Origin of the sequence: Virgibacillus sp. 6R (assembly GCF_001895305.1) — a bacterium.
Classification (GTDB): Bacteria; Bacillota; Bacilli; order Bacillales; family Amphibacillaceae; genus Virgibacillus; species Virgibacillus pantothenticus.
Genome location: NZ_CP017762.1, coordinates 4439974 through 4555316, shown reverse-complemented (window position 1 = coordinate 4555316; position 115343 = coordinate 4439974). Strand labels below are relative to the sequence as shown.

At 38.5% G+C, this 115343-nt stretch carries 112 protein-coding genes (1 of these 112 running past the window's edge); 4 read left to right on the top strand and 108 right to left on the bottom strand.

Features of this window, described 5'->3' with window-relative positions:
* The 61 genes from dapA to flgB form a co-directional block, all read right to left on the bottom strand.
* Nucleotides 1-530, bottom strand: partial view of a 4-hydroxy-tetrahydrodipicolinate synthase gene (gene dapA / locus BKP57_RS20590; RefSeq protein ID WP_050352792.1) — the 5' portion only. It extends 364 nt beyond the left edge of the window; 530 of the gene's 894 nt are visible here — the first part of the coding sequence; it begins with the start codon at nt 528-530; its stop codon lies beyond the left edge, outside the window.
* Nucleotides 531-549: 19 nt separating this feature from the next.
* Complete coding sequence (gene dapG, locus BKP57_RS20585; RefSeq protein ID WP_072742258.1) at nt 550-1776, bottom strand: aspartate kinase; 1227 nt, start codon at nt 1774-1776, stop codon at nt 550-552.
* 10 nt (nt 1777-1786) lie between these two features.
* Nucleotides 1787-2839 carry an aspartate-semialdehyde dehydrogenase gene (asd, locus tag BKP57_RS20580; RefSeq protein ID WP_050352790.1) on the bottom strand — a complete coding sequence of 351 codons (1053 nt, stop codon included), beginning with the start codon at nt 2837-2839 and terminating at the stop codon, nt 1787-1789.
* Between the two features lie 62 nt (nt 2840-2901).
* The gene (gene dpaB, locus BKP57_RS20575; protein ID WP_072742257.1) at nt 2902-3492 is read right to left on the bottom strand and encodes a dipicolinate synthase subunit B; all 591 of its coding nucleotides are present in this window, start codon (nt 3490-3492) and stop codon (nt 2902-2904) included.
* A 209-nt stretch (nt 3493-3701) separates the two neighbouring features.
* Nucleotides 3702-4586, bottom strand: a complete 885-nt coding sequence (gene dpaA, locus BKP57_RS20570; RefSeq protein ID WP_050352788.1) for a dipicolinic acid synthetase subunit A — start codon at nt 4584-4586, stop codon at nt 3702-3704.
* Nucleotides 4587-4893: 307 nt separating this feature from the next.
* Entirely contained in the window at nt 4894-5136 is a 243-nt protein-coding gene (locus BKP57_RS20565) for a YlmC/YmxH family sporulation protein (protein ID WP_050352787.1), read from the bottom strand.
* A 720-nt stretch (nt 5137-5856) separates the two neighbouring features.
* Complete coding sequence (locus BKP57_RS20560; RefSeq protein ID WP_050352786.1) at nt 5857-7077, bottom strand: M16 family metallopeptidase; 1221 nt, start codon at nt 7075-7077, stop codon at nt 5857-5859.
* Between the two features lie 32 nt (nt 7078-7109).
* A complete protein-coding gene (locus BKP57_RS20555) occupies nt 7110-8057 on the bottom strand; it encodes a polysaccharide deacetylase family protein (RefSeq protein ID WP_050352785.1) in 948 nt (315 codons plus the stop codon).
* Between the two features lie 531 nt (nt 8058-8588).
* On the bottom strand, nt 8589-10706 hold the full coding sequence (locus BKP57_RS20550; RefSeq protein WP_050353535.1) for a polyribonucleotide nucleotidyltransferase: 2118 nt from the start codon (nt 10704-10706) through the stop codon (nt 8589-8591).
* 287 nt (nt 10707-10993) lie between these two features.
* Nucleotides 10994-11263 carry a 30S ribosomal protein S15 gene (rpsO, locus tag BKP57_RS20545; RefSeq protein WP_050352784.1) on the bottom strand — a complete coding sequence of 90 codons (270 nt, stop codon included), beginning with the start codon at nt 11261-11263 and terminating at the stop codon, nt 10994-10996.
* A 298-nt stretch (nt 11264-11561) separates the two neighbouring features.
* Nucleotides 11562-12506 (bottom strand): bifunctional riboflavin kinase/FAD synthetase, encoded by a 945-nt coding sequence (locus tag BKP57_RS20540; RefSeq protein WP_050352783.1) that lies wholly within the window; start codon nt 12504-12506, stop codon nt 11562-11564.
* 20 nt (nt 12507-12526) lie between these two features.
* Nucleotides 12527-13420: a tRNA pseudouridine(55) synthase TruB gene (gene truB, locus BKP57_RS20535; RefSeq protein WP_072742256.1), complete on the bottom strand. Its 894-nt coding sequence runs from the start codon at nt 13418-13420 to the stop codon at nt 12527-12529.
* 203 nt (nt 13421-13623) lie between these two features.
* Nucleotides 13624-13965, bottom strand: coding sequence for a 30S ribosome-binding factor RbfA (gene rbfA, locus BKP57_RS20530; protein WP_050352781.1), 342 nt, complete (start codon nt 13963-13965; stop codon nt 13624-13626).
* Nucleotides 13966-14011: 46 nt separating this feature from the next.
* The gene (locus BKP57_RS20525; RefSeq protein WP_050352780.1) at nt 14012-14290 is read right to left on the bottom strand and encodes a DUF503 domain-containing protein; all 279 of its coding nucleotides are present in this window, start codon (nt 14288-14290) and stop codon (nt 14012-14014) included.
* Nucleotides 14287-16455: a translation initiation factor IF-2 gene (gene infB, locus BKP57_RS20520; RefSeq protein WP_050352779.1), complete on the bottom strand. Its 2169-nt coding sequence runs from the start codon at nt 16453-16455 to the stop codon at nt 14287-14289. The genes BKP57_RS20525 and infB overlap by 4 nt, the downstream gene beginning before the upstream one ends.
* A gap of 16 nt (nt 16456-16471) precedes the next feature.
* The gene (locus BKP57_RS20515) at nt 16472-16774 is read right to left on the bottom strand and encodes a L7Ae/L30e/S12e/Gadd45 family ribosomal protein (RefSeq protein WP_050352778.1); all 303 of its coding nucleotides are present in this window, start codon (nt 16772-16774) and stop codon (nt 16472-16474) included.
* Nucleotides 16764-17045, bottom strand: coding sequence for an RNase P modulator RnpM (rnpM, locus tag BKP57_RS20510; protein WP_050352777.1), 282 nt, complete (start codon nt 17043-17045; stop codon nt 16764-16766). Before rnpM ends, BKP57_RS20515 begins: the two co-directional genes overlap by 11 nt.
* 14 nt (nt 17046-17059) lie before the next feature.
* Complete coding sequence (gene nusA / locus BKP57_RS20505) at nt 17060-18157, bottom strand: transcription termination factor NusA (RefSeq protein ID WP_050352776.1); 1098 nt, start codon at nt 18155-18157, stop codon at nt 17060-17062.
* Between the two features lie 15 nt (nt 18158-18172).
* Nucleotides 18173-18643 carry a ribosome maturation factor RimP gene (gene rimP, locus BKP57_RS20500; protein WP_050352775.1) on the bottom strand — a complete coding sequence of 157 codons (471 nt, stop codon included), beginning with the start codon at nt 18641-18643 and terminating at the stop codon, nt 18173-18175.
* Between the two features lie 958 nt (nt 18644-19601).
* Entirely contained in the window at nt 19602-23888 is a 4287-nt protein-coding gene (locus BKP57_RS20495) for a PolC-type DNA polymerase III (RefSeq protein WP_050352774.1), read from the bottom strand.
* An 88-nt stretch (nt 23889-23976) separates the two neighbouring features.
* Nucleotides 23977-25242, bottom strand: a complete 1266-nt coding sequence (gene rseP / locus BKP57_RS20490) for an RIP metalloprotease RseP (protein ID WP_050352773.1) — start codon at nt 25240-25242, stop codon at nt 23977-23979.
* Between the two features lie 401 nt (nt 25243-25643).
* On the bottom strand, nt 25644-26441 hold the full coding sequence (locus tag BKP57_RS20485; RefSeq protein WP_050352772.1) for a phosphatidate cytidylyltransferase: 798 nt from the start codon (nt 26439-26441) through the stop codon (nt 25644-25646).
* Between the two features lie 13 nt (nt 26442-26454).
* The gene (locus BKP57_RS20480) at nt 26455-27216 is read right to left on the bottom strand and encodes an undecaprenyl pyrophosphate synthase (RefSeq protein ID WP_050352771.1); all 762 of its coding nucleotides are present in this window, start codon (nt 27214-27216) and stop codon (nt 26455-26457) included.
* A gap of 197 nt (nt 27217-27413) precedes the next feature.
* The gene (gene frr / locus BKP57_RS20475; protein ID WP_050352770.1) at nt 27414-27962 is read right to left on the bottom strand and encodes a ribosome recycling factor; all 549 of its coding nucleotides are present in this window, start codon (nt 27960-27962) and stop codon (nt 27414-27416) included.
* A 2-nt stretch (nt 27963-27964) separates the two neighbouring features.
* Nucleotides 27965-28687, bottom strand: a complete 723-nt coding sequence (gene pyrH, locus BKP57_RS20470) for a UMP kinase (RefSeq protein ID WP_072742255.1) — start codon at nt 28685-28687, stop codon at nt 27965-27967.
* 95 nt (nt 28688-28782) lie between these two features.
* The gene (gene tsf, locus BKP57_RS20465) at nt 28783-29667 is read right to left on the bottom strand and encodes a translation elongation factor Ts (RefSeq protein WP_072742254.1); all 885 of its coding nucleotides are present in this window, start codon (nt 29665-29667) and stop codon (nt 28783-28785) included.
* A 95-nt stretch (nt 29668-29762) separates the two neighbouring features.
* The gene (gene rpsB, locus BKP57_RS20460) at nt 29763-30515 is read right to left on the bottom strand and encodes a 30S ribosomal protein S2 (protein ID WP_050352767.1); all 753 of its coding nucleotides are present in this window, start codon (nt 30513-30515) and stop codon (nt 29763-29765) included.
* Nucleotides 30516-31450: 935 nt separating this feature from the next.
* Nucleotides 31451-31885 (bottom strand): DUF6115 domain-containing protein, encoded by a 435-nt coding sequence (locus tag BKP57_RS20455; protein ID WP_072742253.1) that lies wholly within the window; start codon nt 31883-31885, stop codon nt 31451-31453.
* Between the two features lie 15 nt (nt 31886-31900).
* Entirely contained in the window at nt 31901-32191 is a 291-nt protein-coding gene (locus tag BKP57_RS20450; protein WP_050352765.1) for a hypothetical protein, read from the bottom strand.
* A 148-nt stretch (nt 32192-32339) separates the two neighbouring features.
* Complete coding sequence (locus BKP57_RS20445; protein WP_072742252.1) at nt 32340-33716, bottom strand: flagellar assembly protein A; 1377 nt, start codon at nt 33714-33716, stop codon at nt 32340-32342.
* Nucleotides 33717-33766: 50 nt separating this feature from the next.
* Entirely contained in the window at nt 33767-34546 is a 780-nt protein-coding gene (locus tag BKP57_RS20440; protein ID WP_072742251.1) for a FliA/WhiG family RNA polymerase sigma factor, read from the bottom strand.
* Between the two features lie 90 nt (nt 34547-34636).
* Entirely contained in the window at nt 34637-35146 is a 510-nt protein-coding gene (locus BKP57_RS20435) for a chemotaxis protein CheD (RefSeq protein ID WP_373314108.1), read from the bottom strand.
* Nucleotides 35136-35762, bottom strand: a complete 627-nt coding sequence (locus BKP57_RS20430) for a chemotaxis protein CheC (RefSeq protein WP_050352761.1) — start codon at nt 35760-35762, stop codon at nt 35136-35138. Before BKP57_RS20430 ends, BKP57_RS20435 begins: the two co-directional genes overlap by 11 nt.
* Nucleotides 35763-35768: 6 nt before the next feature.
* Nucleotides 35769-36239: a chemotaxis protein CheW gene (locus BKP57_RS20425; protein ID WP_050352760.1), complete on the bottom strand. Its 471-nt coding sequence runs from the start codon at nt 36237-36239 to the stop codon at nt 35769-35771.
* Nucleotides 36240-36257: 18 nt separating this feature from the next.
* Nucleotides 36258-38270: a chemotaxis protein CheA gene (locus BKP57_RS20420; RefSeq protein ID WP_050352759.1), complete on the bottom strand. Its 2013-nt coding sequence runs from the start codon at nt 38268-38270 to the stop codon at nt 36258-36260.
* 14 nt (nt 38271-38284) lie between these two features.
* Nucleotides 38285-39331, bottom strand: a complete 1047-nt coding sequence (locus BKP57_RS20415; RefSeq protein WP_050352758.1) for a protein-glutamate methylesterase/protein-glutamine glutaminase — start codon at nt 39329-39331, stop codon at nt 38285-38287.
* A 7-nt stretch (nt 39332-39338) separates the two neighbouring features.
* Nucleotides 39339-40211, bottom strand: a complete 873-nt coding sequence (locus BKP57_RS20410; RefSeq protein ID WP_050352757.1) for a MinD/ParA family protein — start codon at nt 40209-40211, stop codon at nt 39339-39341.
* Nucleotides 40201-41322, bottom strand: coding sequence for a flagellar biosynthesis GTPase FlhF (flhF, locus tag BKP57_RS20405; protein WP_050352756.1), 1122 nt, complete (start codon nt 41320-41322; stop codon nt 40201-40203). Before flhF ends, BKP57_RS20410 begins: the two co-directional genes overlap by 11 nt.
* A complete protein-coding gene (gene flhA / locus BKP57_RS20400; RefSeq protein ID WP_050352755.1) occupies nt 41319-43352 on the bottom strand; it encodes a flagellar biosynthesis protein FlhA in 2034 nt (677 codons plus the stop codon). Before flhA ends, flhF begins: the two co-directional genes overlap by 4 nt.
* Before the next feature lie 19 nt (nt 43353-43371).
* Nucleotides 43372-44451: a flagellar biosynthesis protein FlhB gene (gene flhB / locus BKP57_RS20395; RefSeq protein ID WP_050352754.1), complete on the bottom strand. Its 1080-nt coding sequence runs from the start codon at nt 44449-44451 to the stop codon at nt 43372-43374.
* Between the two features lies 1 nt (nt 44452).
* The gene (gene fliR, locus BKP57_RS20390; protein ID WP_072742250.1) at nt 44453-45232 is read right to left on the bottom strand and encodes a flagellar biosynthetic protein FliR; all 780 of its coding nucleotides are present in this window, start codon (nt 45230-45232) and stop codon (nt 44453-44455) included.
* A gap of 3 nt (nt 45233-45235) precedes the next feature.
* Nucleotides 45236-45505: a flagellar biosynthesis protein FliQ gene (gene fliQ / locus BKP57_RS20385; RefSeq protein ID WP_050352752.1), complete on the bottom strand. Its 270-nt coding sequence runs from the start codon at nt 45503-45505 to the stop codon at nt 45236-45238.
* Nucleotides 45506-45563: 58 nt separating this feature from the next.
* A complete protein-coding gene (gene fliP, locus BKP57_RS20380) occupies nt 45564-46229 on the bottom strand; it encodes a flagellar type III secretion system pore protein FliP (protein WP_050352751.1) in 666 nt (221 codons plus the stop codon).
* Entirely contained in the window at nt 46222-46875 is a 654-nt protein-coding gene (locus BKP57_RS20375; RefSeq protein WP_050352750.1) for a flagellar biosynthetic protein FliO, read from the bottom strand. The genes fliP and BKP57_RS20375 overlap by 8 nt, the downstream gene beginning before the upstream one ends.
* Before the next feature lie 16 nt (nt 46876-46891).
* Nucleotides 46892-47254 (bottom strand): response regulator, encoded by a 363-nt coding sequence (locus tag BKP57_RS20370; protein WP_050352749.1) that lies wholly within the window; start codon nt 47252-47254, stop codon nt 46892-46894.
* 31 nt (nt 47255-47285) lie between these two features.
* Nucleotides 47286-48407 (bottom strand): flagellar motor switch phosphatase FliY, encoded by a 1122-nt coding sequence (gene fliY, locus BKP57_RS20365; protein WP_050352748.1) that lies wholly within the window; start codon nt 48405-48407, stop codon nt 47286-47288.
* Nucleotides 48397-49395, bottom strand: coding sequence for a flagellar motor switch protein FliM (gene fliM / locus BKP57_RS20360; RefSeq protein WP_050352747.1), 999 nt, complete (start codon nt 49393-49395; stop codon nt 48397-48399). The genes fliY and fliM overlap by 11 nt, the downstream gene beginning before the upstream one ends.
* Before the next feature lie 30 nt (nt 49396-49425).
* On the bottom strand, nt 49426-49845 hold the full coding sequence (fliL, locus tag BKP57_RS20355) for a flagellar basal body-associated protein FliL (RefSeq protein ID WP_050352746.1): 420 nt from the start codon (nt 49843-49845) through the stop codon (nt 49426-49428).
* Complete coding sequence (locus tag BKP57_RS20350; RefSeq protein WP_050352745.1) at nt 49838-50062, bottom strand: flagellar FlbD family protein; 225 nt, start codon at nt 50060-50062, stop codon at nt 49838-49840. The genes fliL and BKP57_RS20350 overlap by 8 nt, the downstream gene beginning before the upstream one ends.
* A gap of 41 nt (nt 50063-50103) precedes the next feature.
* Nucleotides 50104-50895: a flagellar basal body rod protein FlgG gene (gene flgG / locus BKP57_RS20345; protein WP_050352744.1), complete on the bottom strand. Its 792-nt coding sequence runs from the start codon at nt 50893-50895 to the stop codon at nt 50104-50106.
* Nucleotides 50896-51018: 123 nt separating this feature from the next.
* A complete protein-coding gene (gene flgD / locus BKP57_RS20340; protein WP_050352743.1) occupies nt 51019-51507 on the bottom strand; it encodes a flagellar hook assembly protein FlgD in 489 nt (162 codons plus the stop codon).
* Between the two features lie 14 nt (nt 51508-51521).
* Nucleotides 51522-52820: a flagellar hook-length control protein FliK gene (locus tag BKP57_RS20335; protein WP_072742249.1), complete on the bottom strand. Its 1299-nt coding sequence runs from the start codon at nt 52818-52820 to the stop codon at nt 51522-51524.
* A gap of 28 nt (nt 52821-52848) precedes the next feature.
* Nucleotides 52849-53460, bottom strand: a complete 612-nt coding sequence (locus BKP57_RS20330; protein ID WP_072742248.1) for a MotE family protein — start codon at nt 53458-53460, stop codon at nt 52849-52851.
* Nucleotides 53461-53465: 5 nt separating this feature from the next.
* Nucleotides 53466-53912 carry a flagellar export protein FliJ gene (fliJ, locus tag BKP57_RS20325; RefSeq protein WP_072742247.1) on the bottom strand — a complete coding sequence of 149 codons (447 nt, stop codon included), beginning with the start codon at nt 53910-53912 and terminating at the stop codon, nt 53466-53468.
* Complete coding sequence (gene fliI, locus BKP57_RS20320) at nt 53909-55231, bottom strand: flagellar protein export ATPase FliI (RefSeq protein ID WP_050352739.1); 1323 nt, start codon at nt 55229-55231, stop codon at nt 53909-53911. Before fliI ends, fliJ begins: the two co-directional genes overlap by 4 nt.
* Nucleotides 55228-55989, bottom strand: a complete 762-nt coding sequence (fliH, locus tag BKP57_RS20315; RefSeq protein WP_050352738.1) for a flagellar assembly protein FliH — start codon at nt 55987-55989, stop codon at nt 55228-55230. Before fliH ends, fliI begins: the two co-directional genes overlap by 4 nt.
* A complete protein-coding gene (fliG, locus tag BKP57_RS20310; protein ID WP_050352737.1) occupies nt 55973-56983 on the bottom strand; it encodes a flagellar motor switch protein FliG in 1011 nt (336 codons plus the stop codon). The genes fliH and fliG overlap by 17 nt, the downstream gene beginning before the upstream one ends.
* 12 nt (nt 56984-56995) lie before the next feature.
* Nucleotides 56996-58600, bottom strand: a complete 1605-nt coding sequence (gene fliF / locus BKP57_RS20305; RefSeq protein ID WP_072742246.1) for a flagellar basal-body MS-ring/collar protein FliF — start codon at nt 58598-58600, stop codon at nt 56996-56998.
* Nucleotides 58601-58880: 280 nt separating this feature from the next.
* Nucleotides 58881-59189 (bottom strand): flagellar hook-basal body complex protein FliE, encoded by a 309-nt coding sequence (fliE, locus tag BKP57_RS20300; protein ID WP_128743484.1) that lies wholly within the window; start codon nt 59187-59189, stop codon nt 58881-58883.
* Nucleotides 59190-59230: 41 nt separating this feature from the next.
* Entirely contained in the window at nt 59231-59680 is a 450-nt protein-coding gene (gene flgC / locus BKP57_RS20295) for a flagellar basal body rod protein FlgC (protein ID WP_050352734.1), read from the bottom strand.
* A 2-nt stretch (nt 59681-59682) separates the two neighbouring features.
* Nucleotides 59683-60081 (bottom strand): flagellar basal body rod protein FlgB, encoded by a 399-nt coding sequence (gene flgB / locus BKP57_RS20290; protein WP_050352733.1) that lies wholly within the window; start codon nt 60079-60081, stop codon nt 59683-59685.
* Nucleotides 60082-60738: 657 nt separating this feature from the next.
* On the opposite strand from flgB, the gene BKP57_RS23195 reads away from it, so the two are divergent.
* The gene (locus tag BKP57_RS23195) at nt 60739-60870 is read left to right on the top strand and encodes a hypothetical protein (RefSeq protein ID WP_257786694.1); all 132 of its coding nucleotides are present in this window, start codon (nt 60739-60741) and stop codon (nt 60868-60870) included.
* 408 nt (nt 60871-61278) lie between these two features.
* Here BKP57_RS23195 and codY read toward each other — a convergent pair whose 3' ends face one another.
* The 23 genes from codY to smc all read right to left on the bottom strand — a co-directional run bounded on the left by codY (nt 61279) and on the right by smc (nt 87057).
* A complete protein-coding gene (codY, locus tag BKP57_RS20285; RefSeq protein ID WP_050352732.1) occupies nt 61279-62058 on the bottom strand; it encodes a GTP-sensing pleiotropic transcriptional regulator CodY in 780 nt (259 codons plus the stop codon).
* Nucleotides 62059-62083: 25 nt separating this feature from the next.
* Nucleotides 62084-63478, bottom strand: coding sequence for an ATP-dependent protease ATPase subunit HslU (gene hslU / locus BKP57_RS20280; RefSeq protein ID WP_050352731.1), 1395 nt, complete (start codon nt 63476-63478; stop codon nt 62084-62086).
* A 17-nt stretch (nt 63479-63495) separates the two neighbouring features.
* A complete protein-coding gene (gene hslV / locus BKP57_RS20275; protein ID WP_050352730.1) occupies nt 63496-64041 on the bottom strand; it encodes an ATP-dependent protease subunit HslV in 546 nt (181 codons plus the stop codon).
* A gap of 24 nt (nt 64042-64065) precedes the next feature.
* Entirely contained in the window at nt 64066-64974 is a 909-nt protein-coding gene (xerC, locus tag BKP57_RS20270) for a tyrosine recombinase XerC (RefSeq protein WP_050352729.1), read from the bottom strand.
* A 1188-nt stretch (nt 64975-66162) separates the two neighbouring features.
* Complete coding sequence (gene topA, locus BKP57_RS20265) at nt 66163-68241, bottom strand: type I DNA topoisomerase (protein ID WP_050352728.1); 2079 nt, start codon at nt 68239-68241, stop codon at nt 66163-66165.
* A gap of 265 nt (nt 68242-68506) precedes the next feature.
* Nucleotides 68507-69421 carry a DNA-processing protein DprA gene (gene dprA / locus BKP57_RS20260; protein WP_050352727.1) on the bottom strand — a complete coding sequence of 305 codons (915 nt, stop codon included), beginning with the start codon at nt 69419-69421 and terminating at the stop codon, nt 68507-68509.
* Nucleotides 69422-69749: 328 nt separating this feature from the next.
* Complete coding sequence (gene sucD / locus BKP57_RS20255; RefSeq protein WP_072742245.1) at nt 69750-70652, bottom strand: succinate--CoA ligase subunit alpha; 903 nt, start codon at nt 70650-70652, stop codon at nt 69750-69752.
* Nucleotides 70653-70706: 54 nt separating this feature from the next.
* A complete protein-coding gene (sucC, locus tag BKP57_RS20250) occupies nt 70707-71867 on the bottom strand; it encodes an ADP-forming succinate--CoA ligase subunit beta (protein WP_050352725.1) in 1161 nt (386 codons plus the stop codon).
* 693 nt (nt 71868-72560) lie between these two features.
* Nucleotides 72561-72824 (bottom strand): EscU/YscU/HrcU family type III secretion system export apparatus switch protein, encoded by a 264-nt coding sequence (locus BKP57_RS20245; RefSeq protein WP_050352724.1) that lies wholly within the window; start codon nt 72822-72824, stop codon nt 72561-72563.
* Nucleotides 72821-74467 (bottom strand): hypothetical protein, encoded by a 1647-nt coding sequence (locus BKP57_RS20240; RefSeq protein WP_050352723.1) that lies wholly within the window; start codon nt 74465-74467, stop codon nt 72821-72823. Before BKP57_RS20240 ends, BKP57_RS20245 begins: the two co-directional genes overlap by 4 nt.
* Nucleotides 74468-74482: 15 nt before the next feature.
* On the bottom strand, nt 74483-75253 hold the full coding sequence (locus BKP57_RS20235; protein WP_050352722.1) for a ribonuclease HII: 771 nt from the start codon (nt 75251-75253) through the stop codon (nt 74483-74485).
* A 145-nt stretch (nt 75254-75398) separates the two neighbouring features.
* Entirely contained in the window at nt 75399-76256 is an 858-nt protein-coding gene (gene ylqF, locus BKP57_RS20230) for a ribosome biogenesis GTPase YlqF (RefSeq protein ID WP_072742244.1), read from the bottom strand.
* A 10-nt stretch (nt 76257-76266) separates the two neighbouring features.
* The gene (gene lepB, locus BKP57_RS20225) at nt 76267-76845 is read right to left on the bottom strand and encodes a signal peptidase I (protein WP_072742243.1); all 579 of its coding nucleotides are present in this window, start codon (nt 76843-76845) and stop codon (nt 76267-76269) included.
* Between the two features lie 614 nt (nt 76846-77459).
* Nucleotides 77460-77804 (bottom strand): 50S ribosomal protein L19, encoded by a 345-nt coding sequence (gene rplS / locus BKP57_RS20220; RefSeq protein WP_050352719.1) that lies wholly within the window; start codon nt 77802-77804, stop codon nt 77460-77462.
* A 126-nt stretch (nt 77805-77930) separates the two neighbouring features.
* Nucleotides 77931-78668: a tRNA (guanosine(37)-N1)-methyltransferase TrmD gene (trmD, locus tag BKP57_RS20215; protein WP_050352718.1), complete on the bottom strand. Its 738-nt coding sequence runs from the start codon at nt 78666-78668 to the stop codon at nt 77931-77933.
* On the bottom strand, nt 78669-79184 hold the full coding sequence (gene rimM / locus BKP57_RS20210; RefSeq protein ID WP_072742242.1) for a ribosome maturation factor RimM: 516 nt from the start codon (nt 79182-79184) through the stop codon (nt 78669-78671). It lies immediately after the preceding gene.
* An 11-nt stretch (nt 79185-79195) separates the two neighbouring features.
* Nucleotides 79196-79585: a YlqD family protein gene (locus BKP57_RS20205; RefSeq protein ID WP_050352716.1), complete on the bottom strand. Its 390-nt coding sequence runs from the start codon at nt 79583-79585 to the stop codon at nt 79196-79198.
* Nucleotides 79586-79888: 303 nt separating this feature from the next.
* Entirely contained in the window at nt 79889-80116 is a 228-nt protein-coding gene (locus BKP57_RS20200; RefSeq protein ID WP_050352715.1) for a KH domain-containing protein, read from the bottom strand.
* Between the two features lie 9 nt (nt 80117-80125).
* Nucleotides 80126-80404 (bottom strand): 30S ribosomal protein S16, encoded by a 279-nt coding sequence (gene rpsP / locus BKP57_RS20195; protein ID WP_050352714.1) that lies wholly within the window; start codon nt 80402-80404, stop codon nt 80126-80128.
* A gap of 235 nt (nt 80405-80639) precedes the next feature.
* Nucleotides 80640-81992, bottom strand: coding sequence for a signal recognition particle protein (ffh, locus tag BKP57_RS20190; RefSeq protein ID WP_050352713.1), 1353 nt, complete (start codon nt 81990-81992; stop codon nt 80640-80642).
* A gap of 13 nt (nt 81993-82005) precedes the next feature.
* Nucleotides 82006-82326 carry a putative DNA-binding protein gene (locus tag BKP57_RS20185; RefSeq protein ID WP_050352712.1) on the bottom strand — a complete coding sequence of 107 codons (321 nt, stop codon included), beginning with the start codon at nt 82324-82326 and terminating at the stop codon, nt 82006-82008.
* Between the two features lie 155 nt (nt 82327-82481).
* Entirely contained in the window at nt 82482-83477 is a 996-nt protein-coding gene (gene ftsY / locus BKP57_RS20180) for a signal recognition particle-docking protein FtsY (RefSeq protein WP_072742241.1), read from the bottom strand.
* Nucleotides 83478-83490: 13 nt separating this feature from the next.
* Complete coding sequence (gene smc / locus BKP57_RS20175; protein WP_072742240.1) at nt 83491-87057, bottom strand: chromosome segregation protein SMC; 3567 nt, start codon at nt 87055-87057, stop codon at nt 83491-83493.
* A 378-nt stretch (nt 87058-87435) separates the two neighbouring features.
* Here smc and BKP57_RS20170 point away from each other — a divergent pair, with 378 nt between their 5' ends.
* Complete coding sequence (locus tag BKP57_RS20170; protein ID WP_050352709.1) at nt 87436-87657, top strand: DUF1128 domain-containing protein; 222 nt, start codon at nt 87436-87438, stop codon at nt 87655-87657.
* Nucleotides 87658-87819: 162 nt separating this feature from the next.
* On the opposite strand, the gene rnc is transcribed toward BKP57_RS20170, so the two are convergent.
* The 9 genes from rnc to sdaAB all read right to left on the bottom strand — a co-directional run bounded on the left by rnc (nt 87820) and on the right by sdaAB (nt 96169).
* Entirely contained in the window at nt 87820-88503 is a 684-nt protein-coding gene (rnc, locus tag BKP57_RS20165; RefSeq protein WP_050352708.1) for a ribonuclease III, read from the bottom strand.
* Between the two features lie 73 nt (nt 88504-88576).
* Nucleotides 88577-88813, bottom strand: coding sequence for an acyl carrier protein (acpP, locus tag BKP57_RS20160; RefSeq protein WP_050352707.1), 237 nt, complete (start codon nt 88811-88813; stop codon nt 88577-88579).
* Between the two features lie 44 nt (nt 88814-88857).
* On the bottom strand, nt 88858-89598 hold the full coding sequence (gene fabG, locus BKP57_RS20155; protein ID WP_050352706.1) for a 3-oxoacyl-[acyl-carrier-protein] reductase: 741 nt from the start codon (nt 89596-89598) through the stop codon (nt 88858-88860).
* Nucleotides 89598-90536 (bottom strand): ACP S-malonyltransferase, encoded by a 939-nt coding sequence (gene fabD / locus BKP57_RS20150; RefSeq protein WP_072742239.1) that lies wholly within the window; start codon nt 90534-90536, stop codon nt 89598-89600. Before fabD ends, fabG begins: the two co-directional genes overlap by 1 nt.
* Nucleotides 90533-91540 carry a phosphate acyltransferase PlsX gene (plsX, locus tag BKP57_RS20145; protein WP_050352704.1) on the bottom strand — a complete coding sequence of 336 codons (1008 nt, stop codon included), beginning with the start codon at nt 91538-91540 and terminating at the stop codon, nt 90533-90535. Before plsX ends, fabD begins: the two co-directional genes overlap by 4 nt.
* Nucleotides 91541-92113: a transcription factor FapR gene (fapR, locus tag BKP57_RS20140; protein ID WP_050352703.1), complete on the bottom strand. Its 573-nt coding sequence runs from the start codon at nt 92111-92113 to the stop codon at nt 91541-91543. It abuts the gene before it with no gap.
* A 441-nt stretch (nt 92114-92554) separates the two neighbouring features.
* The gene (gene recG, locus BKP57_RS20135; RefSeq protein ID WP_072742238.1) at nt 92555-94585 is read right to left on the bottom strand and encodes an ATP-dependent DNA helicase RecG; all 2031 of its coding nucleotides are present in this window, start codon (nt 94583-94585) and stop codon (nt 92555-92557) included.
* Between the two features lie 16 nt (nt 94586-94601).
* The gene (gene sdaAA / locus BKP57_RS20130) at nt 94602-95477 is read right to left on the bottom strand and encodes an L-serine ammonia-lyase, iron-sulfur-dependent, subunit alpha (RefSeq protein WP_050352701.1); all 876 of its coding nucleotides are present in this window, start codon (nt 95475-95477) and stop codon (nt 94602-94604) included.
* 29 nt (nt 95478-95506) lie between these two features.
* Nucleotides 95507-96169 carry an L-serine ammonia-lyase, iron-sulfur-dependent subunit beta gene (gene sdaAB, locus BKP57_RS20125; protein WP_050352700.1) on the bottom strand — a complete coding sequence of 221 codons (663 nt, stop codon included), beginning with the start codon at nt 96167-96169 and terminating at the stop codon, nt 95507-95509.
* 565 nt (nt 96170-96734) lie between these two features.
* Here sdaAB and BKP57_RS20120 point away from each other — a divergent pair.
* On the top strand, nt 96735-98018 hold the full coding sequence (locus BKP57_RS20120; protein ID WP_050352699.1) for an NCS2 family permease: 1284 nt from the start codon (nt 96735-96737) through the stop codon (nt 98016-98018).
* A gap of 308 nt (nt 98019-98326) precedes the next feature.
* Here BKP57_RS20120 and BKP57_RS20115 read toward each other — a convergent pair whose 3' ends face one another.
* Both BKP57_RS20115 and BKP57_RS20110 read right to left on the bottom strand, forming a co-directional pair.
* A complete protein-coding gene (locus tag BKP57_RS20115; protein ID WP_249664617.1) occupies nt 98327-99949 on the bottom strand; it encodes a DAK2 domain-containing protein in 1623 nt (540 codons plus the stop codon).
* A 139-nt stretch (nt 99950-100088) separates the two neighbouring features.
* Nucleotides 100089-100451, bottom strand: a complete 363-nt coding sequence (locus BKP57_RS20110; RefSeq protein ID WP_050352697.1) for an Asp23/Gls24 family envelope stress response protein — start codon at nt 100449-100451, stop codon at nt 100089-100091.
* Nucleotides 100452-101930: 1479 nt separating this feature from the next.
* On the opposite strand from BKP57_RS20110, the gene rpmB reads away from it, so the two are divergent.
* Nucleotides 101931-102119, top strand: a complete 189-nt coding sequence (gene rpmB, locus BKP57_RS20095; RefSeq protein WP_050352695.1) for a 50S ribosomal protein L28 — start codon at nt 101931-101933, stop codon at nt 102117-102119.
* A gap of 338 nt (nt 102120-102457) precedes the next feature.
* On the opposite strand, the gene spoVM is transcribed toward rpmB, so the two are convergent.
* From spoVM to remA, 13 genes are all read right to left on the bottom strand, one after another.
* On the bottom strand, nt 102458-102541 hold the full coding sequence (gene spoVM / locus BKP57_RS20090; protein ID WP_050352694.1) for a stage V sporulation protein SpoVM: 84 nt from the start codon (nt 102539-102541) through the stop codon (nt 102458-102460).
* Between the two features lie 41 nt (nt 102542-102582).
* Entirely contained in the window at nt 102583-103224 is a 642-nt protein-coding gene (locus BKP57_RS20085) for a thiamine diphosphokinase (RefSeq protein WP_050352693.1), read from the bottom strand.
* Entirely contained in the window at nt 103225-103887 is a 663-nt protein-coding gene (gene rpe / locus BKP57_RS20080; protein ID WP_050352692.1) for a ribulose-phosphate 3-epimerase, read from the bottom strand.
* A gap of 1 nt (nt 103888) precedes the next feature.
* Nucleotides 103889-104767 (bottom strand): ribosome small subunit-dependent GTPase A, encoded by an 879-nt coding sequence (gene rsgA / locus BKP57_RS20075; protein ID WP_050352691.1) that lies wholly within the window; start codon nt 104765-104767, stop codon nt 103889-103891.
* Nucleotides 104768-106786: a Stk1 family PASTA domain-containing Ser/Thr kinase gene (pknB, locus tag BKP57_RS20070; RefSeq protein ID WP_249664609.1), complete on the bottom strand. Its 2019-nt coding sequence runs from the start codon at nt 106784-106786 to the stop codon at nt 104768-104770.
* Nucleotides 106786-107547 (bottom strand): Stp1/IreP family PP2C-type Ser/Thr phosphatase, encoded by a 762-nt coding sequence (locus BKP57_RS20065; RefSeq protein ID WP_050352689.1) that lies wholly within the window; start codon nt 107545-107547, stop codon nt 106786-106788. Before BKP57_RS20065 ends, pknB begins: the two co-directional genes overlap by 1 nt.
* 124 nt (nt 107548-107671) lie before the next feature.
* Complete coding sequence (gene rsmB / locus BKP57_RS20060; RefSeq protein WP_072742235.1) at nt 107672-109024, bottom strand: 16S rRNA (cytosine(967)-C(5))-methyltransferase RsmB; 1353 nt, start codon at nt 109022-109024, stop codon at nt 107672-107674.
* A gap of 5 nt (nt 109025-109029) precedes the next feature.
* On the bottom strand, nt 109030-109971 hold the full coding sequence (gene fmt, locus BKP57_RS20055) for a methionyl-tRNA formyltransferase (RefSeq protein ID WP_072742234.1): 942 nt from the start codon (nt 109969-109971) through the stop codon (nt 109030-109032).
* A 21-nt stretch (nt 109972-109992) separates the two neighbouring features.
* Complete coding sequence (gene priA, locus BKP57_RS20050) at nt 109993-112401, bottom strand: primosomal protein N' (RefSeq protein ID WP_050352686.1); 2409 nt, start codon at nt 112399-112401, stop codon at nt 109993-109995.
* Entirely contained in the window at nt 112398-113612 is a 1215-nt protein-coding gene (gene coaBC / locus BKP57_RS20045) for a bifunctional phosphopantothenoylcysteine decarboxylase/phosphopantothenate--cysteine ligase CoaBC (RefSeq protein ID WP_050352685.1), read from the bottom strand. The genes priA and coaBC overlap by 4 nt, the downstream gene beginning before the upstream one ends.
* Nucleotides 113613-113908: 296 nt before the next feature.
* Nucleotides 113909-114124 carry a DNA-directed RNA polymerase subunit omega gene (gene rpoZ, locus BKP57_RS20040; RefSeq protein WP_128743481.1) on the bottom strand — a complete coding sequence of 72 codons (216 nt, stop codon included), beginning with the start codon at nt 114122-114124 and terminating at the stop codon, nt 113909-113911.
* Nucleotides 114121-114738, bottom strand: a complete 618-nt coding sequence (gene gmk, locus BKP57_RS20035) for a guanylate kinase (protein ID WP_050352683.1) — start codon at nt 114736-114738, stop codon at nt 114121-114123. Before gmk ends, rpoZ begins: the two co-directional genes overlap by 4 nt.
* A gap of 11 nt (nt 114739-114749) precedes the next feature.
* On the bottom strand, nt 114750-115013 hold the full coding sequence (gene remA, locus BKP57_RS20030) for an extracellular matrix/biofilm regulator RemA (protein ID WP_050352682.1): 264 nt from the start codon (nt 115011-115013) through the stop codon (nt 114750-114752).
* Between the last annotated feature and the right edge of the window lie 330 nt (nt 115014-115343).

Sequence of the window (115343 nt, the reverse complement as noted above, 5' to 3'; positions counted from 1 at the left end):
TGTTCAATAATTTGTGATACTTGATCAAGATCTCCGCTCGCTTCTTTTATAGATACAATATTGTCGATTTTACTTAATGCTACGGTTGTTTCTGTCGTAATGTTAACAATCGACCTTCCTGGTATATTATAAAGCATGACAGGAAGTGATGTGTTTGCTGCTATGGTTTTAAAATGCTCATATAAACTACGTTGGTCTGGTTTATTATAATATGGCGTCACAAGCATAACGGCATCTACACCACAACGTTCCGCTTCTTTGGTTAATGAAATAGAGGCCTTCGTATTATTTCCACCAGTTCCTGCAATGACAGGCACACGTTTATTTACATTCTTCACTACGTGTTGAAAAAAACTTATTTTTTCTTCAGCTGTTAATGTAGGAGATTCACCTGTTGTTCCTGCAATGACCAATCCTTCCGTCCCATTTTGCAATAAATAATTAATTAGTATATCCGTTTGCGCATAATCAATCTTCCCATTTACATCAAATGGTGTGACCATTGCAGTTAATACATTACCAAAGCTCATTCTTATCACCTTTTTCTAATCATTGTGCAGAGTTGATTATATGACTCAATTCAAAAGCTTCATGCAACGCATTTACGGCAGCTTTTAAATCTTTTTCATGTACGAGCACCCAAATCGTCGTATGACTGTCTGCTGATTGAAGGATTTGAACATTTGCATCGGTCAATGCTTGCACAATCTTTGCAGCAACTCCAGGGACACCCATCATCCCAGCGCCTACTGCTGACACCTTTGCACAGTTTTCGGTAATTTCCGGATCAAATCCAAGTGTGTTTAATATCCGTACTGCTTTTTCCGTAAATGCAGTTGGCACCGTATATATTACGCCAGTAGGTGAAATGGTAATAAAATCAACGGAAATTCCTGCTTCAGCCATTGCTTTAAATACGTCAGATTGCATTCCAAATGCCGTCTCTTTTGTTTGTACTCGAATTTGGGTAATAGCATCCATATGGGCAATTCCAGTAATTAAACGATCGATAATATCCATCCCCTCTGCGCGTGAAGACGTAACGAGTGTACCTTCATCTTTAGAGTAGGTAGACCTTACACGCATTGGGATTTTTCCTTGCATAGCAATCTCTACTGCTCGGGGATGAATTACTTTTGCCCCTTGATACGCCAAATTACAAATTTCGGAATATGTGACAACATCAAGCGGTCTAGCTGTTTCAACAACCCGCGGATCAGCAGTCATAATTCCATTCACATCGGTAAAAATTTCAATTCTTTCTGCAGATAAAGCAACACCTAATGCGGCAGCAGTTGTGTCACTTCCGCCACGACCAATCGTCGTTATATCTCCAGATTCGGTAATACCTTGAAAGCCTGCTACGACAACAACATCATGCGTTTCAAACTCTTTTAAAATTCGCTCAGGCTTTACTTCTTTAATTTTTGCTTGTGTGAAATCATCTGTTGTAATAAACCCAGCGTGTGCTCCAGTTAAAGCAGTCGCTGTAATATGATGCTTTTGTAATTCGTTCGATAGTACAACGGATGAGATAATTTCACCACAAGACATAAGCATATCCAATTCACGTGAAGCATTTTTATTGGCAGGAAAGTCTACAAGACCTAGCAATGTATCAGTTGCATACGGGTCTGGTTTTCTGCCTAAAGCTGAAACGACAACTACCAATTTGTATTCTTTCACTAACGCATCTTTTATATGTTTAATCACATGGTCTCGATTTTCTTTTGACTGTACCGAAGTACCGCCAAATTTTTGAACGAGTATTTCCATTCGTACACCTCTATCGTTGCAACCAATTATTTTGAATTAATTCTTGGGCGATTTGTACGGTATTCCACGCTGCTCCTTTTAATAAATTATCGGAGACAATCCATAAATGGAACCCTTGTTTATTATCTAAATCTTTACGAACTCTACCGACAAACACATCTTGCTTCCCTTCTGCAGTTAATGGCGTTGGATAGAGCTGCTCTTTCGGATCATCCTGTAATACGATCCCTTCTGCTTGCTGTAATTCTTTCCAAATATCTTCCACCGTCACATCTTCATTTTCCACCTCAATATATACACTCTCTGCATGGGAAGTAAAGAACGGCAGACGGACACATGTGGCAGCTACTAAAAGATCAGGCGCATGCATGATTTTTTTTGTTTCTTCAATCATTTTCATTTCTTCAAATGTATAACCATTTTCCTGAAAGACATCAATTTGTGGTAACGCATTAAATGCAATCGGAAAATGCTTTTCGTCGCCTTTAACAGGAAGAAGCTGTGCCTCCATCTCTTCTCCAGACAAATAAGCTTTCGATTGATTTGCCAATTCATTACATGCTTCATTCCCTGCACCTGACACTGCCTGATAAGTAGATACAATAATTCGCTTTAATCCAAACGCAGTTTTTAATGGCTGTAATGCGGCTACCATTTGAATTGTGGAGCAATTTGGATTCGCGATAATCCCTTGATGGTTTTGCAAGTCCGTTTTATTTACTTCTGGAACAACGAGCGGCACCGATTCATCCATCCGAAACGCACTTGTATTATCAATCACAACTGCACCACGTTTTACAGCTTCTTGAGCTAATTTCTTGGAAACCGAACCACCAGCTGAAAACAGAGCGATATCAATCCCTTCAAAGCTTTCTGGTACTGCTTCCTCGACAATGATTTCTTCCTGTTTAAATAACTGCTTTGAGCCAGCTGATCGTTTGGATGACAAAAGCTTCAAATTATTTATTGGAAAATCTTTCTCTTGTAATAATTCAAGTATCTTTTGGCCAACTGCACCTGTTGCCCCAACAACAGCTACATTATACGCAGATTTTTGCGACATGGATTTATTGCTCCCTTCCTAAACTAGATTATTAGACTTCTAGTTTATCATTTTACCATAGATCAGCTTTGATGAGGAACAATAACTGGCTGAAGTTGTTTGAATTCAAGCGCAGCTTCTACTGTCTCAGGTAATAACTCCATTTTAGCAACTAGTGAGTTTGGTTTTAAATACGGGTCGTCTTGACCGTATGGAATAAAGTAAATGAATTTACTAGCCATCAACCGCATTAAGTTCACCCCATTTAAGCCAAGTGCATCGTTCGTCGACACACCTACTACAACAGGTTTTTGATTACGCATTGTCGCTTTAGCAGCCATTAGAACGGGGCTATCAGTTAACGCGTTGGCAAGTTTGCTTAAGGAATTTCCTGTTAACGGCGCAATTACCATGCAATCCAATGGCATTTTCGGTCCTAAAGGCTCCGCTTCTGGCATCGTTGTAATAATATCTTTTCCAGTAATGGATGCGATTTTATCCATATGGTCCTCCGCATCACCAAATTTCGTGTCCGTTGTTCGTACTGTATACGTTACAATTGGGACGACTTCAGCACCAAGCTCCATTAATTTCTCTAGTTGCGGGAATACTTGATCGTACGTGCAATGTGATCCAGTTAAACCAAAGCCAATTCTTTTACCTGTTAAATTCATCAGTAAGACCCTCCTATATATAAAGTGAATCTTTAATCAGCAAGAATTTCTTTTTTTCTACTCATTGTTATACTACAAGAGTATGACCTAAGACCTCTGCATAGCATCCATCATTTAACTTGCAATTGAAATCTCTAACTATCCTACTTGGATTTACTTCGTAGAATGGAAAGGCAGGTCTTACCTGCCAGTTATTTGTAGGGTAAATGTTACTTCGTTTCACCCTGTTTCAAGAATTCTTGTTTAATGACATCAGCCAATATTTTCCCAGCTGTTTTAGGTGCCACAATGCTCGGTAAACTACGAGATAAAATGGCTTTAATTCCCCGTTGCTTTGCATAGGCAAAATCGGTACCACCTGGTTTTGAGGCTAAATCAATAATGACTGCATGTGATGGAAGGTGCTTCATTTCTTCTTTCCCAATCACTGGAGCAGGTATGGTATTAATTAATAAATCACAATTTTCCATATAAGACGCCAACTGATCCAAAGGAATAGCTGTTAGTCCCATTTCTGTCACTCTTGCTAAATCCTTCATTCGTGTGGCACTAACAGAAACTTTTGCACCTAATGCTGAGAATTTGTTCGCTACGGTGTTTCCGACTCTACCAAAGCCAACAACGACAACTCGCGAGGAATGGATGGTGAAATCTGTATGTTCTATAGCCATCATAATCGTACCTTCTGCAGTCGGAATGGAATTGTAAATGGCAACATCATCTCGATCCAATAACGGAATCAGCTTTGCATTCGCGCTATTTACTGCATCGGTTAAATAGTCATTAGCTATTCCAGAAAACACAATTGCGGATTTACGTAACTGTTTGAACCAGTCGAGGGAAAGGTAGATCGGTTTTTCTGAAAAAACGGGTTCCACTTTTCCATCAGAATTAGTACCGGTTATAGGCAAGATAATGGCATCTAAACTACTCGGAGTAACATCATCTATATCCATTTGCTTTAAGCCCGTGAAGCCTTGCTCCAATTTATCAAATCCAATCAATAAAAGCGTTGTATCAGTTAATGCTTGGAGTTGGCGAATTAATTCTAAATAACGGGCATCTCCGCCAATAATTGCAATTGTTCGATTCATCCTTGTAAACACCCTCCAAACGTGCCATTTTCATTCGCATTTCTTTATAGCTTATGTGTGAAAATCGAGTTAGTGATTCCATTTTTAAAAAAGGGTTATTAGTTCAAACCGGGGTTAAGATAATAGGGTTAATTCTAGTATCAAGCTAAACCGAATCATTTTCTAAAAAGAACAATTATGGACATAAAAAAGCTGCTACCACTTTGGATAACAGCCAAGACATTCTCCTATTCTGCTAAGGTGCTTACAATTGCATTGCCAATGAATGAAAAATGCGTTGTATAGGTAAATTTATTGCTAACTACATTTAAAAATTCTTTTCCGTGTCGATAATGATCATGTCTTCTCCCACCTTTTTAATAGCACTCCAACGAATTTTTGTTTCTTCTGCTTCTTTTTTTAGACCAAACCACTTGTAGTTTGGAATAATGAAGGCTTCAATTTGTCCAGTCGTCTCATTTATTTCTAAGTCTGTTTGTCCTAAAATACCTAAACGAGATCCTTCTTGGACGTTAACAATTTCTTTTCCACTAATTTCCTTGTAACGCAATTTATCCCCCCCTATTCATCATTTCTATAATATATATGCAAAAAAAAGGCTGGAACATAACTAAAGCGGCTGATTTAAAAAAACAACCATAAATCGCCAATTGTGTATACGCAAGTTTTAGCGTAGTCAAAATAGGTAGACTCCTGCGGGAACAGCGCGAGCTGAAGATCCCACAGGAAAGCGGTTTTTGCTTTCCGAGGAAGCTGAAGAGACCTGCGGAAAGCGAAGTGTTTTGACATAGCGGTGATAAAAATTTTTAATGCAAATAAGCCGAACAATTATAAATGGACGGCTTTTGCTATATAATATTTGCTTATGTCCCAGCCTCTTTTAGGAACAAAGGAGCAAGCACCCGCTTAGCAACGTAGTGATTGGAACGAATCAACTAAAGATAAAGGAATCATGCCCCTAAAACAGAGGTATGCCAATGTCTGGGCGGCAAGCCCGTTTTTAGTCGGCCTTCCTCTTAGTGAAGAACCGATGAGGCCCTATCGTAGGGCGCATTTCTAAAGTCGCATCGTTGCTGGGCTCATGCGCCGGACGTGACTAGTCGGTTATTTCGTTATCCACAAGCACCTCATTTTAGGTTCCTATACAGCAAAGAAAGGATGGTACAGAAAGCTACACTATCTAACAAATTGCAAACCGTAGCCATCTTGTGACACACTTCACTTATCGCCATTTTAATAAAAAAGTCTTGTAATAAGATGAATTTCTAACTTATTCATTTTTGGGAGATATCAAAGCAATGGATGGGGATTGTTGAAATACAGTATCCATAACATGTTGCACAGAGTTATGGTTGACTGCATCAATCATTTCCACCAGTTCATCTAATGTATAATGTTTTTTCAGAATTAACTCATTTTTTCCATTTCTGTTCATTCGACTAGTCGTACTTTCCAAGCTTAAGAGCAAGCTTCCTTTTAATTGCTCTTTACTATTTTGCAGTTCTTTATCCGTTATCCCTTTGGTTACAAACTCGTCAATGGTTCCTTTTATCACATCAAGCAACTGCTGTAATCGATCTTTTGCCGTCCCTGCATAGATCGTTAATAATCCGCTATCGATAAAAGAAGCGTGATAGGAGAACACAGAATAAGCTAATCCTTTTTTTTCTCGAATATCTTGGAACAATCTGGAGCTCATGCTGCCTCCTAAAACATTATTCAATATGATTAAGCTATAAATGGCTGGTTCATGGACAGCCAAACCTTTAAACCCTAAACATACATGAGCTTGTTCCGTATCTTTATACCGTTCTATTTTTTCGCCAAGAAATTGTGGTTTAGTAAAACTAGAAGTAGATTTAGGAAGATGGTAGTTTCCAAAATAGCCTTCTACTGATTGGAGAAAGGAAGTATCTACATTACCAGCGATAGATACAACAACATTCTCTGGTGTATACCTTGATTGCATATATTCTTTTAACATCATTGGCGTAAACGTAGCTAATTGTTCTTCTGTCCCTAGAATTGGCAATCCAAGCGGGTGGTCTCCAAAAGCAGCCCTCGCCAGTAAGTCATGTACTAAATCATCTGGTGTATCTTCATACATTTTAATTTCTTCATAAACGACATTTTTTTCTTTGTCCATTTCTGCTTCCTGAAACTCGGATTGAAAAAACATATCTGCTAAAATATCTAATGCTTTATGTTTATATGTATCAACTACTTTCGCATAAAGACATGTGTATTCTTTTGATGTGAATGCATTTACCTGACCGCCAATTGCATCAAATTCCTCGGCAATATCCTGAGCAGAGCGTGTTTTAGTTCCTTTAAAAAACATATGCTCTAAAAAATGCGAGATGCCGTTTATTTGTCCATGTTCATGGCGTGAACCAGTGAGTATCCAAATTCCTATCGTAACAGAACGAACTGTAGGAATTCGCTCCAGTACGACGCGTAAACCATTTTGGCAAGTGTGTTTTTCTATCAAAGCGTATCCTCCTAATATATGAAGCGACGGTACTATCGCTTTGGTTCCATCAATTTTTCAATCGTATTTAATTTATATTTTTTTTCTTTTATTGAGGAAATCAATTGTTCTAATCCTCTTTCTGTAGCAGCTGTTGGATGCATTAAAATGGTAGCACCAGGATGAAGCTGATTGTTTACTCGGTTAAGCATAACAGAAACAGATGGATTCTTCCAATCAATTGTATCAACTGTCCAAAGAACAGTCTCCATATTTAAGTGATGACTGACCTCGACAACGTGATTATTATAGCTGCCGCTAGGAGGAGCGAACCATCTAGGTGTCGATCCAGTAATTGCTTTTAAAATATCGTTTGTTTGTACTATTTGATCAACCATGCTCTGGTTAGATAGCCTAGCCATATCGGGATGATTATAAGCGTGATTCCCAATCAGATGACCTTGTTCAGCAATCATTTTAACCAGTTCTGCATTGTTTTTAGCCCATTTACCTTCAATAAAAAAAGATGCTTTTACCCGATTATCCCTTAAAATGGAAAGCATTTCAGGGATGTATTCCTCTCCCCATGATACATTAATTAATAATGCAACCATCTTCTTTTCTGGATGTCCTCGATAAATTGGAGCAGCAGGTAAATCTTTTAAATCTATTTCGGGAGCGGTTTGATCGAATACGAGCTTCGACTCTGTAAAGATACCATCTTCCTGCTTCATTTTTGCATATGATTTTTCTACGTTTACTTTTAACCCATTTCTACCAGGTGTTTTTTTCCAAACTTTATCAATATACGCATTTTGTGCAGGTTCTTCATATTTTTTCGCTTTTTGTTTTATTTCAGCATATAATGGATCGGTAGTTTTCACTGTTTCCATAATAACAGGTGATTCTAATGGAGTAAACGGATTTTTTTCCATATCTAACGTAAGCCCTACTATTATCATAAATACAACAATGTGAAGCCAATGCCGATATCGCCCCATAACCATCCCCCCTTATCCTTACCTATATGATAAGAACGGACAAGTTATGCTTGATGATGAAAAATATTGTATGCGGTAGAAAATAATTCGTGTTTTTATAGCGCTTTCATTCGTCCGTTATAACTGGAATTTAAATGAGGGATTCCTTCCCAATCGAAAAATAGAAACCGTCGTCAAAGCATTATTACACCATGTGCGACTATAAAAAAATTGCTTTTCTGGAATAGAACAAAGGCGCGGGGCGCCCGTTTAGCAACGTAGCAAATGGAACGAATCAACTAAAGATTTAGGAATCATGCCACTAAAAACAGGGGTATGCACGCCTGAGCGGCAAGCCCGTTTTTAGTCGGCCTTCCTCTTAAAGACGAACCGATGAGGCCTTATCGTAGGGCACATTTCTAAAGTCGCATCGTTGCTGGGCTCATGCGCCGGACGTGGCTAGTCGGTTATTTCGTTATCCACAAGCACCTCTTTTAGGTTCCTATGCAATAAAAAAGAAACTGGGTTGCCAGCTTCTTGTTTACTACGTTGTTATTTTTGATTTTTTGCAGCTTCTTTTCTTTCCCGTTCTTCTTTTAACACAGCTTTTCGAGACAAGTTTACTCTACCTTGATGGTCAATTTCTTTTACTTTCACTAAAATTTCATCACCAATGGAAACGACGTCTTCTACTTTATTTGTACGCTCTTCTGCCAGTTCAGAAATGTGAACCAGACCGTCTTTTCCTTTAAATAATTCAACAAAAGCGCCAAATTTCTCAATTCGTTTTACTTTTCCAAGGTATAATTGTCCAACCTCGACTTCGCGTACTAAGTCCTCAATAATTTTCTTCGCTTTTTCGTTCATTGCTGCTTCAGTGGATGAAATAAATACACTACCATCTTGCTCAATATCAATTTTTACACCTGTCTCATCGATGATTTGATTAATTTGCTTTCCGCTTGGTCCGATTACATCGCGAATTTTATCCGGATTAATTTGCATGGTTAAAATCTTCGGTGCATATTGAGAAAGGTTATCTTTTGGTTTTTCAATGGTCGCAAGCATTGACTCAAGAATATGCATTCTGCCTTTTTTCGCTTGATGCAATGCTTCTTCTAAAATTTCTTTAGACAAGCCATCGATTTTGATATCCATTTGTAATGCGGTTACGCCTTTTGCTGTTCCTGCCACTTTAAAGTCCATGTCGCCAAGTGCGTCTTCCATTCCTTGAATATCGGAAAGAATCGTATAATCATCACCGGATTTGACCAGCCCCATTGCAATACCTGCTACTGGTGCCTTAATTGGGACTCCGGCATCCATCATAGCAAGCGTACTTGCACAAATACTTGCTTGCGAGGTTGATCCATTAGACTCCAACACTTCTGATACTAAACGAATCGTATATGGAAATTCTTTTTCGGATGGAATCACTTTCTCTAAAGCTCGTTCTCCTAATGCACCGTGCCCAATTTCACGACGACCAGGTCCTCTGATTGGTCCCGTTTCTCCAACACTATAAGCAGGAAAATTATAATGGTGCATAAAGCGTTTAGATTCCTCTAAATCAAGACCGTCAAGGATCTGTACATCGCCTAAAGCACCTAGTGTACAGACACTTAATGCTTGCGTTTGTCCCCTTGTAAATAATCCGGAACCATGTGTACGCGGCAATACATGAATACGAGACGATAGTGGACGAATTTCATCAATTTGTCTCCCATCAGGACGAACCTTTTCTTTCGTAATTAATCGTCGTACCTCTGCTTTTACCATTTGATCAAGAATTGCCTTGACCTGCTTGCCTGCTTCTTCGTCTTCTTCGTAAGCTTGTAGTACTTCTTCTTTCACTGCAGCAATAGCTTCTTCGCGTGCATGTTTTTCTTTAACTTGAATAGCCTCAATCAACTTATCTTTCGCTTCCACTTCCACTTTTGCAGCTAGCGTTTGATCGATATCAAATAAAGTCGGTTCCTGTTTTTTAATCCCAACAGCTTCCACAATTCGCTCTTGAAACTCAACTAAACGAACAATTTCCTGGTGTCCAAACATAATTGCTTCTAGCATGACTTCCTCTGGGACTTCATTGGCACCAGCTTCTACCATATTAATCGCGTCTTTTGTTCCAGCAACGGTCAATTCAATATCACTTTTTCCTTCTTGCTCAATCGTTGGATTAATGACAAATTCTCCATCCACACGACCGACATTCACCCCTGCAATCGGTTCTGCAAATGGAATGTCAGAAATACATAAGGCAATCGATGAGCCGATCATTGCCGCAATTTCGGATGGACAATCTTGATCTACGCTCATCACAGTGCTTATTACTTGAACTTCATTCCGATAACCATCTGGAAATAAAGGACGGATTGGTCGGTCAATAAGACGTGAAGACAGAATCGCTTTTTCACTTGGTCTTCCTTCCCGTTTAATAAATCCTCCTGGTATTTTACCTACTGCATATAGGCGTTCTTCATAGTTCACAGTCAAAGGGAAAAAAGGAAGGTCCTTTGGCTCACTGGAAGCCGTAGCTACTGATAGTACAGCAGTATCCCCATAATGAATCATACAAGCGCCATTTGCTTGTTTTGCTAATTCTCCAGTTTCAACGGCAAATTTTTTTCCGGCTATTTCTGTAGAGAATTGTTGTTTTTCTTCTGCCATTAGTTCATGTGCTCCTTTCAAATAACATTCTACCTTACATTTTATAGTTTATAAGCATGATTGTAAATTTTATGTAGATAAATCAAAGGTTTGACCAAATTTTATGTACATATACCATTAAACAACCATCTCTCGGTTCTATTATATACATCGAACACCTGTAAGAAAAGTACAAGCCTTTATAAACTTCATATGGTTATTTTCTTACAAAGATAATTAAAACACTTTACAATGCTCACAATTTACGATGTGCCCACAGAAAAAAGCAGGATTTCTCCTGCTTTTTCTTATCGGCGTAGACCGAGCTTTTGAATTAATTCACGGTAACGAGTAACATCTTTATTACGTAAGTAGTTCAATAAGTTACGGCGTTTACCGACCATTTTTAATAATCCGCGACGTGAATGATGATCTTTTTTGTGAACACGTAAATGTTCGTTCAACGTCGTGATTTCTGCAGTTAGTACAGCAATCTGTACTTCTGGAGAACCAGTGTCGTTGTCATGAATTTTGTATTCATTAATGATTTCATTTTTACGCTCTTGTGAAATAGCCATTTGGCTCACCTCCTATTTACATTTAAAATCCCCAATTCCCTAGCAAACGTCGGAGTTACGATTTGCCAAGCAATGGTTCAACGTTTTCTATCTTACACTTAGTTAGCAAAAAATGCAAGTATAATGTGAACCTTTCATCAGTTGGGGCTTTCATTCATCCCCCACTGATGGCTAGTACCGTAATGGTATGACCTCAAGACATCTGAACTAAATCTAACATTGTCTTTCATATGCCTCTGGATTTCTCCTTACAAGAAGGAGATGGAGACCATACTGCCAATTACATGCATGAGAAAAGTTATGATGGATTAGAAAAGAAGCGTCGAATTTGCTTCTCATCATTGGCAATTTGCTCCTTCAACTGCTGCATGCCAGGAAATTTCAGTTCCTCACGAATAAAGGAATGGAATTCGACTAACAATTCTTCTCCATACAATTCATGATTATAATCAAATATATGCACTTCAAGGATCGGCTCCGCTAGGTTTGCTTCAAAGGTTGGGTTAAAACCAAGACTTGCCATTCCTTCGTATTTTTCTTGTTTATAAAAGATTTTAACCGCATAGATACCCGGTTTTGGTAGTAAAGCATCTTGATTCGTCTGCATATTAGCAGTAGGATAACCCATTTGTTTTCCACGCTGTGCGCCTTTAACAACAAACCCATCAACGAGTAAAGGTCTTCCAAGTAATGCATTTGCCTTTTCGATTTCCCCTGAAGCTAGTAACTTGCGAATTCTTGTCGAGCTGATTTTTTCCCCATCACATTCGACCTTATCTACCTTTGTAAAGATAAATGCTCCATCTGCGTGTTCAGTTATAGTATCCACATTTCCGCTGCCTTTATGACCATAAGAAAAATCAAAGCCAGCAACAAGGTGCTTTATGTGGAGACCTTTAATAAAATGATCGATAAATCCTTGTGGTTCCAAAGCGGCCAACTCTGAATTAAAGGTAATAATATATAATCTCTCTACACCGAGTCGTTGTAAAACTTCTTGCTTTTCACGTAATGGAGTAATATATTTTACTTGCTGCTTGTCTTTTCGTAAGACAACAGATGGATGCGGATAAAACGTAATGACAGCACTTTCCATCTTTCTTTGCTTTGCTTCTTTAATTGCGGTTTTTATGACATGCTGATGCCCTTTATGTATTCCGTCAAAAAACCCAATAGCTGCAACTGTTTCTGGGAGTTCTTCTAGTATGAGAGTGTGCGGATATGTTAATTCAATTGTTCGCATCTTACTTCACCTACACTTTTTTATCTACTAAATACACGGACTGGCTTTATATAGCCTGCTTGCTTTTCATGAGATTGATAAATGGCTAGAACACGATTCTGATGCATGATAACAAATGGATCTGTCCTCAATTGGATATTATTAGGTAGTTTTTGCCCATATAACACCTTTTTAGCTGTCTCGGAATCGACATTCCATACATCCAGATGGGTTAAACCCATTTGAATTGGATATAATAACGTAGCTTCTTGTTTTTTAAAAATGACCTCTTCTATTGTAGCAAATGTAACCGCATTTTTGTTGGAAAATGCTCCTGTTGCCTCTCTTACTAATGTCAACATATGCGCAGGGTATCCTAGAGCTTTTCCGATGTCTACACATAAGGTACGAATATAGGTTCCTTTTGAACAAACAACCCGAAATGCGATCGAATGTTCCTGTTCATTCGGAGTCGAAAGTAGCTGTATTTCATCAATCCTAACTCGCCTGACTGGTCGCTCCACGTACTGATTTTCTCTAGCATACTCATATAGCCTTTTCCCTTTTACTTTAACTGCTGAGTACATGGGAGGGATTTGATTAATTTCCCCTATAAATTGCCGCATTACATCTTCAATATGCTGTTGTTCCGGCATCACTTCTACCGATTTTTCCTCAATCGGATTACCAGACGCATCCTCCGTATCTGTCGCGACTCCCAATTTTAGCTTAGCGCTATATGTCTTTTTTGTATCGGTTAAAAAAGGAACAATTTTTGTTGCTTTTCCAATGCAGATAGGTAAAACCCCCTCCACATCTGGATCTAATGTACCTGTATGTCCTACTTTTTTTGTTTGAAACATTTTGCGGATTTTAATCACACAATCATGAGAAGTAAGGCCTTTTGGTTTCCATAATGGCAATATTCCATCCATATGTGAAATCCCTCATTTCTTTGTAAAGTGAAGCTTCAATCAGGTCTTGTAAAGCAAAAGTCTCACTCCATTGAGATGATGGAAAAAATCTGACCTAAAACAGGTCAGATTCTAATTCCAGTTCGTCATCTCCATATGAATTGGCTAATTTTCAATAAGATACAAACACATCTGTCGGTGTAACAAACAGTGTCGCCCGAGCGTTATTTATTTAAATCTTTTAAAATAGATTCAATTCGATTGCCATATTCATATGCTTCATCAAATTCAAACATCAATTCAGGTGTTTTTCGCAATCGAATACGTTTGCCAATTTCTGAACGGATAAATCCTTTCGCTTTCGCCAGACCAAGTAACGTATCCTTCTTTTGCTTATCATTACCTAAAACGGAAATAAATACTTTTGCTTGCTGTAAGTCACCTGTAACTTCTACATCTGTGACTGTAACAAACCCAACTCGTGGGTCTTTAATTTTTCGAGTTAAGATTTCTCCCAGTTCCTTTTTCATTTGTTCGCCCACTCGATTGGCACGTAGTTCAGCCATTTCGTTCACCTCATTATTATCTTAAAAACCCCATTTGGGCATGTTTCTAGACTCGTTCTACATGAGTAATGGTTCGTTCCAGTTCCGTGTATGAATCAATAACGTTCATTACGTCTTGCATTACTTGCTCTGCATGTGCTAACTCTGTTGATATAGTAACGATTCCTAATTTTGTTCGCTGCCATAGATCATGGTAATCTAGTTCCGTCATAGCTATATTAAAGTCTTGCTTGCACTTGGTTAGAACAGGTTTTATAATGGAGCGCTTCTGTTTTAACGAATGGCTTTCATATAAAATACATTCTACTTCAGCGTAGAGAATCATACTCGCTTGATTTCCTCCATAATAAATGCTTCAATGATATCTCCTTCTTTTATATCATTAAAGTTCTTAATCGTAATACCACATTCATAATTTTGCGCTACTTCTTTTACATCATCTTTAAAACGTTTTAAGGCTTCAATTTCCCCTTCAAATAGAACAACACCATCACGAATTAATCGGACACCGGCATCGCGGGTGATTTTTCCGTCAGTTACATAGCTACCAGCAATGGTTCCAATTTTCGACACCTTAAATATTTCACGTACTTCCGCTTGACCTATTACTTTTTCTTCATATTCAGGGTCAAGTAGCCCTTTCATAGCCGCTTCTACTTCCTCAATTGCTTTATAAATAACACGATGTAATCGAACATCTACTTTTTCTCTGTCAATCGCTTTTTTCGCATTTGCATCTGGTCGTACATTAAACCCGATGACAATTGCATTTGATGCTGCAGCCAAGATAACATCGGATTCCGTAATCGCACCTACGCCAGAATGAATAATTTTTATATTCACGCCTTCTACTTCGATTTTCCTTAACGAAGAAGCAAGCGCTTCTGCTGATCCTTGAACGTCTGCTTTAATGATAATATTAATTTCTTTCATTTCACCTTGTTTGATTTGTTCAAACAAGTCATCCAAACTAACCTTCGTCTGTTCACTGCGGCTTTCCTGAATTTTTTTCTGCTGTCTAGCCTCACCAATTTGACGTGCTTTTTTCTCATCTTTGAAGACAAGAAATTGATCTCCAGCCTCTGGTACTTCATTTAGTCCAGTAATCTCCACAGGTGTAGATGGCCCTGCTTCGGTGACTCGCTGACCGACATCATTCACCATTGCCCGAACACGACCGTGCGTATTTCCAACCACAATAGAATCACCAACATGTAATGTTCCATTTTGAACGAGCAAGGTTGCTACAGATCCTCTTCCTTTATCCAATTGTGCATCAATTACTGTTCCAAATGCATTATTATTCGGATTGGCCTTTAGTTCCTCTACTTCAGAAACAAGGACAATCATTTCTAATAGTTCATCAATTCCTTCTCCCTTAATTGCAGAGAGGTTCACAAAAATTGTATCTCCGCCCCAATCCTCAGGAACAAGTTCATATTCCGTTAATTCTTGCATGACGCGGTTTGGATTAGCAGCTTCTTTATCCATTTTATTAACAGCGACAATGATTGGAACTTCAGCTGCTTTTGCATGGTTGATTGCTTCTACGGTTTGTGGCATAACTCCATCATCAGCAGCAACAACTAGAATCGCAACATCCGTTACTTGAGCACCACGAGATCGCATGCTTGTAAATGCAGCGTGCCCTGGAGTATCCAAGAACGTAATTTTCTTGCCGTCATTCTCAACCTGATAAGCGCCAATATGTTGCGTAATACCACCAGCTTCTCCTGCAGTAACCTTCGTATGACGGATGGAATCCAATAATGTTGTTTTCCCGTGGTCTACATGCCCCATAATGGTTACAACTGCTGGTCGTTCTACCAAGTCTTCCGGTTTATCCTCCGAAATATATTTATCTAAATCCGTATCTTCAAGAATGATTTCTTTTTCAACTTCTACATCAAATTCAGCACAAATTAATTCAATAGAATCGTCATCTAAATCTTGATTTTTTGTTGCCATTACACCAAGGAACATCAGCTTTTTTATAATTTCTGACGCATCTTTATTTAATTTATCAGCAAGTTCACTAACCGTTAACGTACCATGATATTTGATTGCTTTAGGTGTTTCTTTTTTCACCGTTTGTTGATTAGCTGGTGCTTTCGTATTGCTCTTGCCTTTTTTCCCTTTTATTTGCTTTCCGTGGGTTTTTTGCTGTTGCTTGTTTGGTTTATGCTGAGTGTTTGATTTATGTTGATTATTTGATTTGTTTTGTTTCATGTTGTTTTGCTGACTATGATTCGAATTTGATGGATTCACATGTTGCTTTGGTTTTTTAGTCTTTGTTTGATTAGCATCTCCTGCTTCTTTCTTGTCTTGCTTTTGCGCTTTATATTTTTTATCAAGCATGGCAATTGTATTTGGAGAAATTGTCGACATATGATTTGTCACATCGACATCCTTTTCCTTAAGAAATGCAACTACTGCTTTACTTGATAGATTATTTTGTTTTGCATATTCATATACACGCATTTTACTCATACGTTCACCCCCGAATTTATTCCCCGAGTAGCGTCTTAATCTTAGCAGCAAATCCTGCGTCTAAAATAGCTACTGCTACTCTCTGGGTCTTCCCAATTGCATTCGATAACGTTTCTCGGTCATCTACTATAGCATATGGGATTTTATAGGTTTTACATTTATCGGTTAGTTTCTTTTTCGTTTGTGGACCAATATCCCTTGCCAGCAAGATTAATACAGCGCGTCTGGCTCTGATATCTTTGAGTATAGCATCTTCACCAAGCGAACATTTTCCAGCTCGAAAAGCAAGGCCAACAAGGTTAAGATAACTATTTTTCATTTGTTGGACCTGCAACTAACTCTCTTAATTCATTAAAAACTGTTGCGTCAACGGTCGCATTTAAATGCTTGTTTAACGCATTTGTTTTTTCCGCTTGGTCAATAACAGCAATATCCTTACAAAGATAAGCTCCCCTGCCATTTTTCTTACCAGTTGGGTCTACAAAAACTTCTCCCTCTTTATTACGGACCACACGAATTAATTCCTGCTTTGGCATCATTTCATTTGTTACAACGCATCTGCGAGTAGGCACTTTACGTTTTTTTACCATGCCTGATCCCCTCCTTATTCAAACAAACTTTCTTCATTGTCAGAATAGGCTTCATCTTCTTCGACCAATAACCCTTCTTCTCTTGCTTCTGTTTCACTTTTTATATCAATTTTCCAACCAGTTAATTTCGCTGCAAGCCTTGCATTTTGACCTCGTTTACCAATTGCCAACGATAATTGATAATCCGGTACAATAACGGTTGTTGCCTTCTCTTCCTCATTTACAAGTACAGATATTACCTTGGAAGGGCTTAAAGCATTCGAAACATAAACAGTAGGATCATCAGACCATTGTACAACATCAATTTTTTCACCTTTAAGCTCATTCACAATCGCTTGTACTCTTTGGCCCTTCTGACCGACGCAAGACCCTACAGGATCAATGTCAGGGTCAGGTGCATATACGGAAACTTTAGAGCGATCGCCAGCTTCTCTAGCTACAGATTTAATCTCCACGATCCCATCATATATCTCCGGTACTTCCATTTCAAATAACCGTTTCAGTAACCCGGGATGGGATCTAGAAATATATATTTGCGGTCCCTTACTTGTATTTTCCACTTTCGTAACATACACTTTAATCCGATCATGCACATTGTATTCTTCTGTAGGCATTTGTTCGGCTTCAGCGAGTTTTGCTTCTATTTTACCAAGATGTACATAGACGTACCGTGCATCCTTTCGTTGAATAATCCCAGTCATTACGTCATCCTCGCGATCGGAGTATTCCGAAAAGATAACGCCGCGTTCTGCTTCTCTAACCCTTTGTGTCACAACTTGTTTTGCAGCTTGAGCGGCGATACGGCCAAAATCTTTTGGTGTTACTTCCACTTCAACCACATCATCAATTTCATAATTGGGATTGATTTCTTTTGCTTCTTGAATCGAAATTTCTTGTTGATGATCTTCTACTTCTTCTACAACGTTTTTTCGAGAAAAGACAGCCATCTTTCCCGTTTCCTCATTAAGTTCAACACGAACGTTTGTGGCTGATTTGAAATTCTTTTTGTATGCTGAAATTAAAGCAGCTTCCAGTGCTTCCAATAGAATTTCCTTATCAATACCTTTTTCTCTCGCTAAATAATCAATTGCATCGAACAATTGCGTGCTCACTTTTTTTCTCCCCCTTTAAAACGTTACAGCCAATCTCGCTTTGGCTACTTTGTCAAATGGAATCTCTACCGTTTGATTACGGGTTTTAACTTTATATGATATAGTTAACACATCATTCGTAAAATCAATTAGCTTTCCTTCATATACTTTTTCACCATGGATTGGCTCATATAGTTTAACGTATACTTGCTTATTGATATTCTCAACAAAATCTTGCTTCTTCTTTAAAGGACGCTCTGCACCTGGTGAAGATACTTCTAAAAAATAGGCATCTGAAATTGGGTCTCTTTGATCCAATTGTTCACTCAATTCTTCTGATACCTCTCCACATTCGGTAATATCAACGCCACCTTCTTTATCAATATACACACGTAGGAACCAATTTTTCCCTTCTTTCACATATTCCACATCAACTAATTCAAGGTTTTTTTGTTCCAGGATAGGGAGAACTAATTCTTCCGTTGTTTGTATTACTTTTGAACTCAACACGTATCCTCCTTTTACTTATACTTTTTTTACTCCATGGAAGGTTTGTTTAAGACGCCCGGTCCATATGCTGCATAGCCACTAATTAAAACAAGATGGCTAACTTACCTATAATGCTCTTGCGAAATTGATTAATTCATCTTCATTCACAGCATTTCTGCCTTTGATCAGCAATAACCTGTCTGTCTTCCTTTTAAACACGCATTATTAGTATAAACCAATTTCTGTAATTTCATTTACCAGTAGCTAAACCACTTGAAAACTCCATAGAAACAAAGGCGCAAGTGCCCGTTTAGCAACGTAGTGAATGGAACGAATCAACTAAAGATAAGGAATCATGCCACTAAAAACAGCGGTATGCCGACGCCTGAGCGGCAAGCCCGTTTTTAGTCGGCCTTCCTCTTAGGGACGAACCGATGAGGCCTTATCGTAGGGCGCATTTCTAAAGTCACATAGTTGCTGGACTCATGCGCCGGACGTGACTATTCGGTTATTTCATTATCCATAAGCACCTAAGTTTATACTTTCTTATTCTTTAAAAAAGTTAACCACAACCTTTACGACCGATACTTATCGTAAAGGAGCAGTGACAATCATTAGCCCACTGAGAAACATGGTATTAATAAAGTGAATCTTCCATCAGTGGGGGTTTTCATTCATCCCCCACGGCTTGTTAGTAACGTAATGGTATGACCTAAAGGCCGCTTACAAAACAGGACATTTAGTTGGGATAAAACATTACCACAGCTGCAATACAGCTTTTAAGAATGGGCTTTGTTCTTCTGCCACATACAAAAACGAGCCAACTTCAATACAAAACCCCTGCCGAAAGGTGTGGCAAGGGAGTTGTGGGAACAAGTTGAAGTATGAAGAAAGAGTGGGTAAATACCCACTCTTTTAAACGTTCGTATCGTTACTTACCAAAAATAGTATATCATATGGTAATGGACCTTGCAAGCTAGAACAAGGAAAGCTGATTTTGTTCAGCCATCCCTTCCAAACATCCGTGATTATCTAAGTATTCTAAGACAGTTTTGGAAATTTTGCTTCTCTCCCGCAGGTCTTCTTTGGATAGGAATTCTCCTTCTTCTCTAGCTTTTACAATGTTGAGTGCAGCGTTTGTTCCTAAGCCATCGACAGCATTAAACGGTGGAATTAAAGCATCGCCTTCAACAATAAATTCTGTCGCACTAGAACGATAGAGATCTACTTTCTTAAAAGAAAAACCTCGTTCACACATTTCTAAAGACAGTTCTAAAACGGTCAGTAAACTTTTTTCTTTCGGAGAGGCATCATTTCCTTTAGCGGTTATCATTTCAATCCGTTTACGAATAGCATTGGATCCTTTAATCATCGTGTCGAGCTCAAAGTCATCTGCTCGAACAGTAAAATAGGCAGCATAAAAGAAAATCGGATGATGCACTTTGAAATAAGCAATTCGAACAGCCATCAATACATAAGCCGCGGCATGCGCTTTTGGAAACATATACTTAATCTTTTTACAAGACTCGATATACCAATCTGGAACATCGTGCTTTTTCATTTCTGTAATCCACTCGTCTTTTAGTCCTTTCCCTTTACGGACAAACTCCATAATTTGGAAGGCTAAGGAGGCATCGAGACCCTTATGCATGAGATAAACCATAATATCATCGCGACAACCAATGACGTCTGGGAGTTCACAAATACCATCATTAATTAGCTCTTGAGCATTACCTAGCCACACATCGGTACCATGTGATAAACCAGAAATAATGACAAGCTCTGCGAATGTATTCGGTTTTGTATCTTCAAGCATTTGCCGAACAAACTTCGTTCCAAATTCTGGTACACCAAGCGTTCCCGTTTTACAATTGATTTGTTCTGCCTTCACCCCTAAGGCTTCAGGACCCGAAAAGATTGTCATCACATCTGGATCATCTGTCGGGATTGTTTTCGGATCAATTCCGCTTAAATCCTGGAGCATACGTATGACTGTCGGATCATCGTGTCCAAGTATATCCAATTTCAATAAATTGTCATGAATGGAATGGAAATCAAAATGCGTCGTCCTCCATTCACTGTTTCTATCATCTGCTGGATATTGAATAGGCGTAAAGTCAAATATTTCTTTATCGTCAGGAACAACAATTATTCCTCCAGGATGCTGACCTGTCGTTCGTTTCACTCCTGTACATCCTTTTACAAGTCGATCAACTTCTGCGTTTTTATAGACCAGCTGTTTATCTGAAGCATACCCTTTGACGTAACCATATGCTGTTTTTTCTGCAATCGTTCCAATTGTTCCAGCACGGTAAACATTGTCAATTCCGAACAATTCTTTCGTATAATTGTGAGCGCGTGGCTGATAAGATCCGGAAAAGTTCAAATCAATATCAGGAACTTTGTCACCTTTAAAGCCTAAAAATGTTTCGAACGGAATATCTTGTCCATCTTTAGTTAATGGAGTTGCGCATGTTGGGCAATTCTTATCTGGCAGGTCAAATCCACTTCCTACCGAGCCATCCGTAATAAACTCATTGTAATGACAGGACGGGCACACATAATGTGGTGGCAATGGATTTACTTCAGTTATTTCTGTCATTGTCGCCACAAAAGAGGATCCGACTGAACCCCTGGAACCTACCAAGTAACCATCATCGAGAGACTTTTTAACTAGTTTTTGGGAGATAAGATAAATAACACTAAATCCATGACCAATAATACTTTTCAGTTCTTTTTCTAATCGGTCCGTAACGATTTCGGGAATCGGCTCGCCGTAAATTTTCTTTGCTCTTGTATAGCAAAGGTCACGTATTTCCTGATCTGCTCCTTCAATCGTCGGTGTAAACAGCCCATCCTTAACTGGTGCTATTTCTTCAATTTCATCAGCAATAGCTTGGGTATTCGTAATGACAATTTCAGTTGCCTTCTTTTCCCCTAAAAAGTAAAAGGCCTCTAGCATTTCATTGGTCGTACGAAATGGTGTTTGTGGCAATGTCACTCGGTTTAATGGATTTCCAGCTTGGGAAGCGATAAGAATTTGTCTGTAAATCTGATCCTGTTCATCTAGATAATGAACATTTCCCGTAGCGACTACTTTTTTATCCATACGCTCACCTAACTGGACAAGATTTTTAATAATATCTAATAGCTGCGCCTCATTCTGCACTAAATCTTTTTCTATTAAATGGGCATAATTTGCAGGTGGCTGCACTTCAATATAATCATAGAATCGGGCAACAGCTTCTGCTTCTTCTGCTGATTTTTGCATCATTGTCTCAAACACTTCGCCCTGATCACAGGCAGATCCGACGAGAATTCCTTTACGATATTTTTGTAATACCGATCGAGGCAAGCGAGGGACCCGGTAAAAATAATCGATATGGGCATAAGAAACAAGCTTATACAGGTTTTTTAACCCTTCTTCTGTTTGTGCGATTAATATACAGTGAAAAGGTCGCGAACGCTGATATGCGTTACCTTCGCCCATATGATTGTTCAGTTGGTTATGATTGGTAATCTCTTTTTCGAGCAATGCTTGAACAAGCTTCCATAATAAATAGCCTGTTGCCTCCGCATCATAAATCGCCCGGTGATGCTGTGTTAATTCAATATCCAGATGCTTACATAACGTATTCAACCGATGATTCTTCAAATGCGGAAATAGGAATCTGGCTAACTCCAACGTATCAATGACCGCATTTGCCGCTTTGTCAAACCCTAGTTTTTTAAAACCTTGATTTAAAAATCCCATATCAAAACTTGCATTATGGGCTACTAAAATATCATCTGCCATCCAATTACGAAAGTCGGTTAAGACCTCTTCTACTTCTGGTGCGTTTTGTACCATCTCATCGGTAATCCCGGTAAGATCTGTTGTTGTCTGTGATAAAGGATGGTGCGGATTTGCAAAAGACTCGAATCGATCGACAATTTCACCTTGATGGATTTTAACCGCAGCCAATTCAATAATCGTATCATAAACAGCCGATAAACCAGTCGTTTCTACGTCAAATACAACATATGTACCAGTAGCTAAATCTAAATCTTTGTCATTATAAGCGATAGGCACTCCGTCATCGACTAAATTTGCCTCTACACCGTACAGCACTTTTATATTGTGCTTCTTCCCTGCATTATAAGCCTCTGGGAAGCCTTGAACCCCTGCATGGTCAGTAATTGCTATCGCTTTATGTCCCCATTTGGCAGCTTGGGCAATTAAATTTGCCGGGGAAACGACAGCATCCATTTGGCTCATCGTCGTATGTGCATGCAATTCGACCCTTTTTTCTTCATCTGGGGCTACGTCTTTTCGAGGCTCCACTTTAATCTCATGAATATCATTAGCCATCATTGCTAGTTCGTTTGAATACATATCTGTTTGGATGCTGCCTCGAGCTTTGATCCACATGCCCTCTTTCACAACATCAAATTTCTCTGCATCCTCTTCGCCTTTGGAGAACATTTTAATTTGCAGCGAGTCGGTATAATCTGTTGCCTTTATGATAAGCAAGCTGCGGCCCGAGCGTAGTTTGCGAATATCAACAGCGAAAATATAACCTTGAACCGTTACTCTGCGTTCTTCTTCTAATATTTCTTCCATCTGAACAGGCTCATCTTGAATTTTGTAGCCAAACATCAATGGTTTATTTTCTGGCTGAAGCTTTGCTTGATCTCGTTTCGTTTTTTCTTGTATCGTACGCTGTACCAGTTGCTGATCCTCGGCGGCTTTCTGTTCTTTAAATTGCTGGATAGCTTCTAATTCTGGTTTGACTTCAATTTGCAAGTGAAAATTAGGCAAACCTGATTTGGAGCAATAAGCTTTGAACGGCTCTTCTAGTCGCTTTTTAACAGCTTTTCCTTCTGCTTCATTTCTTGCGGTTAACATAATATTATTACCGTTAACCTTTGGCGTTTGTGATTGGACCATATCTTTGTACGCTGGTGATAAATGGGTAAAAGATTGAATAAAATTTTCCCAATAATTGAGAGTTGTCTGCTCACTACATGATCTATTTGCTGTTTCAATCGTCAATTCCACATTGGCAATTTGTGCAAAGCAAGTTTGTAGCTGATGTTTAAATAGTTGATAAACTTCACACGGCAATACTTGATTGGTACTTATATGAAAATGCCATGTCTTTGTTTGCTTAAAAATTTCCAGCTTATTTAAGTAACTATCCGCAAAATAGGCTAAATGGTCTTCTGAAATCTGCAATTGCCTTAACAGTACATCCATTTTTTCTTTTTTTGAAATATCCATTTGTATCCTCCTGTACCGTCCATTAAATAAAAAGCTGTAAAACCCCTGCCGCACAAACTGACAAGGGTTTTATTCTTTGTATTACTGTTTAAAGGAATAAACGTTGAATATCGTTCCAAGTAACAATAATCATAAGCAGCATCAAAAGCGCAAAGCCGACAAAATGAAACAAGCCTTCTTTTTCAGGAGCAATTGGCTTGCCACGTACAGCCTCGATCCCCACAAATAATAATCTGCCACCATCCAAAGCCGGCAGTGGAACGAGATTGACGATCCCTAAGTTAATACTTAACATCGCCGTCCAGAGCAGGAAGTTCGTAAAGCCGGTTTGAACAATTTGATCTGTGGCATCATATATACCAACTGGGCCAGATAATGCATCAAGTGACAATTGTCCTGAGATTAGCATACCTAAGTTGGTCAAAATGAGCTTCGTTGTTTCATACGTTTTTGAAAAACCGTACGTCACCGTGCCAAGAATTGATTTTTCATATGCCGGATAGACTCCTATTTGACCAAAAGACTCTTGTCCTTCAACACCTTCTACTTCTTTTGGTATGATTGTTAATGTAACCTCTTCTCCATCACGAAGAACTGTTACATCAAGCTCTTCACTTGGACGTTCTCTGATGATGGTTGTAAATTCCTCCCAAGTTGATATTGGCTCTCCTTCTAATTGCACTACTTCATCGCCATTCTGCATACCAGCTTCAGCTGCTGGGCTATCCGCTATGATTTCACCCATCCTTGCTTCCTCAACTTGAGTTCCTTGTACTAGCCCTATGATGATAAAAATAACGATCGCTAAGATAAAGTTCATCATTGGTCCTGCAAACAATTGCATTGCCCGCTGTCCCACAGTTTTTGAAGCGAACTGTCTGTCATACGGTGCAATTTGTGTTTCTTGTTCATCCATAACAAAAAAAGCTTTCGGATCTACTTCAAAAATCAGCTTCTCCTCTTCGTCACCAACTTCATAGCCTTTAATTTGCAACGCGTGGTCCAAGTCTGCTTCTTCAATTTCAATGATGCGAGCATGTGGGTGCTTTGATTTGTGATTAACGATAATTTTATTCACTTTTCCTGATTCACTAAATTCCAATCCGACATGATGTCCAGGTTTTAATTCAATAATCTCTGGATCAAACCCTGCAACTCGTACATACCCACCGATTGGAAGGAGCCGAATGGTATAAACGGTTTCGTTCCGAGTAAAGGCAAACACTTTTGGGCCAAAACCAATCGCAAATTCGCGAGCCAACATGCCAGCTCGTTTAGCAAAGATTAAATGTCCCCATTCATGAATGAATACGAGGAGACCAAACATCAAAATAAACGCGATTACTGTATTCAAATAAAGCACCTTCCTTTAGAAGTATAGGATGACCTTACACCTGCTTGATGCGTAATAAAGCAACACACACCTGAATTGATTCCTTACTATTTTAGTCCATTCACAAAAGGCAAGCGGTGGAACTATTTTTCTCTATCTTGTATAAAAAGTTACTTTTCTTTCTACTTTATCCCGCATATAGGATGCTGTAAGACTTCCATTAAGAACTGGAGAAACCCATACTACAGCAAGTCTAAGTGGGAGATAACAGCACCTACATGCCCTATTTCGCAAGCGTCCTTTAGGTCATACCATAACAGTACCAACAATCTGTGGGGAAAGAGAATCCCCACTCATGACTAAAAAATATAGTCGCATCGTTCCCATTTCAAACCACATGGATATCGATGCTTACTTGCCTATTAATTGAAGAACCCGACAAGATGCAAAATTGGCAGGACAAATAATAAACTGTCGAAACGGTCTAAAATACCGCCATGACCGGGAAGTACATTACCTGAATCCTTGACCCCAAAATGACGTTTAAAAGCCGATTCAACTAAATCACCAATTTGACCAAATACAGAAGCAATCACTGCTACTCCCATCATAACAATTATACTGTCTTCAAGCGGATGAATGAGTTGAAATATTATACTTACTATAATGGCTAATAGAACGCCACCTAATGCACCTTCAATTGTTTTATTTGGACTAATTTTTGGCCATAGCTTTCGTTTTCCAAATGCTCGGCCAAAGAACAATGCTCCTGTATCAGTTGACCAGATAAGGAGAAATATATAGAGAATCGTTGCCAATCCTCCTCCTTCACTATCTCTAGCTAACAGCAAATAATAAAAACCGAATCCTACATAGATCGCCGATATTAAGACGATACCTGCATGGTCAAAGGTAAATTTATTCTTTACTAATACTGTGTAGGATAGGAGCAACAAAACAATGAGCATTAATATTTCTGATTTCGTCAGCCACATAAAAGGGATGGCTTCCATATGTTCTGGTCTTAACAACACCCATAAAAGCACAATTCCTAGGATGGAGGGAATCGAGTATTTAGCAATATTCCCCATTCTTAATAACTCTAAAAAACCAATCGTTGCCATTGCGTAAACTAAAATCTCAAATGGAAGGCCACCAATAATAACGAATGGAACAAAAATTATTAGTGCAATGATGGCCGTAACTATCCGTTGCTTCATATACTACCTCACCTTAAATACCGCCATAACGACGCTGGCGTTGCTGATATTCTTCAATTGCTTGTTTAAATACTGCTTCATCAAAATCTGGCCAATAAACATCGGTAAACCAAAATTCAGTGTATGCTAGCTGCCATAATAAAAAATTGCTTAATCGTTGTTCACCGCTTGTTCGTATTAACAGATCAGGATCACTTAGTTCTTTTGTATATAAGTACTTGGCAAAGATTTCTTCATCTAAAGCATCCATCGATAGCTTTGAATTTTGGATATCTGCCATTACTTGTTTCGTTGCTTGTACAATTTCGTATCTACTACCATAGTTTAAAGCAAAATTTAATAATAATCCATCATTATTCCTTGTTTTATCAATGGCGTATTGAACAGCTTCTTTTGTATGCGCCGGCAGGGCATCAAATTCACCAATCGTTTGAATACGAACGTTTCTTTCCATTAGCTCAGGTAAGTGAATATGTAAAAATTCCTTTGGAAGCTTCATTAAGAAATCAATCTCTTTTTGCGGTCGTTTCCAATTTTCAGTGGAAAATGCATACAATGTCACTATGTTGACATTGCATTTATGCGCTGCGCGAACAGTTCTTACTACTGAATCAACACCCTCTTTATGACCAGCAATACGTGGCAATGACCTTTTTTTCGCCCATCTCCCGTTTCCGTCCATAATAATGGCAACATGGTTGGGAATGTTCTCCGTATTCGTTAATGGTTCTGATTCTTTTCGTTTCTTTTTTGTAAAGGGAAGTCTAATTGACATAGTTTGTCCTCCGAATATGTGTCAACGTTTCTAGTTTCTTATCTGCACATATATATGATGTACAGTTGTGTTCTATGATACTTGAATCATCATTATATCATGTAAACCAAGTTTTATTATACCGATTTTTTCACAGGAATACAAAAGCCCCCTTAAAAAAAGAGGGCCTTTTCTTCCTATTTTACCATGGAATTGCATTAAACTTCCATAATTTCTTTTTCTTTATCTTTTGCAAGCTGGTCAATTTGGGCTATATATTTATCAGTCGCTTTTTGTACATCATCTTGTAAAGCTCGTATATCGTCTTCTGAAATACCGTCTTCTTTTTTCAGCTGGTCATTTGCTTCACGACGAATATTTCTCACTTGTACACGAGACTCTTCGGCGTATTTACCGACAACTTTCACCAAATCTTTCCGACGTTCTTCCGTTAAAGCTGGAATATTAATGCGAATAACATTCCCATCACTGGAAGGCGAAATACCTAAATCTGCTTTTTGAATACCTTTTTCAATATCTGAAATAGCTGATTTATCAAAAGGAGTAACAACGAGTAGCCTTGCTTCCGGAGCAGAAACAGATGCAATTTGGTTTAATGGTGTACTCATACCGTAGTACTCCACAAAAACACTGTCCAATAAAGCTGGGTTTGCTCTTCCAGCTCTTACAGTAGCCAGATTTTTAGAAAAGGCTTGTATAGCTTGCTCCATTTTTTCATTCATTTTTTTCAATATACCATCCGACATTTTTATTTCCCCCTTATTGTAGTTCCGATTACTTCACCTTGAACAACACGTTTAATATTTCCTTCTTCAATAATGGAGAAGACAACTAAAGGAATATCATTGTCCATGCACAAAGTTGAAGCGGTTGAATCCATAACTCCAAGGCCTGCATTTAACATTTCCATATAAGAAAGATTCTCATACTTCTTTGCATTTACATTCAGTTTAGGGTCGTCTGTGTATACGCCGTCTACATTATTTTTCGCCATTAAAATGACTTCTGCTTCAATTTCAGCAGCACGTAATGCTGCAGTTGTATCGGTTGAAAAAAATGGATTTCCGGTACCAGCAGCAAAAATGACAACTCGCTTCTTCTCCAAATGGCGGATTGCTTTTCTTCTTATGTACGGCTCAGCCACTTGACGCATTTCAATGGATGTCTGTACTCGCGTTGGTATACCGATGTTTTCCAGTCCATCTTGAAGCGCTAAAGCGTTCATAATTGTTGCCAGCATTCCCATGTAGTCAGCATTAGCACGATCCATTCCCATTTCACTGCCTACTTTACCGCGCCATATGTTTCCACCACCAACGACAATGGCGATTTCCACACCCATTTCAGCAACTTCTTTAACTTGATCAGCGATAGACTGGATAATCTTTGGCTCAATGCCATATCCAAGTTCGCCACTTAATGCTTCGCCACTTAATTTAAGCACAATTCTACGGTAACGAGCTGTTGTCATAGTAACCTCCATAGAAAATATAATAGTTTATTGTATACAAATCCTTAAGTTGTATGGAGAAATAGGGAACAATTGCTTGCTCCCTATCAACCAATTTATTTTTTAATTTGGTTCATCACTTCATCTGCAAAGTTTTCTTCACGTTTTTCCATACCTTCGCCTACTTCATAACGCACGAAAGCTTTTACAGAAGCTCCTTTGTCCGCAACAAATTTCTTCACTTTTTGATCTGGGTCTTTAACAAAGCTTTGCTCTAATAAACAAATTTCTTCAAAGAATTTACCAAGACGACCTTCTACCATTTTTTCAACAATTTTTTCCGGCTTGCCTTCGTTTAATGCTTGCGCTTTTAACACTTCGCGCTCATGATTTACTTCTTCTTCTGCCACATCTTCACGAGAAATGTAACGAGGATTTACTGCAGCAATATGCATCGCAACATCTTTTGCAGTTTCTTGGTCTGTTGTTCCTTCTAGTAGTGTAAGAACACCAATGCGTCCACCCATGTGTAAATACTCTCCAAATGTATCGTTGTCTGTCTTCGTTAGGACGGTAAAACGACGAAGAGATAATTTTTCACCGATTTTTGCAACTGCAGCTTTAATGTGGTTTTCAACCGTTTCTCCTGTTGTTTCCATCGTTTGTTGAAGTGCTTCTTCAACTGTTTCTGGTTTTTGAGCTAGCAAATGAGTCGCTAATTCAGACAACAGATCCTTGAATTGATCGTTTTTAGTTACAAAGTCTGTCTCACAATTTACTTCTAATAATACTGCCGTATTGCCCTCCGTTTGAATGTACGCAGACCCTTCAGCAGCAATACGATCCGCTTTTTTAGCTGCTTTAGAAAGACCTTTTTCACGTAAGTAGTCTACAGCAGCATCTAAGTTGCCATCTGTTTCCTGTAGCGCTTTTTTGCAGTCCATCATACCTGCACCAGTTTTTTCACGTAATTCTTTTACCATTTTTGCAGTGATTGCCATTTAAAATCCTCCTTAAGATCATCGACTAATTCATTTTTCTTTAAAAAAGGTGATAAAAGGCTCTCATCCTCTTATCACCCTCACCTTTCTCATGATTACTCTTGTTCTGTTTCCGTTGCTTCTTCTTTAGATGCTTCTTCTGATGCTGGAGCTTCGTCCATTTCTTCACCTTGTTTCACTTCTAAAATAGCATCTGCCATTTTGGAAGTCAAAAGTTTCACAGCACGAATTGCATCATCATTTGCAGGAATAACATAATCAATTTCATCAGGATCACAGTTTGTATCCACAATTCCGATGATCGGAATATTTAATTTATGAGCTTCAGCAATTGCAATTCGTTCTTTACGTGGATCAATTACAAACAACGCATCTGGAAGTTTGTTCATTTCTTTAATACCACCAAGGAATTTGACTAAGCGATCTTTTTCCTTAAGTAGATCAACAACTTCTTTTTTTGGTAGTACTTCAAATGTACCGTCTTCTTCCATACGTTCAATATCTTTTAAACGGTTGATACGCTTACGAATCGTTTGGAAGTTTGTAAGGGTTCCACCTAACCAACGTTGGTTTACATAAAACATACCTGAACGAATCGCTTCATCCCGTACAGATTCCTGTGCTTGTTTTTTTGTTCCAACGAATAAAATAGTTCCTCCGTCGGCAACAACTTGCTTTACATAATTGTAAGCTTCATCAACCTTTTTAACTGTTTTTTGCAAGTCGATAATGTAAATACCATTACGTTCTGTAAAGATGTATTTTTTCATCTTTGGGTTCCAGCGACGAGTCTGGTGACCAAAATGTACACCAGCTTCAAGTAGCTGCTTCATTGAAATAGCTGACATTATAAATTCCTCCTAATTGGTTTTTTCCTCCGTATTAGATCCTCTTTGTAAATAGACCAATTAAGTTGGCACCTTATTTACAAATCCCTATACGTGTGTAATTGACGTACTGACACTTAGTAACACAGTACATTATCTTCACACCACAAGATAATATACCATAACAAATGACAGGATTCAAGTGTTTTTTTTAATTAGTCTGGCAAGTATGTATGGAAGCTGTTCTCCCCATCGTGATTTTTTATTGTATAGGAAACAATAAAATGATGTGCTTGTGGATAACGAAATAACCGAATAGCCACGTCCGCGCATGAGCCCAGCAATTATGCGACTTTAGAAATGCGCCCTACGATAAGGCCTCATCGGTTCGTCTTTAAGAGGAAGGCCGACTAAAAACGGGCATGATTCCTTATCTTTAGTGGATTCGTTCCATTCACTACGTTGCTAAACGGACGTTTGCGCCTTTGTTCTACTATAGGAAAGTATAAGATTTTTTTGGTTTATAGTATAAGAAAAACAAAGGCTTCCGCCATTAGACTTGGCGACAAGCCAAGTTTTTCTAATGTCGCACAGATCTAAAATATTTTCTCTTTATCTTCACTACGAAACCCGATATACCCATTCGCTTTCTGCGGCAGCCCCTCCACTTCCTCGGAACCAAAAAGTGGCTTCCTGCAGGATTTTCGATTTCCCATGAGGCATGGTAGGCTATGGCAGCAAGGCATCATGAAGAAAATGTGTATTCTATAATTGAAGGGTCTTCGTGTATCTCCACTGCTTTTTGGAGTTGCTAACTCTTACTCATTATCCATTTCTCATCGCCCACTAGTCCCACATTTAGATGCTCATCAAGAGTAACTCCCCTAAATCAAGCAAAATATATTTTTTCTTTTAATTGCCTTTAAGCTTTGCCATATCCCGCCGTTCATTATCACTTAATTGTCGGATGACATGTGATAGAGCTTTACCGTTAATTCTGCTTCTGTTTTTCCGCAATTTAATTGCTGGGCGATTTCTGAAGGCGTGAACCCTTGACTATACAATTGCAAAATTTTCCCTTGCAGAGAAGTTGTCATTTCATCCTGTGGCTTCGTTTCGTTGTGAATACTTTCTATTTCCGGCGAGGATATATGTGCTTGCTTTTCTACCTCTCGCTTCTCTTCTTGCTGATTATTTTTTTGCTGCGCCAATTGCTGCTGTAAGTGCAAGTTTTCCTGTTTAATTTCATTAATATATTCCGTAAATAAAGCATTCATTTCAGAAGTATCGTACCGCTCGCTATTTTTCAATTGTTTAAACAATCGAAAAATAGCTGTAAGGGTGACTATATGTAATAAAAAACTAATGATTAATAATAGAGATGTCACCATCTGTTCACCGCTCTCCTATCCATTTAAATCAATTTCTTTTCCTAAATAAGGATGTTTATCCGTGTGGCATTGACTTTTCTTTTTCTTTGCAAGCGACTGGCTTGTTTTTGATTGGTGCTCAAGCTTTAACAAATGAGGCTGATGGACATGATTTACCTGTTTTCTTTTTCTCAGTTCCTCCAATAATTGATGCTGTGTAAGAGAGGCTTGATATTGTTGACTTTGATTGAGAAGTTGTTGTTGTACTTTACCTGCATCTTGAGAGCGTGGAATAGCCACTTGCAATTCAATTGATTTCCATCCCATATTATTTCACTCCCTTTAACATACCGGAAAAGTGAAGCTCCATTCGTGGGTGACGCTGCTGTAGCCTCCTTTTCCTCGTTGCTTACTAATCGACATTTGGATATCGGTTTCTTATTTTAAAAATCAGACACGCTTTAAGCGGAAGTGCTTAGTTATCAGATAGTGGATGTGTGACAATTTCGTTGTCAACCAGCTGTACTTTTACCCGTTGATAATCTGCTTTACTAACACGATAATATTTTCCAAACGCTACTACCACATTCGTATATAAATAATTACGGACAATTAATGCACCGTTCTCCCCACTCCCCAGTTTGGAAGTAAGCTGACGTATAGCTTGCTCTACCTTTTTCAAACGCTCTTCGGTCTTATTCCAAGAGTGTTTATAACGAAGTAACGTAATTTTAAGCTTGGGATCATTCTCTACCTGTTGCCCCTGTATTTTTTTCTCTAATAAAGCTAATTTGGAAAGAGTAGCCTCCAATTCTTTCTTTTCATCGAGTAATTTCTGCTCTTGTTTCTCTGTGCGATGATCTACGCCAAACATAATTTCTGTTTTAACACCTACGCGATTGCCAACATCTTTTGCTTCTACTGTATTACCGACCGAGATTGTGCCTCCAACAATGCTGCCTCTTTGGCAAAAAACGTGTCCAGCCACTGTACATTGGCTGTGAAAAATAGAATTTTCTACAAATAAATCCTGCCCCGCCACAATATTCCCCTGGTTAATGTAACCGATATGAATGGATTCAGCAGCATGAATACTCCCCGTCCCTTGTCCTGCCAGACCTTCTGAGATATAGACAGAACCACCGGCAGTAACCGATGCTGCTTCAACCATACCAAATATTTTGACATCTCCTTTTGCTTTAACGGTGTACCCAGCAGGGACATCGCCATGTATGATAATAGTGCCTATGAAATCTAAATTACCTGTCTTCATAGATAAAGTTTGCTGTACTTCAAAAACAGGCAAAACCTGAATGAACCTTCCTCGCTTGTTTAATTGCCCTTCAGAAGTGGCATAAAATCCTTGATCTGCTTCGCGAAATACAACATTCTTCCCTTCTTTTACAGCGGCTGGTTTACCAGGAATGGATGGGACAACAGCACCGCTTACGTTCATACCGTTCTTTCCTTCTGTAGGCGGAATGAGTGTAGCAATTTTTTCACCTTTTTTCACGGAAGGGATCCGCATAACATCACGAAAATCACATACTTCATCTCGAACCATAACTGGGTTGAATTCGACATGATAGTGAACTTGACCATCTTTGCCGTGAATTGGCTGTTTTCCCTCGGCAATGGTTAACGGATAGGTAACTTTAGAAGCCTTGTAGACTAACATATGGATTGCTTCCTCTATGATGCCATATGTAACATCATTCTCCATTAAAAATTCCCTTATATCGGCTTCCGTTATTTGTTGCGCCGTATGATCATCATCCTTAATCCTATTTATTTGTGCTACCATTTTATCTTGGGAGACGTTAATTTTAAATGTCTTTTTTAATTGTTCCATTTGTTGCCCTCCTTATTGTAAACAAATAAAGCAAGACTTACTGAAACAAGTTAGGATATAGCTTGAACTTTTTTCAATATACTGTGAAGCTTTGCAATCGATTTTTTATGAATTTGCGATATCCGTGATGTGGTTAATCCAAGTACTTCTCCTATTTCTGTTAATGTTAATTCTTCATGGTAAAATAAGCTGATTACTAATTGCTCATTTTCATTTAGATGTTTAATACCCTCTTTTAATTCTTCTTTCAATTCACTTTCTATAACTTGAGTTTCCGGTGTAATCGATTTTGTATCAGGAATGGAATAACCAATTCCTTCTTTCAGCTTTAGCTTCGGATCACTCGGTTTTTCTTCAATGGAAAGGACATTAGCAAATAAAGAATCACACATCGCTGCTTCCACCTCTTTGACGGTCATACCTGCATGCTCGGCAATTTCAGCAGTGCTTGGTACCCTTTGATATTGCTGTTCCAATTGATTTGATATTTGCTCGATCTTTTTTGTTTTTTCTCGTAAAGATCGAGGGAGCCAATCTTCTTTTCGTAAGCCATCAATAATCGCACCTTTAATACGGAAGGAAGCATACGTATCAAACTTCAATTCCCGACTGCGGTCAAATTTTTTCAGTGCATCATAAAGCCCCATTAATCCAAAGCTTTTTACGTCTTCTTTCATTACACTATTTGGCAAGTGGCTTGCGATTCTCTCCACATGAAAGCTAACTAAATACATATAATTCTCTATCAGTTCATTTGCTGCTTCCATATCATAGGTATCAAACCAATTATTCCAAAGCTTTTGTTCATGCGGAGATGGATTCACCTTCATCTTTATCACTCCTTCTTACCATAGCTTAATCCATATCAAAGGCAGTCCTAAACCAGAAATATACTTCCGTACTATTAGAGTGGGAAAGTATTAAATAAATGCTTCCCCTTTATTTACAGTTCGGATTTTTAACTGACTTGTTTGTATATCAAATTCTATTGTTCGTCCAGCATGACCACCTACATCAGATGCAAGGACAGGGATGGATAACTGCTCCAGCTTCTCTAAAACAGCTTCTACATTTCGAGGACCGATACGCATCAAATCAGTTCCGGAAGAAAATTGGAACATTTGTGCACCACCAGCCACTTTCGCTTTTAAAAGATTTCTTCTCGCCCCAAGATCGACTAACTGATCTACCAAAATAGGGATAGCTGTATCTGCATATTTATAGTGATTAAAATTATCTTGTCTTGCTAGTTTCGAATCTGGCAATAACACATGCGCTAATCCTGCTACTTGTTTTCGTTCATCATAAATGACGGCTCCAACGCAAGACCCCAAGCCAGAAGTACGAATTTTATTAGGGGCTTTCGTTACATTTAAATCTGCAATTCCGACCTTAACAACAGTAGATGAGGATACTAGTTTAGACATCATATGTGACTCCTAGAGCTGCAAACAGTTTTGAAAATGAATCGGGATCTGGAATAAATAAAAAATTACCTTTGATTTGATTTGCTTGGTAAGCTGTATTCATCTTCGCATCGATAATAAGGGCGTAGTCAGCCACTTGAGAAATTTCCAATAACCCTACAGTTAAAATTGCCCCTGCCATATCGATGCTTAAATAAGGCACAGAAGGCTGCATCGTAATATTTGTAAAGTCAGCTAAAGCAGATAAATAAGCTCCTGTTACAATATTTCCTGCTTCTTGCAGCACGGAAGCTGCTAGCTCATCATCGTTATGGACACTTAATGCAGCATTATTCGTTATCTCCTTAATCAGCGCATCTGCCTCTTCTAAAGATAATATGAAATATACCGTACCGGGGGCGTCCCCTTTAATGCGAAATAGCAAGGCAACAACTACTGCCTCTGGACCACCAATAAGCTCCATCATTTCGTCATAGCTAACAATATTTACTGCTGGTACATCCATCTCTATTTTTCGATTGACTAATTGGGACATGGAAGTAGCAGCATTTCCTGCACCGATATTACCTATTTCTCGTAGCACATCTTTTTGCATTTGTGTTAATTTTGTAAGATCCATAACTGCTTACCCTTCCACTGACTTCAATTCTTCCATTTCTTCTTCAGTTAACACTTTTTGCATATTCAATAAAATAAGTAAACGATCCTCAAGCTTCGCTACCCCTTCGATATATTTTGCATCGACAGTACCAATAACTTCAGGCGCTGGTTCAATTTTGGATTCTGGAATATCAATCACATCATTTGCTGCATCCACTACTAAACCAACTTCCATATTATCCACAAATACAATAATAATCCGACTGGAGTCGTTATAATCCGTCTCTTCCATACCAAAACGCAAGCGCAAATCGATAACCGGAGTTACAACGCCTCTTAGATTAATTACACCTTTAACAAAATCAGCTGTTTGCGGAACTCTCGTTATTGGTATTAGTCTTTCAATAGAACCTACTTGCTGCACAGAAACAGCATATTCTTCCTCGCCAAGTTGAAATACAATCACTTTTCTATTTCCTGACATATTGTTTTCCATCATATACCCCTCCATTGGTTATTTTACTAATGCATTACTATCAATAATTAAAGCAACTTCACCATCACCAAGAATAGTCGCGCCAGAAATGGCAAATGTATTCGTTAAATAATTACCTAATGATTTTAAAACAACTTCCTGTTGACCAATAAACGAATCTACTACGAGACCTACCATTTTGTTCCCTTTTTTTACAATGACAATCGATAAGTACGCATTTGTCTCTGCATCAGCTGGTTGTTTCACAGCAAATATGTCATTTAAAAATGCCAACGGCACAACTTTCCCACGAAAGTCAATGACTTTCGTATGATGTGCATGCATCACTTCGTCTTGATGCACAATGGCTGTTTCTATGATTGACGATAGTGGTATAGCATATTTTTCCTTCTGCAATTCAATTAGCAGCACGGAAATTATCGATAAGGTGAGCGGCAATTGAATGGAAAAGACGGAGCCTCTGTCTTGTTTCGAATCAATCGTTATTTTTCCACCTAACGACTCAATCGTATTTTTGACTACATCTAACCCAACACCTCGTCCGGATATATCCGATACTTGATCAGCAGTAGAAAAGCCACTTGACATGATTAATTCAAATATTTGCTGATCCGATAAAAGTTCCGCTTGCCCTTCTGAAATGACTCCTTTTGAAATCGCCTTGTTTAATACCTTCTCTTTATGAATTCCTGCTCCATCGTCTTCAATTTCGATAAATACGTGGTTTCCGCTATGATAAGCTTCGAGCTTCAATGTGCCATATTCTGGTTTTCCTTTGTTTATTCTCGCTTCTTTTGCTTCAATACCGTGATCAATCGCATTTCTAATTAAATGTACTAATGGATCGCCAATTTCATCAATCACCGTACGATCCAACTCTGTCTCAGCGCCAATAATCTCTACTTCGACTTGCTTATTTAACTCGCGAGCAACTTGGCGGATCATGCGTGGAAATCGGTTAAACACTTGCTCTATCGGAACCATACGCATCGTTAAAATGATAGATTGAAGATCACTTGACACACGCGACATATGCTCGACAGTATCTTGTAAATCTTTGTTATCCAAATCAGCTGCTAATTGCTCTAATCTGCCACGATCGACAACTAATTCTTCAAATAAATTCATAAGTACATCTAAACGGTCAATATTAACACGAATGGTTTTATTAGCTACTCCTTTAGAAGAGCGTTGTTTCGTTTCTTTTACTTTCGTTGTGCCTTGATTTTCTGCAAGCTTTCGGGAATCTTGCTCCTTTTCTTGATGCTGCTCTATGTTAAAAGGAACGATTTCAACTGCTTCAATTTCAGAGACCTTTTCGATGTTAATTTGTATCGTTTCTTTTTTATGTTCGGAAATAAAGAGAACCGTAAATGTATGATCAAATTGCTCTTCTTCCAGTTCGGTTACAGACGGATCTGATTTGACAATTTCGCCTAGCTTTTCTAAAACTTCAAAAATCATAAACACACGAGCGCCTTTTAAAAGACAATCTTCTTTTAACGTAATTGATATTTCATAATTTGTATAACCACGCTCTTTAGACTCTTGTAGAATAGTCATTGCGAATTCATCAATGTTTTTCATCTGCTGCGAATGTACGGCTGGCTCTTGCGATGCTTCTAATTGAGGTTTCTCATGAGGCAAAGTTTCGCCTTGCTCTAAGCATTTCAATTGCTCAACGACGTCCGTTACGTCCTTGCTTCCATTACCTCCAGCTGAAATATCCTCTACCATTTCGTGCAAATAATCAACGGCAGCAAACAAGACATCTATCATTTCACTTTGAACACTGATCTTACCTTCTTTAATCGCATCGAATACATTTTCTAACTTGTGGGTAAGACTTGCTAAGTCATGATATCCCATTGTTGCAGACATGCCTTTAAGCGTATGTGCTGCTCGAAAGATCTCTTCAATAATGGCTGTTTCCTCTGGTTGCTTCTCTAACGCTAGTAATTGGTTGTATAAAACTTCCAAATGTTCGTTGCTTTCATCAATAAACACGGTTAAATATCCAGAAGTATCCAACTCTATCCCTCCAACTATACTAATTTAGTTATTAAACGACTTACTTCGTCCAAAGGAACTTGCTTATTAACCAGATTTGTTGCCATTGCTGCTTTTGGCATACCATAGACAATTGCCGTTTCTTCGGACTCAGCAATGACATACGTTCGGTCGTCGCTTTTTTTTAGGTTTTTAATACCATCTGTACCGTCATTCCCCATACCAGTTAAAATGACGGCAATCTTATTCACTTCCTGCAGTGGCGCAACGGATGTGAATAGCATATCTACGGACGGTCTGTGACCACGTAAAGGGTCTTCTTCTGTTAAATCAATAAAAATCGAAGTACCTATTTGCGATAATTTCATATGCCAGCCCCCTGGGGCAATGTATACAACGCCGTGTTGCAACCTTTCCCCATGCTCTGCTTCTTTTACAAGCAATTCAGACTTAAGGTTTAATCGTTCTGCAAGCGATTTTGTAAAACCAGCTGGCATATGCTGAACAACTAACACAGCTGCAGCCAAATTTTTAGGTAGTTGCTCTACAATATGTTGTAGCGCTCTTGGACCACCTGTTGAGGCACCAATTGCAACAATTGTCTGGTGATAATTTGCTAATTCCTTTATAGGCTCTTTGATTGGAATTTGCTTTTTACTTGCTTTTTGTTGCCGTGGTAATTTTACCATTGAAGCAGTAATCACTTTATGAATAATTTCTTGTTTCATCGTTTCTATATCTATTGAAATGGCTCCAGATGGTTTCGCAATGAAATCTACTGCCCCACTTGAGATGGCTTGAATGGTTTTAATGGTTGCATCTTCTGTAACACTTGATAGCATGACGACAGGAATCGGATGTGTCTGCATAATTTCCTTCAAAGCTGTGATCCCATCCATTACTGGCATCTGCACATCAAGCGTTATTACATCTGGAGAAAGTTGTTTTATTTTATGTAACCCATCTTCTCCGTTTCGAGCCGTTCCAACGACTTCAATGCGTGGATCACTCGCTAGCATATCTGAAAGTATTTTGCGCATAAAAGCGGAATCATCAATGACAAGGACACGAATGATGTTCATGTTTTATTTATCTCTCCGTCCATAATCGTTTTAATTTATTTAAGAAGGTAGAAGTATTTGTTGTTTTGATTTTTTCTCCAGCCCCTTGTTTCAAATAGGTGCGTACAAGCCGCTTCATTGCTTTACTAATTGCTGCACGTTCATGAAGAAAAACAAACGGTGTTTGGCGAATAACAGCTTTCATAACAGTTTGATCTTCTGGTAAGGCGCCCAATAAATGAATATCGACTTGTAAAAATTGTTGGGTTACTTTTCGAAAGCGATCCAGCATGTTACGACCTTGTGATTCTGAGTAGGTTCGATTCATTATCACACTAATGGGCAATGTCTTATCGTGAGCAATGATATGTTTTATCATGCTATAACCATCTGTAATAGCAGTTGGCTCTGGTGTAGTAACAAGAAAACATTCATCTGCCGCTAAAATGAATGATAGGCTGTCAGCAGTAACGCCAGCGCCCATATCAAAAAATATATAATCATATTCGGCTTGCAGTGATTGGTACTGCTTAAAGAAAAACTCCTTTGTCGATGAATCCAGTGAAAAAATATTGGTAAAGCTTGATCCTGCTGCAATATATTGTAAATTTTCTGGTCCTTGTTCGATAATGGACTGTATCGGACATCTTTCTTGGAACATATCGACAATCGTTTTTTCTATTTGTTTACCCAGAAGTATATCAATGTTTCCCATGCCAATGTCCATATCAATAATGAGGATATTCTTTCCTTGCCTGACTAACTCTAGTGAAAAATTCAGTGTAATATTTGATTTTCCTACCCCTCCTTTTCCACTAACAACCGCAATAGTTCTCGCTTGCTTTTGTCCCTGCAATGCACGCAATTTATTTCGAAGCCCTGTCGCTTGGTCAAATTTCATAAGCATTCCCCATAATGTTGGCTGCTAACAGCTCAGCCGACGGATGAATCAAATCCTCTGGAACATCTTGTCCATTTGTTAAATAAGCTACCCCGACATGCTTCTCTAAAATAATATTTAACATGCTGCCAAATTGCCTTGTTTCATCTATTTTAGTGAAAATGACCCGTGATATAGGTAAAGGCTCAAATTGGTTATAAATATCAACTAAATCCTGAGGCTTGGCTGTTAAAGATAAAACTAAAAACATCGCCGCTTCTGTATTTACTTCTACATCTGCTTGAAGCTGTCTAATATATGCATCTTCTCGAAAATTACGTCCAGCTGTATCAATTAAAATGACGTCGTAGGCTGACAATTTTTGAATTGCCTGCTCCAAATCAGTTTTTGTATAAACCACTTCAATTGGAACATCTAATATTTCCGCATACGTTTTTAATTGTTCGACCGCAGCGATACGATAGGTATCCGCCGTAATAAATGCAACACTTTTTCTGTCTTGTAATTTGCTTTGAGCTGCTACTTTAGCTATGGTAGTCGTTTTCCCTACTCCTGTTGGTCCAACAAAATAAACAAGTTTGTGGCGATAGGTTAAGCCTTGAAAAGTAACCGATTGAAGACGTTTCGTTACTTCTTGCTCAATGTCCTTGATAATTACTTGATAACTCGGTTGTTGGTCAGCTCCATGCTTCTCCATCACTGCTTCTATGAAGCTTTTAGCGAGTTGTTGGTCTACTTCTTGCGTAAGCAAATACTGATATGCAGATTGATAGTCAAAAGGATAGTTCATCATACCAATACTTGATTGATGCAATAGCTGTTTCACCTGCTTTAACTCCTGTAATACAGGGGAGATATTTGCTTCATTAGCGGCTACTTTCGTCTCGTTTACAGATATCTCCTTATCGCGATGATGCAATGGTTTTTTGGGCTTTATTGGTTGTGGATCTTTCACAGCAACTACTTCAATCTGTTGTTTTTTTAATAGACCTAAAAATTTCCGCTTTTTTACTTGTCTAGATTGAAGGATAACAGCGTCATTTCCCAACTCTTTACGTATTTGCTTCATGGCTTCGGGCATCGATGCTGCCGTATATTTCTTTACCTTCACGCTATATTCACCACCCCAACACTTTGTACTTGCACGTCTGGTTCCAGCTCATTGTAAGATAAGACCACAACATGAGGGAAAAACCGTTCTATCAATTGTTTTACATACATCCGTACAGCAGGAGAACATAGCAAAATAGCAGTTTCCTCTTGAAGTGTTAACTTTTCAACTTCTTCCTTCATATGCTCTAAAAGCTGTTGCTGCTGCTCTGGAACCATCGATAAAAAGCTTCCATGCTCGGTTTGTTGAATACTGTCAGCAATTGCTTTTTCTGCTTTTGCCGAAAGTGTAACAACTTTAAGCGATTGGCCATCCTCTGTATACTGTTTCGTAATTTGATTGGATAATGCTTGTCGAACGTATTCGGCTAATAGATCAGTATCATTCGTTAATTTTGCAAAGTCAGCCAAGGTTTCAAATATAATCGGTAAATTACGAATCGCTACTTTCTCCTTCAACAACTTAGCCAGTACTTTTTGAATGTCCCCTACTGATAATGGCTCAGGAGTAACCTCTTCCACTAAAATAGGATAGCTTTCTTTGAGGTGCTCGATTAATTGCTTCGTCTCTTCTCGTCCTAAAAGCATATGGGCATGACGTTTTATAACCTCGGTCAAATGAGTGGATACGACGGAAGGTGGATCAACTACTGTATATCCAGATAATTCCGCTTCATCTTTCCATTCCTCACTGATCCATTTTGCCGGCAAACCAAAGGCTGGTTCTGTCGTTTCTATCCCTTCTAAATCATCATCATCCATATCGGGCGCCATCGCTAAATAATGATCGAGTAACAACTCGCCGGAAGCAACTTCTTCCCCTTTTATTTTTAAACGGTATTCATTTGGTTGCAGCTGAATATTATCCCGAATCCGAACAACTGGAATAACAATTCCTAGTTCAATCGCCAGCTGTCTACGAATCATGACAATTCGATCCAGCAAATCTCCACCTTGATTCACATCGGCGATAGGAATTAGTGAGTAACCAAACTCGAACTCAATTGGATCCATATTAATTAATTGGACAACATTCTCTGGAGCTTTCATCACGTCACTTTCTGTTTCATCGGTTTCTTCCTCACTAGGTTCCGCGACATCCTCCGCTTGTTTTAATAAGAGATAGCCACTTAAGGCTAATAAGGCCGAAAGAATAGTTGTTAAGAAAAAGTTGATCGGAGTTAAGCCGAGTAAAAACACAGTTCCACTGGCAATAAATAATAGCTTTGGATATTGTAATAATTGCCCCGTTACATCCGTTCCCAAGTTTCCGCTTCCGGCTGTTCGTGTTACCACTATTCCAGTGGCCGTGGAAATAAGTAATGCTGGTATTTGACTAACCAAACCATCTCCAACCGTTAAGCGCATAAAAGTATTAATCGCCTCTTGAAACGACATATCCATTTGAACCATACCGATAATTAGCCCAAATATAATATTGATTAGAACGATGATAATGCCGGCAATCGCATCCCCTTTAACAAATTTACTCGCACCATCCATGGAACCATGAAAATCTGCTTCTTTTTCAATCTTTTCCCGTCTTTCTTTTGCCTGCTGCTCTGAAATCAAACCAGCATTTAAATCTGCATCAATACTCATTTGCTTTCCTGGCATCGCGTCTAGTGTAAAGCGTGCAGCTACTTCAGATACACGTTCAGAACCTTTGGTAATTACGAGGAACTGAATAATGACTAATATGACGAATACGACAAACCCAACTAATGGATTCCCCCCAATAACAAACGACCCAAATGTATCTACAACGCCACCAGCATCCGCTTCGGATAAGATGGATCTTGTTGTGGAAACGTTTAGTCCAAGGCGGAATAACGTTAACAACAATAAGAGGGTCGGAAAAACGGAAAATTGCAACGCCTCCTGCGTATTCATCGATACTAAAATGACAATGAGCGCTAGCGAGATATTACATAGTATCAGAATACTTAACAACCACCCTGGAAGTGGTACGATTAACATAATAATGATTAAAATAACGCCTAAAAGAACGGATAGATCTCTTGCTTTCATGGGGGTCTCTCCTTATTGCTTAAACTTTTTTCTCTAACTTATATACATATGCCAAGATTTCTGCAACCGCCTGAAAAAACGCTTCAGGAATCACGTCACCAATATCCACAACACGATATAAAGAACGAGCTAATGGTTTATTTTCAATCGTCATCACACCATTTTCCTTCGCTACTTGCTTGATTCTTTGGGCAACTTCATCGACACCTTTTGCTATAATATAAGGAGCAGAAGCTTTTTCTTCATCATATTTAATTGCGATGGCCACATGAGTTGGATTCGTAATAATAACATCAGCATTTGGCACTTCACTCATCATCCTTCGTGTCGCCATTTGCCTTTGTCGCTCTTTGATCTTTGATTTAATCAACGGATCTCCCTCAATATTTTTAAACTCGTCTTTGATATCTTGTTTGGACATCTTCATATTTTTTTCATAGTCGTATCGTTGATATGCGTAATCAAATACAGCTAAAAGAATTAAAATAATAACAGCTGTGATTCCCATAATGATAGTCACTTGTCCAAAAAACCCAAGTGCTGCATCAGCAGTCTTAAACGCCATCATCATCATCTCGTCCTTATAAAACCAAATTACCGCAAAAGTCACGGTACCGATACTTAAAATTTTTAATAAGGATTTTAGCAATTCAACAATTGCCCGTAATGAAAAAATCCGTTTAGCCCCTTGAATGGGATCAATTTTTTTTAAATCAAACTTTAGTGGCTCGGTCGTAAATAAAAATCCGATTTGCATAAAGTTGGCCGCTAATGCAGCTATGATAGCGATGATCATAACAGGAGCCAGCATCATTGCTGTTTCCATAGCAGCACCGTTAAAAACTTGTGCCACCGTAGTTTCAGTTACTTGCCAATGAATAAATTCCGTAAACGCATGCTCATACATGGATGTCATCCGATCTTTCATGGAATTTCCAAATACATATAGCATCATTAATGCAAATAGCAACAAAATTGCCGTATTCACATCCTGGCTCTTGGCAACTTTTCCTTTTTTCCGTTCGTCCTGACGTTTTTTCGGGGTAGCCTTTTCCGTCTTTTCACCTGCAAAATATTGTAAATCCAGTTTTATTTGCAAGTTATCCACCTCCGAATAAATTCGTGAGACTGCGTACGGTCTCAAACAAAACCTCAAACAAATGCTTTGCTAATACGACATATAAACTCATAAAAAATAATAGGACGATAAAGCTTACTAAAATTTTTAACGGCAGTCCTACGACAAACACGTTCAATTGTGGAACCGTTCTTGCTACAATCCCAAGTGCTACATCTACAAGAAATAAACACCCCACAATAGGGATTGCAATTTGAAAAGCAATCAGGAACATGTAATTAAAACTGTCTATCACATATCGGACAATGGATTCATTTTGAAACGGGACAAATTGTTCTATCGGAATAAATTGGTAACTATTTATCATCCCGTCTATTAAAATATGGTGACCATTAACCGATAATAGAAATAACAAAGCAACTATATAAAAATACTGTCCCGTTAAAGGGCTTTGGGCTCCCGTTTGCGGATCTATGACATTAGCAATTGCAAAGCCCATTTGAAAATCAATAAAACCACCAGCTATTTGCACCGCAGACAAAATGATATATGCGATTAAACCTATCAATAGACCTACTGCCGCCTCTTTTAAAATAAGCAAAAAATAATGTCCATCTACCACTAATGCGGGGGCGTCCACCGTATAAAATATTAAAAATGCAAGAAAGAAGCTTAACCCTAATTTAAACGGTCTTGGAATAGTACGATAGGAAAACAACGGCATCGTAGCAAAAAAGGTTGCTACTCTAACTAAAATTAATAAAAATACTGGTAAACTATTTACATGAATAACATCTAACATTTTTTATCCCACAAACTGATTCATATTTTGAAATAAATTAGAAGTAAACTCCACCATTTGCGTTAGCATCCAAGGACCAAAAAACACCAATCCAACCAGAACAGCAATAATTTTCGGGATAAATGCCAAGGTTTGCTCTTGAATTTGTGTTGTCGCTTGAAATATACTGACAAGTAATCCTACAGCTAAAGCGAGCAAAAGCAATGGTCCAGTTACAAGTAAAATAGTAAATACGCCTTTTTCTGCAAGCGTTAAAACAAATTCGCTGCTCATCTCTAATGCCCCCTATCTGTCTGGAAAATAGGACGGATTACCGCCCTGCTGCTTCGATCTAAAAGCTGTCTAGTAATGAGTGGGTAATTAAGTACCAACCATCTACCAGCACAAATAATAAAATTTTAAACGGCAACGAAATCATAACTGGCGGTAGCATCATCATCCCCATAGACATTAATACACTGGCAACAGCCATATCAATAATCAGAAAAGGAACAAAAATCATAAATCCCATTTGAAATGCTGTTTTTAACTCACTAATGGCAAATGCAGGAACTAACGTCGTCAAAGGTATTTCCTCAACGGTCTCCGGTCGCTCTAATTTGGCATAGTTCATAAACAAGGCTAAATCTTTTTGTCGGGTATGCTCAGCCATAAATTGTTTGATAGGAATACTTGCTTCATCATACGCTTCATCCAACGTAATTTCCTCTGCGAACAACGGTTCTAAAGCATTGTCATACACCTCATTAAATATGGGAGCCATTATGAAAAAGGTAAGAAACAAAGCTAGACCAATCAACACCTGATTTGGTGGCATTTGCTGTGTAGCCAATGATGTTCGAACAAAGGACAGTACGATAATAATTCTTGTAAAGCTGGTCATTAATATTAAAATACTTGGTGCCAATGTAAGAACAGTTAATAATAAAATTAGCTTTACTGAAGTGGACACATTAGCAGGATCTGAACTCGAAAACATATCGATAAATTCATTCATTGTGATCTTCCTTTTGTTTATACTGCTGAATTAATTGGCTACGATTTTGCTTTAATTTGTCCAACTCGTTCATGAATTGCTGTTTAAAATCAGCTTTTTCTTCCTTATCCTGGTGATTGGACTTCGCTCCAGGAGTTAATTTTTGGATGAACTTTGGAACTGCAGGCGTTTCACCACCTGCACCTGCTCTTTGTAAATCTTCAATAAGTGATGCATCGTTAATTTCCTGCAGTAACTCCACATTATCGCCAACACCGATTAAATAGTATTTATTCCCAAGGCGAATAATTTGCAATGATTTATTTTGCCCTACAGAAATTCCCCCAAGGTTTTCCAATGCCTTTACTTGGTTAAATAAAGCATTCTTTCTTTTTAAAAATAGAAGCACCAAATAAATTAAACCGAGAATAAGAAATAAAACAGCGATTACCTTCACAAAACTGACCCATAATGGTTTCGTTTCCGTTTCTTCATTTAAAAGTGTTGACGTATCTTTGTCAGTGTTTGCCGGTGTCTGCTCGGAAGACTCACAATCTGCTTCATCGTTGATACAATCATTCACGGATTTAGGAGCTGCCTCTGCTTCTATTACAAATAGAAATAGAAGCAGGCTAAGCAGGCTAGATATAACTGTTAATTTCCTCACACATATTCACTCACTTTTAACTCAAAGCCTTTTGAATCGCTTCAATAACCCGATCCGCCTGGAAAGGTTTGACAATAAAATCTTTTGCGCCTGCTTGAATAGCATCAATAACCATCGCTTGCTGGCCCATTGCAGAACACATAATAATTCTTGCTTGTGCATCAGCGGCTAATATCTCTTTTAATGCCGTAATCCCATCTTTTTCTGGCATCGTAATATCCATCGTTACTAAGTCAGGCTTTAACTCATTGTATTTTTCAACAGCTTGTACACCATCTTGAGCTTCACCTACAACTTCATACCCGTTCTTTGTTAAAATATCCTTTATCATCATTCGCATAAATGCTGCATCATCAACGATTAAAATACGATTGCCCATAAAAACAAACCTCCAATTGTACTTTGTTATATTATTTTAGTTTTTTTAGACGATCGGATTGACTCAATATATCTGTTACCCGAACACCAAAATTTTCGTCAATAACGACTACTTCTCCAGTCGCAATGAGTTTTTCATTAACTAAAATATCCACTGGTTCACCTGCTAATTTATCTAATTCCACAATAGAACCTTGGGATAAATCTAAAATATCTTTAATTGTACGCTTCGTCCTCCCAAGTTCAACCGTTACTTTTAAAGGAATATCCAAAAGCATATCTAAATTACGCTGCTCGGTTTTATTCAAAGGTACCGGCTCAAATGGAGAGAATTCTGCTTGCTGCACATTCGACTGCTTTGAATCTGGATTATGATAACCTAAAAATTGCGATGTATCCTCAAAGTGGGCCGACTCTTCCTTAGGTTCTGCCTGTTCGGTTGGTTCGGCAACGACAGTCGATGCTGTTTCTTCTTTCGCTGATTCATTCGTAACCAATTGGCTCACCAATTCCTTGGCAAATTGGATCGGCATTAATTGAAAAATGGTTGAATCAATTAGCTCCCCAACCTTCAACTGGAAAGTTACCTTCACAAAAGGATCTTCTCCTAAAGTTGATTCGGGTTCTTTTTCGGGGTCTTCCATATGAATCGTAGGTGGAGATATATCGACACGTTTATTAAATACGGTAGACATACTTGTAGCTGCTGCGCCCATCATTTGATTCATAGCCTCTTGGACCGCACTTAAATGAATCTCATTTAATTCTTCAGCAGGGTTTGTGCCGTCTCCACCAAGCATAATATCAGAAATAATTGCTGCATCTTCTGCCTTAATCACAAACACGTTCTTGCCAGAAAAACCTTCTAGATAGTTCACCTGAACACTGACAGGTTCAAAAGTGAATTTTTTTAGTTCTTCTTGTGCCATCACTGAAACTTCTGGCGTCGTTATTTCTACTTTTTGGTTTAACAATGTGGATAATGTAGTCGCTGAACTTCCAAATGATATATTTCCAATTTCCCCCAGCGTATCAATTTCTATTGTTGATAAATATTCGTCAGTAGGCGACGATTGATTGCTCTCATCTTCTGTTGAACTTACATTTAATAGTGCGTCGATTTCATCTTGAGAAAGCATTCCGTCATTCCCCATCGTCAATTCCCCCCTTAAATGTCTCTAGTATTTGGACAGACATCCTGTTTTTATATGTACCTGGCTGTACAAAGAATTTTGGTTCATCATTTACTGCTAACGTTAGTGGGCTTTCAATGGATTGATCGAGCCTGATGACATCGTCTTTGTTTAAATTCAAAAATTGTTCAATCGTAATAGACGCTTCACCTAAGATCGGTTTAACCTCTACCTTTGCTTGTTGAATATTTGCCGTCAGTTTTTGATAAGCTTCATCATCTCGCTCTTTTCCTGCTGACTGCATCCAATAATGAACCGACAGCTTGGATATAATCGGTTCCAGTACAATATGCGGGATGCAAATATTGATCATCCCACTTGCCTCACCAACCGCTGTATTTAGTGATACAACAACAACTGTTTCGTTTGGAGACACCATTTGTAAAAACTGTGGATTTACTTCAAAATCCTCCATTACAGGATCAATATCTACAATAGACGCCCATGCTTCTTGTAATTTTGTGCTCGCATTTTCAAACAGCTGTGACATTAAAAGGGTCTCAATTTCCGTTAAATTTTCTACCTTATTCAAACTGCCACCTTGACCACCTAAAGTCCTATCAAGCATTGCATAAGCAATATTTGGATTGATTTCCATGACGATTCTGCCTTCCAACGGCTCAAGGCTATATGTATTCAAAATTGTCATCGTTGGTACGGAGCGAATAAACTCTTCATAAGGTATTTGGTCCACAGATGCAACCGTGATGTTGACATACGTTCTTAGTTTTGCTGAGAAAAAAGTGGTTAGCAATCGTGCGTAATTTTCATGAATACGGGATATACTGCGTATCTGATCCTTTGAAAAACGTAATGCACGTTTGAAATCATACACACGGACCTTTTTTTCTTGATCTTCCTTTTTCAATTCCTCCGCATCCATTTCACCAGAAGATATTGCGGATAATAATGCATCAATTTCATTTTGTGAAAGAACTTCTTCTACCAACTACCATCACCTCCAAAGTGGAGTCGAACTTTATTGCAATATTTTATTAATTGTATAGACATCTGTAATCTTCCCTGTAGTCATTACTTCATTAAGTTTAGATTTTACTTCATTCTCTAAATCTTCCAACCCTGATTGAAAGTTTTTTTCTTTCATGGTAGCAAGTTCTTTAATTAGAATATTCTTTAATTGAAAATCACGTTTTTCAATTTCTTCTTTTGCGTCTTTGCTATCTGCAATAATTTGAAATTGGATTCGGACAAAACTCCCGTCTTGAAGATCTGTCGTTATTTCAGGAGTTTCATAAGAATATTCCTTCATTTCATCAATAGAAGCTGCTTCCCCACTCTTCTCATCTGTGTTTATATACTGAACAACGACGAACGCAGAAATCCCTATTATAAGCAGTACTGTTAGTGAAGTTAGCATTATTTTAACCAGTTTACTCATCGTCGTTGCTTGCCTCCCTTTTCGTTACAACTTGTAATATACCAACTTGTTGATAGTATTCTAGAGTGCGTTTAAGCACTTCTGCTTTTGTTTCCTTTACCACGAATTTCTTTCCAGTGAGTAACGTAATCGTCGTGTCTGGAAAATTTTGTATTTGTTCAATCATTATGGAGTTTAATGTAAATTCGTCCCCATTTAATCGCGTCAATGAAATCATTATCTAGGTGGGAGTGCCGAAACACTCCCTTCCCCCCTAACTTATCGTTTTAGATTTACAAGCTCTTGGAGAATTTCATCAGAAGTAGTAATAATTCTTGTATTTGCCTGGAATCCACGCTGGGCAGTAATCATTTCTGTGAACTCTTCTGATAAATCGACATTCGACATTTCAAGCGCACTAGATACAATTTTAGCAGCGCCATCTGATTCTGGAGCAACAATTCCGTTATAACCAGCATTTTCACTGTTAAGGAATAAATTGCTCCCCGCTTTTTCTAGACCTCCTGGATTAGAAAAACTAGCAAGGGCAATTTGCCCACCATTAACTGGATCTCCATCAGCATTAACATACGTAATAGTACCATCAGATTCAATACTAAAGCTTTTAGCATCCTGAGGAATCCTTAATTCCCTACCATCAATATCTTGCAAGTAAAATCCATTTGCATCGACAATGCGACCATCATTATCTAAATAAAAATTCCCTGCACGGGTATAATACGTTGTTCCATTCCCCTGCACAATAAACATACCGTCGCCTTCCAACATCAGATCTAAAGGTCTTCCGGTAGTCTGCCTAAACCCTTGGGTATGAACATTATCTATTGATCCAAGCTGTGAACCCGTTCCTACTTGTACAGGATTAATCCCTCCACGAGTAGCCGTCGGTCCTTGTGCCCCAGAATTGGTTTGGCTCATCATATCCTGAAATGTAACTCTGCCTTTTTTAAAACCTGATGTATTGACGTTTGCAATATTATTTCCAATCACATCAAGTTTTGTTTGAAATCCTTTCATACCAGAAATTCCTGCATACATAGAACGTAACATTGTCATTTCCCCTTTATATTATTGTGTTTTTTAACATGGTTTAGCAGTAGTTGTATGCTTGACCAAGTATTCACCAAAGATTTATCTCCTTCATTCTTTTACGATGAAGCTATATGACTGGTGTTACTCCGATGGTTCATTTGGTTCATTTTGCTCATCCTCACTTTGAGGTCCTTCAAACTCCGGATCGTTTACTTGTAAGGCAGCATCGGCATAAATTTTTTCCCCATTCTCCAACTCCAGAATGGCCCAGCCCTCACTCTGACTAACAGCAACAACTTTACTTGTTTTTAATCCCGCTTCCTTACCTGTCTCTTCATCATAAGCCTGATAGGTAACTTCTTTACCTAACATATGGCTGTATTTAATTACCGGAGATATAAGTTGACTTTGTACTAAAGTATCAATCGATTTCGTCATATTCATCATTTGTTCTAAGGAACTGAATTCAGCCATTTGTGAAATAAACTGACGGTCATCCATTGGATTAGTTGGATCTTGATGTTGCAATTGGGTCATTAAAATTTTCAAAAATTCGTCCTTTCCTAATTCCGGACTAGGCGTTCGCTCTTTTTGATTATGTAAATAGAGTGAAGGATCAATTTGAACCACTCTACATCCCCCCTTTAGACTTGTTCATTTAATAGTACCTCTTGAAAAGTAGTTGTAAATTCGGTGTCGTTATCTGTATTTTCGTGTTCAGATTGTTGCTGTTGTTGTTCCTGCTGATCTGAATACTGCTGCGATTCAGCCCCATTCCCCCTTTGCATTTGTTGTCCTTGCTGCAAGATGCCTTCCTGCTTTTCAATTACGACTTGCTGCGGGGAAAACATATTCCGAAGCTTATGTATATTGGACTCTAGCATTTCCTTCGCTGCTTGCGACTGTACTAGAATCCGCACCGTCATCACTCCGTCTAATTGTGTAAGACGTACACTCATATCCCCCAAATGCTGAGGACGTAATGTGAGGTTAAGTTGATTTGCACCATTCGGTAGTTTCATAAATTTGCTTGAATTCATGATTCTTTGCAGTTGCTGTATCAATTCGCGTCCATTCTGTCTCGGTGTCGACTGTTCAGGCTGCAGATAAATAACATGCTGTTCGAGTTTTGCCATTGGCACAGACAGTTGATTATTCATACTATTATTTGTTGTTATTTGCTCTTTAGAATGGAGCACTGTTGGCTTGGATTCGGAAATAGATTCGATTGCTTTTGTTAGCCATTTTGCAACATCCCCACTCGTTACTTTTGCTTCACTGTTATAATGCTGCTTTTGAACAAATGCGCTTCTTTTTTCGAATGCTGCTACTAACTGTCTCCAAATGGTGACTTCCTTTACGTTTTTATTGTCACTCAAATAAGCAGTAATATCCTCAGACATGCCTATACTTTTAGCTTGTTTACTTAGATCTGACCAAGTATGCAAAAGATCTGCTAATTTTGTTGTTGCTTGCTTTATGTCCTGTTGATCTTTTATTTGTGCTAGAATTGGTTCCACCTTGGAAAAAACAGCTACAATCTGCTGTTGTATAGAATCGTTAGCAGCTTGTTTATCTGAACTAGGTTTTTGTCCATTTTCAGTAGGTTGTATTTCAGATTGCGGCTGGTTCGCTCCTAATACTGTCCATTCTTCCTTTGGCAAGGGTTGTAGAGTTAATGGTTCATCTCCCATTCCAATCATCCATTGCTGCAGGGCTGAAGAAATATCTACTGATTGCAATGCCTGGTGTAATACCTGACTATCAAATGGTACTTCTTCAAGCTGCTTCAGCTGTTCAATTACTTTTACGACTTCCTCCTTATAAGAAAGTAGTTCGTGAAAAGATTGTGCAGGCAGCTCTTGATCTGTTTGCATTTGTTTCATCTCATTTTTCCCCAGCGTCGTTGGTAGCTGTTGTAATAATATCCCAACTGCATTCATCCTTTCACCCCCTTCCAAGTTAAATAAACTAGTTTTCCTTTGGCATCTTTAAAAATTGCTCTGTCAATTGTGCTGCTGTATTTGGGTCCATTGCTTCTAAAATGCGGCCTCGATCCTTATTATTTAACTCTTTTAAAACTTTTAATGCTGTTTCTCTCTCTAATTGCTGCAAAATTTGCGCCGCACTTTCTGCGTCCATTTCTTTAAAAGAGGTGGACATTGATTTAACCGTATTTTCTTTTTCCTGATTTGCTTTCTCTTCATCCTGTTCAGTAGCCTGTTTTTTCACTCGTTCTTGGAGTTTTACAATGTCTTGCTCAAGCATTTGAATCGTTTGCTCTTTATCTTTTAGTTCTTTTTGTAATTGTTCAATTTCTGAATCCTTGTTCTTAATCTGGGATTGTAACTGTTTATTATCGCCATTGTTAGCGTTATTTCCGTCTTCCTCTGTATCTACAAAGGAAGAAACAACGGGAACCTCTGCCGCTTTACCTTTTAACCAGCCACCAACATCTACGCCCACAGCCATTAAAATAATGATGACAAGTGCTAAAGTAATACCAATAGGAATGATGACTGCGAACAGGAACCAGAGAAAAGGATTCATTTTTTTCGTATCTGTTTTTGTTTTCTTAGCCATTCGCGTCACCTGTTTTTATAATTTAAGAATTGGTACATAGATATTTCATCCATAACCGCTTTTTCCATTTTCTCATTTGCGTCATTTTTTTGTTTCTTTCGACGTTCAATTATTTTTTCAAATTTTTTCGTTTCTACGTGTGCTTCTGTGAGATTAGATTGTTTTGCTTCCATCTCTGCACGGGCTCTTTGCACATCCTTCTGCAACTCAACTATCATGGCATTCAACTTTTCCAAATAGGTGAACTGCTCCTTTAATTTGTCTAAAGTAGTTGTTTGCTGTAAGGATTCTTCATAAATTTCTTCCGCTACTTCTTTCTTTTTTAACAGCTGATAAAGTTGAGTTGCCGATTTTTCAAAACAATCCATCGATTGCTGATATGCTTTTTGAGCTTGTACTTTTTCTGTTTCGCGAATATGTAATAGTTTTGACAAGACAACCGTGTCACTCATTCGTTAACACCTCCGTGAAGCAGATTTTGCATTAATTGAACAGACTCCTCAAACGAATGATAATCATGTATTCCCTGCATAAGAAAAGATTGGATCTTAGGATAATACGCAATTGCCTGATCAATTTCTTGATCTGTCCCCCGTTTATAAGCACCAATTTGAATTAATTCGCGATTTTCTTCAAACGTTGCAAGTAAAGCTCGGATTTCTTTAGCTAATTCGTGATGGTTCTTATCTGTTACCTGTTGCATCACTCGACTAATTGATTGTAAGACATTAATTGCTGGGTACTGTCCCCTTTCGGCTAATTTACGATCCATAACAAAATGACCATCTAGAATACCACGAACTGTATCGGCAATTGGTTCATTCATATCATCTCCATCGACGAGCACAGTGTAAAAAGCAGTAATAGTTCCATTGGGATTTGTCCCTGTTCGTTCTAACAGCTTAGGCAGCGTAGCAAATACGGATGGCGTATATCCTTTTGTTGTTGGTGGTTCCCCTGTTGCTAATCCTACTTCACGCCTTGCCATGGCAACACGCGTTACAGAATCCATCATCAGATTGACACGATAGCCTTGATCGCGAAAATATTCACTAATTGCAGTAGCTGTATCTGCCCCTTTAATTCTCATGAGGGCTGGTTGATCAGACGTTGCAACAACGACAATGGATTTTTTAAGTCCTTCATCTCCAAGGTCTTTTTCAATAAACTCTCTAACTTCTCGACCACGCTCACCAATTAATGCAATGACATTGATATCCGCTTCACTATTACGGGCAATCATCCCAAGCAAAGTGCTTTTTCCAACTCCACTACCAGCAAAAATACCAATTCGTTGTCCTTCTCCAACCGTTAGTAATGCATCAATGATTTTAATCCCGACCTGTAAAGGGTTTGTAATTGGCGGTCGTTGCATCGGATTTGGTGGAGATTGATCAGTAAGGAAGCTGGTGAGACCTTTTTGCAGTGGCTGTCCATTTAATGGCTTACCTAAAGCATCAATAACATGACCAATTAGTCCTCTGCCTATCTTTACACTAAGCGGCTTCCCTGTTGATTCCACCAGACATCCAGGTCCAATCTCCATCACTTCTTCATAAGGCATAAGGATAATTCGTTCCTCGTTAAATCCTACAACTTCTGCAATAATAGGTTCATCTTTTTGAGCAGAGGGATGGATATAACACACCTCTCCAATGTTAGCGGCAGGGCCTTTAGATTCAATCATAATACCAACCACACGTAACACTTTCCCGTAACGTTTGTACGTATCCGCCTTGGAAATAGCAGTTAAATAACTTGTCGGATTCATTGTTTTTTCTCCCCTGCTAACTCAGATAAAACCTTACCAATTTCCTCCAGTTGTGTATCAACGCTGACATCGACTTGTCCAAATGGATGTTTAATCATACAGCCATTCTCCTTTATTTCGTCAGAAACATAACACGTAAGCTTCGCATTTTGTTCGATTAAAGAAGCTAATTCCTCTTTATGCTGGATAACGAATGTATATTGGTCGGGGTGCAAATAAAGCGCAACTTCCGACTGGTCTTTCAATTCTTTAATGGCAGCTTTTATAATGGACAAAAACAATTCCGGATTTGCATCAATCTTTTGTTTGAGAATCTTTTCCGCTGTATGAATGGCGATTTCCATTATTGTTTCTTCATGTTCTTCAATGAGCGTATGGTAATCCTGCTTTGCACTGTCAATAATTTGGTTCGCTTGATCCAAATACTCTTTATACGCAGTAAGGCTTTCTGATTTTCCTAGTGAAAAACCAGCCTGATATCCTTCTTTCTTGGCAGCTTCGATATATTTCTGTTTTTCCTCTTGCCATGCTTGCTTTTCTGCTTCAATTTCCTGCTGTGTCTGTTCCATTAATCGCTTTTGCTCTTCATGGAGATCAGCTAGAGTTTGCTTAGCTTGCATCATTTGCTGATTGAGCTGCCCTTTGTCAGGATGCTGTTTGGGATTATTTACAACATTGTTTTGTAGAAATGCAGCAGCGGGCTTAACACGAATTTGCTTTCGTTCATTGATCCATGATGGATTAGACAATGATATCATCACCTCCACCTCTTGCAATTACAATTTCACCTATATCTTCAAGTCTCCGTATCGTTGAAACGATACGCGTCTGCGCTTCCTCTACATCACGCAAGCGAACTGGTCCCATATATTCCATTTCCTCTTTAAATGTCTCTGCCATCCGTTGTGACATGTTTTTAAACACGATGTCTTTCACTTCATCACTGGCTACCTTAAGAGAGAGACGCAGGTCTTCGTTATCTACTTCGCGAATAATCCGTTGAATCGCACGGTTATCCAAAATAACAATATCCTCAAATACGAACATACGCTTTTTAATTTCATCCGCCAGCTCAGGGTCTTGAATTTCCAATGCATCTAAAATGGTTCGTTCTGTACTCCTATCTACACCATTTAGAACTTCTACAACTGCTGGAATACCACCAGTTTGCGTATAATCCTCAGTAAACGAAGCAGAGATGTTTTTTTCCAGTACTTGCTCCACTTGCGAAATAATTTCCGGTGACGTGGAATCCATCGTAGCAATACGCTTCGCTACATCCGCCTGCATATCTTGTGGCAAAGCAGATAATATTTGTCCTGCCTGTTCTGGGTCCAAATAGGAAAGAACTAGCGCGATCGTTTGCGGATGCTCTCCTTGAATAAAATTAAACACTTGTTGTGGATCAGCCCTTCTAGCAAAATCAAATGGTCGCACCTGCAAAGACGAAGTTAGGCGGTTAATGATATTCGTTGCTTCTTGTTTACCAAAAGCCTTTTCCAATACGGTTTTCGCATACCCAATACCACCTTGAGCGATATAATCCTGTGCTTGTGCTATCTGATGGAATTGCTCGATGATTTCCTCTTTTTGCTGGTTATCCACTTTCTTCACCGAAGAAATTTCTAAACTGAGTTTTTCAATTTCTTCTTCTGTTAAATGCTTATATACCTGTGCTGATACATCTGGACCTAAGGAGATTAATAGAATTGCAGCTTTTTGTTTACCAGTGAGTCCTTTATGTCGTGCCATTATTCATACCTCCTATTCCTCTCCAATCCAGCTACGCAGTAACTTTGCAAATTCTTCTGGTTTTTCCTTCGCAATCTTCTCTAACTGTTTTTTACGGATGGTAGCTTCTGAATCCTCTCGTTCAGGAAGATCTGGGATTTCTACTGGTGCTGTTACTTCTTGTTGTATTTCTTCATATTCCTCATCTGCTTTTCTAGAACGCAAGTAGAAGATTAACAAAATAATGATAGCTAGAAGCAACATCCCTCCAACTACATAAACCCATGTTGGTATAGTAGATGGATTATCAGTAGGCTTTGTATCTGTACCAGTAAATTCCTGAAAAACAATGGATACATTTTCTTCAGGTGTTACCTCTTCTTCGTATTCTGCATGAATAGATGTAGTAATGACGGAATCAATAATAGAACTAATACCTTCTTCAACAGTAGTCTGTTCTTGCTGTGATAAATATTCTACATCGTTTCCTTCTGCAGATTTTACTCGGTTAACTGCAACTTGAACCCCTAAATCACGAACTTTATACGGGCTTTCAACAATATTTTTTCTAATTTTATTAAATTCATTGTTGATCGTTTCTTTTGTCATTTCGTATTCGCCATCGCCGTCTCTATCTGTGGCTTGATAATTCGCCACATCTCCTTCACCAGTGCCGACGGTTCCACCTGCAGCAGCGCCATTACCTTCATATGTTTCCTGGATCGTTTCAATACTAACTGGAAGTCCTTCCATATTTTCCAAATCAACTGGTTCGACAAGTTCCTCCGTTCGGTTCTCTTGGGTAAAATCTATATCTGAAGTTACTGACACGATTACATTCCCAGGTCCTACCATTGCACTAAGCATTTGCTGCAAACGTTTTTGTACATCTTTTTCGATGTCTTTTTTAACCGTTTGCTGATATGTATACGTATCTTTTGGCGTGTTACTACCACCAGCCCCTTCTGGTTCAAAGCTCTCAAAATATTGGTTCGTAATCGCAATATTCTCTGTTGGCAAATTCGGCACAGCTTTAGAGACGATATGATATAATCCGTTAATTTGTCCAGCTTCAAAGTTATGTCCAGCTTCTGTATTGATTACAATTGAAGCGCTTGCCTCCTGCTTTGTATCATTCACGAAAACCGGATCTTCTGGCATATTAATCATTACTTTTGCATCTTGTATACCGTCAATTCCTTTAATTAAATTAGCCAATTCCGTTTGCATTGCATCAAGCTTCATGACATTAAACTCGTTTTCAGTCACTCCCCATGAAGCATTTTCACTAAAAAAGGAATAATCAATATTCCCACTATTCGGTATCCCTTGGGCGGCAAGATCAACTAACAGACTATCCACTTGCTCTTCTGGAACCTCAATAACCTTGCCACCATCTGCTAGTTCATAAGGAACACCTCTTGCGTCCAGTTCTTCTTTAATTTGTCCCACTTCCTGCACAGATAAATTATTATATAGTGGAACGTAGTTTGTTGAATTCATTGTAAAAAGTGAAATAGCTAATATCAAAAGGACAACTACGAATAAAGACCCGAAAAATGTTAATTTTTGAACTTTTGTGCGGTTTCTCCAGAAATTCGTAGTACGGTCCTTCCAATTCATTATTTTCTCTTTCATAAGTTCCCCCACCAACATGCTCTAGTAAAATATCTTTTATATGTACAGTACATAAAGAGGATAAGGAAAACACAACATCATGCAGTAATTTAAGTACGTTTTCCAAAGTCAAGAAATGAATTAACCTATTTATGGATTGTTTTCAAAACTAATTATCCACTCGCATGAACATTCCAATGGCTTAAAAGGTTTTAAGCCGCTACTAGAACATCCATTTAGTACCTTTTATCTATACAAGTTTTTTAAACGATTGATGTACGATCTGAATAGTAAATTCTCTTTACACTTGCATGCTCATTACTTCTTTATACGCTTCTACTGCTTTACTCTGAATTTGTACCGTTGCTTCTAAAGCAATATTAGATTTTTGCGCTGCTATCATCACGTCATGCAAATCGGTGACTTTCCCATTTGCCATGGCTTCCGTTTTTTTATCAGAAGCTATCTGTACATCGTTTACTTTATCAATCGCATTTTTTAATGCAGAAGCAAATTTTTCTTGTGCTTCACCAGGAGAAATATTTGCTTTATTTTGAGCATCTGTAGTAGGTGATAACTGTTGTAATGGTTGATTTATTGCTTGAATCAAAATTTCCACTCCCTTTACTTTATAGTTGTAGTTAATCGTAATTATTTACCAATTTCCAACGCCTTCATCAACATTGATTTACTAGCATTTAATGAAGTGATGTTTGCCTCGTACGAACGAGTAGCACTCATTAAATCTACCATTTCTTTTAAAGGATCTACGTTTGGTAACTGAACATAGCCATCCTCATTGGCATCCGGATGAATAGGATTATACACTGGTTTAAAGGGACTTTGATCCTCTGTTATGGATCGAACCCGAACACCAGCAGATGTAGGGGCGTTAGCAGCTTTATGTAAAAAGGATTGAAATGAAGAGCCTTCCGGTTGCATCGTAACCATTTTTCTGCGATAAGGCTCTATTTCTCCAGCCTCATTTACTGTTGCTCTTGTTGTTTGCGCGTTTGCAATATTAGAAGATATAACATCCATTCTTAACCTTTGGGCAGTTAATGCACTTGCACTAGAATGTAGCGAGTGAAACATCGACATTGCTACCTACCTCCTTTTAAAACAGTTTGTAAGCTGCCAAATTTACCGTTAATCCGATCTACGAGCGCTTGATAATAAATTTGATTTTTAGCCAAGTTAGCCATTTCTTTATCCACATCTACATTATTACCATTGTGCTGATAAGATGTAGCATGCTGCCTAATCGTTTTATAACCTGCTGGTTGTGCCTCACCTTGAAAACTTAAATGTTTGCTATTTGTTCTTTTCGCCTGTAACGGTTGAGAAAGCTCTTTTGCCAAATAATTTTTAAATGTGACATCTTTCGCTTTGTAATTTGGTGTATCTAAATTGGCTAGATTTGAGGAAATAGCTCGATTCTTGGCTGAAGCATAGTTTAATGATTGTTCTAAAGTCTGAATCGTTCCACTAAACATACTCATTTTTTCACCCCTAAAAAAGTACTAACAATATTTAAGAATACGTCGAAAGTATCATTTATCTACGAATAGTTTAAGTCATAATGAAACTAAAGTCTATTGGTTTTCGACATTTTTATATAATTTTTTTAAAGTTAGTCATTTCTTACTAGGTATTTATTCCTGTTTTCGCGTTGGATAATACTAACATTTCTGATAACATTTGCAATCAAGGATAACTTGCAAGTTTTTATCTTGAATGTAACGTTTCGTAAGATTATCAATCCAAGAGTTGAAAGGCTACAAAATAGTCTAATAGGGAAATAATCGCATCTAAATTCGGATTCGTTCGGACCGACATGATAAACATACTTCAACGAGCTATAATAAGAGCTTTGACCGCATCTGATGAAGCTTTTCAATTTGCACATAGTGAACAAAGCGAAGTAAACAATTAATAATAGCTATGCAAATAGGAATCGATGGTAAATGAAAAGGAGTTTATTCAATGGCTTGAAAAAATATAGAAATTTCATTTCCTAATATGAACATTTAGAAGATGACGGAAAGTTGGTTTGCTTAACGACAGTAGGGCTTCAAATAGACGAACCTTACTTCAGAAGATATTAGAAATATCTAAGTGGTCTTACATGTACTGGAAAATGAAGAGGGGAGGAATTTATGTCTAGTAAATTAGGTAAGTCTAATGAGCAACTAGCTCCAGAAGAAAGAAAGCCTCTATATTGCAAATCGGAATTTTCTGCTTATATGGATGGTTCGTATCATATCAGACTTGGCTTTTTATTTATATAATTACAGAAAGTTGGTATATCGTAAATGACTTTAAATTATGATCGTGGCTTGGCATCATATTAGTTTGCCACAACTTTACCTCGTGTTCTACTAATGGCAATTAGCAGAGTGTATGCCAATAAATTCAACAAATATTTTCACTTTTCTTTAAAGACGTTCTACTTGGCTGTTGGCAATCCGCTTCTGGTTCGATGTATTAAATATATGTTTTCTCTTATTATTAGCAATTTGCTCTGGTATGTACATCCCAAAACACGAAAGGTAACAGGTCAGTATATTTCCTCTTAGCTTAGAATATCAAGTTGCTTCAAAAATCCGTGTATACAAAACATCCACGAACACAAATGAATGTGCCGTGGATGTTTTCCGTGTTTTAAGGTCTTCTCTAAAAACCGTTCGTATTTTTCCTTATCTAGAACGTAATTTTTCTAGTTCTACAAGGAAATTATGGTTTAACACTTTAATATATGTTCCCTTCATACCTAATGAACGAGATTCAATTACGCCTGCGCTTTCCAGCTTTCTTAGAGCATTTACAATTACAGAACGGGTAATACCTACACGATCTGCAATTTTACTTGCTACAAGTAGTCCTTCACTGCCGTCAAGTTCTTCAAAAATGTGGTCAATAGCTTCTAATTCACTATAGGAAAGTGAGCTGATTGCCATTTGGACAACTGCTTTACTTCTTGCTTCCATTTCAATTTCCTGAGATTTTTCATGAAGAATTTCCATACCTACTACTGTAGCACCATATTCAGCTAGCAAAAGATCATCTTCATTGAACTCTTCCGATAAACGTCCAAGAATTAGCGTACCTAAGCGATCGCCGCCACCAATAATTGGAACAATCGTAGTTAAAGCGTTTTGGAATAAGTCACGATTTTCTACCGGAAACACAGTGTGTGGGCTGTCGATATCAAGGTTCGCTGTTGTTTCATGAATGTTGTATAAACCTTCTGTATATTCTTGTGGAAATTGACGTTCTTCTAGCATAGCTTTCATTCTTTCATTTTCAATTTCCTGATTAATCGCAAATCCAAGTAATTTCCCTCGACGACTCAAAATATACACATTACCTTTAATAACATCGCGTAATGAAGCGGACATATCATTAAAATCCACCGATTTTCCTCCGAATTTTTGTAGCATTGCGTTAATTTTTCTTGCACGATTTAATAGTTCCATTGTGATCCTCCATTCGATCTTTAGGTTATAGTATATATTGACTTAAATCTTTATTTTTAGCGATAGCAGATAGTTTTTCATCTACATATGCTGGAGTTATTTCAACTGTATCCATATTAATCTCTGGAGCTTCAAAGGAAAGATCCTCCAACAGTTTTTCTAAAATGGTATGCAGTCTTCTCGCTCCGATATTATCCATTTCCTGATTCACTTCATATGCTATTTCAGCGATTCTATCTACAGCTTCGTCTGTAAATTCTATATTTATACCTTCTGTTTTCAATAAAGCCTCATATTGCTTCAGTAAAGCATTCGAAGGTTCTTTTAAAATCCGCTTAAAGTCATCTGTTGAAAGCTTCTCCAATTCTACTCGAATCGGAAATCTTCCCTGTAGTTCTGGTATTAAATCAGAAGGTTTCGACATATGAAAGGCACCAGCAGCAATAAATAACATATGGTCCGTTTTTACAGGTCCATGCTTGGTAATCACTGTAGAACCTTCTATAATCGGTAGTATATCACGCTGTACACCTTCTCGTGATACATTAGCACTCTGTTGTTCTTTTCCAGCTACTTTGTCAATCTCATCAATAAATACGATTCCGGATTGCTCCGCTCGCTGAATAGCCTCTTGTGCTGCTTCTTCCATGTCAACTAGCTTACTTGCTTCTTGTTGTGTTAACACTTTGCGTGCTTCAGCTACTGGTAATTTACGTTTCTTTTTCTTTTTTGGCATAAACTGACCAAGTGCATCTTGCATATTCATGCCCATATGCTCCATACCAGAACCTTGCAACATATCAAACATAGATGGGGTTTGTTCCTCTATTTCCACAGTAACAATCTCATCTTCTAGTTCTCCAGAAGCTAATTGTTGTTCCACACGCTTTCGTTTATTTCGAATTTCTTCATTTTTTACAGATTCATCATCGGAGTCGCTGTTATCTTGTTGAGAAGAAAACAACATTTCAAAAGGGTTTTTTGCATGGCTCCCTGTTTTCGCCTGAGGAACTAACAGTTTAACAAGCAGTTTATTCGCTTCTTTTTCAGCTTTACTCTTAACTTGCTTCATTTTCTCATCTTTTACTGATCGTAAAGCCATTTCTACTAAATCACGAATCATGGATTCCACATCGCGACCGACGTAGCCTACTTCGGTAAACTTCGTTGCCTCTACTTTCACAAATGGCGCTCCTACCAGCTTGGCTAACCTTCTAGCTATTTCTGTTTTCCCTACACCAGTTGGACCAATCATCAATATATTCTTAGGGACGATTTCCTCTTTTAAGTCTTCCTCTAGCTTCATGCGTCTGTATCTGTTACGCAATGCAACAGCGACAGAACGCTTTGCGCTTTTCTGTCCAATAATATATTTATCCAATTGTCCCACAACTTGCTTTGGAGTGTAGTCCATACCCATTTTCCAAAGGCCTCCTTTTACTCCAATACCTCTAGTGTGATGTGATTGTTCGTATACACACATACTTCTCCAGCAATCTCTAAGGCCGCTTGCGCAATTTCCTTGGCGGATAATTCTTTAGAATGTCTTGCTAAAGCTCTACCTGCACTAAGCGCATAGTTTCCACCAGAACCAATTGCTAAAATTCCGTCATCAGGCTCAATGACTTCACCCGTTCCAGAAACTAAAAACATATGCTCTTTATTCATTACAATCAATAGTGCTTCAAGCTTTCGCAACACCTTATCACTACGCCATTCTTTCGCCAGTTCCACAGCCGCTCTGGGCAAATTGCCATTATATGTCTCTAATTTCCCTTCAAATTTCTCAAAGAGAGTAAATGCATCAGCCACAGATCCGGCAAACCCAGCCAATACTTGCCCTTTAAACAAGGTACGAACTTTCTTTGCTTTATGTTTCATAATTACTGCATTTCCCATCGTAACTTGACCATCACCGCTCATCGCACATTTCCCATTATGGCGGATGGCAAAAATAGTGGTAGCATGCATTTCATTGGTCATGTCAGCTCACCTCTTTAATCAAAATTAATCATTCGCTCTTGGGTGACTTTTCATATAAACACGTCGCAAATGATCTTTCGTCACATGAGTATAAATTTGTGTGGTTGACAAATTTTCATGACCTAACAATTCTTGAACGCTGCGTAAATCGGCACCTTCGTTCAAGAGATGTGTAGCGAAAGTGTGACGCAATTTATGCGGATGTACGTGTACGGTTAAAGCTGCTTTTTTCACCATTCGGTTTAATACATCCCGAATTCCTCTTTCTGTTAACGGAAATCCACGGTTATTAAGAAATAATACGTCTGTAGGTTGGTTAGATTTGGCTAGCAACGTCTTCCTTCCATCCTGTATGTATGTTTCTAAAGCAATTTCAGCAAATTTTCCATACGGAATATAACGTTCTTTTCTGCCCTTTCCCATTACAAACACCGTTCCAATGAAAAAATCGATGTTTTCTAAAACCAATTGCTGACATTCGCTTACCCGCATTCCCGTAGCGTAAAGCAACTCTAATAAGGCTTGGTCCCGTTGGCCTAATGGATGCGTTAAATCATTCACTTCAAATAGTTTTTCTAGCTCTTTTGTGTACAAAAATCCCGGGATGGTGCTTTCCGTTTTAGGTAAACGAATAGCAGAAAATGGGTTGGTTGTTACCACATCTTCGCGTTCTAAATATTTATAAAACGTTCGCAACGTCGATATTTTCCGGGAAACAGATCTCCTGCTTAATTGCTGGTCATACAGGGCATTTAAAAACACACGAACAATCCGTCCGTCGACTTCATAGAGATTAGCTATCCCTTCAGCATTTAAAAAAGAAAAAAACCCTTCCAGATCATTTAAATAATATTTAACAGTGTATGGTGAAGCATTTTTTTCTATTTGTAAGTACTCCTTAAAGGATTGCCAATATTTCCTGAAATTATTCAAATTTTCACCCCATTAAGCAGCGAATAAATCATAACATAGAAATTATTCTTTAGCAATAAATTTAACTAAATTGTAACAAAATTCAGAAACAACACCTCTCATAAATAGATCTTGCCCTGTTTTCTTAATAAAGAACACTTTCCTTTGAGCATTAATTTTTCCAGACTGAAGTTTGTAAAACAACTCACTGATTGATTGGTAAACGTGAGCTAAGAATGCTGATATAAAGCAAATCTATTTATTCGTTGGCAACGGTACTTGTAGAATAAAGTATCAACTTATGCTGTCAAGTATATAACCTTACCAATGCGTAATTATATCTGTTTCTTCTTCATTAGTCAACCAATTATGTTTCGAATCTCACAATTCAAAATTAAACACTAAGACAGCAGGAATAATGAAGCAAATAATGGCTTTCCTTAAAAAGGAGCAATTAATGAGGTTCATTACAGCAATATCTATGCCAAAGCATTCTATCCTAATATAGTATATATCCTTTTTTTAGAAGGTTCAAACATTAACATTGTTACGAAAAGGTGACAAAGATCTTAAGCGTTGACCACGCCATACAACATAAAAACCATAGTGGCACATCGACAAGTACAAGTATGGATAATAAGGAGAAAAGAGCTTTGCTAGAGCTTATGCTTTTATACGAAGTAACACTTTTTAAAAAAAGATATTTTGATCAAGAAATTTACTATCCATTAAAAGCATAGGTTATCTTTCGTTTTGGAAGGGAAGAAAATGCTGTTGTTGGTATGGAAGCATGGCTAAATAATAGACACTTACTTCCAACGCGTTAGTAAAGTACAGAGGTGAAAGATGACGAGATAAGAAACCCCTTCATGAACTTTTTCCTTGCGTGTTCGTTGAACGGATCGCGGATTTAAATATAGTTTTTCTCATCATATTCGTAGCATCATAAGCGGATTTTTGAACAAGAAAATACGACTTTTACTTCTAAAATAAAAGAAGCCATGCCTTTAAAGCTAGAGATATGCCGACGTTGAGCAAACCCGCTTTTAGTTAATTTCGTACTGATATCGTAGGAATAAGTTCGAAGTTTGCTACAATTTGAGCGTTTGAACTGGACAACGCAAGCTACTTTTTAAAAACGTTACCCACAGCTGTTTAAGTTGATCATTTCCTAAACGCCAAAGAAAACTGCTCAACGAGGTTGAGCAGTTACTTCTGTACTTCTTCTTTATATTCGCAATTTGTACATTGAATTTGCGTTCCCTTTTTCGCTTTCTTCTCCACCAATAACGCATTACATTTAGGGCAAGGGCGTGAAATGGGTTTATCCCATGAAACAAAGTCACATTCAGGAAACTGATCGCAACCATAAAATGTGCGACGCTTTTTTGATTTTCTTTCTACAATTTCCCCATTCTTACATTTAGGACAATTCACACCTATCTTCTTTAAGATCGGCTTCGTGTTTCTACACTCTGGAAAGTTAGAGCAAGCTAAAAACTTCCCGTATCTTCCCATTTTATAAACCATTTCGTGACCACAGTTTTCACATTCAATTCCTGCTGGTTCATCTTTTATTTCCACTTTTTCCATTTCCTGCTCTGCTTTTTTCAAGCGTTTTTCAAATTCTTGATAGAATTGGTCAATGATTTTCACCCATTCTGTACGCCCTTCTTCAACAGCATCTAAATCATTTTCCATTTGAGCAGTGAAATCCACATCAATAATCTTCGGGAAAAATTCCTCAACTAGTTCCAATACAATAGTCCCTAATTCCGTTGGGACAAACCGCTTATTATCAACACTTACATAGCCTCTCCTTTGAATAGTATCCAACGTTGGTGCATAAGTAGATGGGCGGCCAATCCCAAGCTCTTCCATCGTTTTTACTAATCTCGCTTCCGTGTATCTTGGAGGTGGCTGTGTAAAGTGTTGGTTTGGCTTTATTTCCTGTGCTTTCACTTTCATGCCTTCTGTCAATGCTGGAAGCAGTTTATTTTCATCTTTTTTATTATCATCATTTCCTTCAACGTACACTTTCATAAAACCTTTAAACTTAATTTTCGATCCCGTAGCTCGAAACTCTACATTATTATTTAATAAATGGACTGTCATGGTGTCCATTACAGCAGCAGCCATCTGACTGGCTAAAAAACGTTCCCAAATTAATTTGTATAACCGGAGCTGATCTCTCGAAAGAATCGATTTGAGTGTATTTGGCTCTCTTAACACAGATGTTGGTCGAATAGCCTCATGCGCATCTTGAGCAGACTCTGATTGTTTTGCTTGCTTATTTGGTCCAAGGTACTCTCTCCCATATTGTTCGCTTATATACGATTTGGTTTCATTTTTAGCTGTTTCAGAGATTCTTGTTGAGTCTGTACGCATATACGTAATTAAACCAGTTATTCCACCCGATTGACGTCCAAGATCGATTCCTTCATATAATTGCTGAGCAACCATCATAGTTTTCTTTGCTTTGAAATTCAGTTTTCTAGCGGCTTCCTGTTGTAAGGAAGAAGTGGTGAAAGGTTGAGCTGGATTTCGCCTCCGCTCTTTTTTATTCACTTTATCAACCGTGAACTGGTCACCTTGAAGCATTTGTTTAATTTCTTTTACATCTGCTTCCGTTTTTAAAGCTACTTTTTTTCCATTCACCCCATAAAACGAACCTTGAAATAGTTCTTTATCCTTTAAAAACTGTGCATCTATTGACCAGTACTCTTCAGGCTTAAAGTTTTCTATTTCTTTTTCACGGTCGATAATTAATTTGACAGCAACAGATTGTACACGACCTGCACTTAAACCCTTTTTAACCTTCTTCCATAATAATGGACTAATATTGTATCCGACAAGACGATCCAATATTCTTCTTGCTTGTTGTGCATCCACTAAGTTCATATTTATCGATCTAGGGTGCTTAAACGACTCTTTAATCGCTTCTTTCGTAATCTCATTGAATACAACCCTGCATTCTGATTGTTCATCAATATTTAAAATATGCGCTAGATGCCAAGCGATAGCTTCCCCTTCTCGATCCGGGTCAGCGGCAAGGTAAATTTTCTTTGCTTTTTTTGCAGCAGCCTTTAAGTCCTTAACGACATCCCCTTTTCCGCGAATCGTGATGTACTTTGGTGCATAATCATTTTCTGCATCAACACCCATTTGACTTTTTGGTAAATCTCTCACATGACCCATTGAAGCCTTTACTTTATATTTTTTGCCTAAATAACGTTCAATCGTCTTTGCCTTCGCAGGCGATTCGACGATTACTAGATAATCTGACATATCATTTCCTCCCAAGCTAAGGTTGTCGATAGACAACCTTCACATCCAACCAGAATTCATATCTGGTAATCGTGTATTTCTTTATTTCCTACTATTTTATTATACGAATGAACTATTGGTATCGCTCTTAAAATTATTTGCAAATCTTCACTAATAGTAAATATATACGATACATTTGTCAAACATGATCTGAAATAATGCTTGCAAATATTCCTCTATTATTACTGCATAACTACCATTAAAACATTGTGGCACAGCGTTTAGCTCAGAGGCTTTTTATACGGCTAAACAAATCTTTTTTATAGATCGAATCCCATTCTTCCAATATGTCACTTGCATTCGTAACTAGTTGAGCTCCATCCCGAATTAATTGGTGACAGCCCTCTGTCTGGTCCATAAATATAGACCCTGGAACAGTGAATACTTCTCTTCCTTGCTCCAATGCTTGATCAACAGTTATCATTGTACCACTTCTCTTTTTTGCTTCAATAACTAATGTGCCAAAGCTTAGCCCACTAATAATTCTGTTCCGTTCTGGAAAATGGTGCCTTGCAGGTCGAGTTGTTGGAGGATATTCGGACAGAACGAGACCTTTATTAACAATATCTTGAAACAGTTGCCTGTTTTCTTTTGGATAAATATAATGAAATCCACTCCCTAATACAGCTATCGTTTTCCCACAGTTTTCTAGAGTTATTTCATGTGCAAACTGATCTACTCCTTTTGCCATGCCACTAACAATTAACCATTTGTTTTGAATTAATGGTTCTATTAAAAAAGCTACTTTTTTCTTTGCTTCTGCAGAGGGATTTCTCGAGCCGATCACACTTATGGATGGCATATAGTTTAATAAACGCAAGTCACCTTTTCCATATAGCACCAGTGGTGGATCATGAATAGCTTTTAACATAGATGGGAAACGTTTGTCAAGAATAGTAATTATATGATGATTCGCCATTTCTGATTTCGTTCGTTTTATAAGCATATCACAATGAAGGTTTTGATAAAGATCTGCAGCATTTTTAAAGGGGAGGGAATAAGCGTGGCTTATTTGTTCAGGAGACATTTGATATAGATGTAAAAGAGAGATATCTTGCTTTAAGACTTTTTGTATCCAGCGCCTGGTGATTCCTTCGCAGCGGCTTAAATGAATTAAACGAAATCGAACGTTATTTATCATATTCCACTTCCTTTCATTTTATATATAAACTATTTTCATTAACCAGTTTCTGACCCTACATAGGACCAACTGGTAATATTAAGAAAGTTAGTAATCATTTCTGTCTGGGGTGCTAAATTTCTACAAAAAATCACCATTTAGCCTGTAACAAACATTTTAAACGTAAAAATACGCTCTTATTTTTATATATGAAACAGTTATTTACTAGATAAGTAAGGAGGAGCCTAAAGTCATGTTTAGGCTCCTCCACTAAGCAGAAGGTACCCCCGTAGTAACCTAAAGTTCTTTTATCTTTCTTATTTAGCCTTATGCTTAAAAATCTTGAACCTTAATGCGTTTTGCATTTCTCTTTTAAGCCATTTTCTTCAAGAGCACGAATCATCGTTTCACCCATTACTGCAGGAGTTTCAGCGACTTTAATCCCACACTCGTTCATAATCCGGATTTTTTCCTCTGCCGTTCCTTTTCCACCCGATATAATAGCACCAGCATGTCCCATTCGTTTTCCTGGAGGAGCTGTTGCGCCACCTATAAAGCCAACAACAGGCTTCGTCATATTTGCTTTTACCCATTCGGCAGCTTCTTCTTCTGCTGTACCGCCGATTTCACCAATCATCATCACTGCATATGTTTCTGGGTCATTATTAAAGGCCTCTAATACATCGATAAAGTTAGTCCCGTTGACAGGGTCTCCACCAATACCAACAGCTGTTGTTTGCCCGTAACCAGCTTCTGACAATTGATGTACCGCTTCGTATGTTAATGTTCCTGAACGGGATACGACACCGATATGGCCTTTTTTATGAATATAACCAGGCATGATTCCAATTTTACTTTCATCAGCAGTAATTACTCCCGGGCAGTTTGGACCGACTAATCGCGTTTTCTTCCCTTCCATATAACGCTTGACTTTCACCATATCCATAACTGGAATATGTTCTGTAATACAAATAACTAAGTCTAGTTCTGCGTCTACCGCTTCTAAAATGGCATCTGCTGCAAACGGCGCGGGAACGTAAATGACAGAAGCTGTTGCATCTGTAGCTTTTACTGCTTCAATTACTGTATTGAACACAGGTACTCCTTCAACCTCTGTACCGCCTTTTTTCGGTGTTACACCACCAACAATTTTCGTACCATATTCAAGCATTTGTTTAGTATGAAACTTAGCTGTGCCACCTGTTATTCCTTGGACAATTACTTTCGTATCTTTATTGACATATACACTCATTTTCGTCCGTCCTTTCCGCTATATCTGAAACAATTTTAACGTCATTTGGCGAGCTCACTTTACCATGGAAACAATCTTTTCCGCACCATCAGCCATTGAATTAGCTGAGGTAATATTCAATCCTGAAGCTTCAAGAATTTCCTTTCCTTTGGCAACGTTTGTCCCTTCTAAGCGAACAACTAACGGGATTTCTAAACCTACTTGTTTCGTTGCTTCTACGACGCCTTCAGCGATCACATCACATTTCATAATTCCACCGAAAATATTAACGAAAATACCTTTTACATTCTTGTCAGATAAAATGATTTTAAATGCTTCCGTTACCTTTTCCGCTGTAGCACCGCCTCCAACATCAAGGAAATTAGCAGGCTCTCCACCATAATGCTTAATAATGTCCATTGTAGACATAGCGAGACCAGCTCCATTTACCATGCAGCCAATGTTTCCATCCAATGAAATATAGCTTAGATCGTACTTGGAAGCTTCTATTTCTTTTTCATCTTCTTCATCAAAATCACGCAAATCCATAATTTCCTTTTGACGGAATAAAGCGTTGTCATCAAAATTTAGTTTAGAATCCAAAGCTAATACTTCCCCGTCTCCAGTCGTTACCAATGGATTTATTTCAGCAATGGAACAATCCTTTTCAACAAATGCTGTATATAGACTCATCATAAATTTTGTAGCTTTTCCTAATAATTCATGTGGAATATTAATATTAAATGCCAATCTACGAGCTTGGAAACCTGTTAATCCAACGACGGGATCAATGACTTCTTTAAAAATCTTTTCAGGTGTAGCAGCAGCTACCTCTTCGATTTCTGTACCACCTTCTTCAGAAGCCATCATAACGACACGTGAGCTAGCACGATCGAGTACTACGCCAATATAATATTCATTTTGAATATCGCATCCCTCTTCAATTAACAAGCGTCTCACTTCTTGACCTTGGGGACCTGTTTGATGCGTTACTAACGTTTTACCGAGAATTTCATCGGCATATGTACGCACTTCATCCAAGTTTTTAGCTATTTTTACGCCGCCAGCTTTGCCACGTCCACCAGCATGAATTTGTGCTTTTACTACCGTGACATCGCTTCCTAATTTTTCAGCAGCTTCTACAGCTTCATCAACTGTATAGGCAACATGCCCATTAGGAACTTTAACGCCGTATTGTCGCAAAATCTCTTTGCCTTGATACTCATGAATGTTCATCCTATATCCTCCCATCAAAATTCACTGCATATCCATTGTATTAAAAAACCATTCAATTCACAAGAATTACCGCGTATCTTATCCTTTTTTGTAGAATCACTCATTTACGTTTTTCTTTCCGCATACATCATGTTGAAACGTTCATCTAGGCATGAATGCAAGTTTAAAGGGTTTAGAAAAACTTGGCTTACCGCCAAATCTTTATGGCGGAAGCTGGAGTTTTTCTTATACTATAAACCATAGAAATTTTATACTTTCCTATAGTGGAACAAAGGCGTGGGGCACCCGTTTAGCAACGTAACGAATGGAACGAATCAACTAAAGATAAAGGAATCATTCCACTAAAACAGGGGTATGCCGACGCCTGAGCGGCAAGCCCATTTTTAGTCGGCCTTCCTCTTTGCCGCGAACCGATGAGGCCTTATTGTAGGGCGCATTTCTAAAGTCGCATCGTTGTTGGGCTCATGCGCCGGACGTGGCTATTCGGATATTTCGTTATTTCCAAGCACCTCATTTTATACTATCTTATCTTATAAAAAAACAGCACCAGAAGACTACAACATGTCCTGTACAAATTAGCTTTCTTCATTCAAGGAAACAATACACAACGATGTTAGCCAAATGTAGCTACTATACAATTGAAACAGTATAATGGTTATAGGTTTCTTTATCATGCTCTAGCCGAGCTTATTTTTAAAATTGCTGATCCGTACGATATATAAATGCGAACACTTCTGCAACTGCCTCATATAGCTCTTCTGGAATGGTTTCATTAATGTTTAATTGTGCTAGCAACTCCACTAGAGAGGCATCTTCTAAAATAGGAATATTGTTTTCTTTAGCTGTTTCGATAATATCATCTGCAAGTTTCCCTTTCCCTGAAGCGGTAACTACAGGAGCAGCATGATGGGCTTCATGATAACGTAATGCTGCTGCTTTCCTCTGATTTTGATTCATATTCGAAAGTCAACCCCCTGATAAACCTGTGCATTAGAACTCGTTATGCTTTTCTTCTTTTCTTCTTCATGTAAGGTTAAAAATGAAATAGATGATAAATGATAATTCATTTCTCTCAATCCTTTTCTTAATAAAGGTTGTAATTTCATTGATAAACTTCGTAATGCTTTATGATCATTGAAAACGGTAATACTAACGTTTCTATTTTGGACATGCATATCCACCACGGTTTCTTTCATGTTTGTTAATTCCAAATAGAACACAATCCGACAATGGTCTGGATCTAGTTTCCCCGTTCGCAATTTTTTCCCTTCAAACTTTAATTCCATATCATTAGGTAATCCTAGCTTTATAGCTGGAATTTGTATATAAGCTTGCAAGAATCCATTTTGCGAATCCTGCACAGACGATATTTGTAAGCCATTTAAATGATGGAGTACTTGCTGTATTCGTTCTTTTAAAGCACCGTCTGTTTGCTGTAAAGCAAGAATTAACTGACTTTTTAACGTTACAGGAGGCGTCTCATCTTTCGCTAATTTGTATTCATGCGAAATACCGGAAAATTGCAAATGTTGTCTCACTAATTCAAGCCATTGCTTTTTTGGCTCTGCCAATACATATGTTTGTGATAAAGTAATAAAGCGTTCTAATTGCTGATATGTTTGTGGCTTTTGCAAAGATCGAAGCTGGACTAACAAACGACCAAAATCAATTGTCTGAGCATTTTTATCTGATATCAGAGTTGGGAAGGTTGCTGTGGTATCCTGTTTTAATTGTGACACCTCAGCTTCAGAAAGCGTAAACTGATTGGCAGCTGCTAATAGCAGTTTACTTTCCCATTTTTTCAAAATTTGATTGGCATGTTGCATCGTTTCCTGATGATGATGTATATAATGCTCTAGTTTTTTTAATGTTTGCAAAGACGTAATATTATTGTCTCCTCCCAATGTTTGAATGAGAGGCAAGAGCTGTTTGTTTTTTCCAACAAGCAGTTTATATATTTGCTGTTGGCTTTTAACCACATTTTCTGCAGATGGCTCTAGCAGGTCGCTTAATAGCTGTTGTAACGGCGAATTCTCCATATGTTGGGATAACATATGGGAAAGCTTTTGAAATTGGGCAACAAGTTGATTGTTTTTTTGTACATGTAGAGCTTGAAATGTCTGTTCATTTATGGGCAATTCATGTAAGACCATCTCTTTTATAATGGGGATAAGATCTTGTTTATTTTTATGCGCTGACATAAACTGAAAAGCTTGTTGAAGCTGCTGTCTATTAAAAGGCACTTGTTCTTCCATCAATTGTTGAACAAAAGCAACTTGATGCGCTGATGGTTTAAAAGAAAGCTGATTCAACAGGTGTTTAGCCCCAACGGCTGCAGTTTCATGTGTTTGGTTGCCTAATACTTTTAAGTTAAAAATCTCATCTGCCTGCATGATTTGAAAATGATAATGCAGCCCAGCTGTTAAAGGAGCTTGCAGCTGGGCTATCAGCTTTAAACCTCCTAATTGTATTTGCGCTTTATCTTGTGGGTATATTTTTATAACTTTCCCTTGGATTATTTGACCCTTTTTTAGTTGTTGCAGTTGGGGAAATACGGATTTATTCAGCTGTAAAATCTCTTTCAACTGTTGAATACGCAAACTGCTCCCCCCTCATTAGTAAATCATTTGTTTAATTGGTGCGAATGAACGGCGATGCTGTGGGCAAACACCGTATTCCTGCAATTTTTTAAAATGCTGTTCTGTACCATATCCCATATTGGAAGCAAATTCATACATTGGATATTGCCTATGTAATTGTTTCATATATTGATCTCTCGTCACTTTTGCTAATACACTTGCCGCTGCAATGGAAATGCTTTTTGCATCTCCTTTCGTAATTGCTTCCGTTGATAATGCTAGTTGTTCCAATTCGACCGCATCAATCAATACGTGTTCTGGAACAGGTTCTAATTTACCAATTGCTTCTTGCATTGCATATTTTGTAGCTTCCAATATATTCATTTGATCTATCATTTCACTTTCAACAATTGAAATCCCATAACTTATAGCGTGTTCTTTTATGTAATGAAAAAAATCATTTCGTTTGGCTTCCGTTAATCGTTTAGAATCATCTAACCCTAGCAATAGAAAGTCAGAAGGTAAAATAACTGCTGCTGCTACAACAGGACCAGCAAGCGGCCCTCTTCCTGCTTCGTCAACACCAGCGATATATGTCATTCCTTGTTTATAGTAGGATTGTTCGTAGATTGTCATCTCAGCGTGACGTTGCTGGAATGCTTGTAATTTCAACTGCTGTTTTTCATATTTTGCTATTAATTGCTGGACCCCTTTTCGTTCATCGGATCGTAAACTTGCGAGCAGCTCTTCATTAAATTGACCCGCCTGAAACAATCTGTTTAGTTCACTTATAGACTCCTTGTGCATTTTTACCCTTCCTCTTCTTTTATCGACCAAATTATTCATATCATAAATTCCAAGAGAGATATACAGTTAAAAAAATAAATCTCCACATAACAAGACACCCATCCGGAGATGCATGTCCTACGTTTTACTATTTTTATTCCTTTGTTTAAAATGCTTCTGTTTCTGGTGCTTCCAAAGATATTTTTCCAAGTTTACCTGAACGTAAATCTTGAATAACAATATCGGAGACTTTTGAAAAATCGACTTTGCCTCCACTTTGCAATGCCCCGCGTTGTTTACCGATATAAACAAAAATATCCCACATATCTTGCATCTCTTTATCTATGCTATAACGTTTTTCCAAATTCTCGGGATAGTGGATTTGCATATAGTGAATAGCAAATGCAACGACGTCCTGCAACGAGAGTAATTGATCTTTAATTGTTCCAATAGCTGCTAATCGATAGCCCACTTCTTCATCTTCAAATTTCGGCCATAATATCCCAGGAGTATCCAGTAATTCAAAATCTTTTTTCACTTTAATCCACTGTTGCTGTTTCGTGACACCCGGCTTATTTCCTGTTTTAGCAATTTTTTTATTTGCCAAACGATTGATGAGGGTGGATTTACCAACATTTGGAATACCAACAATGATCGCACGTGCTGCACGTGGTTGAATTCCTTTTGCTTTTAGCTTTTCCATTTTTTTCTTTGCCTGTTCTTTCGCCAATTGTATAACAGCTTGGATATCATTACGCTCATTCACATTAATGGCAATAGCTGAAATATTCTGTTGCTGAAAATAATCAATCCATTGTTCTGTTACTTGTTGGTCAGCTAAATCTTTTTTCATCATTACAATCATTTTTAATTTTTGGTGGATAACTTGCTGCAGCATGGGATTTTGGGAGGAAAGAGGTGCGCGAGCATCTACCAACTCAATAACAAAGTCAACAAGTTTAAGCTTTTCCTCTACTTCCCGCTTCGCTTTTGCCATATGACCTGGAAACCATTGAATCGTCATAATTAAAAACCTACTTTCTTATTAGTTGCATACGTTCCATTGGCCAATAGAGCAAACTCGTTTTACCTACAATTTGATCCATTGGCACCAACCCCAATACACGACTATCCGTTGAGTTTTCCCGATTATCACCCAAAACAAGCACATAATTTTCGGGAATCTCTTGGTAGTTTCCTGGAAGGTCTTCTAATATAAAATCATTGGTGTATATGGGTAATTCTGTCTGAATTCCTTGTTGATCGTTTAAATAATTTTGTTCTACTTCTTCCCCATTAATGTACAATATATTATCTTTTACTTCAACATGCTCCCCAGGTAAGCCTATAATACGTTTGATGAAATCTTTTTCTGTAGAAGCATGAAAAACAACAATGTCAAAGCGTTCCGGCTTTTTTACGTCATAAATAAATTTATTAACGATCAATTGATCTCCATTATGTAGTGTTGGCAACATCGATGGTCCCTCCACAACGACGGGAGCAAACAGAAATGTTCGAACGATAAAAGCCAAACTAAAAGCTATCAAAATTGCTTTTAACCAATCCAGCCACTCTTTATTAGATTTCTTTTTTTTTGCTTGCTCTGTCAATTGCTCGCCCTCCCTGTTTTAACCAAAATTGCTAATTAAAAATGGTTTTTTCTTCCATACATTACTATATAAAAATTTCTCTTCTCCACAAACAGCACAATAGTCCATAGCGATAGCCGATTTTTTAAAATTGACTATAGTAGTCAAAATATTATATTTTCTAACATGAACAAAGGCGCGGGGCGCCCGTTTAGCAACGTAGCGAATGGAACGAATCAACTAAAGATTTAGGAATCATGCCCCTAAAAACAGGGGTATGCCGACGCCTGAGCGGCAAGCCCGTTTTTAGTCGGCCTTCCTCTTTGCCACGAACCGATGAGGCCTTATCGTAGGGCGCATTTCTAAAGTCGCATCGTTGCTGGGCTCATGCGCCGGACGTGGCTATTCAGTTATTTCGTTATCTCAAGCACCTCATTTTACACTTTTGTATGAAAAAAAGGCTATTTACCATTTAGGTAGTATTTCAAGAATCTAAACATTATAAAGCAAAATTTGTTCATCATAGATGGTGGCTTGCGCTCTTGGCGATCCATGGTGGTTTCTAATCTTATTAAAAAAGGAGCTTGTGCAAATTGCCAAGCTCCTTTCCCTAACATGCTCTGTCATGTATTCGATTAACGCCGTTCTTTAATACGAGCTGCTTTTCCACGAAGGTTACGTAAATAATAAAGCTTCGCACGACGTACAATACCACGACGTGTAACTTCAATTTTATCAATCCGTGGAGAATGTAAAGGGAATGTACGTTCCACACCAATACCGTAAGATAACTTCCTTACTGTAAATGTTTCACTGATTCCACCATTTTGACGTTTAATGACAACACCTTCGAACACCTGAATACGTTCGCGGGAACCTTCCACAACTTTCACGTGTACTTTTATTGTGTCCCCAGCGCGAAATTCAGGATGATCCGTACGCAATTGATCTTTTGTAATATCTTCAATTAACTTTTGCATCCTGGTTCACTCCTTCCAAACCAATGCTCTTATCTCCTAGATGACAGCGGAACATCGTTGATCAAGCCTAAAGCATATCACTTTAAACACAAGTATAAATATACCATATACATGAACAGACTGCAACTACTTTTTTTCGTTTTGTAGCTCGTTTAACAAACACTGTAAATCTGCTGATAGATTCTTCTTAAGCAATAAATCTTTTCGCCGTTCATACGTTCGCTCAAGAGCTTGCCTTTTTCTCCAAGCCTCTATTTTTGCATGGTCGCCAGATAGTAAAACTTCAGGAACTTCCATCCCTCGAAAGTTAGCAGGTCGTGTGTAATGCGGGTGCTCCAATAGACCAGTTGAGAAGGAATCCTGAGGTGCGGATTCCTCATTTCCAAGCACATCTGGCAGCAGCCGAATAACACTGTCCATCACTACCATTGCTCCTAGTTCGCCACCTGTTAAAACATAGTCGCCTATCGATATTTCATCACTCGCTACATGCGAGCGTATACGTTCATCAAAACCTTCATAATGTCCACAAATAAGGATAAGATGATCCTCTTCTGCTAATTCTTCTGCTTTTTTTTGTGTATATGTCTCTCCTTGCGGGCACATTAAAATTATCCGCGGTTGGGTAGGGCGTTTACTTTTTACTGCTTCGACGGCATCAAATATCGGTTGTGGTGCTAATACCATTCCTGCTCCTCCACCATATGGGTAGTCATCCACCTTCTGATGCTTATGTTGGGAATAGTCACGAAAATTCACAAGGTCATAGGTGAATTTATTTCTATCTTGTGCTTTCTTTAAAATCGAGGACCCCATTACCCCAGAAAACATTTCTGGAAAGAGCGTTAATACATCGATATGCATTTAGTCCAACAACCCTTCCATTGGAGAAATGGTCACTTTCTTCGCTTCTACATCCACATCTATCACCACATCTTCAATGTACGGAATAAGTGCGTTTTTTCCGTTTTTTCGCTCGACTACCCAAACGTCATTCGCTCCAGGCGACAAAATCTCTGTAATGGTACCTATTTCTTCTCCCGCCTGTGTAACCATTGTACATCCGATTATTTCATGGTAATAAAATTCATGTTCCGCTAATTCCGTCTGCTGTGATTGGGGAATCTTTAGCTCACAGCCTTTGAAAGCGATCATATCATTGATGTTTTGATAGCCCTCAAATTGAAGCAAATCGAAACCCTTATGCACTCGATGGCTGGAAATGGTCATCTTAATAGGCTCCTGTCCATGTTTTATAATGTAGACATCATTACCAACTTCAAACCGATCATCAAAATCGGTTATCCGTAACACTTTTACCTCCCCTTTTATCCCATGAGTATTGACTATTTTTCCTACAGTAAACATTTGCTCTGTCATTATCTCACCTGCTATTCATCAATTCGTATCACGATATTATCTTTTACAATGATTGCCTGTTCTTTCATTATTTCATTCCATTGCGATCCTTCTGTAACCTCAACAAGAGCTTCAACTTCCCTTTCAACAATTTCACTACCGATTTCAAGCATATCCAATTGTTCCATTTTAAACTCAGCAAGTTTGATCTTTTCTTTTCGATTATTTAATTCTTGTTGGAATCGATGCTCGATTTCCTGCTTTGAATAACCGGATTTATTTTGCAATTTGCGCTGCTCAAACAACAACTGTTGACACTCTTGTTCAAGTCGCATTTTATGATCATGAAAGTTAGCTTTGATTTTTTCCTTACTATTCTCCGTTAACACCTGTTTTATTTGTACCTTTTTTATAATTTGCATATTGATCGCCTCACTCTCAAAACGTCTAAAGCAGAACATAGTTTTTTTAGTTGGGACAAACCATATTGAAAAATGGTTTGACGCGTGCATTCCTACTCTTCTCCTTCGAACTGCAAATACGGTATCAATGAATCTGAATAAACGGTCGTTTACTTCTATGCTAGCATTTACGTGTTTAGAAAAACTTGGCTTGTCGCCAAGTCTTATGGCGGAAGCCTTTGTTTTCCTTATACTATAAACCAAAAAAATCTTATACTTTCCTATAGTGTAAAAAAGGAAAGGGTTTATTTCCTCCCTTTCCCTTTACATAATATCTAAATACACACGTTTATTACTATTTGACTTTGCTGCATAAACAACCGTTCGAATTGCTTTCGCAATTCGCCCGTTTTTACCGATCACCTTACCGACATCTTCAGGATGAACAGAAAGATGATAAACAATTTTCGTTTCTTCCTCTGTTTCTTTAATCACAACATCTTCAGGATGATCTACAAGTGATGTAACAATCGTTTCAATAAGAGCTTTCATGTTATCACTCTACTTTGCAACTTGATTTTTTTGCTCGTGGAACTTTTTCATGATGCCTTGTTTAGAGAATAGATTGCGAACTGTATCACTAGGCTTTGCACCTTTAGACATCCAGTCAAGTGCTTTATCCTCATCTATTTTAACTTCAACTGGATTAACTACAGGGTTATATGTTCCTATTTGTTCAATAGAACGCCCGTCACGTGGCGCACGTGAATCAGCGACAACAATACGGTAGAATGGGTTTCTCTTTGATCCCATACGTTTCAAACGAATCTTTACTGCCATTTTCTTGCACCTCCATCTTTAATAACTTAACACATTTTTAAATTCTAGCAGAAAAAACAAAGTCTGTAAAGTGTTTTTCCATTACAGAAAGAAAATATTGTATTTCATGGGTTATTCCATTGTTGGCATGAACCATTAAAGCGTGCTGAAGTAGCCTTGAAATCCCATTTCTTTCATTCTCCTAAAAACCGTTATAAGCTAAAGACATTGTGTTTGGAAAAGGAGTTCCTCTTTATTACATAAATGGGAGTTTCATGCCTTTTCCTTTTTTACCTTTCTTGCCTTTTTGCATATTCGTCATTTGCTTCATCATTTTCTTCATTTCTTCAAATTGCTTTAGTAATCTGTTTACTTGTGACACATTCGTGCCTGAACCTTTAGCTACTCGTTTTTTTCTACCTGCATTCATGATACTTGGATCCTGACGTTCTTGCTTTGTCATAGACTTTATGATCGCTTCCACATGCGAAAGCTGTTTTTCATCGAATTGGGCATTTTTTAGCCCCTTCATTTTGTTTGCTCCGGGAATCATGGCCATTAAATCTTCTAATGGACCCATTTTTTTTACCTGTCCCATTTGTTCCAAAAAATCGTCCAAAGTAAATGACATCGTGCGCATTTTCTCTTCCAATTCTTTGGCTTGCTTTTCATCCACATTGGTTTGTGCCTTTTCAATTAAAGATAGTACATCGCCCATGCCTAGAATCCTAGAGGCCATCCGGTCAGGGTGAAATGCTTCTAATTCATCAAGCTTCTCTCCCATTCCGGCAAACTTGATTGGCTTGTCAGTCACAGCTTTAATGGAAAGAGCTGCACCACCACGTGTATCCCCATCCAGCTTCGTTAAAATGACGCCAGTTATATCAAGTTGCTCATTGAAGCTTTCCGCAACATTTATTGCGTCCTGTCCAGTCATGGAGTCAACAACAAGATAAATTTCATGCGGTTGCACTTCTGCTTTAATCTGTTGTAATTCTCCCATCAGTTCGTTATCTACATGTAAACGACCAGCAGTATCGATAATGACATAATCATGATGGTCTTCTTTTGCCTTTTCTAGCGCGTTTTTCGCAATATCAACTGGATTTGCCTCTTCCCCCATGGAAAACACAGCCATATCAAGCTGACGCCCCAATGTTTCCAGCTGTTGAATTGCTGCCGGACGGTAAACATCGCAGGCAACAAGTAGAGGGTTACGATTGTGTTTTTTGCGCAGTAAGTTGGCTAGTTTTCCAGAGGTGGTTGTTTTCCCTGCTCCTTGTAAGCCTACCATCATAATCACAGTAGGTCCGCGATCAGCTACAGCAATTTTACTTTGTTCACCGCCCATTAAGGCCGTTAGCTCTTCTTTGACGACTTTAATAACCTGTTGTCCTGGAGTTAAACTTTCCATTACTTCTTGACCAACAGCACGTTCTTTAATATTTTTGATAAGGTCCTTAACCACTTTATAGTTAACATCAGCTTCTAGCAAGGCCAAACGAACTTCTCGCGTCATTTCTTTTACGTCTTGCTCAGATACCTTACCCTTACCAGTTATTTTTTTTATCGTACTTTGCAGGCGGTCAGCTAATCCTTCAAATGCCATAGAAGGTGTCCCCCTAATCCAATTCTTTTAATTTAATCACGAGCTGTTGCACATCTTTGTTGCCAGAAGTTATTTCTTCTAGCTGCTTTAACAGCTCAAAGCGCTGCTGAAATTTATTATATAAGCCAAGCTTTTGCTCATACGATTCCAGCATTTGTTCCGTTCGCTTTATATTATCATACACAGCTTGCCTTGATACATCAAATACTTCAGAGATCTCTCCAAGCGAATAATCCTCTAAATAGTACATTTCCATATAATTTCGCTGTTTAGGTGTAAGTAATGCCTGATAAAAATCAAATAGATAATTCATTCTTGTCGTTTTTTCCAGCATCTTGCTACACCTCTTATCGTTAATTTATTAGATAAACGTATTTCGTGCGTCTCGCTTACGTCATTAGAAATGGCGTTTCTCACAATGATAAACTTACTTTACTCACTACAACGTAAGAATAACGAAATGAAATATATGTGTCAAGAAAACTTCCTTTATTCTTTTTCCAGTAAATCAGCAAATAAACCATAGACAAATGCATGTGCATCAAATGGGCGTAAATCATTAACGCCTTCTCCTAAACCGACAAACTTAACCGGTATTTGTAACTCATTTCGTATAGCTAAAACAATTCCACCTTTAGCCGTTCCATCTAGTTTTGTTAATACAATTCCCGTTACATCTGTTGCCTCAGCAAATATTTTAGCTTGACTTAACGCATTTTGTCCTGTTGTCGCATCCAACACAAGCAAAACTTCATGCGGTGCATGAGGAACTTCTCGTTCGATTACGCGCTTTACTTTTGCTAGTTCGTTCATTAAATTCACTTTGTTTTGCAGCCTGCCAGCGGTATCACAAATGAGAACGTCGGCTTGCTTCGATTTAGCTGATTTGATCCCATCAAATATAACAGCTGCTGGATCACTTCCGGAATTTTGTTTTACGACGTCAACACCTGTTCGCTCGCCCCAAACTTCTAATTGTTCAATCGCTCCAGCGCGAAAGGTGTCCCCAGCAGCAAGCATAACCTTCTTTCCTTCCTGCTTAAGCTGATGAGCTAGTTTACCAATTGAGGTTGTTTTCCCTACCCCGTTTACTCCTACAACCAAGATAATCGAAAGCTCACCTTCCTGAAGAGAAAGACTTTCTATTTCCTGTTCGTTATCACCATAATAAATTTCTACCAGCTTTTCAGAAATAACATCTTTCATTTCTGTCGTGTCTTTAATGTTTTGTCGTTTTACTTCCATTTTCAATTCGTCAATCAAGTCCATAACAGTAACTACACCAGTATCAGCAGAGATTAACACCTCTTCCAATTCTTCAAAGAAGTCTTCATCCACTTTTCGATATCTAGCGAGCAAATCGTTAATTTTACTGGAAAATGTTTGCCGGCTCTTTTTCATTCCTTCTTTATACTTTTCTGATACATCTTCCGCATGTTCTTCATTTCTTTGAAACTTGTTTTTTAACTTATCCATAAAACCCATCATGCATTCCTCCTTATTGTTCCACTAATTGTTCTGTATCTTCTAAGCGGACGGATACTAACCGTGACACACCTGACTCCTGCATGGTTACACCGTATAACACATCTGCTTCTTCCATCGTACCTTTACGGTGAGTAATGACGATAAACTGCGTCTTTTCACTAAACAATTTCACATATTTGGCAAACCTCGCCACATTGGCTTCATCCAATGCAGCTTCTACTTCATCCAGTACACAAAACGGAACTGGACGAACACGTAAAATTGCAAACAATAATGCAATCGCGGTTAATGCCCGTTCTCCGCCTGATAACAGTCCGAGATGTTGCAGTTTTTTCCCTGGTGGCTGTGCAATAATATCCACCCCTGTATCAAGCAGATTTTTCGGATCGGTCAATTTTAGCTCCGCGTGCCCCCCGCCAAACAATTGCTGAAAGACATCGGCAAATGCTTCTTTAATTTGCGAGAATGTTTCACCAAAACGGTTTTTCATTTCTTCATCCATTTCACTGATTACTTGATGAAGGGTTTGCTTTGCTTCAACAAGATCTGTTTGTTGTTCTTTTAAGAAGCTATATCGCTCATTAATACGCTCATATTCATCAATAGCTCCTAAATTTACCGTTCCTAATTGTTCGATTTGCTGTTTCAACTGTGTAACGGAAGCTTGGGCAGCCTGTTTATCTTTTGCTTTTTCGTACATTTGCTGGGCCTTTTCATATGTCATCAAATACTCACTCTGCAAATGGTTTAGTAAATTCTCAAGCTCCACATCGATTCGATTGGACTGAACTTCCTTCTGATTTAAAGTTCGTCTAAGTTCATCCAACTGCTTGTGAATCAGCTTTAGTTCCTGTTCTTGATCTTGAATCTGTTTGGAGCGAGTAGTACGTTCTTTACGTATTTTTTCAATAGAAGCAGTTATTTCCTGCTTAGCTCTAGATTGTTGCCTAATCATATCATCTATTTGTTCCTCTGATTCGTTTGCTTCTTGGAATTCTACTAGGTTTTTCCATTCTTCGACATATTGGTCATATTCATGTTGAAGTTCTGTAAGTTGTTCTTGTACTTGCTTTGTTTTTTCACGCTGGTTTCTTACCCGTTCATCTTGCTCTGCCAATAAAACTTGCTTTTGGTGTAATTCTTCCTGCAGTTTTTCTTTATTATTTTTCAGCTCCGTTTGCTGTTTGTTTAAATCCTGAATTTCTTGTTCAATTTCTTTTGCTTGCTGATCTAACTGAATTAGCTCTTTCTCAAGAAGCATCTTGCGGTTCGCTAGGTCGTCACGATCCTCTGTATGCTGCCGCTTATCTTGATCATAGATACGTAATCGATCATTTAAAGCATGTAGCTTCATTTCCAATTCACGAAAATCTGTCTGCATTTGTTGTAGCTGCTTTTGCTCAGCTTGCAACGTTGTTTCTTCCGTTTTTAACTGCTCTTCTAAAACTTGAATTTGTCGTTTTTGGCGCTGGACATTTTTTTCGAATTCCAATATCTTTGTGTCAAAAGCTTGTAATTTTGCAGTCATTTCTTCAAGCTCTTTTTCACGTGTAAATAGAGATTGATTCGTTTTTTTCTTCGCCCCCCCAGACATAGATCCACCGGGGTTAACTACATCGCCATCCAGTGTAACTATACGATAACGTCTGGAAGACAAAGCTGCTAGCTCATTGGCATCTTTTAATGTTTTAGCAATGACGACATGACCCATTAAATGGTTAATGGCTTTGCGGTAAACGGCATCTGTCTGAATAAGTTCAGCAGCGATTCCGACATAACCAGCATGCCCGATTAGTTTTCTTTTTATATCATTTGGAATAAACCGTTCCTGGATAGAAGAGAGTGGCAAAAATGTTGCTCTGCCGTTATTGGTTTGCTTCAACCAGGAAATAGATTGCCTCGCAGAACGCTCATCTTTTACAACAATATGCTGCGCTTGCCCCCCGAGTACTGTCTCCATGGCAGTAATATATGCCTTGGGAACATCCATTAATTCGATAATCGCTCCGTATACACCAGAAAGCTTCTTTTCTTCTCTCGCTTTTAAAACAGCTTTAACTCCTTGAAAAAAGCCTTGAAAGTCTTCTTTCATTTCCTCCAGCATTTCTTTTTTCGATTTGATTTTTTCTATATACTGATACCCTTGATACAATTTGGTTTGAGCTTCTTGAAAAGCATGACGCTCTCGTTCTAATGATTGCTTGATGGATTGGATGTTTTTTTCTTTTTGGGTGCATGTTTGCTTTTGCTGTTCAACATCAGGTGTGAGCCGCTTCACTTTTTCTAGTAATTCTTCTCTATCATGAATCAGTCCAGCAAATTTTTCCGATTGCTTCTCTGTTATAGCAGCTACCTGCTGTAGGCGTTCTTCCAACGTTTGTTTTTCATTGCGTTTAGCAGCTTGCTCATTTAAGCACTCAATATAATCTGATTTCCGATCTTCTATCTTTTCGGCTAGATCCGCATTCCCTAAACGGAGCTTACTTTCTAACTGTTTAACAGATTGTTCTGTTGCTTTTTTTGCTGTTTGCAAATCAGCCAAATGTTTCTTTTCTTGCACAAATACATCATGTAACTGCCCTATTCGTACAGAGGTTTGATTTTTTTGGGCACCTAGCTTTGCCTTGTTTTCGAAAAAATGCTTGGAACGCTCAAGAAACAACTGTTTTTTTCCCTCATATTTCTCTAATGTTTGCGTTACAGTTAATAAATCTGCTTGCAATTGTTCGAATTGTTGATCCATTTGTTGCAGTGAGTGACGTTCCTTGTCTTGCTCCTTTTCTTTCTGATCCAATTTATGCTGTACACTTTGCTGTTTATCTTTCAACTGATCTATTTCTTTTAATAATGATTGCCACTCTGTATGAAGACGTTCAATTTCTGCTAGCAAGTAAGTAATCTCTGTTTCCTTTAATTGATCTTTGAACACCTGATATTGACGTGCTATTTCTGCTTGTTCTTGCAATGGTTGGATTTGTTGTTCAATTTCATGAATAATATCTTCAACACGGTTTAAATTTTCTTGTGTCTCAGCGAGCTTATATTCTGCCTTTTTCTTTCGTTGTTTATATTTTAAAACACCTGCAGCTTCTTCAAATATGGTTCTTCTTTCTTCAGCCTTGGAGCTTAGTATTTCTTCTACTTTCCCTTGACTAATAATCGAAAAAGCTTCCCTGCCTAGCCCAGAATCCATAAATAAATGGACAATATCTTTTAACCGACAGGACTGGTTATTAATATAGTACTCACTATCTCCGGAACGATAGACGCGTCTCGTTACACTTACCTCGTCATAATCTAATGGTAGAAGCTGATCATGATTATCGAGAACTAACGTTACTTCAGCAACATTTAACGGCTTACGCGTATCACTCCCTTGAAAAATGATATCTTCCATTTTAGAGCCGCGCAGCGATTTCGCTGATTGTTCACCAAGCACCCAACGGATAGCGTCCGTTATATTACTTTTACCACTTCCATTTGGTCCTACAACTGCGGTTACACCAGGAACAAAATCAACGTTTATTCGTTTAGCAAACGATTTAAAGCCTACGCTTTCTAATCTTTTCAAATACATCCGACATTTCTCCTAATTAACGAAAGAATATGTATATTATCATACTCTATACTACTAATAAATTTTTGAGCTGAGACAAACGTAAAACCCGAACTATCTAGAAATGGTGGATAATGCATATAACCCTCTCCGGATATAAATTTCGCACACCTTAGATCGGCTAGTGAGCGTCCTCTTGCAACGCACTATCGGGACGCGCGGATGCCTTTTTACCGTTTAGTTTCAAAGCTACCAGCGCGTCATCTGTCTTCAGAGTTGACTGTATAGTTTCCTATACAATAAAAAAACGGTTGGCATTTTACCGCATTTATTTTATCATAAATGTAATGGTAAAAGAAGTTTAGAACGTGACATGCAGAATAAAGGAGCTGGCAAATAATGAGTTTAGAGTACCCCTCACAAGAAAACTTAAAAATATTACTAGATGAAATTGCAGATCATCTGTCTGTTGTAAACCGTACCATTATGGACGCAGAGGATTATGATCTGGATAAATATGATGAACTAAAATCGTTGTATGATATGATAAAGCGAAAGGGACATCTCAGTATGCTAGAAACACAAGCATTCATTGAAGAATTAAGAAACATTCGTAAATAAGTATGAAAGCGAAGTTGTCTTGTTCAAGCAGCTGTCGGTACTACTGAAAGAATAACTTCACCGAGTATGGTCTAGATGCAGGTATATATGATGAAAGCAAGTTACCATAAATGATCTAGGAAAGAAAATAGCAAAAGGCTGTAAAAATGGTACAGCCTTTTGCTATTGTTTATATTTATCTAAAGCAGCTTTTGCCGCTCGCTGTTCTGCTTCCTTCTTTGTTCTGCCTATTCCGGAACCGTACACTTCCCCCTGAATAAAAGCTTTTGCTATAAATTCCTTATCATGAGACGGTCCTCGTTCCTCGACAATTTTATACTCCACTGAACGATGCTTTACTTGTTGAATTAATTCTTGTAATTGACTTTTATAATCCATCGCATGCGAAAAAGCACCATTTGTTATTTTCGGAAACACGTGTTCTTCCAAGAATTGTATCGTTGTATCAAATCCCTGATCTAAATAAAGCGCGCCTAAAAACGCTTCAAACACATCTGCCAGCAGAGCATCTCGGTCACGCCCTCCTGTCTGTTCTTCACCTTTACCCAGTAAAATATACGTCCCAAAGTGTAAGCCACGTGCGAAGCTGGCTAGCGAAGGTTCACAAACGATAGCCGCTCGTAATTTCGTCATTTCTCCTTCTGGCATTTGTTTATTTGTCCGAAATAAATATTGAGATACGCCTAACTCCAATACAGCATCTCCTAAAAATTCCAGCCTTTCATTATCCGAAATAACTTTATGACGATGCTCATTCACATAAGATGAATGAGTAAATGCTTGCATGATCAGCGAGGGATTACGAAAATGAAGACCTAATTGTTTTTCTATTTGGACAACATTCATGAATGGCACCTCAGTTTAATTGATCTAATATACAGAAAGCCTCGTTATGACGAGACTTTCATCCGCTATACTGTTAACCTTGTAAATTATTTATGTAGTTAACAGCATCACCTACTGTATTAATTTTTTCCGCTTCTTCATCAGCAATTTCCATGTCAAATTCGTCCTCAAGTTCCATAACAAGTTCGACAACATCTAATGAATCAGCTTCTAAGTCTTCTTTAAAAGAAGCTTCCATCGTTACTTTTGATTCGTCGACATCAAGACGGTCCACAATAATTGCTTTTACACGATCAAATACATCTGCCATATCCAGTCACCTCCTTTCAAGTAAAATATAGTACAAAACAGATGCTACATTACCATTCCGCCATCGATATGGATCGTTTGCCCAGTAATATAATCCGCATCCTCACTAGCTAGGAATCGAACGACTTTCGCTACATCCTCCGGTGCTCCTAGCCTTTGCAATGGGATCATTGTCAACATATCTTTATGCTGTTCTTCCGACAATGCATCCGTCATATCAGTAGAAATAAAACCTGGAGCTACTGCATTAACATGAATATTTCTGGAAGCCAATTCTTTTGCAGTTGTCTTTGTTAAACCAATGACACCTGCTTTTGCAGCTACATAGTTTGCTTGACCAGGGTTACCACTTACTCCGACAATCGAAGCAACGTTAATGATTTTTCCAGAGCGTTGTTTCATCATCTGTCTCGTAACTGCTTTTGTACAGATAAATACGCCTTTTAGGTTTGTATTAATCACTTCATCAAATTCTGCTTCCTTCATTCTCATAAGTAAATTATCCCGCGTTATTCCAGCATTATTCACAAGGATATCCAATGTGCCAAATTGTGAAACTACTTCCTTTGTCATTGCTTTGACATCTACTTCATCTGCTACATCCGCTTGGATTTTAACAGCTTGTCTGCCAAGCTGTTGAATTTCATTCACAACAGCCTCTGCTTTTGCTTCACTTCCCGCGTAATTGACCGCCACATTTGCACCTTGCTTCGCTAATTCGAGTGCGATGGCACGTCCTATACCTCTGGAAGCTCCTGTAACCAGTGCATTTTTTCCAGTTAACATTAGCCTTCCCCCTTAAACCAAGAAATAAATTCATTTAGCGAGTCAACATCTTGTACGGTAAAAGTTTTCATGTTTCGATCAATTTTTTTAACTAGTCCACTTAAAACTTTTCCGTTTCCTATTTCTACAAAAGCATCCACATCATGCTGCATCATGTTTCGAATTGATTCCTCAAAACGAACAGGAGAATAAAGCTGCTTTACTAGTAAATCCTTTATCTCATTATGCTCTCTTACTGGTTGAGCAGAAACATTAGCATAGACTGGAATCGCAGTATCGTTAATTGTTACTTGGTTTAAATACGCAGCAAAAGATTCATTGGCTGCTTGCATTAACCGGGAATGAAATGGTCCACTAACGTTTAAAGGTAAAACACGTTTCGCTCCATTCGCTTTCAATATTTCAGCAGCTTGCTCGACACCTTTTACAGAACCGGAAATAACGATTTGACCTGGGCAGTTCAAATTCGCCATGTCAACTACTTCTTCCTTCACTTCTGCTAATGAAGCTTGAACAGCTTGCTCATCTAAACCGAGAACAGCGGCCATCGTTCCTTGCCCTTTTGGAAAAGCTTCTTCCATTAATTTTCCACGAGTAGCTACCAATGGGAGTGCTTCATCAAACGCAATCGCCCCAGAAGCAACGAGAGCGCTATATTCTCCAAGACTATGACCAACCGTCATGATTGGCTGCACCTCGTGCTTTAAAAGTTGAGTGTGTATAGCTGTACTTATTAATAACAGTGCCGGTTGGGCATACTCGGTTGCAGTTAACTGTTCTTTAGGTCCATTAAATATAATTTGGCTTAAATTTGTCTGTAACAGTTCATCTGCTTCATGGAATAATTGTTTCACTTCAGGGTAGGTGTTATACATTTCCCTTCCCATGCCTACTTCTTGAGACCCTTGTCCTGGAAACATAAACGCTACTTTTTTCATTGTTCTTCCCCCTTCGCTATATGTATCGACTCGATGGTTGATTGGATTGTTTCTGTAATTTGGTTTTCTACCATATAGCGTGCTTGCTTAATTGCGTTGGTTATCGCTCGTTGATCTGAAGAACCATGTGCCTTAATAACTGGAGCTTGCAGGCCAAATAAACCCGCGCCGCCATATTCCGAATAATCTAATTTTGTTTTCAATGCTGTTAAATCTTTCTTTAACATACTAGCCGCTAGTTTACTTTTAGTGGAAGCGGTTAATGTCTGTTTTAACATGGAAAAAATGGAGCCAGCTGTTCCTTCAATGGTTTTGAGGGCAATATTTCCTGTAAAACCATCGGTAACAACAACATCAGCAACCCGATTTAACAAGTCCCTCGCTTCGACATTACCCACAAAATGAATCGGAGCTTCTTGCAGTAACTGAAAAGTCTTCTTCGTTAATTCAGATCCCTTTCCGTCCTCTGTTCCAACGTTTAATAAACCTACTTTGGGGCGTTCGATAGAGCGGACTCTACTTGCGTAAATGGAACCCATGATAGCATATTGAAGCAAGTGGTTCGGTCTTGCATCCACATTGGCACCAACATCCAAAAATAAAAACCCTTGTCCATCCAGCGTAGGCAGCGTCGGGCTCAAAGCAGGGCGTTCAATGCCTTTAATTCTCCCGATTACGAACAAGCCTGCACTCATCAAAGCTCCAGTATTTCCGGCAGAAATACAAGCATCTGCTTTTCCTTGCTTCACCTCATTCGCTGTTAAGACTAATGAAGATTGTTTTTTTCTTCTGACTGCCCGAACAGGCTCGTCCTCTGCTGTGATTATTTCCGTTGTATGTAAAATGCTAACTCGCTCATGATCGCTTGCATATTTTTTTATTTTTGATTCATCGCCGACTAACGTAATGTGTAGATCTTTCATTTCAGAGACAGCTTTCATGGCACCGAGCACTACCGACTCCGGTGCATGATCGCCCCCCATGGCATCAATAGCTATTCTCATTTAGTCTGCTCCTTTGTGCTGATTCGATTGATACATATGGAAATCACCTGTAAATACTAATTCATTTTCTACAAAACTGTTCACATGAACAAGCGTCAATCCCTTTTCTTTCCCTTTTACTACAGCTTTTGCTATGACACGTTCGCCTTCTTTTACTTGTCTTGTGAATTTCAGTTCTGATTTAGCTGTTAAAGCCAATTCATCATTTAATACCGCAACAGCCAATGAGTTCGCCTGGGCAAACAAATGATGCCCTCGAGCGATTTTATTACGAGAAAACACATGCTCCTGACGAATATCTAGTATCGAAATAGCCCGTTCGTCTAATTCCAAATCAATCACTTCGCCGATCACTTCTTCAAGTGGCAATGCTTTAACCATTTCATTCCACTGCTCCGTCGCTACGGACTTAATACGTTGACGCAACTCAGGAATGGACAATTCCATCCGGTCGAGACGAATTGTTTGAATACTTACATCAAACTGCTTGGCTAACTCTTCATCTGTTATAAACGGCGTTTGCTCAATAGTTTCTTTTAATAAGCGCTGACGTTCAGCCTTTGGTCGTTTCATGACTGCACCATCCATATAGAATTATACATTACTCTTTTAGAAGTTGTTCAAAAAAGCTTGGTACCATTACGTAAAATTGCTTCATTTGCTAGTTTTAGTACTAGATGGACGTAAAGAATGCTTACTCTTGCATGATGCAGTTCAGAGAAGATGTCTTTATAGCAGAGCTTCTCATACACTGCCCTCCATCTAACCAATAGGACAAATACTCCTGTTAAAGTCCGTTACTACAGCCTTCCGTATCAGCAAAGCATACGACAGCAGCATACTTTACAGGATAAAGAAACATTGGCAGCAGTATGCAGCGTTTTTCAAGATTTCTGTAATCGTAATTGATGCTCTAACGCAATATTCTTTTTTGAACATAAATTTCACATGATGTAATTATGACTTGCTCCTAATAGTAATATATAATACCACACCTGTTTATGCAAACATTTATTAATCCAATTTTTCATCGGTTTGGAAATTATTTTCTACATATTGGAGAAGTGCCTGATATTCTTTGGCTTCCAATAAATCATTATCAATAATTTCCTGCGCATCTTTCCTGGCTGTTTCTAAAGCACGATAATCATGAACCATGTCAGCTACTTTAAATTCTGGCAGTCCACTTTGTTTTTTACCAAAAAAATCGCCTGGTCCACGCAATTGCAGATCCTGTTCCGATAAAGCAAAGCCATCCGTCGTTTCTGCCATAATGCGCATGCGCTCTTTCCCAGTCTCGCCTTTGGGATCGGCAATTAAAATACAATAGCTCTGTTTCTCCCCCCTGCCTACTCTGCCACGTAATTGATGCAACTGAGATAAGCCAAATCGCTCCGCATCATAAATCATCATAATGGTTGCGTTAGGAACGTTTACGCCCACTTCCACAACTGTGGTCGAAACAAGCAAGTGAATCTCATTATTTGCGAATTGTTTCATAACGGTATCCTTTTCTTCAGCCGATAGCCTTCCATGCATTAAGCCGATATGAATGGACGCTGGAAAATATGCCCGTAGATCATGGTATACATCTACTGCGTTTTGAATATCCAATTTGTCTGATTCTTCTATCAGCGGGCAAATGACATACGCTTGCTCACCAGAAACAATATGCTTACCGACAAACTGCAATACACGATCCAGCATCGATTCTTTAACCCAATACGTTTCGATTTCTTTTCTACCTACTGGCATCTGATCAATAACAGAGACATCCATATCTCCAAATGCAGTAATTGCCAAAGTTCGAGGAATTGGCGTAGCTGTCATAAACAAAACGTCTGGATACAAACCTTTTTCTCTTAAAACCCGTCTTTGCTCTACCCCAAATCGGTGTTGCTCATCCACAATAACAAATCCCAGATCGGCAAATTGCACATCGTCTTGAATCAATGCATGTGTCCCGACAACAATATCAAGTTGATGAGTAGAAATTTGTTCCAGTCGTTCTCTCCGCTTTTTCCCTTTAACAGAACCAGTAAGTAAGGTGATGGAAGCTCTATCTCCAAACAGTTCAGTTAGCGATTGGTAATGTTGTTCTGCCAATATTTCGGTTGGAACCATTAAAGCACTTTGCTTTCCAGCTGTAACAGAAGCATACAAACAAATTGCTGCTACAGCTGTTTTACCGGAACCAACATCACCTTGTAATAAACGGTTCATCCGATAAGGAGATGCCATATCCGCTAAAATCTGATGAAGTGCAGATTGCTGTGCATCTGTTAACGTAAATGGGAAACTATCCATAAATGCCTTCACACGTAGCTGATCGTATTGCTGGACATTACCAGTGGTTGCTTCACGTTTCCATTTTCGTAACAATTGCATCTTTAATTGAAATACTAAGAACTCTTCATAAATAAACCGTCTCCGCGCATGCTTCAATGCAATCCGGCTTTTGGGCATATGCATAGTCTGATAGGCTTCTTTACGACTTGGTAATTTGTATGCTGTTAAAAAAGGCGCTGGCAGTATTTCATCAATAGCGGCTGCATAGCTAGCCAATGCCTGTTGGATGGCCTTCTTTAATTTTGTTGGTGACAGCTCCCCTTTAGCGGGATAAACGGGCTGCATTTCATCTTGCTGGGAAGCAGGGCCTTTTTTATAAGTACTCACAGTGATTTGCAGTCGGTGTGCATCCCATTTCCCCACTAGAGTCACAGTATCTCCACTATGAATATGTTTTTTAGCAAACGCTCTGTTAAAAATAACTGCTTTTACAGCAACTTGTTCTACCTCTAGCGTGAATGTTAAACGCGATTTTTGCTTTCCATAAAAAGTAAGAGAAGGATCATGAATTACCCTTCCCTCAATCGTAACCTTATCGTCGTGTATGAGCTCACTCAGAGGTTTTATTTCGAACACATCATATCGATACGGAAAATAATTCAGTAGCTCTTCTACTGTATGAATTCCGATCTGAGCAAAATCCTCGCCCATTTTTTCCCCGACACCTTTCACGTGAGTAACAGGATCGGATAACATGTAACATCACTCTTTCTTAGCTTGATAATCCTAGCAATTTATCTTTTAACCATCGGCCGGTTGGTGTATCCGCCAAACCGCCCTCTCCTGTTTCTCGCAAACTGGAAGGCATTTGTTTACCAATTCGATACATCGCACCGATCACTTCGTCGCACGGGATTCTACTAGTTACACCGGCGAGTGCCATATCCGCAGAAACGATAGCTAACGAAGCACCTCCAGCATTTCGCTTTACACAAGGAACTTCCACAAGACCAGCAACGGGATCACATACGAGCCCGAGCATATTTTTTAGTGTCATTGCAAATGCTTCAGCTGATTGCTGTGGTGTTCCGCCAGCCATTTCTACGATAGCAGCAGAGGCCATGGCTCCTGCTGACCCCACTTCAGCTTGGCATCCACCAGCAGCCCCTGAGATAAACGCATTATTCGCTACGACAAACCCAAATGCTCCTGCTGTAAATAAATATCGAATCATTTGTTCACGGGTTGGCTTGAGCTGATTTTTAACAGCAAATAGTGTACCAGGTACACAACCTGCACTCCCAGCAGTTGGTGTAGCGCAAATCGTGCCCATCGCCGCATTAACTTCATTTGTCCCCATCGCTTTACTGACAGCATCTAATAGCAAATGTCCTGAAAGCGGGGTTTTCTCCTGCATATAGTTTTGAATAAGGACTGCATCTCCTCCGGTTAAACTGGTAACGGATTCGACACCTTTCAAAGCATCTTCAATGGCTTTTTCCATCACCTGTAAGTTTTGCTCCATTTCCTCAAACAGCTGTTGACGCGTTTTTTCTTTTACTTCCATTTCCTGGCGGATCATCACTTCTGAAATGGATATTTTTTGTTGTTCAGCAGATTCCACTAATTCCTGGACAGTCCGAAACACAAATGGTCACCCCCCTTTTTCTTCTATGTTTAGCTGACGATCTTAGCAATCTGTATAATATGATCTGCTTTGTTCAACTCTCGTAATATATCATCTTCCACGTTTTGGTCGACTTCTATTACCATGAGTGCTTCTTTTCCTACATCTTTTCGATTCACTTCCATATGACCAATATTGATTTCGTGCTTCGCCAATACAGACGTCACCGAGGCAATCGCGCCAAACCGGTCATTGTGCATTATTAATATTGCAGGATGGTTCCCGGACAAACGCAGTTCAAAGCCATTTAGTTCAGTTATTTCCACTTTCCCGCCACCAATGGATATGCCGACCAATTCTAATGATTCTTCATCGTTTCCTATCATTAGCCGTGCCGTGTTTGGATGACTGACAGCTGCACTATCTTCAATGAATTCAATTTGCATGTTGCGATCTGCAGCTATTTTCAAAGCGTCTTTCATCCGTTCATCATCTGTATCAAATCCGAGCAAACCGCCTATTAATGCAAAATCCGTCCCATGTCCTTTATATGTCTTAGCAAACGATTCATAGAGATGAATTTTCGCCCAAGTCGGCACTTCACCAAATAAACTGTGTGCTGCTTTGCCAATTCTTGCTGCCCCAGCTGTATGTGAACTTGATGGACCAATCATTACTGGACCAATAATGTCAAAAACGGAATTATATTTCAATGTAGCACCCCACCTTTATTTTTAATTACGTAACTCTTACCTTCTCTTGATTGATTATAACAAAAAAATGATAGTGAATCATTAAGAGAGATAATCTAATAGGTTGATTCATTTCCACCCCCTGGTCTCATGTTTTCCATAAAGTGCAAAAAAATGAGTGCATTGCGCAAAAACTACTGTTTTAGTTAGTGAGTTAAAACAAATGAAGCAATCGTTACTGCTAATTTACCTGATGAAAGCGCAGCAGTTAGGGAAAATGAAGAGGATCATGTGGAGCTGTGATCTTTAAGAAGAAGACCGCATTTCCCTAGGAGCCAAGATTTTGTTTTTTTGCGAAATTAAATGAAGACTGTGTAGTCAATTAATGCGTTGACATAATTAAATCCAAAGTCTTAAAAAGTACATCGAAGCTTACTGAAAGAATAATACGATTGTCCTGTTAATAAATTTGTGAAAGCGGAAGATTTATTGACTTTATCGTGTATCACCGATATAATTACATCTTGTGGATTATATTTGATATAATCGGGCGGGAGAGGGACAGGAAATACAATGAGGAGTTTGTATGCCTGATAAGAAAAACAACTTGAAACGTGCCAGCAGTTCCTCACTACGTAATGAATGGATCGCAGGTATAATTGGTTACCTCACAACAATGTATATTGTTGTTGTTAATGGTTCCATTCTTAGTGAAGCTGGGATCACTTTAGAAAGTGGTATGATAGCTACCATTCTTGCTAGCTTTATCGGCACATTGCTAATGGGAATATTCGGTAAGCTCCCATTAATCGTCATACCAGGAATGGGTATTAATGCATTATTTGCATACTCCATTATCGAAGGAACTGGGCTCACCTTTCAGGAAGGTCTAGCTGTTGTTTTGATTGCGGCGATTATTTTCTTAATCACTGCTTTTACGAAGTTAGGTGTTTTATTAAAAAAAGCAATCCCTGATTCGTTAAAGCATGCTATTACAGTCGGATTGGGCTTGTTTCTGATCTTAATTGGTTTAGAAAAAAGTGGACTTGTTAGCAAAGGAAGCAATACGATTATTGCAATTGGCGACTTTACTTCACCGACGGTTATTGTTAGTCTGATTACACTATTTTTAGCAATATTCCTGTTTGTGAAAAATATCCCAGCTAACTTTTTAATCACCATGGTGTTAGGAACAATTATTGCTGCCATTGGCGGAATTATTCAACCAGGAAATCAATCATTGCACGTAGAGTGGAGCGAGATACTCTTTTTCCCTGCTTTTAATGCAATGGGTGAAATTACTTTCTGGTTAGCTGTATTTCCGTTAGCGATGATTCTAATCTTCGAAAATATGGGATTATTGCACGGGCAGCTTTCTATGCTTAATCGTGAAAACCAATACCAAAGAGCATATCAAGTCACGGCTTTTTCAACATTAACCTGTGCATTCCTTGGTACATCTCCAACTGTATCTGCTGCTGAAAATGCTGCGGTTATTGCTTCTAAAGGAAGAACAGGGAAAACAGCAGTGATCGCTAGCTTTCTTTTCTTAGCAACCATTGTACTCATTCCTTGGATTACAATGATACCTAATACAGCGATTAGTCCGATTTTAATCATTGTTGGCTTTTTAATGGTACAAAATGTGAAGCAACTGCCACTGGATCATTTATCTGAGTCACTGCCAGCTTTTCTAATCGTTGTTATGATTCCATTCACCTATAGCATAGCAGATGGAATGGCTTTTGGTTTTATTGCATATCCGATTGTTAAAATGGCAATTGGCGAAAAGAACGAGCTGTCACCAGCACTGCTAGTAATTTCAAGTTTATTCTTGCTTGATTTTGTTATAAAAATGATGGGAATTTAAATGGCGTATTCTTTAGTTTTAAAGATAGTACACCATTTTTATCAAACTCGTTAAGACACTTTTATCATGAATAAATCGTATGAAATCAAAGTTGGTTATCTTGATTTCATACGATTTTTATTTTTTTTAGATTTTTTGGCTAGCAGTAGTTAATTTTCATCTTCTGTCTTAGGATCTTCCTACGTGTGCAAAAATGAAATTTCTCCAAGCTCCATAACCAAACAAACCTTGGCTTCATACATACAGATTAGACAAAGTTGGCTTGGATAGGCTAACTTTTATTAACATACAAAACTTAATCGGTCTTTCTATTCGACAGAAAAAATATAAGCATAAATCGGTTGATTCCCGTTATGAACTTCCACTTCTATATCTTCATACGTTTCTTCAATATACGCTACAAGTTCTTGCATTTCTTCGTCCGTGACATCTTCGCCTTGTAAAATAGTTAAGATCTCGTCATCTTCCGTTATCATTTTTTCCAATAACTTTTTAACTGTGACCGTTTTATCTGCGTCTGTAGTTACAATTTTCCCGTCTTCAATCCCCATAAAATGATCCTTTTCAATGGAAATACCGTCAATTTGAGTATCTCGAACAGCATATGTAATCTGACCAGTCTTTACTTGCTTTCTAGCCTCATCCATAGCCTTTTGGTTTGTGTCAAGATCATTATCTGGATGGAAAGACAGCATAGCGCTAATGCCTTGTGGTATCGTTTTCGTTGGTACGACACGAACATCTTCTTCTGCTAGCTCAGCGGCTTGATCAGCTGCCATAAAAATGTTTTTGTTATTTGGCAATAAGAGCACCTTTTTAGCATTAGCTTGTTTAATGGCATCCGTAATATCCTGAGTACTCGGGTTCATTGTTTGCCCGCCTTCTATAACTACAGAGGCACCTAAGCTTTCCAGCAGCTGTTTCAAACCTTTCCCCATCGCCACAGTTACAATGGCGTATTCTGCTTTTTCTTTTGGTTTATGCCGTTTGTCTTTCTTCCCAACTATCGCTGTATGCTGCTCACGCATATTTTCTATTTTCATATTAATCAAGCTACCATAGCGCTGCCCTAGCGTAAGGCAATCTCCTGGATATTCTGAATGGATATGAACCTTTACAAGTTCGTCGTCACTAACTACTAATAAAGAATCACCGTGATGGCTTAATTCCTGTCGAAATGCTTCCTCATCAAAGGGATGTTCCGCTAACTTATCTTCTTCAAATTTCACCATGAATTCTGTGCAATACCCAAATTCAATATCCGCAGTATCCATAAAATCTTGTGTAATTTTATGGTGTTCCGCATTAATCATTTCATCCATATTAATGTCTGAAGTATCTTCAGGAAGTTCTTCTCCTTTTAAAGCAGCCAAAAAACCTTCATAAATCGTAACTAAGCCTTGTCCACCAGAATCCACTACGCCTACTTCTTTAAGTACTGGGAGTAAATCTGGGGTGCGCTTTAAAGACGCTTTTGCTTCTGTTACAATTTTTTCCATTAATGTAATAATATCTGTTTCTTCTTCAGCAATAGCAACTGCCTTATTTCCGGAATCCTTCGCAACTGTTAAAATCGTTCCTTCAACTGGCTTCATCACTGCATTATACGCCGTTGTTACGGCACTTTCAAACGCTTTTGCCAAGCCTTTCGCTGTAACCGCTTCTTTTTTTCCTAATCCTTTAGCAAACCCGCGAAAAATCTGTGACAAAATGACTCCTGAATTTCCTCTTGCTCCCATCAAAAGACCTTTGGAGAATGCTTGCGCAACCTCAGATATGTGGTTGCTATGAATATTTTTAACTTCATTTGCCCCTGAAGTAATGGTCAGGTTCATATTTGTTCCTGTATCACCGTCAGGTACAGGAAAAACATTTAAAGCATCAATTTTTTTGGCATTATTGGACAAATGATGAGCACCAGACAAAATCATTTGTGCCAGCTTCTTGCCATCGATTTGTTGTAAACTCACTTTTTCATTTCCTCCTCTAATAAACAAGAACTCAGAAGCGTCTGTTGAAAAACAGACGCTCGGACAGATCATATATAGTCATAAGCTTCATAATTATGTTTTATTCTTGAGTCACACGAACACCCTGAATGAAAATATTGACAGAGTCTATGTCCAACCCTAGTGATTGGCTAAGCGTATATTTAACTTTAGATTGAACATTATGAGCAATCTCTGATATTTTTGTTCCATAGCTTACAATAATGTACATGTCGATATGCAGATGATGCTGTTCTTGACGAACGATCACACCTTTTGAGAAATTTTCTTTACGTAAAATTTCTGCAATACCGTCTCTTATTTGACTTTTTGAAGCCATCCCAACAATACCGTAGCATTCTACTGCAGCACCTCCGGCAATCGTTGCAATTACTTCATTTGTTATTGTTACCTGGCCATCGTTTGTATGCAGTTCAATGGACATTTGAATCCTCCTTTTAGTACCTGCTCACATTCTAAAATCATTCTACTACATGCAGCTATATTTTAAAAGTCAAAGATGAATACAATTAAAAATTACCACTTCTAACAATGTACGATTTGCGCTCATCTGTCAAGCGTTTTTTCTTTATACTTGATTCATCTTCTATCTTTTTCGATTCCATTTTTCAAAATATGCATTTTCATTTTATGGATTTCTAGTATACTTTTAAGCGGAGGAAATAGCAGGTTTATTTGTCTACCATGTGTAATGATAGCATAATGCATAACATATAGAATTTCTACACATTTTTTTGCTACATCCGCCCTTATCCTGATAGGAGAGTAGGTAAGCATGAAAAAGTGAAGACTAGGGTAGTATCGTCACTTGGTAAGAGGAAACTGAAATGTGACCCGGCATGCATAAACACCACATTCTTACAAGTGAATCTTCCATCAGTGAGGGTTTTCATTCATCACCCACTGATTTGTTAGTACCGTAATGGTATGACCTAACCTAAAAATCGCTTACGAATCGGCATTTAGGTGCTATTATCATCCACTTAGACTTGTTACAGTACAGATCTTCTAGTGGGAGACTTACAGCACCTTATATGCGAGGATAAAAATATGTGTAAAATATTCCTCGGGGCGGATATTAGGACTAATTTCTAGCCAAAAAAGAGATGGCACTCTATCATAAAATGTATGCTTAACGGGCAAATACATTTTGAAAGAGGTCTTCTCATGGAATTAATTTTAACAAGATTATCTGAATTAGAAAAAAAGCAAGTGATTTAATTGATATGGAAGAACGTGCTCACTGTTTATGTATGAAGTATTTATAACCCAAATAATGGGGGAAGTGTCCACACAGATCAACAAGGTTATCAAAGAAAAGCAACAAGAACAATGCTGGACAGTACAGAGAGAAGACCAAAAAAACGGTTCCTTTTACGTTTGGATCGGTTGCTTTCAACATACCTTGATGCATGTTTTCTGTCAGGTTCTTGGTTTATAGAACGTGGATAGAAAAAAGCAGACCAGCAAGCGATAGCGCGGTAGTTGTTAGATTTCCACCCCCGTTAAGTGGAAGTTTGGCGAGTGTTATAGTTGATATTGTCAATCTAGCGGAAGAAAAACACGGAGACTCCTATGGGAAGCGCAGTGGGAAGACCCCGCAAGAAAAAAGCGAACTGCTTTTTTTCGAGGAGGCTGAGCGCAAGCCCAAGGAAAGCGTAGTGTTTTTCCGCAGCGGGCACCAGCTACATTTCTCTTATGCCTTTATAAAACAATTGTTGTACTAAAAGCCAGTAAAAGTGTACATAAATAGAGTGCTGGAAATATTGGAGTTATAACTATGTCGAGAAAAACTTGATACATACGAGATAAAAACAACAATTGCAAATGGATAAAAGTTATGGTAAATTATATAAGTATGAGATTAAGATATAAAGGAAATGAAAGAAGTAGGAGGAATAGCATGGCCAGAAAATGTGTTATTACTGGACGCCAGACTCGCACTGGAAACCACCGCTCTCACGCTTTAAATTCAAACAAGCGTAAATGGAAAGCTAATGTACAAAAAGTACGCATTATGGTAGATGGTAAGCCTAAAAGAGTTTATGTTTCTGCACGCGCCCTAAAATCAGGGAAAGTGGAGCGCGTATAATATACAGCTTCGCACATTAGTTATAAATAAGCACCTTTATAATAAGGGTGCTTATTTATATGGAAAGAGAAATAGATTTAAAAGTATTCAGGGATAGATGTACCTGTCTCCGCGCTTTTAAAAGCTGGAGCAAGAACAAAGGCGCAAGCACGTGGCTATTCGGTTATTTCGTTATCCACAAGCACCTGATTTTATCGTTTCCTAATTCAATAAAAAACAAGCCATGATCAGTTCATGGCCGCTTTTTAAAATGATTCATGAAAATAAATGCTGCTTGGCTTTTAGTATAAGCTTCCTTTTCCTAATAAAGCTGGATTCCATTATTTTCTTTTAGCAGGTTATTTCTCTTTCTTGAATGTACCAATAATTATCTTTACAAATCCGCCTATAAACTTTGGGAGCTTAATCGTATAAAATTTCATGAGTTCGCCCTCCTCTTTTGCAAACAAAACTAACTAGAAATCTAATCACGACTCTTTACTAATAATAATATGCCGTCTTTGTACGAAAAAGTACCACTATTTCTATTAAGCTTGTTTGAAATACATAATGTAGAACCCCATGAAATAGTTGCGTTTGTTAACGGATAATAAAAATCAGTCAATGTAATCCCTAACACCTGTTTGGAAAAAGGCACAAACGATATGGTTGGGTAATTGGCATCAAATTCAACCGTATACTCTCCAGGAAAAGTTAATTCCAAATAATTCGATTGATCAATAATAATCCCCCGAATCCCTTTCGATAAAATCGTGTAAAGCAACTGTACATTTACGAGCTCGTGATCCATGCGCCCACCCGTTACACCAAATAAATAGATGGTCGTCGGATGGAGCTCGTAAGCTTTATTTAAAGCAAGTTCTAAGTCGGTCTCATCTTTTTCAGAAGGGTACACTTGAACATTTGTTGCTATATCACGAATAACAGTTTTCTCAGCTTCCGTCGTCGAATCAAAATCACCAACTGCATATTCGATCGGCAAATCATGCTTTGCTAAGACGCATGCACCACGGTCCGCTCCAATCCAATAATCGACAACTTCACGATAAACGGTCAAGTCGGGGTGGTTTTCCGGTGCATTTCCAATAATGGCTACTGTTGTCACCTATTTTGACTCCTTTACAGCATGTAAGATGTCTTTCATTGCCTGCTTCCGATCTTCTTTCGCAAAGACAGCGCTCCCTGCTACGAGAACATCCGCACCAGCATCTGTGCATAATTTGGCAGTTTTGGAGTTAATCCCTCCATCGACTTCGATTTCAAATGAAAAACCGAAGTCCTGACGCCATTTATTTACTAATTTTATTTTTCCTAAGGTGCTTTCAATAAACGATTGACCACCAAATCCTGGATTAACCGTCATGATTAAAATCATATCGATATCCGGTAAAATAGGGAGTAACGTTTCGGCAGGGGTGGCAGGGTTAATGACTACTCCTGCTTTCATTCCATGTTCTTTAATCGACTGTATCGTACGGTGTAGGTGAGGACAAACTTCCTGATGAACCGTGATAATATCTGCTCCTGCCTGAGCAAACGATGCTATATAGTGATCCGGATTCTCGATCATAAGATGTACATCCAATGGAAGCTTTGTCACAGGTCGAATCGCTTCAACGATAGGTGGTCCTAAAGTGATATTTGGCACAAAATGCCCATCCATTACATCAACGTGAATATAGTCTGCCCCATAACGATCAACTTCCTGAATTTCTTCTCCTAAACGAGAAAAATCTGCTGCTAAAATTGATGGCGCTAATTTTGTCATATTAATACCTCGGCTTTCTCAATTTAATTTCTTCATAAAAACGTACATAATGTTCATAACGATAATCAGCTATCTCTCCATTTTCTACTGCTTGCTTAATGGCACATTTAGGCTCTTTTATGTGCGTGCATCCACGAAATTTACAATTTGCTGTTCGTTGCTTTATTTCTGGGAAACAATCGGCAAGTTCGGATACAGTGAGATCTTGAAATTCCAAAGAACTAAAACCAGGTGTATCTGCAACAAGACCTCCAAACATAGGAAGTAATTCTACATGTCTGGTTGTGTGTCTTCCCCGCCCAAGACTAGCAGATATTTCTCCAGTTTTTAGAGCAAGAGTTGGGTCTATAGCATTTAATAATGTTGTCTTCCCTACCCCTGATTGCCCAGCGATGACGGTAATTTTATCTTTTAGATACCGTTTTAACATGGATAAATGATCTGTATGTTTAACTGATAATAACTCTACATCGTAACCAATTTTTTGATAGTCTCGTTGATAGCTTTCAAACCGGTCTCTATCCTGTTCAGCTATGTCCATTTTTGTAAAAAAGATAACCGGCTGGATCAACTTGGATTCTACTAAGACGAGAAAACGATCAAGCAGTGTCGTATTAAAATTAGGCTCCACTGCAGAAGTTACAATGATTGCTTGATCAATATTTGCAATTGGTGGTCGAACTAGTTCGTTTTCTCTTTCATGAATTTCCAAAATATAGCCTTCTTTTTCACCACTAACGTCAAAGGTAACCATATCCCCAACTAGAGGAGTAATGTTTTTTTTACGAAATACTCCTCTTCCTTTACATTGGTAAACCTCTCCATTAGATTCAACATAGTAAAAGCCACTTAATGCTTTAATAATTCTCCCTTTTGCCATCTATTCACCATCCTCATAAGCCACTACCTTATTCGATATTACTTCCTCATCACGTTTAATAATATATTCCGCCTCACTGTCAGGAGCAATAGTAAGTGAAAAAGTGACCTCGGTATCTTCTGTAATTTTTTCCTCCATATAAACTTCAGATAAATCATTATTCATATCTTGAATATATACTTTTACCGTTTGTTCTGGGCGACCCTCCTCTTCATTTGCTTGCTTATTTGGTTTATACGGAACCGTATAAGCCACTTCATGTGTTACAGGAGGCTTTTCTTTTGGTCCAGAAGATACAACGACGGTTACGGTAGCACCTTCTTGAAGTTCTGTATTTGATTCTGGATCTTGACGAATCACTTCTCCTTCAGGTGTTGTATCTGAATGTTCGGTAGTCTTGTCCATCTTCAAACCGTTGCTATTTAAGTATTCTTCAGCTTCAGCCTCTGTCATACCTTTTAAGTTATTTAAACTAACTGTCTTTGGACCGCTGCTGACGCGAAAAATTACCTTTGTCTCACTAGGGACGACTTCCGTATCTGGACTCGGCTGAATCTGTTCAATAATTTCTCCAATAGGCTTATCTGAATTTACTTCATATGGATCTAAGACTTCGTATCCATCTTCTTTTAATAGGCGTTCTACTTGCGAAAAATCTTTTCCTACATAGTCACTAAAAGTAGCAGTCTCTTTCCCTTTACTAACCTTTAATTTAATCGTAGCCCCTTCTTTCACCGTACTACCAGCATTCGGATCTGTTTCCACTACATAGCCTTCTTCCACATCATCAGAAAAAACCTCTTCTTGTTTGACTAGTAGGTTCATTTTTTCCAGCTTCGTTATCGCTTCGCTATCTCTCATCCCTGTAACATCAGGAACAGTAACATCTTTTGGCTGAAATATGTCGGTAAAAAAGAACACGCCAAGAAACCCAGCTATAAGTAAGAGCAGCAGACCGATAATGATGATTCTTTTTTTCTTTTTGCCTTTTTTCTTTTTTGGGCGTTGTTTTTTTCCTTTTTTAACAGGCGGTTGTTCATCCTTTTTTCTTTCTGGGGCTTTAAAAGATTTGGTCGTACTAGATGTATGAACAATCGTTTCATCATTAGCAGAAATTTTTGCTTCATCCGTAATAATTGGAATTGCTTTTGTTTCATCCCCATCTTCCACTGGGATCATAAATGCCGCTTCATTTTGTTTACTTGGATCAAGTGCAGTTTCTAATGCATTTTGCATTTCGTCAACCGTTTCATAGCGGTGAAATGGATCTTTTGCTGTTGCCTTTAAGACGATATTTTCCACACTTTGTGGGATAGTTGAATTGAATTCTCGTACAGAAGGAGTCTTATTTTGTAAATGTTTTAAAGCAATGGATACAGCAGATTGTCCAGAAAAAGGAAGCTGCCCAGTTAATAGCTCATATAAAACAATACCAAGAGAATAAATATCTGATTTTTTTGTAGCCATCCCTCCCCTTGCTTGCTCTGGCGATAAATAATGAACAGATCCGAGGATTGAATTCGTTTGTGTTAACGAAGTTGCGCTTAAAGCGACAGCAATACCAAAGTCCGTTACCTTAACTTGCCCATTTGTATCTACAAGAATATTTTGTGGTTTTATGTCACGATGTACGATATCGTTTGCATGGGCATGTGCAATCGCTCCCGTGATTTGCTGCATGATTTCTAATGCCTCCGCAACGTCAAGGGGGCCTTTGTTCTGTATGTATTCTTTTAAAGTCATGCCTTTTACATATTCCATGACCATATAAAGTAAATGATCCTCTTCACCTACATCATAAATGTTAACGATATGTGGATGATTTAAACTGGTAGCGGCGTGTGCTTCACGATCAAAACGTGCAATAAATTCCTGGTCATTTGCGTACTCTAAACGTAAACTTTTAAGGGCTACATCTCTTTCTAAGATCGTATCTCTGGCTAAATACACATTTGCCATCCCGCCGCCGCCAATTGTTTCTTTAATCAGATAGCGGTCATTAATCAGATGCCCTTTCATCACAATGGTTCACCTGCTCTCTCTTCAGGTTTGTCATGTTGAATTAATACAAGTGAAATATTATCCTCACCGCCGCGCTCATTTGCTAATTGGACCATTTTTTGCCCGACTTGGTATAGATCAGTATCTGAACACACAATTGTATAAATTTCTTCATCTGACAATTTGTCGGTCAAGCCATCTGTACATAGTAACAGCAAATCATTCTGCTCAAGACTTAAAGTCCGAACATCACAGGTTACGGTTTCTTCTGTCCCTAGAGCTTTTAAGACGACATTTTTTCGCGGATGATAAGTCGCTTCTTCTTTAGAGATTTGTCCTGATTGAATAAGGGCATTTACGAAAGAGTGGTCTTCCGTTATTTGTTTCATCGTCTCATTTGTGATCATATAAGCTCGACTATCGCCGATATGTGCAATTGTTAAAGTTTCCTCAAGGATGATAGCAATAACGATCGTTGTTCCCATTCCATAACATGCTTCATGTTCGTGGGCATACTGAAAGATGGCTGTATTTGCTTCAAGCACAGCAGCTTGCACCCATGTTTCTGCAACATCAGGCGAGGGGACCTGCTCCGTTTGCTCCCACTTCTTCTGAAGCAACTTAGTAGCCATTTGACTGGCTACATCACCAGCCTGATGCCCCCCCATTCCATCAGCAATAATAGCTAAAACTTGGCCTCCCGAATTATAAAACACACCACCAGAGTCCTCATTATGGCTGCGAACTTGACCTCGATCTGTTAGAAAATGAGCCTTCATTGTTTAACTCCTTTATCCTTTGAGTTTTAAAGCGTGTCACTGACCACTTAAAAATCATTTATCCGTTTCGCTGGTTATTTATCATTTACAGTATTACACAATATGGTCAAGAAAAGAAGTAGATCTATTCATTTTTTAACTTTAGTCGTGTTATAAAGAACCCGTCTGTTTGAAATGTCTGCGGAAAGATTTGCAAACCTTCCTTACTTATTCCCTCAGAATCATGCAAGGGCTTAGGTAAAGCAGTAAAAAATGTTTGGTCAACTTCAAAGGAAGGATGTTTTTCACAAAAGGCACGAATAACCTGTTCATTTTCTTGTTGGTCAACCGTACATGTACTGTATACTAATCGACCGTCTTGTTTTAATAATGGAGCAACCGTTTCGAGTATCTCCTGTTGTATAGACGCTAAGCGTTCGATATCCTCTTCTCGTTTGTGATATTTTATTTCTGGTTTGCCTCTAATAACTCCTAATCCAGAACAAGGGGCGTCAATTAAAATTCGATCAAAAGTAGCATCTTTGTATTTTTCACGCAACTTACGAGCATCTCCTGTTGATGGGTGGATAATCGATAAATCAAGTTCGTCTGCCTTTGCCTGGATAAGTTTCACTTTTTTAGCATGAAGATCGTATGCATCAATCCGACCTTGGTTCTCCATTTTTTCCGCTATATGTGTTGCTTTTCCGCCGGGTGCACTGCAAGCATCAAGCACAGACATGCCAGGTTTTAATTGTAGTAATTCAGCAACTAGCATGGAAGATTGATCTTGAATCGTCACCATTCCTTCCTGAAACCATTTGCTTTTCAACACATTTCCCTCTTCAATAACAATTCCCTGTGGCGAGAAAAAGGAAGGGTGTACTTTAAAACCACTCTCTTCCATCTGCCTGATTGCCTCTCCCCTGCTTATTTTTAAAGGCTGGATGCGAACAGATAACGGTTTGTGTTTCGTATTTGCAAGACACATCGCTTCGGTTGTCTCTTTCCCATATTGGTTCATCCAGCGTTCCACTAACCATTGCGGGTGGCTTGTTGCAATGGATATTCTTGTTGTGTCATCGCTTATCGCAGATATAGAAGGAACTCCTTTTCGTTGTATGGCACGTAAAACACCATTTACAAATGAGGCAATCCCTTTATGCCCACGAGATTTGGCAATTTCCACCGCTTCATGGATAATCGCATGGTCTGGGATACGGTCTAAAAATACCATCTGATAAATGGACATTCGCAACAAAACTCTAACCCATAAATCGAGATTTGTTTTCCCTTTTAAAAATGGTTTTAAATAGTAATCCAACGTTAATTGCTGCTGTACTGTACCATACACGATTTCCGTAAACAAACCCTCATCCTTGGAACGAATGCCTCCAGCCTGTAGTTCCTGATTGACGAGCAGATGACTATATCCTTGATCCTTTTCAATACGTATTAATGTATCTAACGCTTTGCTTCGTACCGTTTGCTTGTTCATATTGTTTACTCACCCATTATTTGACCAATTTGGATTTGATTTGGATTCCCTTGCAAATAGTCCTTTACTGTCATTCGTTTTTTCCCCGCTGGTTGTATTTCAGTTACCCGAAAGCCTTTTTTATCGCCACAAACAATAATGAAAGAGCTGTTATCTGGTTTATCAACGACTTCTCCAGATTTTCCATCATAAACTTTATCTATTGGCTCCCCCCACCATATTTTCATCGGTTTCCCTTGAAATATCGTATAAGCGACCGGCCAAGGGTGTAATCCCCGCACATGGTTATACACCACCCGACTCGGTTGATTCCAATCAATTTCTTCTTGCTCCCGCTTAATATTATGAGCGAAACTGGCTTGCTCGTGTTCTTGTTCGATTGGCTGCAATTCATTAGCAAAAAGCTTAGGAAGGGTTTCTTCTAATAACTGTGAACCCGCTTCAGCCAATTTGTCGTGTAAGCTGCCTACGTGATCATTTTCTTCAATCATTACTTTTTGATGCGTCAGCATAGCTCCTGCATCTAACTTTTCTACCATATACATAATCGTCACGCCCGTTTCCGTTTTGCCTTGCATAATGGCATAATGTATCGGTGCACCACCTCGTAATTCTGGAAGAAGTGAAGCATGCACATTGATACATCCATACGGGGGTGCAGTTAACAATTTGTTAGGTAGCAGTTGGCCGTAAGCGGCGGTTACGATTAAATCGGGCTCATATGCCAGTATCGCTTCATGGTCATCCTTTAGCTTTTCAGGTTGAAACACAGGGATATCGTGCTTTATGGCTTCCTGCTTGACTGGAGGCGGAGTAACCAATCGCTTTCTCCCTTTTGGCCGATCTGGCTGAGTAACAACAAGTACAACGTCATAAGGGGAAGCTACTAATGTTTTTAAAATCGGGACAGCAAAATCTGGCGTACCCATAAATACAATTCGTTTCATCTGACTACCTACTTTCTATAATTACATTAAATGATAAGGTTGCATATCAATGGAAATAAGCAAACCATCTTTGCGAATCTGCTCTGAAAAATGCTCCATTATCTTCCGAAGTTCATCTTGTAAATGCGGTTCATTTCTGTATTTTATCATGCATTGATAACGATATCTATTCTTTATACGCGGAATGGGCGACGGCGTTGGTCCTAATAAGATAGTTTGTTTATGGACGACTTTGGATAGCATTTGTACCATTTGTTGTGTGGATTGAATCGCCTTAACTTGGTTTGTATGTGTAACGGTGATTAATGCTAAAAAGAAATAAGGAGGATAGTGGAACGTTTTGCGCATTAGCATTTCCTTTTGATAAAAACTTGTGTAATCGTACGTACTAGCCAGCTGAATACTATAATGATCAGGAGTATATGTTTGTACGACTACTTTTCCATTTAGTTCATGTCGGCCAGCCCGTCCACTCACCTGCGTCAATATTTGAAACGTTTTTTCTGCTGAACGAAAATCTGGTAAGTGTAACATCGAATCTGCCGTTAACACACCTACCAAAGTAACATTTTCAAAATCAAGACCTTTTGCTATCATCTGTGTTCCTAGTAAAATATCGGCTTGCTTCGTTGCAAATTGGTGCAATAGTTTCTCATGCGACCCTTTTCTTCTTGTCGTATCTACATCCATTCGAATAACCCGAGCCTCAGGTATCAACTTTACCAATGCTTCCTCGACTCTTTGTGTGCCTGTCCCAAAATAGCGAATGGTATCACTGCCGCACTCTGGGCAATGTATCGGCATCGGTTCTTCGTATGAGCAGTAATGACATTTTAATGCATGACTATTTTTATGAAACGTCAATGCAATATCACAATGCGGGCACTCTTTGACATGACCACAATCCCGACACATAACAAACGTAGAATATCCTCTGCGATTCAATAATAGTACGATTTGTTCTCCCTTTTGCAAACACGCTTCTATTTCCGCTTTTAATGTTCTGGAAAACATCGTCCGATTTCCAGCATGTAACTCCTTGCGCATATCCACAATTTCTACTGGTGGCAGTTCTTTATTGTTCGTTCGCTTATCCAGTGTTGTTAATTGATAGACTCCCTTACTTGCTCTAGCATACGATTCCAGCATGGGAGTTGCGCTACCTAAAATCACAGGACACTTGTGGTGTTGCCCACGTTGAATAGCTACATCTCTTGCATGGTAACGTGGCTGATCTTCTTGCTTATAGGTTGATTCATGCTCTTCATCAATAATAATAACTCCTAAATTTTCGAATGGGGCAAAGATAGCAGATCTTGCCCCCACAACCACTTGTACCTCTTTACGTTGTACACGTCGCCATTCATCATATTTTTCACCTGCGGACAAAGCACTGTGCATGACAGCTACATTAGAACCAAATCTTCCTTTAAATCGTTTAACCATCTGCGGTGTTAACGATATTTCTGGTACAAGGACAATTGCCTCGGCGCCTTTTTCAATAACCGCTTGAATAACTTGTAAATATATTTCCGTTTTTCCGCTTCCAGTAATACCATGAAGCAAAAAAACAGCATGCCTTTCATTTTCAATTGTTTCTTTCATTGGCTTGATTGCTTCGGCTTGTTGTCCTGTTAAATTCAAAGCTTCTGTTTTCGGAAAGTCGCTATGTGCATAAGGATCACGGTAAACCTCTTGTTGGAAACTTTCCAGCAATCCTTTTTTTTGCAGCTCCCTCAACGTGTTATCGCTCGTTTTTAGTTGCTTTAGTAACGCTTGCTTCTCCACCGGCTGCGGATGTTGCAAAAAAAACTGGAGAAGCTGCTTTTGTTTTTTTGCTTGTTTGGATAAATCCAACACCGCTTCTTCTAGCTGATGTATTTCTTTAGCCGGCCGAATGATCGTTTGATATTTTTTAGTGATGCGTGATTGAACTACATATTCGATTGCTACGTCTTTAGCTTGTACCGCTTCAGATAGTCGAATATAACGAATTCCTGAAGCAATAAAATCTTCATATGGAACAATATCTCTACCTGCAAACAACAATTCTAGTTCCTCAGACAAGCGTGCTTCTGAAAGACGTACAATTTCCTTCTTATAAGTTGCTTTTAATACTTGTGGTAACATTGCTTGAAAGGTTGTTATTTGTAAGCTGATCGTTTCACGTGCAAGCCATTTTCCAATTTCCAATAGTTCTTTTGTCAATACAGGTTGGAAATCAAGCACATCATGAAGAGGCTTTAACTTGGAAAATTCGGATGCTGTTGTCTTTTCTACAACAAACCCCATGACTTTCCTCGGGCCAAATGGTACAATAACACGAGCTCCAGCAACGACAATATCTGAAAACTTTTCTGGAATAAGATAGTCAAACGTTTGGTCGATGGAACTAGCAGGAACATCGACAATTACTTTTGCTATATTCACGATCGTTGAGCCTCCACATCCTCATGAATGAGTTGGAGAATTTGTCTGGCAATCTCTTGTTTTGTGTTTAAACCAAGCGTTTCTGTCTTCCCTCGTTTATTCAGATAAGTTACTGCATTTGTATCTCCGGCAAACCCTGCACCATCAGCAGAAATATCATTAATTACAATGGCATCGAGGTTCTTTCTTTCAAGCTTTTTACGTCCATTCTCAATCGGTCTCTCTGTTTCAGCAGCAAATCCTACAAGAAATTGCTGAGCTTTTTGCTCACCTAAAGCTTGTAATATATCTCTTGTTCGTTCCATATGAATTTGTAAAGGACCAGCTTGTTTTTTCATTTTTTGTTCATAAGTAACGGCGGGACGATAATCTGCAACAGCGGCAGCTTTAATGATAATATCACTTGCACCAAAGTGCTCGAGCATGGATTCATACATTTCCTCTGCCGTCGTAACATCAATTTTCGTTATCTGAGCATGCTGTATTTGCACTTGGCTTGGTCCGGCAACTAATGTGACAGAAGCTCCTGCATTAGCAGCGACTTCCGCTAGTGCAAATCCCATTTTCCCAGAAGACCGATTGGTAAAATAACGGACTGGATCTATTTTTTCTTGCGTAGGACCAGCAGAAACGAGCACGTGCTTTCCTGTTAAAAATAAGTTTTCTTTTTGTTGTTGGTGTGCTTCTATTGTTTCGATGATCGTTGCTGGTTCTTCTAACCGGCCTTTGCCTACATAACCACAAGCTAAATAACCAGCACCAGGTTCAATAAAATGATAGCCCCAATCAACTAATGTTTGCATGTTTTTTATGACAGCAGGGTGTGCGTACATATGCACATTCATAGCAGGTGCAATGTATACCGCAGCTTGTGTAGCAAGTAATATGGTTGATAACATATCATCAGCAATTCCATTAGCAAGTTTACCAATAATATTAGCAGTTGCTGGGGCAAGGATAACAATATCCGCCCAATCAGCTACATCAATATGAGCAATTTTTGTTGGATCTTTTTCATCAAATGTATCGGTAAATACAGGGTTACGAGATAGAGCTTGAAATGTTAAAGGTGCAACAAACTTCGTCGCATTATCTGTCATAACCACTTTTACGTTTGCTCCTTTTTGCGTCAACTTACTAGCAAGACTACAAGCCTTGTAAGCCGCTATACCTCCAGATACACCCAGAACTATATTTTTGGAATGAACCACGGATGCTCTCTCCTTTCTTTGACGTACACAGAGTGGAAAATTTTACTCATCACACATTTATAAAGCTATCTAAAATATTCATTTCGATTCTCTTGATAGCACTAACACAGTTTTCCTTTTTTGAGCGTGGAAGGAAGACTTACATCACTTACATGCAGGATAAAAATTCCCCTGCATTTTTATAGGAAGAACGTTCTTTGCCAGACATATGCAGAAAATCCCTCGCAACTAAATTCGCGAGGGAGTCCATTTTCAGTATGATAACCGGATTACGCATCCCTAAGATAACGGAGCCTTTAGGATGGGCTATTTCCTACCTCTTCTTCAAGAAACAACTTTCCTGCCTGAATTTCTTCCAGCGCCATGCCAACGTATTGATGGGATTTTGGATTATCAATTAACACTTTCTTCGTTTCACTAATTTGTCTAGCCCGTCTAGCAGCCAACGTAACAAGTGTATATTTTGAGTTGATTTTACTTAGCAGTGAATCAATCGATGGATCTAGCATTATAATTCATCCTCCAATAATTGTTTATATTGTTTCGCAATACGCTCACGTTTTAAGTGCTCACTTTGAATAATAGCTTGAATCTTTTTCACAGCCAGATTAACATCATCGTTTACAACGACATAATCGTATGCGTCCATCATTTCGATTTCTTTTCTAGCTTCTTTTAGTCTGTTTAAAACGAGTTCTTGCGATTCTGTTCCACGGTGAATAATTCTGTTTTTCAGTTCTTCTAAACTAGGTGGGAACAAAAAGATAAACACACCCTCAGGAAAATTTTCTCTAACTTGTAAAGCACCTTGTACTTCGATTTCAAGAAATACATCGTGACCTAATTCAAGCATTTCTTCTACATATTCTCGCGGTGTACCATAATAATTATTAACATATTTCGCATATTCTAACAGTTGATTTTCTTGAATAAGTGCTTCAAAAGCTTCTTTGGATTTGTAAAAATAATCCACTCCTTCTCGTTCTCCGGGCCGTTTTTCACGGGTTGTCATCGAGATGGAATACTTCAAATCCGTATCTTGATTGAAAAGTGCCTTACGTACAGTTCCTTTTCCAACTCCGGAAGGCCCCGAAAGAATAAAAAGAATACCTTTTTCTTCGATCAAATTATTTCCTCCTAATTATCGTCCGTTATTTCTTCGTGACTTAATACGCGTTGACCTACTGTTTCAGGCTGAACTGCAGACAACACTACATGATCACTGTCCGTAATAATAACTGCTCTTGTTCGTCTGCCGTAAGTTGCATCTACTAACTTGTTGTTATCCCGAGCAACAGTAATAATTCGTTTGATTGGAGCTGATTCAGGCGAAACAATTGATATTACTCGATTCGCTGAAACAACATTCCCAAAACCAATATTAATTAAACGTAAACTCAATATAAACCCTCCGTATAATTCTATCTCTCTCTAGATTTAATCCGCCTCTTATAGCTCCGTAACACTTCTAACTTCTATTGTTTTAGCGGATATAAAGAAGTGAAGTGGATGATACCAGCAAGGAAATACCTGATTGATTCAGGGTGACGGACGTCGGCTTCAAAGGCGTTGCCCGAGGACCAGTAAAAACTGCGATAGTTATGCAATGTTCTTTTCGCGGAAAATGAACTACAACTGTAACGCATTTTTATAAATTTCTGTGATACTAGCCTTTGTTCTACCTTTTGGAACTAGGAGATCAAATAAAATTTACTCAGTAGGAGCTTTCTC

Excerpts from the sequence above, each read along its gene's own strand:
- BKP57_RS20415 (WP_050352758.1), bottom strand. The coding sequence starts at position 39,331 with ATGAACATCATTCGTGTCCTTGTCATTGATGATTCCGCTTTTATGCGC.
- rpe (WP_050352692.1), bottom strand. The coding sequence starts at position 103,887 with ATGACAAAATTAGCGCCATCAATTTTAGCAGCAGATTTTTCTCGTTTA.
- BKP57_RS20540 (WP_050352783.1), bottom strand. The coding sequence starts at position 12,506 with ATGCGAACAATTGAATTAACATATCCGCACACTCTCATACTAGAAGAA.
- fliH (WP_050352738.1), bottom strand. The coding sequence starts at position 55,989 with ATGATATCATTGTCTAATCCATCATGGATCAATGAACGAAAGCAAATT.
- BKP57_RS20170 (WP_050352709.1), top strand. The coding sequence starts at position 87,436 with ATGAGTTTAGAGTACCCCTCACAAGAAAACTTAAAAATATTACTAGAT.
- sucC (WP_050352725.1), bottom strand. The coding sequence starts at position 71,867 with ATGAACATTCATGAGTATCAAGGCAAAGAGATTTTGCGACAATACGGC.
- recG (WP_072742238.1), bottom strand. The coding sequence starts at position 94,585 with ATGTTATCCGATCCTGTTACTCACGTGAAAGGTGTCGGGGAAAAAATG.
- BKP57_RS20480 (WP_050352771.1), bottom strand. The coding sequence starts at position 27,216 with ATGTCAATTAGACTTCCCTTTACAAAAAAGAAACGAAAAGAATCAGAA.
- flgG (WP_050352744.1), bottom strand. The coding sequence starts at position 50,895 with ATGTTACGTTCTATGTATGCAGGAATTTCTGGTATGAAAGGATTTCAA.
- trmD (WP_050352718.1), bottom strand. The coding sequence starts at position 78,668 with ATGCATATCGATGTATTAACGCTCTTTCCAGAAATGTTTTCTGGGGTA.
- fliP (WP_050352751.1), bottom strand. The coding sequence starts at position 46,229 with ATGAATGAATTTATCGATATGTTTTCGAGTTCAGATCCTGCTAATGTG.
- ffh (WP_050352713.1), bottom strand. The coding sequence starts at position 81,992 with ATGGCATTTGAAGGATTAGCTGACCGCCTGCAAAGTACGATAAAAAAA.
- rnc (WP_050352708.1), bottom strand. The coding sequence starts at position 88,503 with ATGAATGTTGTCCAAATAGAAAAACAATTAGGTCTTCATTTTCGTAAT.
- BKP57_RS20235 (WP_050352722.1), bottom strand. The coding sequence starts at position 75,253 with ATGCACAAGGAGTCTATAAGTGAACTAAACAGATTGTTTCAGGCGGGT.
- pyrH (WP_072742255.1), bottom strand. The coding sequence starts at position 28,687 with ATGACAACAGCTCGTTACCGTAGAATTGTGCTTAAATTAAGTGGCGAA.
- fliI (WP_050352739.1), bottom strand. The coding sequence starts at position 55,231 with ATGAATCCGACAAGTTATTTAACTGCTATTTCCAAGGCGGATACGTAC.
- BKP57_RS23195 (WP_257786694.1), top strand. The coding sequence starts at position 60,739 with ATGTCTAGTAAATTAGGTAAGTCTAATGAGCAACTAGCTCCAGAAGAA.
- topA (WP_050352728.1), bottom strand. The coding sequence starts at position 68,241 with ATGTCAGATTATCTAGTAATCGTCGAATCGCCTGCGAAGGCAAAGACG.
- spoVM (WP_050352694.1), bottom strand. The coding sequence starts at position 102,541 with ATGAAATTTTATACGATTAAGCTCCCAAAGTTTATAGGCGGATTTGTA.
- BKP57_RS20335 (WP_072742249.1), bottom strand. The coding sequence starts at position 52,820 with ATGAATGCAGTTGGGATATTATTACAACAGCTACCAACGACGCTGGGG.
- frr (WP_050352770.1), bottom strand. The coding sequence starts at position 27,962 with ATGTCGGATGGTATATTGAAAAAAATGAATGAAAAAATGGAGCAAGCT.
- BKP57_RS20555 (WP_050352785.1), bottom strand. The coding sequence starts at position 8,057 with ATGGGGCGATATCGGCATTGGCTTCACATTGTTGTATTTATGATAATA.
- fliG (WP_050352737.1), bottom strand. The coding sequence starts at position 56,983 with ATGGCACGACATAAAGGACTCACTGGTAAACAAAAAGCTGCAATTCTA.
- plsX (WP_050352704.1), bottom strand. The coding sequence starts at position 91,540 with ATGAGAATAGCTATTGATGCCATGGGGGGCGATCATGCACCGGAGTCG.
- fmt (WP_072742234.1), bottom strand. The coding sequence starts at position 109,971 with ATGAAACGAATTGTATTTATGGGTACGCCAGATTTTGCTGTCCCGATT.
- BKP57_RS20370 (WP_050352749.1), bottom strand. The coding sequence starts at position 47,254 with ATGGGCAATCGTATTTTAATCGTTGATGATGCAGCATTTATGCGAATG.
- rpsB (WP_050352767.1), bottom strand. The coding sequence starts at position 30,515 with ATGTCAGCTATTTCAATGAAGCAGCTACTTGAAGCTGGTGTACATTTT.
- fapR (WP_050352703.1), bottom strand. The coding sequence starts at position 92,113 with ATGAAACGACCAAAGGCTGAACGTCAGCGCTTATTAAAAGAAACTATT.
- BKP57_RS20450 (WP_050352765.1), bottom strand. The coding sequence starts at position 32,191 with ATGGGATGGAAATCAATTGAATTGCAAGTGGCTATTCCACGCTCTCAA.
- rplS (WP_050352719.1), bottom strand. The coding sequence starts at position 77,804 with ATGCAAAAGTTAATTGAAGATATTACAAAAGATCAATTGCGTACGGAT.
- ftsY (WP_072742241.1), bottom strand. The coding sequence starts at position 83,477 with ATGGGTTTTATGGATAAGTTAAAAAACAAGTTTCAAAGAAATGAAGAA.
- pknB (WP_249664609.1), bottom strand. The coding sequence starts at position 106,786 with ATGAAAGGGCATCTGATTAATGACCGCTATCTGATTAAAGAAACAATT.
- sucD (WP_072742245.1), bottom strand. The coding sequence starts at position 70,652 with ATGAGTGTATATGTCAATAAAGATACGAAAGTAATTGTCCAAGGAATA.
- dpaB (WP_072742257.1), bottom strand. The coding sequence starts at position 3,492 with ATGAATTTAACAGGTAAAAGAATTGGCTTTGGTTTAACTGGATCACAT.
- BKP57_RS20515 (WP_050352778.1), bottom strand. The coding sequence starts at position 16,774 with ATGAAAAATAGTTATCTTAACCTTGTTGGCCTTGCTTTTCGAGCTGGA.
- BKP57_RS20115 (WP_249664617.1), bottom strand. The coding sequence starts at position 99,949 with ATGATTTTGTCTGGTGCTCATCATTTGTCCAATAATGCCAAAAAAATT.
- BKP57_RS20185 (WP_050352712.1), bottom strand. The coding sequence starts at position 82,326 with ATGCTGGAAAAAACGACAAGAATGAATTATCTATTTGATTTTTATCAG.
- BKP57_RS20550 (WP_050353535.1), bottom strand. The coding sequence starts at position 10,706 with ATGGCAGAAGAAAAACAACAATTCTCTACAGAAATAGCCGGAAAAAAA.
- BKP57_RS20425 (WP_050352760.1), bottom strand. The coding sequence starts at position 36,239 with ATGGAAAACAATATGTCAGGAAATAGAAAAGTGATTGTATTTCAACTT.
- BKP57_RS20410 (WP_050352757.1), bottom strand. The coding sequence starts at position 40,211 with ATGAAATTTGACCAAGCGACAGGGCTTCGAAATAAATTGCGTGCATTG.
- BKP57_RS20110 (WP_050352697.1), bottom strand. The coding sequence starts at position 100,451 with ATGTCCATTGAACTGCATACAAACGATGGCCAGGTAACAATAACAAAT.
- hslU (WP_050352731.1), bottom strand. The coding sequence starts at position 63,478 with ATGGGTATGGACTACACTCCAAAGCAAGTTGTGGGACAATTGGATAAA.
- dpaA (WP_050352788.1), bottom strand. The coding sequence starts at position 4,586 with ATGAATCGAACAATTGCAATTATTGGCGGAGATGCCCGTTATTTAGAA.
- BKP57_RS20205 (WP_050352716.1), bottom strand. The coding sequence starts at position 79,585 with ATGCAAATTATAAAAAAGGTACAAATAAAACAGGTGTTAACGGAGAAT.
- rpmB (WP_050352695.1), top strand. The coding sequence starts at position 101,931 with ATGGCCAGAAAATGTGTTATTACTGGACGCCAGACTCGCACTGGAAAC.
- dapG (WP_072742258.1), bottom strand. The coding sequence starts at position 1,776 with ATGGAAATACTCGTTCAAAAATTTGGCGGTACTTCGGTACAGTCAAAA.
- BKP57_RS20485 (WP_050352772.1), bottom strand. The coding sequence starts at position 26,441 with ATGAAGCAACGGATAGTTACGGCCATCATTGCACTAATAATTTTTGTT.
- rbfA (WP_050352781.1), bottom strand. The coding sequence starts at position 13,965 with ATGGCTGAACTACGTGCCAATCGAGTGGGCGAACAAATGAAAAAGGAA.
- infB (WP_050352779.1), bottom strand. The coding sequence starts at position 16,455 with ATGAGTAAAATGCGTGTATATGAATATGCAAAACAAAATAATCTATCA.
- BKP57_RS20455 (WP_072742253.1), bottom strand. The coding sequence starts at position 31,885 with ATGGTGACATCTCTATTATTAATCATTAGTTTTTTATTACATATAGTC.
- flgB (WP_050352733.1), bottom strand. The coding sequence starts at position 60,081 with ATGAGTATGTTTAGTGGAACGATTCAGACTTTAGAACAATCATTAAAC.
- BKP57_RS20200 (WP_050352715.1), bottom strand. The coding sequence starts at position 80,116 with ATGAAAGCTCTTATTGAAACGATTGTTACATCACTTGTAGATCATCCT.
- fliR (WP_072742250.1), bottom strand. The coding sequence starts at position 45,232 with ATGTTAGATGTTATTCATGTAAATAGTTTACCAGTATTTTTATTAATT.
- rsmB (WP_072742235.1), bottom strand. The coding sequence starts at position 109,024 with ATGAACAAGCAAACGGTACGAAGCAAAGCGTTAGATACATTAATACGT.
- BKP57_RS20440 (WP_072742251.1), bottom strand. The coding sequence starts at position 34,546 with ATGAAGGTGAATCCATCTCCGCATGAACAAAAGCTTTGGAATAATTGG.
- smc (WP_072742240.1), bottom strand. The coding sequence starts at position 87,057 with ATGTATTTGAAAAGATTAGAAAGCGTAGGCTTTAAATCGTTTGCTAAA.
- tsf (WP_072742254.1), bottom strand. The coding sequence starts at position 29,667 with ATGGCAATCACTGCAAAAATGGTAAAAGAATTACGTGAAAAAACTGGT.
- dprA (WP_050352727.1), bottom strand. The coding sequence starts at position 69,421 with ATGATAAATAACGTTCGATTTCGTTTAATTCATTTAAGCCGCTGCGAA.
- BKP57_RS20430 (WP_050352761.1), bottom strand. The coding sequence starts at position 35,762 with ATGGATCTTACAAAATTAACACAAATGCAAAAAGATGTGCTACGAGAA.
- hslV (WP_050352730.1), bottom strand. The coding sequence starts at position 64,041 with ATGACCAATGAAATGCATGCTACCACTATTTTTGCCATCCGCCATAAT.
- truB (WP_072742256.1), bottom strand. The coding sequence starts at position 13,420 with ATGGATGGAATATTGCCATTATGGAAACCAAAAGGCCTTACTTCTCAT.
- rpsP (WP_050352714.1), bottom strand. The coding sequence starts at position 80,404 with ATGGCAGTAAAGATTCGTTTGAAACGTATGGGATCAAAGAGAAACCCA.
- fliY (WP_050352748.1), bottom strand. The coding sequence starts at position 48,407 with ATGGGGAATGACGGAATGCTTTCTCAAGATGAAATCGACGCACTATTA.
- fliQ (WP_050352752.1), bottom strand. The coding sequence starts at position 45,505 with ATGAGCAGCGAATTTGTTTTAACGCTTGCAGAAAAAGGCGTATTTACT.
- rsgA (WP_050352691.1), bottom strand. The coding sequence starts at position 104,767 with ATGGCAAAAGGGAGAATTATTAAAGCATTAAGTGGCTTTTACTATGTT.
- fliL (WP_050352746.1), bottom strand. The coding sequence starts at position 49,845 with ATGAGTAAACTGGTTAAAATAATGCTAACTTCACTAACAGTACTGCTT.
- fliF (WP_072742246.1), bottom strand. The coding sequence starts at position 58,600 with ATGAAAGAGAAAATAATGAATTGGAAGGACCGTACTACGAATTTCTGG.
- rnpM (WP_050352777.1), bottom strand. The coding sequence starts at position 17,045 with ATGGTAAAAAAACGTAAAGTGCCTACTCGCAGATGCGTTGTAACAAAT.
- asd (WP_050352790.1), bottom strand. The coding sequence starts at position 2,839 with ATGTCGCAAAAATCTGCGTATAATGTAGCTGTTGTTGGGGCAACAGGT.
- ylqF (WP_072742244.1), bottom strand. The coding sequence starts at position 76,256 with ATGACGATTCAATGGTTTCCAGGTCATATGGCAAAAGCGAAGCGGGAA.
- BKP57_RS20065 (WP_050352689.1), bottom strand. The coding sequence starts at position 107,547 with ATGAAGGCTCATTTTCTAACAGATCGAGGTCAAGTTCGCAGCCATAAT.
- BKP57_RS20350 (WP_050352745.1), bottom strand. The coding sequence starts at position 50,062 with ATGATTTCATTGACGCGATTAAATGGGGACGAATTTACATTAAACTCC.
- BKP57_RS20120 (WP_050352699.1), top strand. The coding sequence starts at position 96,735 with ATGCCTGATAAGAAAAACAACTTGAAACGTGCCAGCAGTTCCTCACTA.
- fabD (WP_072742239.1), bottom strand. The coding sequence starts at position 90,536 with ATGAAAAAAGTAGCGTTTATGTTTCCAGGACAAGGGTCTCAAGAAGTA.
- fliJ (WP_072742247.1), bottom strand. The coding sequence starts at position 53,912 with ATGAGTGACACGGTTGTCTTGTCAAAACTATTACATATTCGCGAAACA.
- BKP57_RS20245 (WP_050352724.1), bottom strand. The coding sequence starts at position 72,824 with ATGAATCAAAATCAGAGGAAAGCAGCAGCATTACGTTATCATGAAGCC.
- flhA (WP_050352755.1), bottom strand. The coding sequence starts at position 43,352 with ATGAAAGCAAGAGATCTATCCGTTCTTTTAGGCGTTATTTTAATCATT.
- BKP57_RS20495 (WP_050352774.1), bottom strand. The coding sequence starts at position 23,888 with ATGGATATTTCAAAAAAAGAAAAAATGGATGTACTGTTAAGGCAATTG.
- fabG (WP_050352706.1), bottom strand. The coding sequence starts at position 89,598 with ATGTTAACTGGAAAAAATGCACTGGTTACAGGAGCTTCCAGAGGTATA.
- rimM (WP_072742242.1), bottom strand. The coding sequence starts at position 79,184 with ATGACAGAGCAAATGTTTACTGTAGGAAAAATAGTCAATACTCATGGG.
- rpsO (WP_050352784.1), bottom strand. The coding sequence starts at position 11,263 with ATGGCTATTTCACAAGAGCGTAAAAATGAAATCATTAATGAATACAAA.
- codY (WP_050352732.1), bottom strand. The coding sequence starts at position 62,058 with ATGGAACTATTAAATCGTGCAAGAAAAATTAACGCAATGCTACAAAAA.
- BKP57_RS20525 (WP_050352780.1), bottom strand. The coding sequence starts at position 14,290 with ATGATTCTCTACGCTGAAGTAGAATGTATTTTATATGAAAGCCATTCG.
- flgC (WP_050352734.1), bottom strand. The coding sequence starts at position 59,680 with ATGTCGATGTTTCACTCGCTACATTCTAGTGCAAGTGCATTAACTGCC.
- BKP57_RS20330 (WP_072742248.1), bottom strand. The coding sequence starts at position 53,460 with ATGGCTAAGAAAACAAAAACAGATACGAAAAAAATGAATCCTTTTCTC.
- acpP (WP_050352707.1), bottom strand. The coding sequence starts at position 88,813 with ATGGCAGATGTATTTGATCGTGTAAAAGCAATTATTGTGGACCGTCTT.
- BKP57_RS20435 (WP_373314108.1), bottom strand. The coding sequence starts at position 35,146 with ATGATGTCTAAACTAGTATCCTCATCTACTGTTGTTAAGGTCGGAATT.
- BKP57_RS20445 (WP_072742252.1), bottom strand. The coding sequence starts at position 33,716 with ATGGAACAATTAAAAAAGACATTTAAAATTAACGTCTCCCAAGATAAA.